This is a genomic window from Aeromonas sp. 604282, assembly GCF_049170575.1.
GTDB lineage: Bacteria > Pseudomonadota > Gammaproteobacteria > Enterobacterales > Aeromonadaceae > Aeromonas > Aeromonas veronii_A.
Window position 1 is genome coordinate 56,604 of sequence record NZ_JAAKMV010000009.1, and the last position, 112,417, is coordinate 169,020.

106 protein-coding genes, 7 tRNA genes, 2 pseudogenes and 1 riboswitch (2 of these 116 only partly in view) are annotated in these 112,417 nt (G+C 58.4%); of the genes and pseudogenes, 67 read left to right on the plus strand and 48 right to left on the minus strand.

All coding sequences use genetic code 11. The features are described 5' to 3' along the window. Positions 1 to 118 carry the 3' end of an orotidine-5'-phosphate decarboxylase gene (gene pyrF, locus G5367_RS12170; protein ID WP_005351164.1) on the plus strand. 584 nt of this gene lie to the left of the window's left edge, so the window shows 118 of its 702 coding nt (coding positions 585-702); the start codon falls outside the window, past its left edge; its stop codon occupies positions 116 to 118. On the opposite strand, the gene rrtA is transcribed toward pyrF, so the two are convergent. Beyond that, positions 93 to 686: a rhombosortase gene (rrtA, locus tag G5367_RS12175; RefSeq protein WP_421244267.1), complete on the minus strand. Its 594-nt coding sequence runs from the start codon at positions 684 to 686 to the stop codon at positions 93 to 95. The two genes, pyrF and rrtA, sit on opposite strands and share 26 nt — an antisense overlap. Between rrtA and G5367_RS12180 the strand changes: the two genes are divergently transcribed. The 5 genes from G5367_RS12180 to G5367_RS12200 all read left to right on the plus strand — a co-directional run bounded on the left by G5367_RS12180 (position 685) and on the right by G5367_RS12200 (position 3,561). After that, on the plus strand, positions 685 to 1,308 hold the full coding sequence (locus G5367_RS12180; RefSeq protein WP_421244268.1) for a tRNA-uridine aminocarboxypropyltransferase: 624 nt from the start codon (positions 685 to 687) through the stop codon (positions 1,306 to 1,308). The genes rrtA and G5367_RS12180 overlap by 2 nt on opposite strands. A 20-nt stretch (positions 1,309 to 1,328) precedes the next feature. Beyond that, positions 1,329 to 2,036, plus strand: coding sequence for a 7-cyano-7-deazaguanine synthase QueC (queC, locus tag G5367_RS12185; RefSeq protein WP_421244269.1), 708 nt, complete (start codon positions 1,329 to 1,331; stop codon positions 2,034 to 2,036). Positions 2,037 to 2,097: 61 nt separating this feature from the next. After that, positions 2,098 to 2,769, plus strand: coding sequence for a 7-carboxy-7-deazaguanine synthase QueE (gene queE / locus G5367_RS12190; protein WP_240533575.1), 672 nt, complete (start codon positions 2,098 to 2,100; stop codon positions 2,767 to 2,769). A gap of 1 nt (position 2,770) precedes the next feature. Then, positions 2,771 to 3,001, plus strand: a complete 231-nt coding sequence (locus G5367_RS12195; protein WP_421244270.1) for a DUF3820 family protein — start codon at positions 2,771 to 2,773, stop codon at positions 2,999 to 3,001. Next, positions 2,998 to 3,561 carry a cob(I)yrinic acid a,c-diamide adenosyltransferase gene (locus G5367_RS12200; RefSeq protein ID WP_216978976.1) on the plus strand — a complete coding sequence of 188 codons (564 nt, stop codon included), beginning with the start codon at positions 2,998 to 3,000 and terminating at the stop codon, positions 3,559 to 3,561. Before G5367_RS12195 ends, G5367_RS12200 begins: the two co-directional genes overlap by 4 nt. A gap of 81 nt (positions 3,562 to 3,642) precedes the next feature. Here the strand turns inward: G5367_RS12200 and G5367_RS12205 are convergent, their stop codons facing one another. Next, entirely contained in the window at positions 3,643 to 4,047 is a 405-nt protein-coding gene (locus G5367_RS12205; RefSeq protein WP_139474199.1) for an H-NS family nucleoid-associated regulatory protein, read from the minus strand. A gap of 302 nt (positions 4,048 to 4,349) precedes the next feature. Continuing rightward, a riboswitch (Lysine riboswitch) is annotated at positions 4,350 to 4,521 on the plus strand. Positions 4,522 to 4,609: 88 nt separating this feature from the next. On the opposite strand from G5367_RS12205, the gene G5367_RS12210 reads away from it, so the two are divergent. Beyond that, positions 4,610 to 6,190 carry a Na+/H+ antiporter NhaC family protein gene (locus G5367_RS12210; protein ID WP_216953394.1) on the plus strand — a complete coding sequence of 527 codons (1,581 nt, stop codon included), beginning with the start codon at positions 4,610 to 4,612 and terminating at the stop codon, positions 6,188 to 6,190. 91 nt (positions 6,191 to 6,281) lie between these two features. Continuing rightward, positions 6,282 to 6,863: a thymidine kinase gene (locus G5367_RS12215; RefSeq protein ID WP_005351181.1), complete on the plus strand. Its 582-nt coding sequence runs from the start codon at positions 6,282 to 6,284 to the stop codon at positions 6,861 to 6,863. A gap of 80 nt (positions 6,864 to 6,943) precedes the next feature. On the opposite strand, the gene G5367_RS12220 is transcribed toward G5367_RS12215, so the two are convergent. Beyond that, positions 6,944 to 8,281, minus strand: coding sequence for a flavohemoglobin expression-modulating QEGLA motif protein (locus tag G5367_RS12220; RefSeq protein WP_421244272.1), 1,338 nt, complete (start codon positions 8,279 to 8,281; stop codon positions 6,944 to 6,946). A gap of 158 nt (positions 8,282 to 8,439) precedes the next feature. Here G5367_RS12220 and G5367_RS12225 point away from each other — a divergent pair, with 158 nt between their 5' ends. Together G5367_RS12225 and G5367_RS12230 are read left to right on the plus strand one after the other, a co-directional pair. After that, a complete protein-coding gene (locus G5367_RS12225; RefSeq protein ID WP_005346451.1) occupies positions 8,440 to 8,895 on the plus strand; it encodes a YbjN domain-containing protein in 456 nt (151 codons plus the stop codon). A 134-nt stretch (positions 8,896 to 9,029) separates the two neighbouring features. Next, positions 9,030 to 9,117 (plus strand) — tRNA-Ser (locus G5367_RS12230). A gap of 294 nt (positions 9,118 to 9,411) precedes the next feature. Here the strand turns inward: G5367_RS12230 and G5367_RS12235 are convergent. The 8 genes from G5367_RS12235 to G5367_RS12270 all read right to left on the minus strand — a co-directional run bounded on the left by G5367_RS12235 (position 9,412) and on the right by G5367_RS12270 (position 15,781). Further along, positions 9,412 to 10,134, minus strand: coding sequence for a virulence factor (locus G5367_RS12235; RefSeq protein WP_216978974.1), 723 nt, complete (start codon positions 10,132 to 10,134; stop codon positions 9,412 to 9,414). An 11-nt stretch (positions 10,135 to 10,145) separates the two neighbouring features. After that, on the minus strand, positions 10,146 to 12,695 hold the full coding sequence (mprF, locus tag G5367_RS12240) for a bifunctional lysylphosphatidylglycerol flippase/synthetase MprF (protein WP_421244273.1): 2,550 nt from the start codon (positions 12,693 to 12,695) through the stop codon (positions 10,146 to 10,148). 153 nt (positions 12,696 to 12,848) lie between these two features. Beyond that, on the minus strand, positions 12,849 to 13,031 hold the full coding sequence (locus tag G5367_RS12245; protein ID WP_005337116.1) for a hypothetical protein: 183 nt from the start codon (positions 13,029 to 13,031) through the stop codon (positions 12,849 to 12,851). Between the two features lie 54 nt (positions 13,032 to 13,085). After that, positions 13,086 to 14,411 (minus strand): two-component system sensor histidine kinase RstB, encoded by a 1,326-nt coding sequence (gene rstB / locus G5367_RS12250; protein WP_216978972.1) that lies wholly within the window; start codon positions 14,409 to 14,411, stop codon positions 13,086 to 13,088. A 21-nt stretch (positions 14,412 to 14,432) separates the two neighbouring features. Next, entirely contained in the window at positions 14,433 to 15,143 is a 711-nt protein-coding gene (gene rstA, locus G5367_RS12255) for a two-component system response regulator RstA (protein ID WP_216978971.1), read from the minus strand. Positions 15,144 to 15,462: 319 nt separating this feature from the next. After that, positions 15,463 to 15,538: transfer RNA gene (locus G5367_RS12260), tRNA-His, on the minus strand. Positions 15,539 to 15,590: 52 nt separating this feature from the next. Next, positions 15,591 to 15,667 (minus strand) — tRNA-Arg (locus G5367_RS12265). A 37-nt stretch (positions 15,668 to 15,704) separates the two neighbouring features. Continuing rightward, a tRNA-Pro gene (locus G5367_RS12270) sits at positions 15,705 to 15,781 on the minus strand. A gap of 213 nt (positions 15,782 to 15,994) precedes the next feature. Here G5367_RS12270 and folD point away from each other — a divergent pair. Beyond that, on the plus strand, positions 15,995 to 16,849 hold the full coding sequence (gene folD, locus G5367_RS12275) for a bifunctional methylenetetrahydrofolate dehydrogenase/methenyltetrahydrofolate cyclohydrolase FolD (RefSeq protein ID WP_064338144.1): 855 nt from the start codon (positions 15,995 to 15,997) through the stop codon (positions 16,847 to 16,849). 117 nt (positions 16,850 to 16,966) lie between these two features. On the opposite strand, the gene cspD is transcribed toward folD, so the two are convergent. Continuing rightward, entirely contained in the window at positions 16,967 to 17,185 is a 219-nt protein-coding gene (gene cspD / locus G5367_RS12280) for a cold shock-like protein CspD (protein WP_005300025.1), read from the minus strand. 229 nt (positions 17,186 to 17,414) lie between these two features. Between cspD and clpS the strand changes: the two genes are divergently transcribed. After that, entirely contained in the window at positions 17,415 to 17,732 is a 318-nt protein-coding gene (gene clpS / locus G5367_RS12285; protein ID WP_005337111.1) for an ATP-dependent Clp protease adapter ClpS, read from the plus strand. Between the two features lie 59 nt (positions 17,733 to 17,791). Then, a complete protein-coding gene (clpA, locus tag G5367_RS12290; protein WP_005346431.1) occupies positions 17,792 to 20,047 on the plus strand; it encodes an ATP-dependent Clp protease ATP-binding subunit ClpA in 2,256 nt (751 codons plus the stop codon). A 68-nt stretch (positions 20,048 to 20,115) separates the two neighbouring features. Here clpA and infA read toward each other — a convergent pair whose 3' ends face one another. From infA to aat, 3 genes are all read right to left on the minus strand, one after another. Beyond that, positions 20,116 to 20,334, minus strand: a complete 219-nt coding sequence (infA, locus tag G5367_RS12295; protein WP_005300033.1) for a translation initiation factor IF-1 — start codon at positions 20,332 to 20,334, stop codon at positions 20,116 to 20,118. Between the two features lie 68 nt (positions 20,335 to 20,402). Next, positions 20,403 to 21,119 (minus strand): arginyltransferase, encoded by a 717-nt coding sequence (locus G5367_RS12300; protein ID WP_421244274.1) that lies wholly within the window; start codon positions 21,117 to 21,119, stop codon positions 20,403 to 20,405. Next, positions 21,116 to 21,823, minus strand: a complete 708-nt coding sequence (gene aat, locus G5367_RS12305; RefSeq protein ID WP_019445527.1) for a leucyl/phenylalanyl-tRNA--protein transferase — start codon at positions 21,821 to 21,823, stop codon at positions 21,116 to 21,118. Before aat ends, G5367_RS12300 begins: the two co-directional genes overlap by 4 nt. A gap of 19 nt (positions 21,824 to 21,842) precedes the next feature. Here aat and G5367_RS12310 point away from each other — a divergent pair, with 19 nt between their 5' ends. After that, on the plus strand, positions 21,843 to 22,313 hold the full coding sequence (locus G5367_RS12310) for a glycine zipper 2TM domain-containing protein (RefSeq protein WP_421244275.1): 471 nt from the start codon (positions 21,843 to 21,845) through the stop codon (positions 22,311 to 22,313). Between the two features lie 108 nt (positions 22,314 to 22,421). Here G5367_RS12310 and G5367_RS12315 read toward each other — a convergent pair whose 3' ends face one another. The 3 genes from G5367_RS12315 to ald all read right to left on the minus strand — a co-directional run bounded on the left by G5367_RS12315 (position 22,422) and on the right by ald (position 25,983). Beyond that, on the minus strand, positions 22,422 to 23,669 hold the full coding sequence (locus tag G5367_RS12315) for a diguanylate cyclase (RefSeq protein ID WP_421244276.1): 1,248 nt from the start codon (positions 23,667 to 23,669) through the stop codon (positions 22,422 to 22,424). Between the two features lie 62 nt (positions 23,670 to 23,731). Continuing rightward, the gene (trxB, locus tag G5367_RS12320) at positions 23,732 to 24,682 is read right to left on the minus strand and encodes a thioredoxin-disulfide reductase (RefSeq protein ID WP_069527213.1); all 951 of its coding nucleotides are present in this window, start codon (positions 24,680 to 24,682) and stop codon (positions 23,732 to 23,734) included. Between the two features lie 185 nt (positions 24,683 to 24,867). Continuing rightward, positions 24,868 to 25,983: an alanine dehydrogenase gene (ald, locus tag G5367_RS12325; protein WP_421244277.1), complete on the minus strand. Its 1,116-nt coding sequence runs from the start codon at positions 25,981 to 25,983 to the stop codon at positions 24,868 to 24,870. 150 nt (positions 25,984 to 26,133) lie between these two features. Between ald and lrp the strand changes: the two genes are divergently transcribed. From lrp to serS, 5 genes are all read left to right on the plus strand, one after another. Next, the gene (lrp, locus tag G5367_RS12330; RefSeq protein ID WP_005300047.1) at positions 26,134 to 26,625 is read left to right on the plus strand and encodes a leucine-responsive transcriptional regulator Lrp; all 492 of its coding nucleotides are present in this window, start codon (positions 26,134 to 26,136) and stop codon (positions 26,623 to 26,625) included. 202 nt (positions 26,626 to 26,827) lie between these two features. Beyond that, complete coding sequence (locus G5367_RS12335) at positions 26,828 to 29,344, plus strand: DNA translocase FtsK 4TM domain-containing protein (RefSeq protein WP_421244278.1); 2,517 nt, start codon at positions 26,828 to 26,830, stop codon at positions 29,342 to 29,344. Positions 29,345 to 29,424: 80 nt separating this feature from the next. Further along, complete coding sequence (gene lolA, locus G5367_RS12340; RefSeq protein ID WP_421244279.1) at positions 29,425 to 30,033, plus strand: outer membrane lipoprotein chaperone LolA; 609 nt, start codon at positions 29,425 to 29,427, stop codon at positions 30,031 to 30,033. Continuing rightward, complete coding sequence (locus tag G5367_RS12345; RefSeq protein ID WP_421244280.1) at positions 30,033 to 31,370, plus strand: replication-associated recombination protein A; 1,338 nt, start codon at positions 30,033 to 30,035, stop codon at positions 31,368 to 31,370. The genes lolA and G5367_RS12345 overlap by 1 nt, the downstream gene beginning before the upstream one ends. 308 nt (positions 31,371 to 31,678) lie before the next feature. Continuing rightward, the gene (gene serS / locus G5367_RS12350) at positions 31,679 to 32,974 is read left to right on the plus strand and encodes a serine--tRNA ligase (RefSeq protein WP_201913275.1); all 1,296 of its coding nucleotides are present in this window, start codon (positions 31,679 to 31,681) and stop codon (positions 32,972 to 32,974) included. Positions 32,975 to 32,976: 2 nt separating this feature from the next. On the opposite strand, the gene G5367_RS12355 is transcribed toward serS, so the two are convergent. Continuing rightward, a complete protein-coding gene (locus G5367_RS12355) occupies positions 32,977 to 33,153 on the minus strand; it encodes a hypothetical protein (protein ID WP_421244281.1) in 177 nt (58 codons plus the stop codon). A gap of 8 nt (positions 33,154 to 33,161) precedes the next feature. Between G5367_RS12355 and G5367_RS12360 the strand changes: the two genes are divergently transcribed. The 9 genes from G5367_RS12360 to G5367_RS12400 all read left to right on the plus strand — a co-directional run bounded on the left by G5367_RS12360 (position 33,162) and on the right by G5367_RS12400 (position 41,308). Next, on the plus strand, positions 33,162 to 33,650 hold the full coding sequence (locus G5367_RS12360; protein ID WP_033115174.1) for a CvpA family protein: 489 nt from the start codon (positions 33,162 to 33,164) through the stop codon (positions 33,648 to 33,650). Between the two features lie 21 nt (positions 33,651 to 33,671). Continuing rightward, complete coding sequence (gene purF / locus G5367_RS12365; RefSeq protein WP_005351229.1) at positions 33,672 to 35,192, plus strand: amidophosphoribosyltransferase; 1,521 nt, start codon at positions 33,672 to 33,674, stop codon at positions 35,190 to 35,192. 205 nt (positions 35,193 to 35,397) lie between these two features. Continuing rightward, on the plus strand, positions 35,398 to 36,156 hold the full coding sequence (gene miaE, locus G5367_RS12370; RefSeq protein WP_005346385.1) for a tRNA isopentenyl-2-thiomethyl-A-37 hydroxylase MiaE: 759 nt from the start codon (positions 35,398 to 35,400) through the stop codon (positions 36,154 to 36,156). Positions 36,157 to 36,459: 303 nt separating this feature from the next. Next, positions 36,460 to 37,104: an adenylate kinase gene (gene adk, locus G5367_RS12375; RefSeq protein WP_005337083.1), complete on the plus strand. Its 645-nt coding sequence runs from the start codon at positions 36,460 to 36,462 to the stop codon at positions 37,102 to 37,104. A 98-nt stretch (positions 37,105 to 37,202) separates the two neighbouring features. Continuing rightward, on the plus strand, positions 37,203 to 38,177 hold the full coding sequence (gene hemH / locus G5367_RS12380; RefSeq protein WP_368215929.1) for a ferrochelatase: 975 nt from the start codon (positions 37,203 to 37,205) through the stop codon (positions 38,175 to 38,177). A gap of 34 nt (positions 38,178 to 38,211) precedes the next feature. Continuing rightward, complete coding sequence (locus tag G5367_RS12385) at positions 38,212 to 38,604, plus strand: MAPEG family protein (protein ID WP_064336267.1); 393 nt, start codon at positions 38,212 to 38,214, stop codon at positions 38,602 to 38,604. A 186-nt stretch (positions 38,605 to 38,790) separates the two neighbouring features. Beyond that, on the plus strand, positions 38,791 to 40,095 hold the full coding sequence (locus G5367_RS12390; RefSeq protein WP_005337079.1) for an inosine/guanosine kinase: 1,305 nt from the start codon (positions 38,791 to 38,793) through the stop codon (positions 40,093 to 40,095). 180 nt (positions 40,096 to 40,275) lie between these two features. Next, positions 40,276 to 40,638: a DUF2750 domain-containing protein gene (locus G5367_RS12395; protein WP_005337077.1), complete on the plus strand. Its 363-nt coding sequence runs from the start codon at positions 40,276 to 40,278 to the stop codon at positions 40,636 to 40,638. A gap of 175 nt (positions 40,639 to 40,813) precedes the next feature. After that, on the plus strand, positions 40,814 to 41,308 hold the full coding sequence (locus G5367_RS12400; RefSeq protein ID WP_042055706.1) for a hypothetical protein: 495 nt from the start codon (positions 40,814 to 40,816) through the stop codon (positions 41,306 to 41,308). Here the strand turns inward: G5367_RS12400 and G5367_RS12405 are convergent. After that, a complete protein-coding gene (locus G5367_RS12405) occupies positions 41,271 to 42,911 on the minus strand; it encodes an EAL domain-containing protein (RefSeq protein ID WP_421244282.1) in 1,641 nt (546 codons plus the stop codon). The two genes, G5367_RS12400 and G5367_RS12405, sit on opposite strands and share 38 nt — an antisense overlap. A 189-nt stretch (positions 42,912 to 43,100) precedes the next feature. Here G5367_RS12405 and glgC point away from each other — a divergent pair, with 189 nt between their 5' ends. After that, on the plus strand, positions 43,101 to 44,375 hold the full coding sequence (gene glgC, locus G5367_RS12410; protein WP_005337070.1) for a glucose-1-phosphate adenylyltransferase: 1,275 nt from the start codon (positions 43,101 to 43,103) through the stop codon (positions 44,373 to 44,375). A gap of 84 nt (positions 44,376 to 44,459) precedes the next feature. Here the strand turns inward: glgC and G5367_RS12415 are convergent, their stop codons facing one another. Further along, positions 44,460 to 46,457, minus strand: coding sequence for a hypothetical protein (locus G5367_RS12415; protein WP_421244283.1), 1,998 nt, complete (start codon positions 46,455 to 46,457; stop codon positions 44,460 to 44,462). A 198-nt stretch (positions 46,458 to 46,655) separates the two neighbouring features. Beyond that, positions 46,656 to 47,207 carry a lipoprotein gene (locus G5367_RS12420; RefSeq protein ID WP_421209176.1) on the minus strand — a complete coding sequence of 184 codons (552 nt, stop codon included), beginning with the start codon at positions 47,205 to 47,207 and terminating at the stop codon, positions 46,656 to 46,658. 295 nt (positions 47,208 to 47,502) lie between these two features. Here G5367_RS12420 and G5367_RS12425 point away from each other — a divergent pair, with 295 nt between their 5' ends. Then, complete coding sequence (locus tag G5367_RS12425) at positions 47,503 to 48,222, plus strand: hypothetical protein (protein ID WP_394374037.1); 720 nt, start codon at positions 47,503 to 47,505, stop codon at positions 48,220 to 48,222. A 234-nt stretch (positions 48,223 to 48,456) separates the two neighbouring features. Here G5367_RS12425 and G5367_RS12430 read toward each other — a convergent pair. Both G5367_RS12430 and G5367_RS12435 read right to left on the minus strand, forming a co-directional pair. Then, positions 48,457 to 48,532: transfer RNA gene (locus G5367_RS12430), tRNA-Asn, on the minus strand. 4 nt (positions 48,533 to 48,536) lie between these two features. After that, positions 48,537 to 48,612, minus strand: a tRNA-Asn gene (locus tag G5367_RS12435). A 487-nt stretch (positions 48,613 to 49,099) separates the two neighbouring features. Here G5367_RS12435 and dauA point away from each other — a divergent pair. The 8 genes and pseudogenes from dauA (at position 49,100) to G5367_RS12475 (ending at position 57,987) form a co-directional block, all read left to right on the plus strand. Continuing rightward, on the plus strand, positions 49,100 to 50,836 hold the full coding sequence (gene dauA / locus G5367_RS12440; protein ID WP_421294410.1) for a C4-dicarboxylic acid transporter DauA: 1,737 nt from the start codon (positions 49,100 to 49,102) through the stop codon (positions 50,834 to 50,836). Positions 50,837 to 51,019: 183 nt separating this feature from the next. Then, positions 51,020 to 51,107 (plus strand) — tRNA-Ser (locus G5367_RS12445). Positions 51,108 to 51,505: 398 nt separating this feature from the next. Next, entirely contained in the window at positions 51,506 to 52,024 is a 519-nt protein-coding gene (hcp1, locus tag G5367_RS12450) for a type VI secretion system effector Hcp1 (protein WP_010634242.1), read from the plus strand. A 182-nt stretch (positions 52,025 to 52,206) separates the two neighbouring features. Continuing rightward, the gene (locus G5367_RS12455) at positions 52,207 to 52,494 is read left to right on the plus strand and encodes a type VI secretion system PAAR protein (protein ID WP_021141173.1); all 288 of its coding nucleotides are present in this window, start codon (positions 52,207 to 52,209) and stop codon (positions 52,492 to 52,494) included. A gap of 11 nt (positions 52,495 to 52,505) precedes the next feature. Next, a complete protein-coding gene (locus G5367_RS12460) occupies positions 52,506 to 54,548 on the plus strand; it encodes a type VI secretion system tip protein VgrG (protein WP_421244285.1) in 2,043 nt (680 codons plus the stop codon). Then, positions 54,545 to 55,339: a DUF4123 domain-containing protein gene (locus G5367_RS12465; protein ID WP_216978954.1), complete on the plus strand. Its 795-nt coding sequence runs from the start codon at positions 54,545 to 54,547 to the stop codon at positions 55,337 to 55,339. Before G5367_RS12460 ends, G5367_RS12465 begins: the two co-directional genes overlap by 4 nt. Then, a pseudogene (locus G5367_RS12470) lies at positions 55,339 to 57,289 on the plus strand (T6SS phospholipase effector Tle1-like catalytic domain-containing protein). The gene G5367_RS12465 and the pseudogene G5367_RS12470 overlap by 1 nt, the downstream one beginning before the upstream one ends. Then, a complete protein-coding gene (locus G5367_RS12475) occupies positions 57,289 to 57,987 on the plus strand; it encodes a DUF2931 family protein (RefSeq protein WP_421244286.1) in 699 nt (232 codons plus the stop codon). The pseudogene G5367_RS12470 and the gene G5367_RS12475 overlap by 1 nt, the downstream one beginning before the upstream one ends. Before the next feature lie 126 nt (positions 57,988 to 58,113). Here the strand turns inward: G5367_RS12475 and G5367_RS12480 are convergent. The 10 genes and pseudogenes from G5367_RS12480 to G5367_RS12525 all read right to left on the minus strand — a co-directional run. Beyond that, positions 58,114 to 58,242: pseudogene (locus tag G5367_RS12480) on the minus strand (IS481 family transposase); the annotation flags it as partial. A 191-nt stretch (positions 58,243 to 58,433) separates the two neighbouring features. Then, positions 58,434 to 59,201: an SDR family NAD(P)-dependent oxidoreductase gene (locus G5367_RS12485; RefSeq protein ID WP_216953421.1), complete on the minus strand. Its 768-nt coding sequence runs from the start codon at positions 59,199 to 59,201 to the stop codon at positions 58,434 to 58,436. 42 nt (positions 59,202 to 59,243) lie between these two features. Next, on the minus strand, positions 59,244 to 59,933 hold the full coding sequence (ompL, locus tag G5367_RS12490) for a porin OmpL (RefSeq protein ID WP_421244287.1): 690 nt from the start codon (positions 59,931 to 59,933) through the stop codon (positions 59,244 to 59,246). 95 nt (positions 59,934 to 60,028) lie between these two features. Further along, positions 60,029 to 60,895, minus strand: a complete 867-nt coding sequence (locus G5367_RS12495; protein ID WP_421244288.1) for an NAD(P)-dependent oxidoreductase — start codon at positions 60,893 to 60,895, stop codon at positions 60,029 to 60,031. Continuing rightward, the gene (locus G5367_RS12500) at positions 60,892 to 61,779 is read right to left on the minus strand and encodes an SMP-30/gluconolactonase/LRE family protein (RefSeq protein WP_421236283.1); all 888 of its coding nucleotides are present in this window, start codon (positions 61,777 to 61,779) and stop codon (positions 60,892 to 60,894) included. The genes G5367_RS12495 and G5367_RS12500 overlap by 4 nt, the downstream gene beginning before the upstream one ends. Further along, the gene (locus G5367_RS12505) at positions 61,772 to 62,665 is read right to left on the minus strand and encodes an aldose 1-epimerase (protein WP_421244289.1); all 894 of its coding nucleotides are present in this window, start codon (positions 62,663 to 62,665) and stop codon (positions 61,772 to 61,774) included. The genes G5367_RS12500 and G5367_RS12505 overlap by 8 nt, the downstream gene beginning before the upstream one ends. Next, entirely contained in the window at positions 62,665 to 63,453 is a 789-nt protein-coding gene (locus G5367_RS12510; protein WP_421244290.1) for an HpcH/HpaI aldolase family protein, read from the minus strand. The genes G5367_RS12505 and G5367_RS12510 overlap by 1 nt, the downstream gene beginning before the upstream one ends. Positions 63,454 to 63,464: 11 nt before the next feature. Continuing rightward, on the minus strand, positions 63,465 to 65,219 hold the full coding sequence (gene araD, locus G5367_RS12515; RefSeq protein ID WP_421244291.1) for an L-arabinonate dehydratase: 1,755 nt from the start codon (positions 65,217 to 65,219) through the stop codon (positions 63,465 to 63,467). A 58-nt stretch (positions 65,220 to 65,277) separates the two neighbouring features. After that, positions 65,278 to 66,741: a glycoside-pentoside-hexuronide (GPH):cation symporter gene (locus G5367_RS12520; RefSeq protein WP_421244292.1), complete on the minus strand. Its 1,464-nt coding sequence runs from the start codon at positions 66,739 to 66,741 to the stop codon at positions 65,278 to 65,280. 62 nt (positions 66,742 to 66,803) lie between these two features. After that, positions 66,804 to 68,192: a glycoside-pentoside-hexuronide (GPH):cation symporter gene (locus G5367_RS12525; RefSeq protein WP_041234289.1), complete on the minus strand. Its 1,389-nt coding sequence runs from the start codon at positions 68,190 to 68,192 to the stop codon at positions 66,804 to 66,806. Here G5367_RS12525 and G5367_RS12530 point away from each other — a divergent pair. The 3 genes from G5367_RS12530 to G5367_RS12540 all read left to right on the plus strand — a co-directional run bounded on the left by G5367_RS12530 (position 68,175) and on the right by G5367_RS12540 (position 71,025). Next, positions 68,175 to 68,378: a hypothetical protein gene (locus G5367_RS12530; RefSeq protein ID WP_421244293.1), complete on the plus strand. Its 204-nt coding sequence runs from the start codon at positions 68,175 to 68,177 to the stop codon at positions 68,376 to 68,378. The genes G5367_RS12525 and G5367_RS12530 overlap by 18 nt on opposite strands. 103 nt (positions 68,379 to 68,481) lie before the next feature. Continuing rightward, a complete protein-coding gene (locus G5367_RS12535) occupies positions 68,482 to 70,509 on the plus strand; it encodes an alpha-glucosidase (RefSeq protein WP_421294416.1) in 2,028 nt (675 codons plus the stop codon). Positions 70,510 to 70,605: 96 nt separating this feature from the next. Continuing rightward, a complete protein-coding gene (locus G5367_RS12540) occupies positions 70,606 to 71,025 on the plus strand; it encodes a GNAT family N-acetyltransferase (RefSeq protein ID WP_421207032.1) in 420 nt (139 codons plus the stop codon). 145 nt (positions 71,026 to 71,170) lie between these two features. Here the strand turns inward: G5367_RS12540 and G5367_RS12545 are convergent, their stop codons facing one another. Together G5367_RS12545 and G5367_RS12550 are read right to left on the minus strand one after the other, a co-directional pair. Continuing rightward, the gene (locus tag G5367_RS12545; RefSeq protein WP_266134806.1) at positions 71,171 to 72,202 is read right to left on the minus strand and encodes a LacI family DNA-binding transcriptional regulator; all 1,032 of its coding nucleotides are present in this window, start codon (positions 72,200 to 72,202) and stop codon (positions 71,171 to 71,173) included. 504 nt (positions 72,203 to 72,706) lie between these two features. Continuing rightward, positions 72,707 to 73,429, minus strand: coding sequence for a DUF2982 domain-containing protein (locus G5367_RS12550; protein ID WP_421244295.1), 723 nt, complete (start codon positions 73,427 to 73,429; stop codon positions 72,707 to 72,709). Positions 73,430 to 73,643: 214 nt separating this feature from the next. On the opposite strand from G5367_RS12550, the gene recR reads away from it, so the two are divergent. Further along, entirely contained in the window at positions 73,644 to 74,246 is a 603-nt protein-coding gene (gene recR, locus G5367_RS12555) for a recombination mediator RecR (RefSeq protein WP_019444931.1), read from the plus strand. A gap of 165 nt (positions 74,247 to 74,411) precedes the next feature. After that, positions 74,412 to 76,325 carry a molecular chaperone HtpG gene (gene htpG, locus G5367_RS12560; protein WP_216978938.1) on the plus strand — a complete coding sequence of 638 codons (1,914 nt, stop codon included), beginning with the start codon at positions 74,412 to 74,414 and terminating at the stop codon, positions 76,323 to 76,325. A 105-nt stretch (positions 76,326 to 76,430) separates the two neighbouring features. Here htpG and G5367_RS12565 read toward each other — a convergent pair whose 3' ends face one another. The 7 genes from G5367_RS12565 to pspF form a co-directional block, all read right to left on the minus strand. Then, positions 76,431 to 77,216 (minus strand): ATP-binding cassette domain-containing protein, encoded by a 786-nt coding sequence (locus G5367_RS12565; RefSeq protein ID WP_421244296.1) that lies wholly within the window; start codon positions 77,214 to 77,216, stop codon positions 76,431 to 76,433. 34 nt (positions 77,217 to 77,250) lie between these two features. Continuing rightward, positions 77,251 to 78,249, minus strand: coding sequence for an oligopeptide/dipeptide ABC transporter ATP-binding protein (locus G5367_RS12570; RefSeq protein WP_005333679.1), 999 nt, complete (start codon positions 78,247 to 78,249; stop codon positions 77,251 to 77,253). Continuing rightward, the gene (locus tag G5367_RS12575) at positions 78,249 to 78,377 is read right to left on the minus strand and encodes a hypothetical protein (RefSeq protein ID WP_421212122.1); all 129 of its coding nucleotides are present in this window, start codon (positions 78,375 to 78,377) and stop codon (positions 78,249 to 78,251) included. The genes G5367_RS12570 and G5367_RS12575 overlap by 1 nt, the downstream gene beginning before the upstream one ends. Further along, positions 78,377 to 79,270 (minus strand): ABC transporter permease subunit, encoded by an 894-nt coding sequence (locus G5367_RS12580; RefSeq protein WP_421244297.1) that lies wholly within the window; start codon positions 79,268 to 79,270, stop codon positions 78,377 to 78,379. The genes G5367_RS12575 and G5367_RS12580 overlap by 1 nt, the downstream gene beginning before the upstream one ends. A gap of 35 nt (positions 79,271 to 79,305) precedes the next feature. Beyond that, positions 79,306 to 80,265 carry an ABC transporter permease gene (locus tag G5367_RS12585; RefSeq protein WP_288728356.1) on the minus strand — a complete coding sequence of 320 codons (960 nt, stop codon included), beginning with the start codon at positions 80,263 to 80,265 and terminating at the stop codon, positions 79,306 to 79,308. Between the two features lie 2 nt (positions 80,266 to 80,267). Beyond that, positions 80,268 to 81,863: an ABC transporter substrate-binding protein SapA gene (gene sapA / locus G5367_RS12590; RefSeq protein WP_216980316.1), complete on the minus strand. Its 1,596-nt coding sequence runs from the start codon at positions 81,861 to 81,863 to the stop codon at positions 80,268 to 80,270. A gap of 108 nt (positions 81,864 to 81,971) precedes the next feature. Next, positions 81,972 to 83,000, minus strand: coding sequence for a phage shock protein operon transcriptional activator (gene pspF, locus G5367_RS12595; RefSeq protein ID WP_005333674.1), 1,029 nt, complete (start codon positions 82,998 to 83,000; stop codon positions 81,972 to 81,974). Positions 83,001 to 83,196: 196 nt separating this feature from the next. Between pspF and pspA the strand changes: the two genes are divergently transcribed. The 18 genes from pspA (at position 83,197) to G5367_RS12685 (ending at position 99,710) form a co-directional block, all read left to right on the plus strand. After that, positions 83,197 to 83,883 carry a phage shock protein PspA gene (gene pspA / locus G5367_RS12600; protein ID WP_421244298.1) on the plus strand — a complete coding sequence of 229 codons (687 nt, stop codon included), beginning with the start codon at positions 83,197 to 83,199 and terminating at the stop codon, positions 83,881 to 83,883. 3 nt (positions 83,884 to 83,886) lie between these two features. Beyond that, on the plus strand, positions 83,887 to 84,123 hold the full coding sequence (pspB, locus tag G5367_RS12605; RefSeq protein ID WP_005333672.1) for an envelope stress response membrane protein PspB: 237 nt from the start codon (positions 83,887 to 83,889) through the stop codon (positions 84,121 to 84,123). Continuing rightward, entirely contained in the window at positions 84,120 to 84,524 is a 405-nt protein-coding gene (gene pspC / locus G5367_RS12610; RefSeq protein ID WP_058058713.1) for an envelope stress response membrane protein PspC, read from the plus strand. Before pspB ends, pspC begins: the two co-directional genes overlap by 4 nt. Positions 84,525 to 84,625: 101 nt before the next feature. Continuing rightward, positions 84,626 to 86,032: a YcjX family protein gene (locus tag G5367_RS12615; RefSeq protein WP_421294422.1), complete on the plus strand. Its 1,407-nt coding sequence runs from the start codon at positions 84,626 to 84,628 to the stop codon at positions 86,030 to 86,032. 51 nt (positions 86,033 to 86,083) lie between these two features. Continuing rightward, positions 86,084 to 87,115 (plus strand): YcjF family protein, encoded by a 1,032-nt coding sequence (locus G5367_RS12620; RefSeq protein ID WP_421244300.1) that lies wholly within the window; start codon positions 86,084 to 86,086, stop codon positions 87,113 to 87,115. Between the two features lie 190 nt (positions 87,116 to 87,305). Continuing rightward, the gene (locus G5367_RS12625; RefSeq protein WP_005346246.1) at positions 87,306 to 88,229 is read left to right on the plus strand and encodes a LysR family transcriptional regulator; all 924 of its coding nucleotides are present in this window, start codon (positions 87,306 to 87,308) and stop codon (positions 88,227 to 88,229) included. A 197-nt stretch (positions 88,230 to 88,426) separates the two neighbouring features. Further along, positions 88,427 to 89,572: an ABC transporter substrate-binding protein gene (locus G5367_RS12630; protein WP_368151701.1), complete on the plus strand. Its 1,146-nt coding sequence runs from the start codon at positions 88,427 to 88,429 to the stop codon at positions 89,570 to 89,572. Positions 89,573 to 89,716: 144 nt separating this feature from the next. Beyond that, positions 89,717 to 90,730, plus strand: coding sequence for an ABC transporter ATP-binding protein (locus tag G5367_RS12635; RefSeq protein ID WP_368151656.1), 1,014 nt, complete (start codon positions 89,717 to 89,719; stop codon positions 90,728 to 90,730). Then, complete coding sequence (locus tag G5367_RS12640) at positions 90,727 to 91,695, plus strand: ABC transporter permease (RefSeq protein WP_421244301.1); 969 nt, start codon at positions 90,727 to 90,729, stop codon at positions 91,693 to 91,695. The genes G5367_RS12635 and G5367_RS12640 overlap by 4 nt, the downstream gene beginning before the upstream one ends. A 35-nt stretch (positions 91,696 to 91,730) precedes the next feature. After that, on the plus strand, positions 91,731 to 92,558 hold the full coding sequence (locus G5367_RS12645; protein WP_005352644.1) for an ABC transporter permease: 828 nt from the start codon (positions 91,731 to 91,733) through the stop codon (positions 92,556 to 92,558). A gap of 29 nt (positions 92,559 to 92,587) precedes the next feature. After that, complete coding sequence (locus G5367_RS12650; RefSeq protein ID WP_040069353.1) at positions 92,588 to 94,018, plus strand: gamma-aminobutyraldehyde dehydrogenase; 1,431 nt, start codon at positions 92,588 to 92,590, stop codon at positions 94,016 to 94,018. A gap of 152 nt (positions 94,019 to 94,170) precedes the next feature. Continuing rightward, entirely contained in the window at positions 94,171 to 94,965 is a 795-nt protein-coding gene (phhA, locus tag G5367_RS12655; protein WP_421212118.1) for a phenylalanine 4-monooxygenase, read from the plus strand. A gap of 63 nt (positions 94,966 to 95,028) precedes the next feature. Beyond that, complete coding sequence (locus tag G5367_RS12660) at positions 95,029 to 95,367, plus strand: 4a-hydroxytetrahydrobiopterin dehydratase (protein ID WP_216978931.1); 339 nt, start codon at positions 95,029 to 95,031, stop codon at positions 95,365 to 95,367. 50 nt (positions 95,368 to 95,417) lie between these two features. Continuing rightward, complete coding sequence (locus tag G5367_RS12665) at positions 95,418 to 95,516, plus strand: 4a-hydroxytetrahydrobiopterin dehydratase (RefSeq protein ID WP_270905441.1); 99 nt, start codon at positions 95,418 to 95,420, stop codon at positions 95,514 to 95,516. Between the two features lie 148 nt (positions 95,517 to 95,664). Next, the gene (gene tyrR / locus G5367_RS12670; protein ID WP_005333656.1) at positions 95,665 to 97,212 is read left to right on the plus strand and encodes a transcriptional regulator TyrR; all 1,548 of its coding nucleotides are present in this window, start codon (positions 95,665 to 95,667) and stop codon (positions 97,210 to 97,212) included. Between the two features lie 188 nt (positions 97,213 to 97,400). Beyond that, entirely contained in the window at positions 97,401 to 97,958 is a 558-nt protein-coding gene (locus tag G5367_RS12675; RefSeq protein ID WP_421244302.1) for a YfiR family protein, read from the plus strand. Further along, complete coding sequence (locus G5367_RS12680) at positions 97,955 to 99,196, plus strand: diguanylate cyclase domain-containing protein (protein WP_421212116.1); 1,242 nt, start codon at positions 97,955 to 97,957, stop codon at positions 99,194 to 99,196. Before G5367_RS12675 ends, G5367_RS12680 begins: the two co-directional genes overlap by 4 nt. 25 nt (positions 99,197 to 99,221) lie before the next feature. Next, on the plus strand, positions 99,222 to 99,710 hold the full coding sequence (locus tag G5367_RS12685; protein WP_421212114.1) for an OmpA family protein: 489 nt from the start codon (positions 99,222 to 99,224) through the stop codon (positions 99,708 to 99,710). 72 nt (positions 99,711 to 99,782) lie between these two features. Here the strand turns inward: G5367_RS12685 and G5367_RS12690 are convergent, their stop codons facing one another. Further along, positions 99,783 to 100,511 carry a TerC family protein gene (locus G5367_RS12690; RefSeq protein WP_005346200.1) on the minus strand — a complete coding sequence of 243 codons (729 nt, stop codon included), beginning with the start codon at positions 100,509 to 100,511 and terminating at the stop codon, positions 99,783 to 99,785. Positions 100,512 to 100,631: 120 nt separating this feature from the next. On the opposite strand from G5367_RS12690, the gene G5367_RS12695 reads away from it, so the two are divergent. The 3 genes from G5367_RS12695 (at position 100,632) to G5367_RS12705 (ending at position 103,888) form a co-directional block, all read left to right on the plus strand. Further along, entirely contained in the window at positions 100,632 to 101,747 is a 1,116-nt protein-coding gene (locus tag G5367_RS12695; RefSeq protein WP_216978926.1) for an ATP-NAD kinase family protein, read from the plus strand. A 99-nt stretch (positions 101,748 to 101,846) separates the two neighbouring features. Next, positions 101,847 to 102,125 (plus strand): YfcL family protein, encoded by a 279-nt coding sequence (locus G5367_RS12700; RefSeq protein WP_005333639.1) that lies wholly within the window; start codon positions 101,847 to 101,849, stop codon positions 102,123 to 102,125. 98 nt (positions 102,126 to 102,223) lie between these two features. Next, complete coding sequence (locus G5367_RS12705) at positions 102,224 to 103,888, plus strand: AMP-binding protein (protein ID WP_421244303.1); 1,665 nt, start codon at positions 102,224 to 102,226, stop codon at positions 103,886 to 103,888. A 109-nt stretch (positions 103,889 to 103,997) separates the two neighbouring features. Here the strand turns inward: G5367_RS12705 and G5367_RS12710 are convergent, their stop codons facing one another. From G5367_RS12710 to G5367_RS12720, 3 genes are all read right to left on the minus strand, one after another. Beyond that, positions 103,998 to 105,161: a trans-sulfuration enzyme family protein gene (locus G5367_RS12710; protein WP_421294428.1), complete on the minus strand. Its 1,164-nt coding sequence runs from the start codon at positions 105,159 to 105,161 to the stop codon at positions 103,998 to 104,000. Positions 105,162 to 105,294: 133 nt separating this feature from the next. Further along, entirely contained in the window at positions 105,295 to 106,338 is a 1,044-nt protein-coding gene (locus G5367_RS12715; protein WP_421244305.1) for an isopenicillin N synthase family dioxygenase, read from the minus strand. Between the two features lie 460 nt (positions 106,339 to 106,798). Then, positions 106,799 to 107,437, minus strand: a complete 639-nt coding sequence (locus G5367_RS12720; protein ID WP_421244306.1) for an NAD(P)-dependent oxidoreductase — start codon at positions 107,435 to 107,437, stop codon at positions 106,799 to 106,801. A gap of 101 nt (positions 107,438 to 107,538) precedes the next feature. Here G5367_RS12720 and G5367_RS12725 point away from each other — a divergent pair, with 101 nt between their 5' ends. Next, positions 107,539 to 108,420: a LysR family transcriptional regulator gene (locus tag G5367_RS12725; protein ID WP_421244307.1), complete on the plus strand. Its 882-nt coding sequence runs from the start codon at positions 107,539 to 107,541 to the stop codon at positions 108,418 to 108,420. Positions 108,421 to 108,427: 7 nt separating this feature from the next. Here the strand turns inward: G5367_RS12725 and G5367_RS12730 are convergent, their stop codons facing one another. Further along, positions 108,428 to 109,333 (minus strand): LysR substrate-binding domain-containing protein, encoded by a 906-nt coding sequence (locus tag G5367_RS12730; protein ID WP_421244308.1) that lies wholly within the window; start codon positions 109,331 to 109,333, stop codon positions 108,428 to 108,430. Positions 109,334 to 109,638: 305 nt separating this feature from the next. Here G5367_RS12730 and metE point away from each other — a divergent pair, with 305 nt between their 5' ends. Together metE and G5367_RS12740 are read left to right on the plus strand one after the other, a co-directional pair. After that, on the plus strand, positions 109,639 to 111,903 hold the full coding sequence (gene metE, locus G5367_RS12735) for a 5-methyltetrahydropteroyltriglutamate--homocysteine S-methyltransferase (RefSeq protein WP_421244309.1): 2,265 nt from the start codon (positions 109,639 to 109,641) through the stop codon (positions 111,901 to 111,903). Between the two features lie 174 nt (positions 111,904 to 112,077). Next, positions 112,078 to 112,417 carry the 5' end (the start) of a substrate-binding periplasmic protein gene (locus G5367_RS12740; RefSeq protein WP_421294431.1) on the plus strand. It continues 410 nt past the right edge of the window, so only the first 340 of its 750 coding nucleotides appear in the window; its start codon is at positions 112,078 to 112,080; its stop codon lies off the right edge, out of view.

Here is a 112,417-nt window from a genome sequence, read left to right on the forward strand (position 1 = left end):
ACCGAAAGCGGCGGTCGAGGCGGGGTCCGATTATCTGGTTATCGGTCGCCCCATTACGCAGGCTGCCGATCCGGCCGCCATGCTGGCCAGCATCAATGCCGAGCTGGCTGGTGCGTAACAGGCTCACTCAGTGATACGCGGTGCAGGCCGAGTAACAGGCCTGCACCGGCCCCGATAAGATGAGAGCCGATGTGTACCTTGGCATTGATCAGGGTGGATATCGGGCTCTCTCCTGCGTTGTAGACGTCCATCGCCAGCTTGAGCCCCATCCCTGCCAACAGTAGCCAGCCCGACGTGCGGCGTCCGTGGCGGATATCCTGCATTGCCCCCCAGACAAACAGGCCATGCAGCGAGCCTGATAGCCCCATGTACCATTGGGTCTGCGGGCACCACCACCAGATCCCCAAGCCCACTGCCAACCAGAGCAGCAGCATCAGCAGCGGCAGGCGAGCCCCACCCAGATAGTCGCGAAACAGGCTATAGAGGATGGCGAGGCCGCCCAGATTGAGCAGCAGGTGCCACAGATTGGTATGAGCCAGATTGCCTGTTATGATCCGCCACCCTTCGCCCCCGGCGATCAAGGGCCGATCGAAGGAGAGCTGAAGATTGGGAACGGTAAAGAAGAGTAGCAAGCTGGTGAGAGAGAGCGTGATAACCCAGAGCAATCCAGATTTGTCTGACAACATGAAACAGTCCAACGACAAGAACAGTCGATACTGTACACGTTGCACCCGAGCCCTCAAAGCCTGCCTGTGCGATTATATTGTGCCGGTTGACAATCACACGCCCCTCTACATCTTGCAGCACCCCAACGAGGTGGCACATCCCAAGGGGACTGCGGCGCTGCTGGCAGCCTCTTTGCAACAGTGCGAGATCCATGTGGGGGAGGACTTTTCCCGCGATGAGTGGCTCAATGGGTTGCTTGCAGATCCTTCCCGTCGCTGCTATCTACTCTGGCCGGATGAGGATGCCATTTCGCTGACCGATCTTCGCCAACAGTGGGAGAGTGAATCCTCTGGCTCCGCATCCGTCGCCTTTATCTTGCTTGACGGCACCTGGCGCAAAGCCTATCGCATGTTGCAGAGCAACCGAGCACTGGCCCGTTTGCCCCGTATCGGCATTGGTGCCATTGCCGGTCAATATGCCATTCGCAAGAAACCCTTTCCCGATGCCCTCTCTACCATAGAGGCGGGCTATCACCTCTTGTCCCGGTGGGAGGGAAGGCAGGAGCGCTATGCGCCCTTGCTGACCCTGTTCAATCGGTTGAATACCCAGTGGCAGGACTTTGCCGGAGGCCGCCGCGCGTGACAATTCAAGGAGTTATCAAGATGAAAAAAGCAGTCGTGGTTTTCAGTGGCGGTCAGGACAGCACCACCTGTCTGGTACAGGCATTGGCTCAGTATGATGAAGTGCACGCCATCACCTTCGACTATGGCCAGCGCCATCGGGAAGAGATCGACACCGCGCGTCGTCTGGGCAGTGCTCTGGGGATTGCCGCCCACAAGGTGATGGATGTGACGCTGCTCAATGAGCTGGCGGTCTCTGCCCTGACCCGTGACGACATCCCGGTCAGCTGCGAGCTGCAGGATAATGGCCTACCCAACACCTTCGTGCCGGGTCGCAATATCCTGTTCCTGACCCTGGCTTCCATCTATGCCTATCAGGTGGGCGCCGAAGCGGTGATCACCGGTGTCTGCGAGACCGACTTCTCCGGCTATCCCGATTGCCGTGACGAGTTTGTCAAGGCCCTCAATCAGGCGGTGTCGCTGGGGCTGGATCGCGGCATCCGTTTTGAAACTCCCTTGATGTGGCTCGACAAGGCCGAGACCTGGGCACTGGCGGATCACTATGGTCACCTCGACACGGTGCGCCAGCAGACCCTGACCTGCTACAACGGCATTGCCGGTGACGGTTGCGGCACGTGTCCTGCGTGTGAACTGCGCAGTCGCGGCCTGAACAACTATCTGGCCGACAAGGCGGGCATCATGGCCAGACTGTTTGAGAAAACCGGGCCGGGTGAGAAAAGCGCAGAGTGAGCCTGCGTCTTGCCGTGGCTTGGGGTATAATCCGCGACTTTTGCAACAAGCCGTGATCGAGATGCACTACCCAATCAACGAGATTTTCCAGACCATCCAGGGGGAGGGTATCTTTACTGGCCTGCCCGCCATCTTTGTTCGCCTGCAGGGTTGCCCGGTGGGCTGCCCCTGGTGCGATACCCGTCATACCTGGGTTGTTGATCCGGCTCGTGAAGTGGGCAAGGCGGCGGTGCTGGATCGCTCCAACGAATCCGATTGTTGGAGCCAACTTAGCAGCGCGCAGATTATCAAGAGCTTTACCGACCTGGGTTATCAGGCGCGCCATGTGGTGATCACCGGTGGCGAGCCCTGCCTCTACGATCTGCACGAACTCTCGTCAGCCCTGCTGGCGGCGGGTTATCAGGTGCAGATTGAAACCAGTGGCACCAGCGAGATCAAGACCCATGAGCAGACTTGGGTGACCGTCTCCCCCAAAATCGGCATGAAAGGAGGGCTGCCTGTACTGGTTTCTGCGTTGGAGCGGGCCAACGAGATCAAGCATCCGGTGGCGACCGAGCACCATATTGAAGAGCTGGATGCGCTGCTCGCGACCGCAACTCTGCGCCCGGACGTGGTCATTGCCTTGCAGCCGATCAGCCAGAAACCACGGGCCACTCAATTGGCGATGGATACCTGTATCGCGCGTAACTGGCGACTCTCAATCCAGACTCATAAATATCTGGATATCGATTAATATGGATTGGCGATCCGACGAACAGGTACTGCTGACCCTGACCAGCAAGATGCCTTACGGTAAATATCAGGGGCGGCGTATCATCGATATTCCCGAGCCCTATCTGGTGTGGATGGCGCGCAGCGGTTTTCCGGCGGGTAAATTGGGCCAGACACTGGCGCTGGCTTATGAAATCAAACTCAATGGGCTCGAGTCCATGATTATTCCCATTATTAACAGGATGTCGGTATGAGAATATATACGAGGCAGGGCGACAAAGGCATGACCCGGCTGGCCGATGGTATCCCATTGCCCAAGGATCATTTGCGGGTCGAGACCTACGGTTATATCGATGAGCTCAACTCCCATATTGGCTTGCTAATTTGTGACATCCCGTCGCAAGAGGTTGGCTTATTGGCTGATTTACTGCTGTTGCAACAAGAGTTGTTTGATCTGGGGGGGGAGTTGGCATTCTCCAGCGATGCCCAGAATGAAGCAATTTGGCAAGTTAATGCCGCCTGGACCACTCGCCTTGAACAGCAGATAGATCGTTATAGCGAGTCATTGCCACCGCTGCGCCAATTTATATTGCCGGGTGGTTCCCGTGCCGCGGCGCAAGCGCATGTGGTGCGTACTCTGGTGCGTCATTGCGAGCGCTTGCTGCTGACATTGAGCCGGGAAGAGCGTGTCAACCCCGAGGTCCTGCCCTATCTGAACCGGATGAGTGACTGGTTCTTTACCGTTGCCCGCTATCTCATCTGCATGGCAGGGGGGCGTGAAGTGCTGTGGGTCAAGGCAGCAGATCGCCCGTAATCGGCTATCTGACATTTCACATTTAAGCGCTAATAAAAAACCTCGCCTTGGCGAGGTTTTTTATTAGCAACGAGATTGAGATCAGATAGCAAAGTCTTCCAGTGATTTGCCTGCTGCCACTGCGCTGGCAATAGCCGAAGGCATACGGCCTTGGCCCGTCCATGTTTTCTCTACGCCATTATCCTGATAGCGGTATTTGGCTGGCCGTGGTGCTCGCTTTGTTTTTTCGGTCTTGCCAGATGTTGTTGCAACGGCATTGACCAGCTCGGCTGGGTCTATGCCGGCAGCTTTCAGCATTTCGCTATATTCGTTGATTTTTCGCTGATGTTCTTCGCGAGCTTGACGGGCGGCAGCTTCGTCTTGCTGGCGCTCAGCTACGATAGTGGAGAGTTTATCCAGCGCCTCTTCCAGTTGTTCCAGAGAAAGTTCGCGGCAGGTGGCACGCAGACTGCGGATATTAAGCAGTACCTTTAAAAATTCATTCATAGGAGTTACCACGTCGAGTCAGAGAAAAATATTATGTTCCAGCTGATTCTTGCTTGGTGATTTAAATAAGTCAAGCCGGGTTAAATATAATATCTGTGGGGAACATCAATACAGAGATTTAATATGGCCAGCAATAGGCTTGGTGATTGGATGCCAATGAAGCCGCAGTAGGTGAAAATATCGTCAAAGCTGGCGTTGTTGCATCATTTGACTACCATTTTACGACCTAGGTCTGTTTATCATGACTATTTAATCAAAAAACTTGCTATAAGCTACCATCTCGATAAAATGTGCATCGAATACCTTTAAGTAGAGGCGCGCTGCCTATGAGTATTTGTGCGGAGGGTGATGCCTGTGATGCACAAGGAAAGGAGTCAGCGCCGAAGTGGCCAGGCCATCATACCGGGCTGCTGGTTCTGCATCTAATAGGTGCAGGACTGCCATAGTCATCCACTATGGAGCGCTACCTGAAGGGGCTGAGGAGTATGACCTCCCCATAGGTTTTGTTTCTTTAGATCCTCTCGGTAGATCTCCACCTGTAATCTTTAGGTGCAAAGAGATCATGGACATTAGTCATTTCGCCGACTCCGGTTGGTCCGTTCTTCCCCCCCTGTTGGCTGTCGCGCTGGCGATCATGACCCGCCGCGTACTGTTGTCCCTTGGTGTGGGCATCGTCACCGGCAGTCTGCTGCTAAATCAGTTTTCACCCCTCGAATCCCTGCATTACATGTTGAATACCGTGCTCAAGATCTTCTGGGTCGATGGCGCGCTCAATCGCGACAACGTCAACATGATCCTGTTTATGCTGCTGCTGGGTGGCCTCATCAGCCTGATGAGCGTCTCCGGGGCGACCCGTGCCTTTGCCGAGTGGGCCGAGCGTCGTGCCAAGACCCGCAAGGGCGCCAAAGCGCTGACTGGCATGATGGTGTTTGCCTTCTTTATAGATGACTTCTTCCACAGCCTGTCGGTGGGGGCCATCTGCCGTCCGGTGACCGACCGCTTCCAGATCTCCCGTGCCAAACTGGCCTATCTGCTGGACTCTACCGCGGCGCCGGTCTGCGTGCTGATGCCCATCTCTTCCTGGGGCGCCTATATCATCGCTCTGGTTGGCGGCATCATGGCGGCCCACGGTCTGACCGAACAGAGCCCCATCGCGGCGTTTGTCGAGATGATCCCGATGAACCTCTACGCCGTCTTCACCCTGATCATGGTGTTGGTGGTGATCGCCTGTCAGCTGGATATCGGCCCGATGCGTCAACACGAATCGTGGGCGCTGGAAGGCAAGCTGTGGGATGAGTCCAAGGGCCGCCCCATCGGTCTGGATATGGAGAGCCCGGAAGAGAGCAACGGCGGCATGATCGACATGGTACTGCCGATCCTGACCCTGACCGCCGCCACCATCTATTTCATGATTGATTCCGGTGCTGCGGTGCTGAGCGAGAAAGGGCTGCCGTTTAGCGTGCTCGGCTCGTTCGAAAACACCAACGTCGGCTCTTCGCTGGTCTACGGTGCCCTGTGCAGTCTGGTGGTCTCCATCGGTCTGGCGATGCGCCTGAAGCTGGGTGCCAAGAACTGGATCAAGGCCGCGCCGCAGGGCGTCATGGCCATGCTGCCAGCCATCAACATCCTGCTGTTTGCCTGGACCATAGGTGCCGTGGTGCGCGATGTGGAGACCGGCAAGTATCTGGCTTCGCTGGCTAACGGCAACCTGCCGATCGAAGTGCTGCCTGCTGTGGTCTTTATCCTCTCCTGTGCCATGGCGTTTGCTACCGGCACCAGTTGGGGTACCTTCGGCATCATGCTGCCGCTGGCCGGTGACATGGCCGCCGCCAGCGACATCAGCCTGATGCTGCCGATGCTGGCGGCGGTACTGGCTGGCTCGGTGTTCGGGGATCACAGCTCACCCATCTCCAGCACCAGTATCCTCTCTGCTACCGGTGCCGGTTGCCATCACATCGATCACGTGATGACCCAGCTGCCCTATGCACTGGCCATCGCCTTCGGTGCGGCCATCGGTTACCTGGCGATGGGCTTGATGCACTCCAGCCTGGCCGGTTTCAGTGTCAGTGCCCTCTGGTTCGTGCTCTTTACCGGCTATCACCTGAAAAAGGCTAAAGCGCGGCCAGTGCTGGCCACCGCGTAACATTTATAGAGCAAGGGGCCCGCGGGCCCCTTGGTTTTGTCAGGGGCTTTGGTTAGCATGCGCCCCATAAATTCAGTTTCGGAACAGTATCATGGCTTCACTGCACTACAAATTTGCCACCATGAATTCAGGCAAATCCACCCAGCTCATTCAGGCGCACTTCAACTATCTGGAGCGGGGCATGCATCCTCTGGCGATGACGCCAGCCATCGATGACCGTTTCGGGGTCGGGGTGATCAGTGCCCGAGTAGGCCTTGAACTGAAGGTGGACGTGTTCAGCGACAGCTGTGATCTGTTTGAAATGGTGAAAGCGCGCCATGCGAAGAAACATATCGATGTTTTCATCGTGGACGAGGCCCAGTTCCTGACCCGTGAGCAGGTCTACCAGTTAGCCCGCATCGTCGATGAGCAGGATATTCCGGTGATGGCCTATGGCCTCAAGACCGATTTTCGCGGCGAGCTGTTCCCGGGCTCCTACCATCTGCTCTGTCTGGCCGACAAGTTTGAAGAGCTGAAGAGCATCTGCTGGTGTGGCAACAAGGCTCACATGAACTCCCGGGTCAACGAAGCGGGGCAGGTGATGCGTGATGGCGAACAGGTGGAGATCGGTGGCAACGATCGCTATGTGTCACTCTGTCGCAAACACTATCTCGAAGGTCGGGCTTACAAGTAATTCGGCTGCGATATTTGAATCGTCGAGAAGGGCGCCAATCTGGCGCCCTTTTTATGTTCCCCAACTTGTATCGCTGTGGTTCAGTCGATCTCGATATCCACCGGCGCAATGATGGGGTCGGCCACCGGCAGGCGTTGAAACAGCTGGCGAAAATGGTGCTGTACCCGGCCGATATCCACCAGCGACATGCCGGAGGCAAAACCGAACCAGACATAGAGGCCGGTGAGATCGCGAAACATCGGCGGCAAATAGCGGGGAGCGGCAATCAGCCCCTCCAGATAGTGCTGATAGAGCACCGGAATGTCATCCAGTGTCACCTTGCCGACAAACAGCATCGGCAGGATCTCGGGCACCCCTTCCAACACGGCGCTGCGGATAAAGTTGACCGTCTCCACATAGCCACGCACGTAGGAGAGATCCTTGGTAAAGCAGGCACCGCCGCCCACCATGCCGCCACGAAAGACCCGCTGGGTGATCTTGTAGGCGTCGTGCTCGCTGGTGCCTTGCTGTACGAAGTGCTGAAACACCTCGATAAAATCGGCGCCGCGCTCGGCCATGTCGATGGCCATCACCCGATCGGAGATACGCTTGGCCCGATCCGGAAAGGAGCTGAAGGTGAGGGTCTCTATCAGGACGGCCAGCCCCTCCTGACAGGCGGTGATCCGCGGTGAACCGGCGCTCAGCCAGGTGGCATAAGGCTGCTGGCGACCGTTGAGGGTGGTGCCGACATGGACCCACCCCTCGTGTACCTCCAGCACCTGCAAATCCAGCTCGGAGAAACGGGCGTGGGAGTTGAGCTTGATGTAGTCGCCCCCGGCCGCGGCGTCAGAGACGATGCCATCGCTCAGCTTCACCTGTACAGTGCCGTCACTGAAGTAGCTCGACAGCTTGCCCTGCAGTTTGGCGACCGCAGCTTCTCCTTCGAACTCCTTGGGATAGGGACGCACCAGATGGCGCGCGCCGGGCAGGGAGAAGATATCGCACAGGCGGGCGCCCAGCTCCTTGAGGGTCTTGCGATCCCCGCGCAGGTGATCGCTGGCAGAGCCATAAAGCAGCTGGCTGTAACGCTGAAAATCGGGTTGGCCGCGCTGGCGCAGCATCTCGATCACCACCATGTACTGATCGACCGTCTCTTGCAGGATCCGCCCTAGATCGTCCTGTGGCCCCAGTTTTCTGCGGATCCGGTCCCGCAGCTCCTTGAGCTCCAGATACTTGTTGCGCGGATCGAAGCCAAGGGGGAGGGCATCATAGAAGTGCCTGTCGATAGCGGGCTGCTCTCTGCCACCGCTTGCCAGAAAGCGCTCTTGCAGATGGCGTGGCCACTTGATGGCATCCAGAATCCGGATGGGTTTTTGCAGGGTGAGCAGCTCATCCGAGAGTGATTTCAGATGAAGGCGATACTTTTCTTGGATGGTCATGGGGCCCCCTGTGGGGCAAGCGTCATCGTGGATTTGGCTGAGTATATGCATAGCGCTTGCCAAAAAGAAGCGAGCCGCATGGTTATCGGGTTGGCGCGCTTTTTGTTGCTGGCAAATTGGTTTAGACTGCGCCCCTTGATCCCAATCTTGTCGTGGAAATGATGAATATCCCCAGCTCCGAAATGATAATGCGTTGGTTGCAACAGGCTCGTATCGAGCACTATGTCTGCGACCAGTGTCACGGTATCCACATTGTCTCTTTGCAGTCGGTCGATGGTATTCAGGAGAGCCGGATCTTCGTGGAAGAGGAAGGTCTGCTGTTCTCCTCCGAGCTGGAAGTTCGCCCCTCGGCCCTGTTACCACTGGTTGCCGAACTGGGACGACTCAATATGCAGTACCCCTCCCTCAAGGTGTTCCTCGATATCATCGATGACAACCTGCCGCGGCTGGTGGTCGGCCATACCGTCTTTACCAAGGCCGGACTCAGCGTCGAGCAGTTCCTGCTGTTCGTGCAAAGCACCATCGCTGCCACCCACGAACTGGTTGCCGAATGCGAACGTTCCGGCTTCCTCAACCTGCCAGAAATCCAGGTTGCGCCGGAATCTGTGCATTAAGTGTTCGAACGGTTCGCCAGGTGAAAAAAGCCGTTGACGCGGGCGGGGCTTTCCCCTAAATTACGCCCCGTTCCAGCGCAACGGCGCAGAGAACACAGTGTTGGCTGAACACGTTAAACCACAGACCAAAATTTGGTGAGGTGTCCGAGTGGCTGAAGGAGCACGCCTGGAAAGTGTGTATACGGCAACGTATCGAGGGTTCGAATCCCTCCCTCACCGCCACATTGCAAAGCCCTGATGGAAACATCAGGGCTTTTTGCTTTCTGGCGCAATCCCCGCGTGGTTGCTGGCATAGGAATGCAAATCCTCATTGTTGATAGCCCAGCATCTGGCTGAACCTCTTGGGCAATCGTAGTGAAAAGCCTCGGTGACTTTGACGCCACGGCCAACCCATTGGTCGATCCTTTTAAAGTTTCCGCCCAATTCAGTAAAAGGGCCTCTCGCAAGAGAGGCCCTTTTCATTGCTCGCTGATTTGCCCTTCTCGGTACTTGAAAGGCATTCCGTGGTGATACGGGTTAATGCTCCACAGTCAGCGGATCCGGGGGCAGGTTCAGATGCTTGGTGATGGCCTGATAGAGCTGGGGGTAGTTATCGTCAAAATGGTGTCCTCCCGGCAGGGTGATGCTGGTGACGTTGGGTTGGTTGAGACGAGGGCAGAGGCGGTCGCCGTCATCGTCATCGGCTCCTTGCAGGCAGAGCATCGGCAGATCGCGGATGGTCTTCACCTGCGGTTCGGTCGGGTAGCTGCGGGTCTTGTGGGTCAGCATGTCGCTGACGTGGATCTCGAAATCCGAGCTGGTAGAGGGGGAGAGCATCACGGCCCCGACTAGTCCCTGACGATAGTGCTCCGGCAACCGGTTGATGACGAAGGGGGCAATCTCTGCACCAAACGAGAAACCGACCAGTAGCCAGTGGGGGCGCTGCCAGCGGGCCTGATAATCATCGAGGATCCGCTCCAGATCGGCGGTCACCTGCTCCGGGGTTTTCTTCTTCCAGTAGTAGGTCAGGGAGCTCCAGCCCACGACCGGCATGCCGTTCAGCTGAAACTGGGCGCTCAGCCCCTTGTCGAGGGCCGCCCAGCCACCATCGCCGCTGAGAAAGATCACCATGGGGGCGTCGGATGGCTGCTTGACCGGCAGCTCAATCAGGCTCAGGTCGTCCTTGACCGGGGCGGCGTGCGCCGCAAAAGATGCAACGGGCAGTACGAGACTGAGTAACAGCAAAATCAAGGCTCTCATTGGCCATGCTCCTATTTCTTGATCAGCCCCAGCGGGCCGCGGCTAATCAGGGTGATCAGGTGAGTCAGGGTTCTGGGCAGTACCAGCTTGCTGCTGCAGAGCAGGTAGCGGGGTTCCCAGCGGGGCGAAAATTTCTCCTTGTAGCGTCTGAGCCCCTGAAAGTTGTAAAAACGGCTGCCACGCACAAACAGGGTATTGCCAAGTCGGGCCCAGTAGCTGTTGAGCGGGTGATCGTTGAAGCCGGACATGGGGGCCATCCCCAGATTGAAGCTGGCGTACCCTTGCGCCTTGCCCCACAGCAGCAGCTCGACAAAGAGAAAATCCATGATGGGGGCGGTGCCGGTATCCAGGCTGTAACGCATCAGATCGATGGAGAGCATCTCCTTGTTATCGCTCACCCAGAGGTTGGCAAAGCCGACAATCTGCCCCTCGTGCCAGACCAGTGCAGCCGGGCTCAAGGTCAGGTAGTCAGGCTCGAAGCGGCCGACCGAAAACCCCTTCTCCTTGCCCATCTTGCTCTGCAGCCAGGTATCTGAGACGGTCTGCAATCTGGGCAGCAGGGGAGCCACGGCGCTCGCCTCGACCACCTCGAAGGTCAGTCCTTCCCGTTTGCCCTTGGCGTGGCTCTGGCGCAGGTTGCGCAGCCGGCTGCCCGCCAGATCGAAGGTAGCCAGATCGACCATCGCCTCTTCACCGAGCTTGAAGGGGATCAGCCCCAGCTCCAGATAGAGTGGCAGATAGCGGGCCGAGACCTGATAAAAGACCGGATTGGCGTCGTGCTCATCGCACCGCTCGCGAAATTGCCAGAGCAGCTCTTCGATCTGCTCGGGGCGACCGACCGGATCCCCCATCACAATCCAGCTGTTGCCCTCGATGCCATACATCAGGAAGGCGTCGCCGGCGGAGTGGAACAGCAGGGACTTGTCCTGCAACTGGGCCAGATAGCCGTGGATCCCCCCTTCGCGTACCACCAGCTCGTGGGCGCGCGCCAGCGTCTCTTTGTCCGGCTTTTCACCGACTACGCGCAGCGGCGCAAGCAGCTGGGCAACCCCGGCCACGGCCAGCACGGCCACCACGCTCCCCATGGCGCGCAGGCCGCGGGCAGCCCCGCCGTGGGGCGAGAAGTGGAACCAGAGGGCGTGGTCATACTCCACCTGACGGTAGGAGAAGAGCAGCAGCCACAGCGCCCCCAGCAGCACGGCGCCGACCGAAATGAGCCAGCCTGGGGTGTACTGGGGATAGAGCAGCGACCCCTTGCGATAGAAGAGGGCGCGGCAGGGAGTCATGATCAGCAGGAAGCTGCCGAGCAGCAGGGCTGACTCCCAGTCCCCACCCTTGAGCAGGGAGAAGGCGATACCTAGAGCCAGCAGCAGCTGGGTGATGCGAAACGCGGCGTCGTGACGGCGATAGAGGCTGCGCGCCAGCAGGATCAGGAGAATACCACTCACGCTGCCGAGCACGTGGGAGAGCTCGAGCAGGTGGAGCGGCAGCACCTGCAGCCACACCTCGATGTGGCTGCGCATGGTCGGGATCATGCCCGAGCAGAGCAGCAGGCTGCCGGCGGCGAAGGTGCCCATGCTGATAAGGGCAGGCAGAAATTCGCGCACTGCACTCATTAGCCCCTGTAGCCGTTGCCAGCGCGCTTTTTGTTGCAGCATCTCCTGACTCGCAAAGAGCAGCAGGGCACAGAGAAAGGGAAGCAGATAATAGATGCAGCGATAGAGCAGCAGCGAGGCGAGCAGCTTGTCGGCCGGCAGATAGTGGGCCAGCAGCAGGCTCATACTCGCTTCGAACACGCCGATCCCGCCCGGCACGTGGGCCAGTACCCCGAGGAAGCTGGCCAGCACGAAAGCACTGAGCAGCACAGGGTAGGGGACGCTATCTGCAGGCAACAGCACAAACAGCACGGCGGCGGCGGCCATCCAGTCGGCCAGCGCGACCAGCAGTTGCAACAGACGTATCCGAAAGCCCGGGAGGGTCAGGGTGTGTTTCCGCCAGGAGAGACGGTGTGTAGGCCAGCAGAGGTAGCTGGCCACCAACAGCAGAGCCATGCCGCCCGCCAGCCTGAGCAGGGTATCTGCCCATTGCGGCCAGTCAGGCAGCAACTGTGATACATCGCAGGTCAGTAGGGCGCCACCTCCCCACGCCAGCAGGCCGAGGAAAAAGGTGATGGAGCAGAACAGCACCACGCGTGCCACTTCCCCGGTGGCGAGCCCCAATGCTGAGTAGAGGCGATAGCGTACCGAGGTGCCGGTCAGCAGGGAAAATCCCAGGGTGTTGGAGAAGGTGTAGGCGATAAAGGAGGTGATGCTGACCTGTTGCCAGGGAAGGCGCTTGCCCAGCGCATGGAGCGCCAGCATGTCATAGCTGCAGAGGCAACCATAACTGAGCAGGGTCAGCAACAGGGCGCCCGCCAGTCGCGGCAGGGGTTGGGACCAGATGGCCACACGAATATCGTGCCAGTGCCATGCCTGAGTCAGGTGATACAGCACGGTCAGTGCGGTGCCGAGCAGCAGCAAGCTGCACAAGGGGCCTAGCCATTTAAGCAGATGACGCCACATGCCATGTTCCTGTGGTCATTGACCGTTTCCCGCAAAGGGGGAGCCGGGTCGTGGATCCGGTTTGGACGAGGGAGGCGCTCGTCAGGAAAATTTCGGGAAGAGATGGAAAGGGAGGCGTCAGCCTCCCTCAGTGTTATCCAGTGACCGGTTGGATCACTTGGTTTTCGGCGCGACTTTGACGGCAGGGGTCTTGGCGTGGGTGGCTTTATGGTGTTTTTTCACCACCTTGGTCTGGGTCGCCTGCGGTGTGGCTGTCTTGGTCGGGGTAGCCGCCATGGTGAAACCGGAGGTGAGGGCGAAGACGGCAGCCAGGGTCAGGGGAATGATCTTTTTCATGTTCAATTTCCTTATTCGGATTGGTGGTATGGAGCATTTCTCCATGGCTTCATCCTATGACGCTGACCGCGGTACTTCAGTGAGCACTTGGTGACGGTTTGTATCCAAATGTACAGGGAGGGTGAGGCAGAAGCGGGCTCCCTTGCCGGAAGGAAGCAATGCCACATCGCCGCCGTGGTGGAGCGCTATGCTGCGCACAATGGCAAGCCCCAGCCCGGTGCCACCGGTGCGGCGATCCCGACTCTGATCAAGACGCACGAACGGCTCGAAGATCTGGTGCGCCAGTGCGGGGTCGATACCCGGCCCATCGTCGCTGATTTCCAGCAGATAGTTCTCCTGTAGCCGCGAGATGGAGAGGGTAACCTCGCTTTCGGCGTAGCGCAGGGCGTTGTTGATGAGGTTCTCGACGGCGCGTGTCAGCAGACGATGATCGCCGCACCAGGGCATCTTGATGGGAGGCAGAGCGAGGGTCAGATGTTTCTCCGGCCGCAACGCTTGCCAGTCGCCGAGGTGATGCTCTGCCCAACTGCCGAGCTCCAGTTCATCCCGCTGCAGCGGAAGTTCCGGCCTGTCCAGCTTGGCGTAGGTCAGCATCTCTTCGATAAGCGAGTCCAGCGCGCCCAGATCCCGCTCCAGTGCTCGCTGCTCTTCTGCGGCAGGGGCAGGATCGAGCATGGCAAGCCGATAGCGCAATCTGACCAGCGGGGTACGCAGCTCATGGGCGATGGCATCGGTCAGCTGCTTGCGACTGGTGAGCATGGCTTGCAGCTGGGAGGTCATCTGATCGAAGGTAAGCCCCACCCGGGCCAGACTGCTGCCCGGTGGCAGATTGGTTCGGCAGGAGAGATCCCCATCGCCTACGCGACGTGCGGTTTGCTCCAACTGCTGCAAGCCGCGCCAGTGGGGACGCAACCACAGAAGGATGGGCAGGCCGAGGGATAGGCCGATCACCAGCAACAGCCCTACATCGACCCAGTGCAGCTCATGCAGGTAGGAGAGGTAGGGGACAGGGCCGACAATCAGCACCCGATCGGTATCGGGGATGCGCTGCAGGAAGGTGTCATCCTCCTCGACGATGACAATGTTGCCGGCGGCCAGAAAGGCCTGATCCTCGCTGGCCAAGGGCTGGCGTGTCAGCTCGCCGATCTTGAGGGGGAGGGTAAACTGACTGCTCTGCTCGGCCAGTCGATCGGGCCAGCGCTCGGGTGGAGTTCTTGCCAACTCGCCGGTCAACAGGCCAAGAGAGCCCTGCATCATGCGTTCAAGATAGCGATCACCCGCCCGTTCGGCGGTCACCTGATAGACCACGCCAACCAGCAGGATGGCCAGCGTGAAACAGCCGATCAACAACAGATAGAACTGGATAAAGAGGCGGCGCATGGCGGTGCTCCCGAAAGAGGGTTATGCCCAGGCGTGGGGGACGAAGAGGTAACCTTTCTGGCGCACCGTCTTGATCCGGGTCGGGTTGTCGGGGTTATCACCCAGTTTTCGGCGCAGGCGGGAGATGGCCACATCCATGCTGCGATCCTGGCCGTCGTACTCCCGGCCGCGCAAGCTGCGAAAGAGGGCTTCCCGACTCAAGATTTGGCCCGCGTGGCAGGCGAGCTCCCACAGCAGATCAAAGTCGGCGGTCGAGAGAGCAATGCTCTCGCCATCGAGGCGCACATCTCGCCCCGGGCCATCCACCCGCAGCAGACCAAATTGCAGTTGCTGGGGAACGCTGCTGGAGGCGGCCGGTTGGGTTGATGCTTGCTGGTGCTGGCGAAACTGCACCCGCAATCTGGCCAGTAGTACGGGGGGAGGCGTGGTTTTAAGGATGTAGTCATTGGCGCCCAGCTCCAGGCTCAGGATCTGGTTCATGTCGCTGTCCAGAGAGGTAAGCATCACGATGGGGCCGTCGAAGCGCGACCGAAGATCCCGACAGAGGGACATGCCATCCTGTCCTGGCAGCATGATATCGAGCAGCACCAGATCGGGCTGTTCGGCCTCAACCCGGGCCAGCGCCATATCCCCTCTGGTCTCGAGGATCACGTCCATATCGTGACGGCCAAGCCAGCTGCTGATGAGCTGGCCAATCTCGGGATCATCTTCAACAAAAAGAATGCGTTGCATAGAAAAGCTCCAACCGGAAGCAGGAGAAAAGAGGAGCTGTCAGCATATCAATGCCACTTGGGAAATACAGAAAAAGAACGTTGGAGGGGTTTATGGGGATTGCGATGATAAGAGCGATAGCCGGGGTGGCGGAGCAATGATGAGGCTCTGGGCCATTAGCATCTCAGCCACTCAGGGCGCAGTGCGATGAGACATGCGGGGATATAAGCGTAGAAAATGGCGCTGCAGAAACAAAAAAACCGGCCTAGGCCGGTTTCTTGACAAGCCATAAGGCTTGTATCTTGCCGTATTGGCAACGTTGTGCCAAACGACGGAATAATGGGGTGGCTGATGGGGCTCGAACCCACGACAACCGGAATCACAATCCGGGACTCTACCAACTGAGCTACAGCCACCACTGAAATTTTCATCAACACTCGCCAATCCAGAAGGAAAGGGGAGCATTAATGGCGCGCCCTGCAGGATTCGAACCTGCGACCCACGGCTTAGAAGGCCGTTGCTCTATCCGACTGAGCTAAGGGCGCTCTGTATCAACGCGTCTTGACGACAAGTCGATGAACATGGTCGGTGATAAAGGATTCGAACCTTTGACCCTCTGGTCCCAAACCAGATGCGCTACCGGACTGCGCTAATCACCGAAAATCCCTGACCAGCATATCGACATGAGTCGTACTGGGCAACGGGCGGGCATCATAGCCAAGCGTAAGGGCCAGCGTCAACGACTTTTTCCCCCAGTAAATTCAAGTGCCTACTTATTGCCCGCTACAGGTATGGCGTGCGTCTGCCGCTAACATCCCGGCTAAAAAAATGCGACAATGCGCGGCAGTTGAACACATGGTGAGTGGAGAACGATGTCTGCCAAAATCATAGATGGAAAACAGGTTGCGCAAACGATTCGCAGCCAGGTCGCGGCGCAAGTCCAACAGCGGTTGGCGGCAGGGAAACGGGCTCCAGGGCTGGCAGTCATTCTGGTGGGGGCGGATCCCGCCTCTCAGGTTTATGTCGGCAGCAAACGTCGGGCGTGCGAGGAGGTGGGTTTTCTCTCCCGCTCCTATGATCTGAGTGCAACCGCCAGTCAGGAAGAGCTGCTGGCGCTGATCGACCAGTTGAATGCGGATAGCCACGTAGATGGCATTCTGGTTCAGCTGCCGTTGCCGGATCACTTTGATACCACTCAGGTGTTGGAGCGGATCCAGCCTGACAAGGATGTAGATGGATTCCACCCGTATAACGTCGGCCGTCTGGCCCAACGTATTCCGGCGCTGCGCCCCTGCACTCCGAAAGGGATCATGACGCTGATCGAGACCACCGGCGTGAAGACGCACGGTCTGCATGCTGTCGTGGTGGGAGCGTCCAACATAGTGGGGCGTCCCATGACCCTCGAATTGTTGCTGGCGGGCTGCACAACCACGACCTGCCATCGTTTTACGCGGGATCTGGAAGAGCAGGTACGCCGTGCCGATCTGTTGGTTGTTGCGGTTGGCAAGCCCAACTTCATTCCTGGGGAGTGGATCAAACCGGGGGCACTGGTGATCGATGTGGGCATCAACCGTCTGGCTGATGGCTCGCTGGTCGGGGATGTAGAGTTTGAGACGGCGCGCAGCCATGCCGCCTTCATTACCCCGGTACCCGGTGGCGTGGGCCCGATGACGGTCGCCAGCCTGATGGAAAATACCCTGATCGCCTGTAGTGAATATCACGACTGATCATGGCTGGTGATAACCCTGTGATCCCGTGAGGAGGCAGGATTCGCCAGAAATCTGACAATAAAAAACCGGTTGCTCAGAGAGGAACCGGTTTTTTATTTATCCAACAGGCGTTATTTACATATTTTGTGCTTCGTTTGGCACAATCACAGAGGCGTGATTTCCTTTCGGCCCCTGTTGCAGTTCAAAATTGACAGCCTGACCCGCTTTCAGGGTCTTGTAGCCCTCCATTTGAATCGTGGAGTAGTGAGCGAAGATATCCTCACCGCCCCCTTCCGGACAGATAAACCCAAATCCTTTTGCGTTGTTAAACCACTTAACTGTGCCGGTTGCCATACTTCTACATCCTTTTATTGATTACCCAGAAGTCGTTGAGTAACCTGCGCCAGCCCTTTATAACTAGGGACATGGGCCCATAGCAGACGGGCACAGATTAGCAAGTAACCAATCTAGTCTAACTTTTGAGCGAGTCAAGAAGTTGTTAACAGCTGATGTGATCTGGTTAACAAGTCTATTGACAACCTTGTGTTAGACGGTAGTAATCTAGAGGTACCAAAGCGCGATTATGAGCAAGCAGAAAGAACTCTTTGCTAATGAAGAGATTGCAGAAGCAGAGAAAACAAAGCTGCAGCCGCCACCCATGTATAAGGTTGTGTTGAACAACGATGACTACACGCCCATGGAGTTTGTGGTGGAGGTGCTGCAAAAGTTCTTTGGTATGGATTTGGACAAGGCGACTCAGGTCATGCTGAGTGTGCATTATAGTGGTAAGGGTGTCTGCGGCATGTTTACCGCAGAGATCGCCGAAACCAAGGTTGTCCAAGTCAACACCTATGCACGTAACAACGAACATCCACTGCTCTGTACTATGGAAAAGGCTTGAATCTGATGACTTGATGGCGAGTGTGACACCACATTGTAGCTGTACTAGGGGAGGTGCCTATGTTGAATAAAGATCTAGAAAAGACGCTGAACGAGGCTTTCAAACTGGCCCGTGACGAGCGCCACGAATTCATGACCGTCGAGCACCTGTTGTTAGCCCTTCTGGATAACAGTTCAGCCCATGAGGCGCTGAGCTCCTGTGGTGCCGATGTCGAGCAGATGCGCAAGGAGATCCGCGCATTCATCACCCAAACTACTCCGCTCATACCGCGCGATGATGAAGATCGTGAAACCCAGCCGACACTGGGCTTCCAGCGCGTGTTGCAGCGTGCCGTCTTCCATGTGCAATCCTCCGGCAATACCGAAGTCAGCGGCGCCAACGTGCTGGTCGCTATCTTCAGTGAGCAGGAGTCACAAGCTGCCTATTTCCTGAAAAAAGCCGAGATCAGCCGTCTCGACGTCGTCAATTTCCTCTCCCACGGTGTGCGCAAGGACAGCAAGCCGGATCTCGGCAGCAATAACAATCCCGAGTCTGATGATGATGTCTCGGCCGCACAGATTGAGAGCTTTGCCACCAACCTGAACCAGCTGGTGCTGGAAGGGCGTATCGATCCGCTCATCGGCCGTGATCAGGAGCTCAATCGTACCATTCAGGTGCTCTGCCGCCGTCGCAAGAACAACCCGTTGCTGGTGGGTGAAGCGGGCGTGGGGAAAACAGCCATTGCCGAAGGGCTGGCCTATCGCATCGTCAAGGGTGATGTCCCCGAGGTGATTGCGGGCAGTACCATCTATTCGCTGGATATGGGTTCTCTGCTGGCGGGCACCAAATATCGTGGTGATTTCGAGAAGCGCCTCAAGGTACTGCTCAAACAGATTGAGCGTCAGGAAGGGGCCATCCTCTTTATCGACGAGATCCATACCATCATTGGTGCCGGTGCTGCTTCCGGTGGTCAGCTGGATGCGGCCAACCTGATCAAGCCGCTGCTCTCCAATGGTTTGCTCCGCTGTGTGGGATCCACCACTTATCAGGAGTACGCCCAGATCTTCGAGAAAGACCGTGCGTTGGCCCGTCGCTTCCAGAAGATCGATATTGTCGAGCCGACTATCGATGACACCACTCGCATCCTGATGGGGCTCAAGAGTCGCTATGAAGCTCACCACGGCGTGCGCTATACCGCCAAGGCGATCCGTGCAGCTGCCGAGCTCTCTGCCAAGTACATCAATGATCGTCACTTGCCCGACAAGGCGATCGACGTGATCGACGAAGCGGGTGCCGGTCAACGGTTGTTGCCGGCGAGCAAGCGCAAGAAAGTGATCAATGTGCAGGAGATAGAAACCATCGTTGCCAAGATTGCCCGTATTCCGGAAAAATCGGTCTCCTCCTCCGATAAAGAGGTGCTTAAGAATCTGGAGCGCAACCTCAAGATGGTGGTCTTTGGTCAGGACAAGGCCATTGAGGTGCTGACGGATGCTATTCGCCTCTCACGCTCAGGTTTGGGTAATGAGCGTCGTCCAGTTGGTTGCTTCCTGTTTGCCGGTCCCACCGGTGTCGGTAAAACAGAGGTAACTCAGCAGTTGGGCAAGGCGTTGGGAGTCGAGGTGTTGCGCTTTGATATGTCCGAGTATATGGAGCGCCACACCGTTTCTCGTCTGATCGGGGCACCTCCCGGTTATGTTGGCTTTGAACAGGGCGGTTTGCTGACTGATTCGGTGATCAAGCATCCTCACTCGGTGGTGTTGCTCGACGAGATTGAGAAGGCACATCCGGATGTGTTCAACCTGCTGTTGCAGGTGATGGACAACGGTACCTTGACCGATAACAACGGGCGTAAGGCGGATTTCCGTAACGTCATCTTGGTGATGACTACCAACGCCGGTGTGCAGGAGACCCAGCGTAAATCGATTGGCTTCCAGCAACAGGATTTGAGCCACGATGCCATGGCGGTGATCAACAAGACCTTCAGCCCGGAGTTTCGTAACAGGCTTGATCACACCATCTGGTTCAACCATCTCGATATGACGGTTATCCATCAGGTTGTCGACAAGTTCATTGTCGAGTTGCAGGTTCAACTGGATGCTAAAGGGGTCTCTCTCGAGGTGTCCGAGCGTGCTCGCCACTGGTTGGCAGAGAAGGGATATGACAGAGCCATGGGCGCCAGACCGATGGGTCGGGTGATCCAGGAGCACCTCAAGAAACCCCTGGCCAACGAGATCCTGTTCGGTTCACTGGTTGACGGGGGAATTGTGAAGGTTGAGTTGGTAAATGACAGCCTCAGCTTTGATTTTCAGGTCAATGTTGAAGCTGTTTCCCACTAAGCGTCAGTGATCAGAAAACGACAAAAAACCCCAACCGAAAGGTTGGGGTTTTTTGCTGAATTCCTGGCTTAGCGAGAGCGGAAAACAATACGTCCCTTGGAGAGATCGTAGGGAGTCAGTGCTACCGTTACTTTGTCTCCAGTCAGGATACGAATGTAGTTTTTGCGCATCTTGCCTGAAATATGAGCGATAACCACGTGACCATTCTCCAGTTCCACACGGAACATGGTATTGGGCAGGGTTTCGAGAATAGTGCCCTGCATCTCAATACTGTCTTCTTTAGCCATTGAATCCTCTTGATAAGCCACAACAAAAAACCGCTGGATCATGCCGGATTTAAGGCTATGTGTAAAGTTTACTCGGGCTTGGTGTCGATATTTTTCCATTCCCCCTGAATTAACAGCTCATGAGGGAGGTAATTGCGTTTGTAATTCATCTTGCGACACGCCTCTACCAGATAGCCAAGATAGAGCCAGCTTCGCCCGGTTCGCCTGGCCAGATCGAGCTGGCAAAGGATGGCAAAGGTGCCCAGGGAGCGATCGGCATAATCCGGATCGAAGAAGGTGTACATGGCGCTCAAGGAGTGGGGCAGCAGGTCTGTGGTGGCGACACCGATCAGGCGTCCCTCCTTGCGCATCTCCAAGTATAGCGGCGGCATCCAGTCACAATGGAGAAACCCGCGATACTGGCTGCGGTTGGGGGGATACATGCTGCCATCGTGATGGCGTTCGCAGATATAGCGTTCGTAGAGCAGGTAATACTCGGGCTTGTCATCGTAGCTCAGGACAATCTCGATATCTTTGTTAAGCTGGCGGATCCGTTTCTGGCCGCGGCTGGGGCGAAAGCGCTCGCTGTGAATACGAAGGGACTGGCAGGCATGGCACGCCGGGCAGTGGGGGCGATAGATGTCGTTGCCACTGCGGCGAAAACCGGCAGTCAACAATCGCTCGTAACCGTTGGCGTTGAGCAGATTGTGATCCATCAGCACCAGCAACTGCTCCTGTTCATGGTCCAGATAACTGCAGGGATGCTTGGGAGTCAGCCCTACTTTTAGGATCACTTCTTCAGTCATAGGCTGATTTCCCCCTCTTGCCAGCAGGAAGCCAATAGTGGTTGATGGCCAAGGCGTGCCAGTTCGGCCAGAAAACGGGCCCTTGGCCACTCCTCGATACCCAGGGTCGCCAGAAACGGGTTTTGCATCTGGCAATCGATGAGGGCGCCGCGATGGCGGGCGAAGTGGCGACAGAGTGCCACCATGGCAAGTTTGGCGCCGTTATCAATCCGGCTGAACATGGATTCACCGCAAAACAGTCGGCCGATAGATAGGCCATACAGTCCCGCTTGCAGCTCTCCCTCCTGCCAGATCTCGATAGAGTGGGCATGACCCAGCCGGTGCAACTGCTGGTAGGCCTCGATCATGGGCTGGCTGATCCAGGTGCCATCGGCAGTGCGACGAGGGGCGGCGCAGGCGGTAATGACTTCATTAAAGGCGCGATTGACGGAAATATCGAATGGGGTACGGCGGATAATCTTCTGCAGTGTCCGCCCCACATGGAGTTGGTCGGGACGGATCACCCCGCGGGGATCCGGTGACCACCACAGGGTCGGTTGGTGGGGTTCATTCCACGGGAAGATCCCCTTGTGGTAAGCTGCCAGCAATCTGGCAGGGGAGAGATCCCCGCCGATCGCCAGCAAGCCGTTGGGCTCTTCCAGCGCATGGCTGGGGTCGGGAAACCAGCAAAGCTCATCATCCAGTTGGGTAAGATAGCGAGACATAAGGCAACGAGGTTCATAGATGAAGGCCATTATCCTGATAGTATCCAGCTTGCTCTGCTTTGTCACGGCGCCCGCCGGGGCGGAGGTCTACCAGCGCAATACCGCGCGGTCGGTCAATCAGGTGGTGTTTGGTCAGGTCGAAACGGTGCGTAATATTACCCAGCGCCAGCTCCTGGAGTCCGAGCACTCTGGCTGGAAGACGCTGGGTGGTGCCGTGTTGGGCGGTCTGCTGGGCAACCAGTTTGGCGGCGGTCATGGCCGTGAAATCGCCACCGCCGTCGGCGCGCTCGCAGGTGCTGCAGCTGCGCAGCAATACCAGTCCGGGGGAACCGTGGTGGAAAACAAGTTGGTGGAGCTGCTGATCCGCAACGAGCAAAATGCCCTTATCAACGTGATCCAGGATTATGATCCCGCCATGGTCTTTGCCAATGGGGACAAGGTGCGCATTCTCTACTTCGATGATGGGGTGCGGGTCGACAAGACTTACTGACTTTCGATAGTCATGGTGATGGGGAGACTGTGGCAGGGAAGGAACCCGCAGACTCTCCTGCTGGAAAGTCTGTCGGGCGGTAATACACGGGACTGATGCCCTGAGGATTCAGATAGCTGTCTCTTGAGAGACTATCTTGTCGCGACCGGTGTTCTTTGCCTGATAGAGCAGCCGATCCGCTACGCTCAGCGCCTCGTCCATGGATATCCGCCCGACGCTGATCACGCCGTAACTGGCGCGAACGAAGAGCGGGGTTTCCGGTGACAAGGGTTGCTGGCGCAGCTGCTGACGCAGCCCTTCAAGACGCTTGATCAACACGGGGACGGTACAGTGGGGTACCATCATGGCAAATTCCTCTCCGCCAAAGCGGGCGATCATGGCATCGGGGAAGAACTGGGTCAGCTGGCGGGTCAGATGGCAGAGCAGCTGATCGCCGATGGCATGGCCCCAGTGATCGTTGACCTGCTTGAAGTGATCCACATCGAGCACACAGAGTGCGAGAGACGTCTGCTGATGCTGATGTTCTTCAAACCATTTTTGCCCTTCATTGAACCAGTAGCGACGGTTGTAAAGACCGGTCAGATAGTCACGATTGGCTGACTCCTGAATGCTGTTGAACTGCTCGAGCGCCTCCAGATTGTGACTGACCCGACACTGCAGCTCTTCCGGCTCGAAAGGCTGGTTGAGAAAGTCGTTGGCGCCCTGCTTGAGGTAGCGAGCAGAGAGACCGCGTTTGTCCGAGACCGAGATCCCGATAATCGCCAGCTGCTGCTTGCTGTAACGCTCTCTCAGCATGCGCACCAGACTGATGCCATCAATATCCGGCATGTAGTAGTCGACCAGTGCCAGCCGGATGCCCGGGTGTTGCTCCAGTATCGCCATCGCTTCACTGGCATGACTTGCCTCATGAACCTGCAACAGCTGTTTGCGCAACTGAGCCATGGTGCGGTGACGGGAGGTGCGTGAATCATCGACCACCAGCACTTCGATGGACTGGTTGAGATAGAGACGGTGCACCAGACTGACGGCATATTGCAGCGAGTGGCGTGAATCCTTCATCACATAGTCCAGCACGCCGGTTTCCAGCCAGGCGGCACGTTTATCCTCACTGATGTCGGCAGTGAGGATCACAACCGGCAATCCGCGAGCCAGCAGCTCGTTGACCGCTTCTCCACGGGGCGCATCCGGCAAGGTCAAGTCCACCAGCGCGACCACATACTCCTCGCCCTGACAGTGACGGGCGCCTTCCAGGGTATCGAAGGCGTCAATCTCGAGGCCAGTTTGCTGGGCAATGGCCTGAGTCAGCATACGCCGAATGGTCAGGCTATCTTCGACAATCAATATCTTCTGTTTCATTAGACTCCTTAAATGAAAAAAGGCATACCGACTGGTATGCCTTATATCACAACTGCGCTTGTTTATTGCGCGTCGAGGTAGCGTTCGGCATCGAGGGCTGCCATGCAGCCGGTACCGGCCGAGGTGATCGCCTGACGGTAGTTGTGGTCGGCCACGTCGCCGGCAGCGAAGACACCTTCAATACTGGTCTGGGTGGCAAAACCGTCGAGACCGCCACGTACCTTCAGATAGCCGTTTTGCATCTCCAGCTGGCCATCGAAGATCTGGGTATTGGGCTGATGGCCGATGGCAATGAAGACGCCCATCAGCGGTAGCTCGCTGGTGCTGTTGTCCTGGGTGTTGCGCAGGCGCACACCAGTGACCCCCATCTGATCGCCCAGCACTTCGTCCAGAGTCTGGTGGGTGTGTAGCACGATGTTGCCGCTTTCGACCTTGTCGTGCAGACGCTTGATCAGGATCTTCTCTGCACGAAACTCGTCGCGGCGGTGGATGAGGTGCACCTTTTTGGCGATGTTGGCCAGATACAAGGCTTCTTCCACGGCGGTGTTGCCGCCGCCGATCACGGCCACTTCCTGATTGCGGTAGAAGAAACCGTCACAGGTGGCACAGGCGGAGACGCCGCGACCCTTGAAGGCCTCTTCGGAGGGCAGGCCCAGATACTTGGCGGAGGCGCCGGTCGCGATGATCAGGGCATCGCAGGTGTATTCGCCGTTGTCGCCCTTGAGGCGGAACGGGCGCTGTGTCAGTTCGACACTGTTGATATGATCAAACAGGATGCGGGTGTCGAACTTCTCTGCATGCTCTTTCATGCGTTCCATCAGCGCTGGGCCGGTCAGACCTTCCGGATCACCCGGCCAGTTCTCCACTTCGGTAGTGGTGGTCAGCTGACCCCCTTGCTGCATGCCGGTGATGAGCAGGGGATTGAGGTTGGCGCGGGCGGCGTAGACGGCCGCGGTGTAACCGGCCGGGCCTGACCCTAAGATCAGCAATTTGCTGTGAGTGACTTGGCTCATGATGTCATTTCCGGGATGTGATGAGTTTGCGCGATTGTAGGTAATTCGTGATCCGGGGTCAAAGGCTGGTGAGTCGATTGCACTAATCGTGTTCACAAGGGGTGACATGCAAAATAAAGGGATAAAAAAACCGCCCATCGCGGGCGGATTTTCACTCATCTTCAGTTGGCGCAGGCCAGCGCAGATCAGTTCAGCAGGGTCAGGGGATCCGTGTAGGCAAGGTCATGTGCCATGGCCACTTCTTTGCAGGTGAGCTTGCCCTCCATCACGTTGAGCCCGTGCAACAGGTGGGGATCGCTCAGCAGTGCCTGGCGATACCCTTGCTGGGCCAGCTTGATGATAAAGGGGAGGGTGGCATTGTTGAGCGCCACGGTCGAGGTGCGGGCAACGGCCCCCGGCATGTTGGCAACGCAGTAGTGCACTACCTCATCGACGATAAATGTCGGATCTTCATGGGTGGTGGCGTGGGAGGTTTCCACACAGCCACCCTGATCGATGGCCACATCGACAATGGCAGAACCCGGCTTCATGCGCGCAATGTGGTCACGGCTGACAAGTTTTGGCGCAGTGGCACCCGGTACCAGCACGCCACCGATGACCAGATCGGCCGCTAGCAGATGGCGTTCCAGTGTTTCGCTATTGGAGTAGACCACCTTGGCGGCCCCCTGAAACTCGTTATCAAGGCGACGCAGGGTATCGACGTTGTTGTCGAGGATGGTCACATCTGCGCGCATACCGATGGCCATGCGCGCTGCATTAGAGCCTACTACGCCACCGCCGATGATCACCACCTTGGCCGGTTCGACACCGGGTACCCCGCCGAGCAACACCCCACTCCCGCCACGCGATTTTTCAAGCGCCTGGGCACCCGCCTGAATAGACATGCGTCCGGCCACTTCTGACATGGGAGCCAGCAGGGGGAGGCCACCACGGCCGTCGGTGACGGTCTCATAGGCGATGCAGATGGCGCCGCTTTTCAGCAGGGCTTCGGTCTGGGGCAAATCTGGCGCCAGATGCAGATAGGTGAACAGGGTTTGACCCGGACGCAACATGGCACATTCGACAGGCTGAGGCTCCTTGACCTTGACGATCATCTCGGCTTTGGCGAAAACCTCTGCTGCAGAGGCCAAAATTTCGGCTCCGGCAGCGGTATAATCTGCATCGCTAAAGCCAATGCCGTTTCCGGCACCGCTTTGGACGAAAACAGTATGGTTTCGTGCTGTCAGTTCACGTACACTGGCCGGAACCATGCCTACGCGATACTCATGGTTTTTTATCTCTTTAGGTACACCGATAATCATGCTATCCCTCGTCTATCGATTGGTGGTTTATGTTGCCAAAATGTTAACCAACATTTGCGCCTAGTATATTCAGGTATTGACAGGATTTGTGACCATAATTATAAAATGAATGGTGATTCTTACCAAAAAATAGCCAAAGGATGGAATTAAATGATGGAAGCTAAGAGTCGGCTAAAGGATTTGGACAGGATTGACCGCAACATTCTCAATGAACTGCAAAAGGATGGCAGGATCTCGAATGTTGAGTTGTCCAAACGAGTTGGCCTGAGTCCCACACCGTGTCTGGAACGGGTTCGTCGCCTCGAGCGACAAGGGTATATCGAAGGATATGCTGCGATTCTGAACCCTCATTATCTGGATGCGTCGCTGCTGGTTTTTGTAGAAATTACCCTCAACCGCGGTGCTCCCGATGTGTTTGAACAGTTCAACAAGGCTGTTCAGGTGCTCGAAGAGATCCAGGAGTGCCATCTGGTCTCGGGTGATTTTGACTATCTGCTCAAGACCCGGGTAAGCGACATGTCAGCTTATCGTCGCTTGCTGGGGGAGACCCTGTTGCGTCTGCCTGGGGTGAATGACACCCGCACCTACGTGGTGATGGAAGAGGTCAAGCAGAGCAGCCGTCTGGTGATCAGTACCCGATAACGCAGATTATGCCGTGGTATCTTTTCCATACGAGACACCATGACTGTCAGAAACGAGCGGCCAGTCCGCTCGTTTCTTCTTGTAAAGAAGAGTGCAAATTTGGCCCCGCCCCAGCAGACACAGGCTGACAATCGATGGGCTTTTCAGGGATACTGGGCCCCCTATTTTCCTGCATTATATGTTTTCAGAAAGGAGCCGGAGTTTGGCCGATAAAAAGCTGTTTACTCCTTTATCAGGTATACAACGGATCTTCGAAGCCGTCTTGATCGCCATCACCCTGATGGCTGCTTATCTTCTGCTCGCCCTGTTGTCCTATCATCCCGCCGATCCCGGCTGGTCCCAGACCTCCTGGCAAGGGGAGGTCAAGAACCTCGCCGGTAGTGCCGGGGCCTGGCTCGCCGATATCACTATGTTTACCTTTGGTGCCTTCTCCTATCTGGTTCCACCACTGGTGGTTCTGCTGGGCTGGAGCCTGTTCTGGCGCCCGAGCCGCCTGCTTGATGTGGATTACCTCACTCTGGGGGTACGGATCATTGGCTTTATCCTGACCGTGCTCGGCATGTCGGCCATTGCCAGCATGAACTTCAACGATATGCAGAACTTCTCCGCCGGAGGTCTGGTGGGGGATGTGATCGCTTCTGCAGTGGTGCCGCTGTTTGGCGGCGTCGGGGCCAACCTGATGCTGCTCTGCTTCGTGGCAACCGGCATCACCCTGTTTACCGGCTGGTCCTGGCTCACCATCGTGGAGCAGATCGGCGCGGCCTGTACCGGTTCGGTCAGCGCTGTTTACCACTTCCCGACCACCCTAGGCCGCTGGCTCACCGGTGGCTGGCGTCAACCCCGCAACGAGGGGCCGGATCCCTTGCTGGAAGGCGGGGTAGGGGCCATCGCGTTTGATGACGAGGAAGATGAGCCGCACACCAGCTGGACTCGCAAGCCCAAGGCCAAGAACCAGAAGGCTGCCGCCGGAGAGTGGCTGCCGGAACTCGACGACGATACCTTCGAGTTCGATCCCCAGTTTGATGATGAAGATGATGAGCCAGCTCCGGCTGCCAAACCGAAACGTGCGGTGGCGACTGCCAATGGGCGTCGTCAGCCGGTATTGGCTGTGGCCGATGACGATGATGATGACGATCTGGATCTGCCGTGGGCCGAAGGGGACGACGAGGTCGCCGCACCTGTTGCAGTCGCACCGACCAAGCCCAAGCGTCGTCCGCAATCTACGCTGCCGCCGTTGCCGAGTATCGAGCTGCTCGACCGTCCACCGGCCAAGACCCAGATGATGAGCAAGGATGAGCTGGAGCGTATGGGCCGTCTGGTGGAAGCCAAACTTGCCGACTACAACGTGCAGGCCAAGGTGGTCGGTGTCTATCCGGGCCCTGTCATCACCCGTTTCGAACTTGATCTGGCGCCGGGCATGAAGGCGAGCAAGATCACCAATCTCTCGCGCGATCTGGCCCGCTCTCTGTCGGCCAGCAGCGTGCGGGTGGTCGAGGTGATCCCGGGCAAGACCTATGTCGGCATTGAGCTGCCCAACCGGGTGCGCCAGACCGTTTACCTGCGCGAAACCCTCGACTGCGATGCGTTCCGCGATAGCCGCAACCCGCTCACTATGGGCCTGGGTCAGGACATCGCCGGTGAGCCGGTGGTGGTGAACCTCGCCAAGATGCCGCACCTGCTGGTGGCCGGTACTACGGGGTCCGGTAAGTCGGTAGGGGTCAACACCATGATCATCTCGATGCTCTACAAGTCGACGCCGGACGACCTGCGCTTCATCATGATCGACCCCAAGATGCTGGAACTCTCGGTTTACGAAGGGATCCCCCATCTGCTGACCGAGGTGGTGACCGACATGAAGGACGCCGCCAACGCCCTGCGCTGGTGTGTGGGCGAGATGGAACGCCGTTACAAGCTGATGTCGGCAGTCGGGGTGCGCAACCTCAAGGGCTACAACGACAAGGTATTGGCCGCCATCGAGGAGGGGGAACCCCTGCTGGATCCGTTGTGGCGACCGGGTGATTCCATGGATCAGATGCCACCGGAGCTGGAGAAACTGCCCCACATCGTGGTGGTGGTGGATGAATTTGCCGACATGATGATGATCGTCGGCAAGAAGGTGGAAGAGCTGATCGCCCGTATCGCCCAGAAGGCGCGGGCCGCCGGTATTCACCTCATTCTGGCGACCCAGCGTCCGTCGGTGGATGTCATTACCGGTCTTATCAAGGCCAACATTCCGACCCGGATCTCGTTCCAGGTATCGAGCAAGATCGACTCGCGCACCATCATCGATCAGGGCGGTGCTGAATCTCTGCTCGGCATGGGCGACATGCTCTACATGCCGGCCGGTACCTCCAACCCGACCCGGGTACACGGTGCATTCGTCGATGACCACGAGGTACACAAGGTGGTGGCGGACTGGAAACTGCGTGGCGAGCCGAACTACATCGAGGAGATCCTCTCCGGCGAATCTGGTGGTGACGGCGGCAGCGGCGAATATGGCGGTAGTGACGATGAAGAGCTCGATCCCCTGTTCGACGAAGCGGTCGCCTTCGTGGTGGAGTCCCGTCGTGGTTCTACCTCCAGCGTGCAGCGCAAGTTCAAGATTGGTTACAACCGGGCGGCTCGTCTTATCGAGCAGATGGAGAATCAGGGCATCGTCAGCGCCCCGGGTGGCAATGGTCAACGCGACGTGTTGGCACCGCCGCCAGTGCGGGACTAAGACTCACCGTTTCATTCTATCCCTGGCCATGTCCTCCGCGGGCGTGGCCTTTTATCGAGAGCGTCTTTATGAAGAGCGTGATGAAAAAACAACTGTTGATGGGTACCGTGCTGCTGATAGCCAGCAGCCAGGTGTGGGCCGATGCGGCCAGCGATCTCAAGCAGAAGCTGGCCAGTGTCAGCCTCTTCTCTGCCAAGTTTTCCCAGACTGTCTACGACAGCAAGGGCAAGGAGTTGCAGCGCGCCAGCGGCGATCTGGTGGTGCAGCGCCCCAACCATTTCAACTGGCATACCACCTCGCCTGACGAGAGCCTGATCGTGGCTGATGGCAAGGATGTCTGGGTATATGACCCCTTCGTCGAGCAGGTGACAGCCCTTAAATTGAAGGATGCGGTGCTCAATACCCCCTTCGTGCTGATCACTGGCAATGACGAAAAGCTGTGGAAGCGCTACGACGTGACCCAGCAGGGGGATGTCTACACCGTCACCAGCAGGGAGCCGAGCGAGCTTATAGCCTCCTTCCGCGTCACCTTCGATCGCGACAACAATATCAGTCGTTTTGATGTAAAAGAGGCGCAGGGGCAGTGGACCGAATTTACCCTCAATAACTTCAACCGCAAGCCGGTGCTCAAGGGTAACGAATTTGTCTTCAAGATCCCGAAGGGGGTCGAGCTGGATGATCAGCGCTGATGAGCAATCTCTCGCTGGATTTCTCGTCGGACTTTCGTCCGCTGGCGGCCCGGATGCGGCCGCAAAACCTCGACCAGTATATCGGTCAGCAACATATCCTGGGGGCTGACAAGCCCCTGCGCAAAGCCATTCTGGCGGGTCACTGCCACTCGATGATCCTGTGGGGGCCACCCGGGACCGGCAAGACCACGCTGGCGGAGCTGATGGCTCACTACTGTCAGGCGGAAGTGGAGCGACTCTCTGCGGTCACCTCCGGTATCAAGGAGATCCGCGCCGCTATCGACAAGGCGAAGGAGAACAGCTGGCGCGGGGTGCGTACTATCCTGTTTGTGGATGAGGTGCACCGCTTCAACAAGAGCCAGCAGGATGTGTTCCTGCCCCACATCGAAGATGGCACCATCACCTTTATCGGTGCCACCACCGAAAACCCCTCGTTCGAACTCAACAACGCACTGCTCTCACGAGCTCGGGTCTATCTGCTCAAGCGACTGGAGGAGAGCGATATTCTCGCCATGCTCGATCAGGCGATGACCGATCCCCGTGGTCTCAATGATCCGGCACTCACCTTTGCCCCCGGCGTCAAAGAGGCGTTGGCCAAGGCGGTGGATGGGGACGGGCGAAAATCCCTCAACTATCTGGAGCTGTTGGCCGATATGGCCGAAGCCGACAGCACAGGGGCGCGGGTGATCGACAGTGCCCTGCTCGCTGCCGTGGTGGGGGAGCACGTGGCCCGCTTCGACAAGGGGGGCGATCACTTCTACGACCTCATCTCGGCGGTGCACAAATCCATTCGCGGCTCGGCGCCGGATGCGGCGCTTTACTGGTATGCCCGTATGGTGAGCGCCGGTTGCGATCCTCTCTATATCGCCCGCCGCTTGCTGGCGATTGCCTCGGAAGATGTGGGCAATGCCGATCCGCGCGCCATGCAGGTCGCCCTGTCGGCCTGGGATTGTTTCCATCGGATCGGTCCGGCGGAAGGGGAGCGGGCCATCGCCCAGGCGATCGTCTATCTCGCCTGCGCCCCGAAAAGCAATGCGGTCTATACCGCCTGGAAGGCGGCGCTTCATGATGCCAAAAACCTCCCTGACTTCGAGGTGCCGGTACACCTGCGCAATGCGCCGACCAAGCTGATGAGCGATCTGGGCTATGGCGCCGAGTATCGCTATGCCCATGACGAGCCGGGCGCCTATGCCGCTGGCGAGCAGTATTTTCCGCCCGAGCTGGCGGGCAAGCAGTACTACCAGCCCACCGATCGCGGCCTTGAAAAGCAGATTGGCCAGAAGCTTGATTACCTCCATGAGCTGGACAGGCAAAGTCCGCAGCAACGGGGCAAATAGTCCCTTTGTTACCCCGCATGGCTGAAAATTGGTCAGGCGTTTGAATATGCAGGACGGTTTACGTGCCAAAGTCGGTAAAAACGACACAAATAGTCCCTGTTCGGGCGGGGGGGCGGTCTGCTACACTGCCCGTCTGACCCCGCTTGTCTTGGCCTTGCGCCATCTTCTTGATCTCGAAGGCCTGTGATAGTTAAGGCCCGATTCTGAAGACGATTGGGGTGCGCCAACCGATGTTAACTTCCGGATCTGTTTCCCAGCCCGTCATGACGACTCAGGCCCAGATCCCATTTTAAAAAAGTAGGTAAACCATGCTGGATCCCAAATATCTGCGCAGCGATATCGAAGAGGCTGCCGCTCGTCTGGCGACACGTGGCTACGTTCTGGACGTAGCGGCTGTCAACGCTCTGGAAGAGAAACGCAAGGATCTGCAGTCCCGTACCCAGGAGCTGCAGGCCGAGCGCAACGCCCGCTCCAAATCCATCGGTGAAGCTGCCCGTCGTGGTGAAGATGTTGCCCCGCTCAAGGCCGAAGTGACCAAGATCAACGACGAGCTGGAAACCAGCAAGGTCGAGCTGGATGCCCTGCTGGCCCAGCTGAAAGCCATTGCCGACGCCATCCCCAACCTGCCGAGCGAGACTACTCCGGTGGGCCGTGACGAGAACGACAACGTGGAAGTGCGCCGTTGGGGTACCCCGCGTGAGTTCAGCTTCCCGGTACGCGATCACATCGATCTGGGCGAAGCGGCCAAGGGCGTTGACTTCAAGAATGGCGTCAAACTCTCCGGTACCCGTTTTGTGGTGATGAAGGGTCAGATTGCCCGTCTGCACCGTGCCCTGGCTCAGTTCATGCTGGATCTGCACACCCAGCAGCACGGTTACACCGAGTGCTACGTGCCCTATCTGGTGAACCCGGACAGCCTCTATGGCACCGGCCAGTTGCCGAAATTTGCTCAAGACCTGTTCAACACCGGTATCGAAGGTGAAGGGGAAGAAGAGGGCAAGGTACGCAAGTTCTCCCTGATCCCGACCTCCGAAGTGCCGCTCACCAACATGGCCCGTGACGAGATCTTTGACGCGCAAGAGCTGCCGATCAAGATGACCGCCCACAGCCCCTGCTTCCGCTCTGAAGCCGGTTCCTACGGTCGTGATACCCGCGGCCTCATCCGTATGCACCAGTTCGACAAAGTCGAAATGGTTCAGCTGGTTCACCCGGAGAAATCCTGGGATGCGCTGGAGGAGATGGTCGGCCACGCCGAGAAGGTGCTGCAACTGCTGGAGCTGCCGTATCGCGTGATGGCGCTCTCTACCGGTGACATGGGCTTCTGCGCTTCCAAAACCTACGATCTGGAAGTGTGGCTGCCGGCCCAGAACACTTACCGCGAGATCTCTTCCGTCTCCAACTGCACCGACTTCCAGGCGCGCCGCATGCAGGCTCGCGTGCGTGTCGATGGCAAGCCGCAGCTCATTCACACCCTGAATGGCTCCGGTCTGGCTGTAGGCCGTACTCTGGTCGCCGTGATCGAGAACTACCAGCAGGCAGATGGCCGTATCGCCATCCCGGCTGCGCTGCAATCCTACATGGGCGGCCTGACCCACATCGGGTAAGTTCATGCCGCAGAGCACAACGCCATGGCATTGCCATGGCGTTGTGCATTCTGGCGCCGATCAACCGTTTTAATGCTGAAAAAATGCGGATTTTCGACGTCGCTTTGAACAGTTAACACATTTTTATCAAGCAATGCGCAATCGTTTTTGTTAGACTGCGCCGCAATTTCGCAGGACATCTTTTTCTATGGTCTGGATTGATTACGCCATCATCGGCATCGTCGGTTTTTCTGCACTCATCAGCCTGGTGCGCGGCTTCGTCAAAGAGGCCATGTCTCTCGTCACCTGGTTCGTTGCCTTCTTTATTGCCAGCCACTTCTATCCTGATCTCGCCGCCTATTTTACCTCTTTCTCCGATGCGCTGGTGCGCAACGGTCTGGCCATCGCGGCCCTGTTCGTGGCAACCCTGATCCTGGGCAGCGTGGTGAACTACGTGGTGGGTCTGCTGGTGGACAAGACGGGGCTCTCCGGTACCGATCGGGTGCTTGGAGTCTGCTTCGGCGCAATTCGCGGGGTACTGATCGTCAGTGCCCTGCTTTTTTTCATGGATACCTTCACCAGCCTCTCCCAGAGCGACTGGTGGGCGGCATCCAAGCTGGTGCCGGAGTTCAAGCCGGTGATCCAGTGGTTTTTCGGGTTCATGCTGAACTCATCCAGTTTTCTTAAACAGGTATAGTGACTTCGAGGTAGCAAAGACATGTGTGGTATTGTCGGTATAGTTGGCACCACCCCCGTCAATCAGGCCCTCTACGACGCCTTGACGGTGTTGCAGCACAGGGGACAGGATGCCGCCGGGATCGTGACCATTGATAGTGGAAACTTCCGGCAACGCAAGGCCAATGGCCTGGTGAAGGACGTGTTTGAAGTGCGCCACATGCAGCGTTTGCAAGGGAACATCGGCATAGGTCATGTCAGATATCCCACCGCAGGTAGCTCAAGTGCCGCTGAAGCCCAACCTTTTTATGTGAACTCGCCCTACGGCATGGTGCTGGCCCATAACGGCAACCTCACCAACGCCAAGGAGCTCAAGGAGCAGCAGTTCAAGGTCGCCCGTCGCCACATCAACACCACTTCCGATTCGGAAGTGTTGCTGAACGTGCTGGCTCACGAGCTGGATCGCTGTGACAAGATGGCCCTGCGCCCCGAAGATATCTTCGCCGCGGTGCGCAGAACCCATCAGCAGATCCGCGGCGCTTATGCGGTGGTCTCGCTGGTGATTGGTCATGGTCTCATCGGCTTTCGTGATCCCAACGGCATTCGCCCGCTGATCCTCGGTCGTCGTCAGGACGAGCAGGGGCAGGTGGAGTACATGCTCGCCTCAGAGAGCGTGGCGCTCGACGCCATCGGTTTCGAGACGGTGAGGGATATTGCGCCGGGTGAAGCCATCTACATCACCGAGCAGGGCCAGCTCTTCTCCGAGCAGTGTGCGGAGAACCCGCAGATGAGCTCCTGCATCTTCGAATACGTCTACTTCGCCCGTCCCGATTCGTGCATCGACAAGGTCTCGGTCTACGCCGCCCGCCTCAACATGGGTCGCAAGCTGGGTCAGAAGATTGCCCGCGAGTGGGAAGATCTCGACGTCGATGTGGTTATCCCCATCCCCGAGACCTCCTGTGACGTGGCGCTGGAGATCGCTCACACCCTGGATCTGCCATACCGTCAGGGCTTCGTGAAGAACCGCTATATCGGCCGTACCTTCATCATGCCGGGCCAGACCCAGCGCAAGAAGTCGGTGCGCCGCAAACTCAACGCCATCAGCTCCGAATTCAAGGGCAAGAAGGTGTTGCTGGTGGATGATTCCATCGTGCGTGGTACCACGTCCGAGCAGATCATCCAGATGGCCCGTGAAGCGGGGGCAGCCAAGGTCTACTTCGCCTCGGCGGCGCCGGAAATTCGTTTCCCCAACGTCTATGGCATCGACATGCCCACCGCCAACGAGCTGATCGCCCACGGTCGCGAAGTGGAAGAGGTGTGCAAGCTGATTGGCGCTGACGGTCTGATTTTCCAGGATCTGGAAGATCTGGAAGCCGCCGTGCGGGAGATCAACCCGGATCTGCGTCACTTCGAGACCTCGGTGTTCAATGGCCACTACGTCACCTCTGACGTGGACCAGTCCTATCTGGATCACCTCAACGCCCTGCGCAACGATGACACCAAAGCGGTGCGTGAATGGCAGGAAGGCACCAGCAATCTGGAAATTTTTAACGAAGGCAGTTAAACGTTTGCGGTTTTGCCGGATGGGATAGCGAGATGGGGGCCTGTAGCCCCCATTGTCGTTTCTACTTAACACTGGCAGAAGGGGGAGGAGATATCTGTTTGAAAAATATCCGCTTATCTTGCCGGATATGGGCATGGCCAGCGGGATCCGCTAGCATAGGCGGCAACATATATGACCGATACGCTTTTAAGAGACGAGAGTTCAGATGGATGATCTGCTAGCCCCAGTGCGCCAGTTTTTGCAGTGCGAGACCCCGGATGAGTGGGTGGAGATGGCGCGGGATCCGGCCCGTTTGCCGACCCTGCTCATCGATCACGCCAACTGCGAGACCAAGGCAGCACTCACCGCCCACAGTCTGGTGCGCCGCTACTGCCTGCCCAAGGGCAAGCGCCATCTGCTGCCCAAGCTGGAGTTTTATCGTGAGCTGGATGCCATCCCGGAGAAGGCCGAGATCCTGGGCAAACGCAGCATGGGAGAGTCTGATCGCACCGTCTTTGCCGAGCTGGAGCGCAATCCGCTGCTGTTTCCCATGGTGCGACTCATTCAGGAGGAGCTGCACCACTTCGAGCAGGTGCTGGAGATCATGCAGGCCCGCGGCATCGAATACGGGCCGGTGACGGCCTCCCGCTATGCCCGCCAGTTGATGCAGCATGTGCGCACCCATGAGCCGGCCACCATCGTCGACAAGATGATCATCGGCGCCTATATCGAGGCCCGCTCCTGCGAGCGGTTTGCCAAGTTGGCGCCCCATCTGGACGAGGAGCTGAGCCGCTTCTATGTCTCTTTGCTGCGCTCCGAGGCGCGTCACTATCAGGATTACCTGAGCCTGGCCGAACAGTACGCAGGGGAGGATATCAGCGAGCGGGTGGCCTTCTTTGGCAAGCTGGAAGCCGAGCTAATCTGCTCGCCGGATCCCCAGTTCCGGTTCCATAGCGGCCTGCCTGTCACATCTGACAGTTGTTGACGCACAGGGGGCAAACTACTATTGCCCTGTTCCTACTACGAGCGACAAGTAGTTACTTTTGAGCGCAATTCCCGGCCCTGAGCCGGGATCTTTTTTTCTGTCGTACGTCCTTCCTGCTTTTGGCGCTCTATGCTGAATCCCTGGCTATTTTTGCGTCTTCCACTTGCGATGAAATCCTGTTCGAACAGCCGGTTATTGTGGTGATAAAGTGCTCATTCAAGTGGCTCACCCTTGTAGAAATGGGCGAAACCGTGTACTTTTTTGCCTTCGCAAGATTTGAATAACCAATCAATAGGAGCGTGTATGCGCATTGTTCTGTTGGGGGCTCCGGGCGCCGGCAAAGGTACCCAGGCTCAGTTCATCATGGAAAAACACGGTATTCCCCAGATCTCCACCGGCGATATGCTGCGTGCGGCGATCAAAGCGGGCACCGAGCTCGGTCTGAAAGCCAAAGCTGTGATGGACGCAGGTCAGCTGGTCTCTGACGACATCATCATCGGTCTGGTCAAAGAGCGTATCGCTCAGCCTGACTGCGCCAAAGGCTTCCTGTTGGACGGTTTCCCGCGCACCATTCCCCAGGCGCAAGCCATGAAGGACGCCGGTGTCGTGGTTGATTTCGTGCTGGAGTTCGATGTGCCGGACGAAGAGATCGTCAAGCGCATGAGCGGTCGTCGCGTTCACTCCGGCTCCGGCCGTACCTACCACGTGGTGTTCAACCCGCCGAAAGTGGAAGGCAAGGATGACGTGACCGGTGAAGATCTGGTGATCCGCGCCGACGACGAAGAGACCACAGTACGCAAGCGTCTGGATGTATATCATCAGCAGACCGCGCCGCTGATCGGTTTCTACGGCAAAGAGGCGGAAGCGGGCCACACCCGTTATGTCAAGATCGACGGCACTCAGCCGGTTGATCTGGTCAGCAAGCAGCTTGCCACCATTCTGGGCTGATCTTTGCTGCCGGCACAGTTTCCCGTGCCATCAGATAAATAAAGAGAAGGGCCCTGTCGGGCCCTTTTTGCATAATGACAGATAGACAGGAAGCCAACGTGACCACGAAAACCGGAATATTGCTGGTCAATCTGGGTACCCCAGCCGCACCGACCACCGCTGCCGTCAAAGCGTTCCTCAGCCAGTTCCTGCACGATCCCCGTGTGGTGGACCTGCCCCGTTACCTCTGGTGTCCGCTGCTCCACTTCATCATCTTGCCGACGCGCTCGCCCAAAGTGGCCAAGCTCTATCAGCAGGTGTGGACCGAGCAGGGCTCGCCGCTGATGGTGATAAGCAAGCAGCAGCGTGCTGCGCTGGAGCAGGAGCTCAAGCGGGAGGGCGTCGATGTGCCGGTGGAGCTGGCGATGACCTATGGTTCCCCGTCAGTGAATGATGGCTGGCAGGCGCTCAAGGCCAAAGGGGTCAACCGGGTGATCCTGTTGCCGCTCTATCCGCAATATTCGGTCAGTACCACCGCCTCGGTCTTCGATGCCTGGGGCAAGGCGATGAAGAGAGAACGCAATCTGCCGGTGGTACGGCTCATTCGTGATTATCACGCCCACCCCGAATACATTCAGGCGCTGGCCATGAGCGTGCGCCGTCACTGGGAGCAGCACGGTCAGGGTGATCACCTGCTGATGTCGTTCCACGGCATTCCCGAGCGCTACGAGAACGAAGGGGACCCCTATGGTCACCAGTGTCGCCATACCGCCAGCTTGCTGGCCGAGGCGCTCGGGCTGGAGGCCGGGCAGTGGACGGCCAGTTTCCAGTCCCGCTTTGGCAAGGAGGAGTGGCTCAAGCCCTACACAGACGTGACCATCGCCGGTATGCCAGCTGCGGGCATCAAGCGGCTCGATGTGATTTGTCCTGCCTTTGCCGCCGACTGCCTCGAAACCCTCGAGGAAATTCAGGTACAGAATCGGGAGAGCTTCATGGAGGCCGGTGGCGAGCGGTTTGAATATATTCCGGCCCTCAACAGCGATCAGGCCCACATCAGGATGATGGTCTCGCTCATCTGCCGCGAATTGGCATGAGTGACCGGCAGTCAGTCAAACAAGGAGTCGAGTCATGGTACATATCACGCTGATCTACGCAGGCCTGCTTGGGCTGCTGTTTCTGGGGCTCTCCTTCTGGGTGGTCAAACGCCGCGCCCAGTTCGGGGTGATGATAGGGCAGGGGGAGGCCCCCGAGCTGCTGGCGGCGATCCGGGCCCACGGTAATTTTGCCGAGTATGTGCCGCTGACCCTGCTGCTGATGGCGCTGTGCGAGCTATCCGGTGCCGGTGCGCTTTGGCTGCATGCCGGTGGCGCCATGCTGTTGGTCGGCCGCATCCTGCATGCCATTGGCATCCAGATCCCCAAAGCCCCCAATGTGCCCCGTTTTCTGGGCACCTTGCTGTTCTGGCTAGCCCTCGGCCTCTTCTCGCTGCTGGCCCTGTTGCAGGGGATGGCGGCCGCCTGAAAACCGACGCTTTTTTATGCTATGGAATCACCCCGGGCAGGGTGGTTTTTTTATGGTGAAAAGGCAAACGTTTTTCCTTGCAAGCCTTGTCTATACTGACTCCATTATTTAAACAGGGCGACTTTTCGGGGCTGCGGATTGTGTTAAAATCCCGCCCCTCTTTCCCCCAGAGCACAGAACATTGCCATGAAATTTCCCGGTCAGCGCAAGTCCAAACACTACTTCCCTGTCGACAGACGCGATCCCCTGGTTCCGCAAAATCCCCTGTTAACCGAGCTGGGCAAAGCCTACGTCGTCGGGATTGATCAGACCCTGGTTGATATTGAAGCCCATGTGGATGAAGACTTTCTGACCCGTTATGGTCTGAGCAAGGGGCACTCCGTCGTCATCAATGACGACGTGGCCGAACGGATTTATGACGAGCTCAAGGCCAACAACATGGTAGTGAGCGAGTTTGCCGGTGGCACCATTGGCAACACGGTACACAACTACTCGGTACTGGCCGACTCCCACTCCATCCTGCTGGGTGTGATGAGTCAGGATATTCGTATCGGCTGCTACGCCTACCGTTATCTGTGCAACACCTCTTCCCGCGTCAATCTGGACTATCTGCAGCCGGTGGATGGCCCCATCGGCCGTTGCTTCACTTTCATTACCGAGTGCGGCGAGCGCAGCTTCGGTATCAACGCCGGCAAGATGAACCAGCTGGATGTGCAGCACATTCCGGAGGATGTGATCAAAGGGGCGTCTGCCCTGGTGATCACCGCCTATCTGGTACGTGGTGACGATGGTGATCCGATGAAAGAGGCGGCCATGACCGCGGTGCGTTATGCCCGCGAGGCCGGTATTCCCGTGGTGCTGACCCTGGGCACCCGTTTCGTCATCGACGAAAACCCCCAGTGGTGGCGAGACTTCATTGCCGAAAACGTCACTGTGCTGGCGATGAACGAAGACGAAGGTGAAGCCCTGACCGGCATCGCAGATCCGCTCGGTGCGGCCGACAAGGCGCTGGATTGGGCCGATATGGTGCTCTGTACTGCTGGCCCCATCGGCCTCTACATGGCGAGTTATACCGACGAGGACTACAAGCGCGAGACCACTCATACCCTGTTGCCGGGCGTTATCCCCGAGTTCAACATGTATGAGTTCAGCCGCCCGATGGCCCGCGCCAAGTGCCGTAAACCGGCCCGCATCTACTCCCACATCTCCCCGTATATGGGTGGCCCGGAGAAGATCAAGAACACCAACGGGGCAGGGGATGGCGCCCTTTCCGCCGTGCTGCACGACATGGTGGCGAACTCCTATCACCGGATGAATGTGCCCAACTCCGCCAAGCACATCTCCGAGTTCCTGACTTACTCCTCACTGGCCCAGGTGTGCAAATATGCCAACCGCGTCAGCTACGAGGTGTTGGCCCAGAGCAGCCCACGTCTCTCCCGCGGTTTGCCGGAGAAAGAGGACAGCCTGGAAGAGGTTTACTGGGAGCGTTGATCTCCTGAATCTGCAAGACGCCTCCATCGGGAGGTGTTTTTGCAGGCAAATGGGAGTTATCCCGGCTTTTTTCCCGGAATAACCCCAATATGCTTGAGTCCATGTCACTTTTACGACACCATTTGGCCATCGTATTGTCGCCCGACAATGCCGCAGCATCCGAAAGAAAGAGAGAATCCCATGAGCATGCTTAACGACAACCTTGACGCCAATTTCCAACTGTTTATCGAACAAGTCCGCGAGTCGGGTCAGGTGTGGGGTCTGCGCTATGGGGAAGACTGGGTCGTCTGCCGCTCCGCCGAATTTGAAGATGCCGACGTGATGCCGCTCTGGTCTGCCGAAGAGGACGCTCGTCTGCACTGTGTTGACGAGTGGGCCGATTACGAGCCGGAAGTGATCGATCTGGAAGAGTTTCTCGATATCTGGATCAACGATCTGGATGAAGATGATGTACTGGTTGGCCCGAACTGGAACGCCGACCTGGAAGGTCAGGAGCTCGAACCCATCGAGCTGGCCAAGGCACTGGTTGAACTGGACGCCTGAAAGCGCCTCCATTGATGGCCTGAACGCACAGGCCATCGGGACAAAGACCGGCATCCGTGAGGGTACCGGTCTTTTTTATGGTCGAATGGTCCGATTGATGAGTTAAAAGCCGATTTGCCTTTGCACCTGTCAGGGGGATGGTCCATCATCAACCTTTTGCCAAGGGAGGAGCGCCATGTTTGTATTCGACGTAACGGGAGCTGCGGGTGAGAAGGCCAGCATTCGGGTGCAGGCGCTGGATTGGGCGCAAGCCGGACCAGTGACCTTCCAGTGCGATGACGATCAGCTGGCGGTCGTGCTTCTGAGCGGTTGTCGTTGCGATGCAGTGGGCTTTTTCAACCTGTTGGCGGGGTGCAAACCCCTCTATATCGAGCAGTGGCTCAGCTATCTGCAGGAGAGTGGTCGCATTGGCAAGTGGAGTCACCAGACCGAGAGTCCCGCCGATGGTGACTATCTGGCCAGAGCCGGTCTGGAGCACGATGAGCTCAATACCCTGCTTGGCCAGGTCTATCAGGTGGCGGGGTTCAACCGGTTGCAGATCAACCGTTACCTCAAAAATCGCCACAACCCCACCACCCTGGCAACCCGTTACGATCAGAAAGAGCTGGAGCGCTATCGCCAGCTCAATGACATCATTCTGACCCTGTTGAAGCTGAAGCATCCTCAGTAAAGAGCCCCAGCTGGCTGATATCCGGTCGCAACGGTTGCGGCCGGGCGATCAGATAGCCCTGCAAGCCATCCACGTACATCCCCTGCAGCAGCTGTTTCTGGCCAAGCTGTTCCACCCCCTCTGCAATCACCTGACACCCCATCCGATGCGATACATCGACGATCATTCGCACGAACTGCTGGTTGGTCTGATCCTGCTCCAGTCCGGTGATCAGGGCAGGGTCCAGCTTGATGTAGTCGGGCTTGAGCTCGCGAAACAGGGTAAAGGAGCCGATCCCCTTGCCGAAATTGGCGATCGCCGAGCGGCTGCCATTGCGGCGCAGCAGTTCAAATACCCGCTTGGCACCGGTCAGGTTGCGTTCCAGATGCTCTTCATCCAGTTCGAACACCAGATTGGCGCTGGTATTGGGATCTTTGAGCAACTGGCGGTCAAGCCAGATCAGGAAGGCGCTGTTTTGCAGCAGGTTGGGGGAGAGGTTGATCCCCCAGCGACTCTGGTTGGCACCAAAGGCCCGGTACTGGCGCATGATGTGGGTAATGACCAGCTGCTCCAGCCGCATCACCATATCCAGCCGCTGGGCCATGGCAAACAGGGTGTCGGTGGGCAGGGCAGTGCCATCATTGCCGCTGAAGCGGGTGTAGATCTCGTTGTAAGCCAGCATGCTGCGGTGCAGGGGCAGGATCGGCTGATAAGTGAAGCTGAGCCGCTCCTGTGCCAGCACTTCAGTCAGCACCTCGCGCCAGTGATGTTGTCCCTGCAGATCGGAGACGCTGTCATCCTGCTGGATGGCCCAGCCGTTGATGGTTTCGGTTTGGGCGCGGGCCAGCGCCAGATCTGCTCTGGCCAGCACGGCTTCGATTTTCTGGCCGCTGCTGAGCTTGGTCAGCCCCGAGTAACCAGTGCTCTCCAGTTCATGTTGAGCCTGATATTGATCGAAAGCCACTTTCAAATCCTGTCCCAGAAGATGGGGGGGAATATTGGCCACCGGTTGCACCAGCACGGCGAAGTCAGCTCCCGAAATGCGGTAGACCTGATTGCCCGGGAAACGGCTTACCACCCGCTTGATGAGGGCTGCCATATCCTTGATGTAGGCATCGCCAGACTGGAAGCCGCGCTGGGCGTTGATCTTGCCAAGTTCAGTGGCGCGGATCAGTACCAGGGTCGCGGTCTGGGTGTCCTGATCCCGCTGCAGTAACTCGGTCATGTCGCGGCGAAATGCGTGGCGGTTGAGTAGCTGCGTCAACTCGTCGGTAGTGGCAAGATTGCTGAGTTCGGTCAGCTGGCGATGGGCACTTTGCTCGGCGCTTTCGAACTGCTCAAGCAGCTGTTGCAGTACCTCTCGGGAGGCGGGCTCCTCGAGCAGGGAGGGATCCCGACTCCTGATGGCCTTGACCCAGGTGAGCTCCTGATGCTGGATCATGCCATCCATGGTGCGGATGGCCAGCATCAACAGCAGGATCATGCCAAGCAGTGTGGTGGCCAGAATAATGGCCAGGGTGAGCGGTGTGCTCTGAAGAGCCAACCAAACTGCTTGCAGGAGCAGCAGTGGTATGGTCACTATGGTGGCGATCATGAAAAGGGTGCGTCCAAGCTTGTGAACCATCTTGTTATCCTTGAAGTGGCTGCTTTATGAGGGAATTTTAACCAAGCTGTCGGATCAAAGCATGCTATTCCTCGCAACTCGGTGAAAAGGGTCAATTGAAATCGGTTAAATGTGAGTGAAACCACTTTCACAGGTATCGAAACAGGCGAAGATGAGTTGAAAACAGATCAAACAAGGCAGAGGTAAATCATGTTGTTAGAGCCAGAAAATAGTGCCAAAGCACGACAATTATTGAACCAGAGTATGGCACTGGTGCTGGCAGGTGGACGTGGCAGTCGCCTGAAGCAGTTGACTGACAACCGCGCCAAGCCTGCCGTCCATTTCGGTGGCAAATTCCGGATCATCGACTTTGTGCTCTCCAACTGTATCAACTCGGGGATCCGCCGCGTTGGTGTAGTCACCCAATACAAATCTCACAGTCTGCTGCGTCACCTGCAATCGGGCTGGTCCTTCCTGCGTTACCAGATGAACGAGTTCATCGACCTGCTTCCAGCCCAGCAACGGGTGGATGAGGTGCACTGGTATCGCGGCACCGCCGATGCCATCTATCAGAACGTCGATATCATTCGTGACTACGGCCCCAAATACCTGGTGGTGCTGGCTGGGGATCACATCTACAAGATGGATTATGCCGCCATGCTGCTCGACCATGTACGCCTCGGTGCCAAGGTGACGGTAGCCTGCATCGAAGTGCCGCGGGCAGAGGCATCCGCCTTCGGGATCATGGATATCGACGAGCAGCGCAAGATCCGCGCCTTCGTCGAAAAACCGGCCAATCCGCCTGCCATGCCGGGTTGCGAGGATCGCTCGCTGGCCTCCATGGGAATCTATATCTTCGAGGCGGAGTACCTCTACCAATTGCTGGAGGAGGATATTCACAATCAGGACTCCAAACACGACTTCGGAATGGATGTGATCCCCCGCATTGTGGAGGAGGGGATGGCCTTTGCGCACCCCTTCAACATGTCCTGTGTCGGGGCACGCGAGGGGCAAAAGCCCTACTGGCGTGACGTGGGTACGCTGGACTCCTTCTGGGAAGCGAACATGGATCTCGCCTCCGTGCTGCCCGAGCTCGATATCTACGATCAGAACTGGCCTATCTGGACCAGCCAGACCCTGACGCCACCGGCCAAGTTTGTGCAGGACAGAAATGGCCAGCACGGCATGACCATCAACTCCATGTTCTCGGGCGGTACCATTGTCAGCGGATCGTTTGTGCTCAATTCGGTACTCTTTACCAATGTGCGGGTGCACTCCTTCTGCACCCTGGATCAAGCCATCATCTTCCCCGGGGTCGAGATTGGCGCCGGTTGCCGTCTGCGCCGGGTGGTGGTGGATAAAGGGTGTGTGCTGCCCGATGGACTGGTGGTGGGCGAGAATGCCGATGAGGATAGCCGCCGCTTCTACCGCTCCGAGCAGGGGATTGTGCTGGTGACCAAGGAGATGCTGGACAAGCTGGTTTGAGGAAAGCCCTTGAAACTGTGTCAGACGCTGTAATGCAAAGGGAGCCAAGTTGGCTCCCTTTTTCATGCTGGTGAATGGCGAGGATTATTCGCTAACCACCGCTTTGGCGGCCATCACCATGGCGGTGCCGTGCTTGCCACCGGCGGCGGTCACTTGCGGTACGCCATCTTCATCGGTATCGCTGCCGGCACCTTCGATGATGTTCTCGCCGGAGTCGCCGATCCACTCGGCCATCTGCATGCCACCATTGACGGTGCCACGGAACCAGCTGACGTACTGACCGGTCAGTTTGGCCAGCTCCAGCTCGGGCGCCTTCTCGGCACCTTCGTTGCGCAGGTTCAGCATTGCAGAGCGCAGGGCGCCAGAGATGGCCGCCTGGGTCCAGGGAGTGTATTCACCCTGTTTACCCGCCAGCCAGGTGCCCGCCTTGGCATTGAAGTAGGCCTTGTCGGCAGCGATAAACAGCTCGCGGGCGGCGGTGCGGTACTTGGCATCGGAGGTAACGAGGAAGGCGGCCGTCAGACCGCGGATAGCGGCGAACTGCGCATCGATGGAGTAGCCGGCATCGAGCTTGCCACCCAGGGTTATGCCGTCATGCACCAGACCATTTTTGCCCTTGAGGTTGGCAAGGATGAAATCGGCCTGCTTGCGGATCAAGTCGAGCGCCTGTTGACCCTGCTTGGTCTTGAGGTTCAGCTCGCCATTGTCACCGGCGGCGTAACCGACCGGCAGCGCGTCCTGAGCGCGCTGGAAGATCTGCAGGGCGACCAGTGCGTAAGCGGCGTCAAAGGTGGTGACGTGTTTGCCCTGTTTGCCTGCCTGCCAGCTGTCGACCAGGGTGCCAGCCTTGGCATCAAAGTGCAGGGCCGCCAGGTTCTTGAAGGTGAGGTTGGAGAGATTGATCGCCAGCGAGAAGGCATCGCTGCCCGCAACGGCTTTGCCCAGGTCATTGGTCTTGTTGGCAGCCGGTGCGGCGGCAAACGGCGCACCGTCAAACACGGCGTGGAAGGCCGGGTTCTGGTTGGTGTTAGCGCTGCGCTGATCGCTGAAGGCATAGAACTCGGAGAGCGGCCACAGCATCATCCAGGCATCGCGCAGCTGGGCGGAACCATCCACCACCTCCAGCTTACCGATGGCGCCGGCATCGTTGTTGCTGGTTTCGGTCACTTTCACCTGATGGGGGAAGTAAATCACGCCCTTGGCCGGATCGTACTGCGGGGTGATCTTGGCGCCCAGTTGCTTGCCGTCGAAGCCAAGCTGGTTCTGCATGATGGCCAGCTTGTCGATGGATTGCTCGGTCAGCATCATGCCGTTGAAGCCGTCGGCGGCAGAGACGCCCAGCTTGTGCTTGCCATCCTGATCCATGGTGGCGGAGGCGGCTTCTACCTCTTCATCGGTCTCGGCCACGTGCATGCCGCCGAGGAAGTCTTGCGACCACATCACCTCTTTGAGCAGGATGCCGCCCACGGCTGCGGGTACCAGCAGGTTGTCACTGCCGCTCCAGCGCAGGGTGCTGTAGTCACGGAAGTAGGCGGGCACCTGGGTCTTGACGGTCTTCTCGGTCCCTTTGGCGGTCTTGATGGTGATCTGATCGCCATTGACCGGAGTGGCGTTGACGGCCTGGGCAAACTCTGGATTGGCGGAGGCGTAGGGCAGGGAGAGGGGATACATGCCTTGCGGCACTTCATCGGCCGGGAAGCCGACCGCATCGGCCATGGCCAGCACCCGTTGCCCCAGAGAGGCCATGGTGCCACCACGGGCCAGGTTTTGCGGCCCGTTCACCAGATGCGGGCCCATGCCGGATTGGTAGTTGAGGGCGTACATCGCCTCTTCGGAGTATTCGTAGGATTCGATGCCGGCAGCGAAGTCGAACGGGGTCGGTTCATCGGCACGGTTGGCATCCAGCACATCCAGATCCAGCCCCAGTGCTTCGGCTAGCGGCTCGCCAGAGAGCTCGAATTCGGTATAGGCCAGCATGTTGGCGGCGGTATTGAATGTCTTGTCTTCGACCTTGACGGCAGCGTGTGCGGCGCCGCTGAGCAGTGCGCAGGCGATCGCCTGAACCAGTACGGTTTTTCTCATGTCCCTTCTCACCATTGGTTGGTTTTATTATTGACGCTTCTCATGACGAATCTAAATGAGAATGGTCTGCATTATGCTGTGTTGGAGGGGACTTGAGAAGTAAAAACCGCCCCATTCGGCTGCACGTTAAACCGGATGTGCGTTGTCGAAGAGGGCGGTTATCTGTTTATTGCGATGAAAGTGCCAGTGCGGCGGTGATCAGAGCACCTTGAACGGGATGACCAGACGGCCCGGCTCTACCTTGAGGGCTTCAACCTTGTCCTTGATCCTGGCTTCGTTCTTGCGGCTGCTGTCGAGGCGGTAGACCGGGGTCTGCGACAGGAACAGGGAGAGCGACTGATTGAAGGTGGGCAGCAGCGGGGTGAGGGCGGCCCCGATATCGGCCGGCTCGGTCTTGACCGAGATCAGTTCAAGGTCGCGCAGATAGATGGCGCCCTGCTCGGCCACATAGTCGGGGCGGGCACTCAGGGCAAAGCGGATCTTCATCTGCTGGCTGCCAAGGGGGCTGCTCACCTGCAGGTCGCCAGCGGCGTCCAGCTCGATGCGATCTGCTTGTTTGCGGCCGATACGGCTCTGCATCTCATCCAGACGGATCTTGCTCGACATGATGCCGGGGATCCCCAGCTGTTTTTCAAAAGAGACCTGATCTTTGAGGTACTGGTTGATTTCGGCCTCGCTGACATTGTACTGGGTCAGGGAGCAGGCCCCCAGCAGCAGGGCGAGGGGGAGTAACAACAGCTGTTTCAACATGATGGATTCCGCTTGGACAAATATTATGGCGCTATCTTACGCGATAACGGGCGTGGAATGAGAGCCTCATACCGTGGGAAATCACGGTCTTGCTGCATTCCCGATTGTTTTTTGGCAACCGCCGGGTTCATCATCGATGGGTGAGCGGAATAAGGCAGAGCTGTTTGCTGCGGGCATGGGTCTACGCCTGAGCAGAGAGAAGAGAACAGAGAGCGAGAAGAGCACAGAGAACGAGGAGAGCGCAATGGTTCGGATGGGCAAGGTTGGCCGCAGGGCGCTGCTGTGGCTTGGCTGCATGATGGGGCTCTGGAGCCCATCGCTGTGGGCCGAGGTGAAAGTGATCCCGGTCTTCGAGGCGCAGGCGGCGGTGCAGACCCTCAAGGAGATCTATCCCCAGCTTGGGGTAAGCGCCATGGGTAACCAGCTGGTGCTGAGCGGAACGCCAGCCCAGCTGCAGGAGGCCGAAGCCACGTTGGCGCAGATCAACCAGCCGCCGCAAAGCCTGCTTATCGAGTGGCGGGTGGATGGGGCTGCCAGCGGTCAGCAACTGGGGGGCTCAATCAGTCGCGACGAGGCCAAGCGGCAGTGGCTGCTCGATGGCAATGCCCAGCAGTATCAGCGCAGCCAGAACGACAGTTGGCAGGTGCGCGGGCTGTCGGGTCGTCCCGTGCTGCTGCAGATGGGCTCCTATCAGCCGGTGACCTTCTATCAGTGGAACGGGGGCGCCGTGGTGGGGATGATGCCGCTGGTGAATGGCCTCTATGCTACGGCCACCTTGATTGGCGATCGGGTGCAGATTGCGCTCAGCAGCGAACAGGCGAGGCTGGATCAGGGCACCATCAATCGTGGGCAGAGTGCCACCGAGGTCAGTGGAGCCCCTGGCCAGTGGCTGACGGTGGGGGAGCTCTCGACCAGCTCGGCAGATCAAGGGAGCCGCCTCGGTACCCAGCTACAGGGAGCGCGAGGCAGCCAGAGCGAGCGCCAGACCCTGCAGATCCGGGTCACCCGCCAATAAGTAATTCACCCTGTTTTGTCATGCCCGACTTTCTGGGAAACAGCCTGCTCGTAAGCATGTAGTCAACTGAGCTGGCCGGGTAGGAATCAGAGTCATCATCGAGTCGGGTTGAGACTGAGCGAAAACAGGGAATCTGGATTGCGAGCAGCCAAGGATGATGGGAAAGCGAGATACGTTTGAGGCAAACAACAGCAGATACGAAAAAGCCCAGCCAAAAGGCTGGGCTTTAGAATTTGGCTCCCTCGACAGGACTTGAACCTGTGACATACGGATTAACAGTCCGCCGTTCTACCGACTGAACTACGAGGGAAAAGTGGCTCCTCCTACTGGACTTGAACCAGTGACATACGGATTAACAGTCCGCCGTTCTACCGACTGAACTAAGGAGGAATTGCCTGTCTCGTCAAGACGGGGCGAATATTAATGACCAGGGCGACGGGTGTCAACCCGCGAATTTACCGAAAACCGGATTTTCGGACTGTTTGCCCAAAAGTTGCGCTTTGCGGTTTATTTTCAGCACAATCAGTCCCTTGTCATCGCTCCCCCCAACCGGCCCAGGGGTTATTGGCTCGGTTCGCATCAACCTGATGATGCCAGCATGATGTCGCGAACGTGCTGGTAACCAGGCGAGGCTCAAATGGTAATCTTTGTGGCTAAAAGGGGGAGAGCTGGAGTCAAGATCGGCGATTTGGCGGTAAATGGGCCAAATCATGGGGCAGAGTGCTTTTCATTGATCCTGCCCATCGAAAAAATGGCCCGTCTGGAGTAAGGTTACGCAGGATACCATCGCCGCGTCGACAGCCCTGCCGGCCCTTGATGATGATCGGGCGCCGGATCTCTCCGGCCTTTATCTCCCTCTTCTGGTATTACGATATACATGCACAAGCAAGCCTCTTTAAATAGCGTGAAGCTCGCCATAGCCTTACGCCAGTCCTGTATTGATGAACCCTATAGCATGGCCCGCTTCGGCCGTGATCTTATCGCCGGTGTGACGGTGGGCATCATCGCCATCCCGCTCGCCATGGCACTGGCCATCGCCAGCGGTGTGCCGCCGCAACACGGTCTCTATACCGCCATCATTGCCGGAATCGTGATCGCCGTAACCGGTGGATCCCGCTACTCCATCTCCGGCCCGACCGCTGCCTTTGTCGTGATCCTCTATCCGGTTGCCCAGCAGTTCGGGGTTGGCGGTCTGTTGATGGCGACGCTCATCTCAGGCCTCTTTCTGGTGGCGATGGGGATGGCCCGTCTTGGCCGCCTTATCGAGTACATTCCTCCGTCAGTGACGCTGGGCTTTACCGGTGGTATCGCCATCGTGATCGCCACCTTGCAAATCAAGGACTTCTTTGGCCTGAGCGTGCCCGAGATGCCGGAAACCTATTTGGGCAAGGTCGAAGCGTTGGCCGCCGCCCTGCCAAGCTGGCAGTGGGGCGATACCCTGGTGGGGGTCGCAACACTGGCCGTGCTGCTGCTCTGGCCACGCCTGCGTCTGCCGGTGCCTGGCCACCTGCCCGCGGTGCTGGTCGGGGTGGGTCTGGGTTTTGGCCTCCATTACTTTGGGGTGGATGTGGCCACCATCGGCAGCAAGTTCAGCTATACCCTGGCCGACGGCACTCAAGGGATGGGGATCCCGCCCATCGCGCCGACCCTGGTGATGCCCTGGGCCTTGCCCGGACCTGATGGCTTGCCGGTTGAATGGAACCTGGCAGCTGTTGAGCGGCTGCTGCCTGCTGCCTTCTCCATGGCGATGCTGGGGGCGATCGAATCGCTGCTCTGCGCCGTGGTGCTCGATGGGATGACCGGTCGCAAACACAGCTCCAATGCCGAGCTGGTGGGGCAGGGGCTTGGCAACATCTTCGCCCCCTTCTTTGGCGGCATTACCGCTACCGCCGCCATCGCCCGCTCTGCCGCCAACGTGCGTGCCGGCGCTACGTCCCCCATCTCGGGGATCGTGCATGCGCTGGTGGTGCTGGCAGCCATTCTGGTGCTGGCCCCCTGGCTCTCCTGGTTGCCGCTCTCGGCCATGGCTGCCTTGCTGCTCATCGTAGCCTGGAACATGAGTGAAGCGCACAAGGTGGTGGAGCTGATCCGTCGCGCGCCCAAATCCGATGTGCTGGTGCTGCTGGTCTGCCTGTCACTCACCGTCATTTTCGACATGGTCATCGCCATCACTTTCGGGGTGATCCTGGCGTCCCTGCTCTTTATGCGCGAAATCGCCAAGATGACCAAACTGCACGATTTGGCCGAGCACAAACGCTATGCCCACGAGGTGCCGGACAACGGCCTGCTCTACAAGATCAACGGCCCGCTCTTCTTCGCAGCGGCCGAACGGGTCTTTGCCGAGCTGGAAGCGCAAGTGAAAGGACACCAGGTGCTGGTGTTGCAGATGGAGGCGGTTTCCATCATCGATGCGGGCGGTCTGTCTGCCTTCCTCCACTTTGGCAAGCAGATGGCCAAAGCCGGTGTCGAGTTGCGGGTGGCCGAGTTGCAGTTCCAACCGCTCAAGACCCTGGCTCGCGCCAAGGTGCGACCGCAACCCGGCACGCTGGAATTCTACGGTTCACTGGAAGAGGCGCTCAAAGGTGAACATTTGCACGAAGCGGCAGTAAATTGATTGAAAGGGATACGAAACGGCATATTTTTGGTCATTTTGTTCGGATATTGAGCAAATGAACGCAAAAAGTAAAAAATTGCATTGACCAAAAGCCATCGTATCCCTTACATTACGCCCCGTCGCCGCGGCATGGTCCGCCAGCGAATGTGCAGCTCAAGCACACAAAGCAGTGAGCAAAAATTTGGTGAGGTGTCCGAGTGGCTGAAGGAGCACGCCTGGAAAGTGTGTATACGGCAACGTATCGAGGGTTCGAATCCCTCCCTCACCGCCAAATTGAAAAGCCCTGATGGAAACATCAGGGCTTTTCTTTATATGCGATTTTTGATATGTCCTCTGCTCATCATCTCTCATGCAATCTATTACTTGAGTAATCAGATTCTTGTTGCGATGTACCCGTTTGCGATTGGTATTGATGCCAACGTGCGTTGTGATAGTGATAATCTCTTTTTTGTGCAAAATATTGCGCAGCACCTGGTTTCATCCACTTCATTTGCAATCATTAGCCACCAATAATTTTGATTTGCGCAACTTTTTGCGTGAGTGAACCTTGGTGTTTGATTGTTTTGGTTGTAACCTATTGATAATAAATGAATAAAAATAATGGCATGGTCGCTGCTAAAGGTTGGTCGAGTGCTATCTCGTTTAACCAACTTATTTAGGAGCATACATATGCCAACTCCATGTTATATCAGCATCGAAGGTAAAACTCAGGGCAATATCACCGCCGGTGCCTTCACTTCCGATTCCGTCGGCAACATCTTCGTACAAGGCCACGAAGACGAGATGCTGGTACAAGAGTTCCAGCACGTTGTGACCGTCCCGACCGACCCGCAATCCGGTCAACCTGCCGGTCAGCGTGTCCATAAGCCGTTCAAGTTCACCGTTGCGCTGAACAAAGCTGTGCCGCTGATGTACAACGCGCTGGCTTCCGGCGAGATGCTGCCAAAAGTGACCCTGAAGTGGTACCGCACCTCCGTTGAGGGCAAGCAGGAGCACTTCTTCTCTACCGTGCTGACCGATGCCACCATCGTTGACATCGACTGCCAGATGCCCCACTGCCAGGACCCGGCGAAGTCTGACTTCACCCAGCTTATCCAGGTCTCTATGGCTTACCGCAAGATTGATTGGGAACACACCGTTGCCGGTACCTCTGGTGCTGATGATTGGCGTGCACCTATCGAGGCGTAATAACTCGTTTTCCTTTCTTTGTTTTAGTTTTCTGGAAGTGCTGTCCACGTGGTCCGTATCCGTAGCACGTTGATGTATCCCCAGCCTGATTAATCCCGCAGGCTGGGGCTTTTATGTTTTGCCATCCCCCTGTTCTGACGTTCGGTGCTGAGTGATGGCAAAGCACACAAGAGGTTTGAATTATGTGTCCCTCCATTGCACTGCTCGGTGATATCGGCACCGACCACGATGGCTTTCCACCGACCCCGGTGATAGCAGCCAGTCCTGACGTGTTCCTCGATGGTAAGCCTGTTGCCCGCCAGGGTGACCCGTTAGCACCCCACGACAAGCCCAACAACCCGCCGCACCCGCGCAGCATTGCCGGTGGTGTGGGTTCTGTGTTGGTGAACGGCAAGCCCATCGCCGTCACTGGCACTGCGGTGGATTGCGGTGGTGTGGTGATTGGTTCGGGTAGTGGGCAAGCAGGATAAGGAACAAGGTCATGGCACAGAGCACAGGATTACAATTTACCGTCAAGGTTGGCGCACTGGCTGACAGCACCTTTGCGGTCGCAAGCTTCAAGCTGGATGAGGGCTTGAACCGTCCCTTTAACCTCCACCTTGAGGTCGCCAGCCAGCAACCGGACATCGACTTTGGCGCCGTGCTGGACCAGCCATGCGAGCTGATGGTGTGGTACAACGGCGAGTTGCAACGCCGGGTCTGCGGGGTTGTGAGCGAGTTTGCCCAAGGGGACAGCGGCTTTCGCCGTACCCGCTATCAGCTGCAAGTCAAACCTGCTCTGTGGCGATTGGGATTGCGCCAGAGCTCCCGCATCTTCCAGGCACAGAAACCTGACGAAATCCTCTCCATTTTGCTGCAAGAACACGGCATCACCGACTACGCCTTTGCCCTGAAAAACGAACACGCCCAGCGGGAATACTGCGTTCAGTATCGCGAGACCGACCTCGATTTCTTGAACCGCCTGGCCGCCGAAGAGGGGCTCTTCTACTTCCACGAGTTTGAAGCAGGCAAGCACCGTATCGTCTTTGCCGACGATGCCGCAGCCCTGACTGCTGGCCCCGAGCTCTTCTTCAACCTCGGCAACCGCTCGCTGGAACAGGGGCCCTACGTTCGCCAGTTCCACTACCGTGAGGCGGTACGGCCAAGCGATGTAGAGCTCAAGGACTACAGCTTCAAGACGCCGGCTTATGGCCTCTCCCAGAAGAAAATGGGCGCAGAGCTCGACCATCAACGAGATACCTACCAGCACTTCGATTATCCGGGGCGCTACAAAGAGGACCCGAGCGGCAAGGCCTTTGCCCAGCACCGGCTCGATGCGCTGCGCAATGACGCGGTGGCGGGCAGTGGCAAATCCAACAGCGCAGCCCTCTTGCCGGGACAAAGCTTCGCGCTGACCGAACACCCCAATGGCAACCTCAATACCGACTGGCAAATCGTTCATATCTGCCATACCGGTGAACAACCGCAGGCGCTGGAGGAAGAGGGGGGCAGTGGCCCGACCGTCTACCACAACGAATTTGGCGTAGTGAAAGCGAGCACCACCTGGCGCGCCCGTATCGGCAGCCCCGAGGCACCCCATAAGCCGATGGTGGATGGCCCGCAAATCGCCATGGTGGTGGGCCCGGAAGGGGAAGAGATTTACTGCGACGAACATGGCCGGGTCAAACTGCAATTCCCGTGGGACCGCTACGGCAGCTCCAACGACCAGAGCTCCTGCTGGGTGCGGGTGAGCCAGGGCTGGGCCGGCGGTCAGTACGGCATGATGGCCATCCCGCGTATCGGCCACGAGGTGATTGTCTCGTTTCTGGAAGGAGACCCCGACCAGCCCATCGTAACCGGTCGCACCTACCACGCCACCAATCGGCCACCGTATGAGTTGCCCGCCAACAAGACTCGTACCGTGCTGCGCACCGAGACCCACCAGGGCGAGGGCTTTAACGAGCTGCGTTTTGAAGACCAGGCGGGGCAGGAAGAGATTTACCTCCACGGTCAGAAAGACCTGAACGTCCTTATCGAAAACGATGCGGCCTGGCATATCAAGCACGACGAGCACCGCGATATCGACAACGAGCGGGTCACCCGTATCAAGGCCAACGACCACCTGACGGTGGAGGGTGAGAAGCGCGACCACATCAAGGCGGACTATTCGCTGACGGTCGATGCTTCCCTGCACCAGAAGCTGGCCCAGTCGCTGCTGGTTGAGGCTGGGCAAGAGATCCACATCAAGGCCGGTAACAAGATTGTGCTGGAAGCAGGCTCCGAGCTGACCCTCAAAGTCGGCGGCAGCTTTGTGAAGGTTGACCCCAGTGGCGTCACCCTGGTCGGTCCCACTATCAAGATGAATTCTGGCGGCAGTCCCGGCTCGGGCTCCGGTTGGGCGGGTCAAATGCCCGGCTTGCCGGGGGCGGTCAAGGTACCACCCGCGCCTCCAGCGACTATCCCTGCGAGCGCGATTCAAAAGAGCATGGAATCCATGGCCCCGTTGGTGAAGCCCTGCCCCTTTGCCCAGGGAGGTAAGGCATGACCTTTCAAGAGTGGCGTAGCCAACACCCCGGCCAACTGTTTGCCATCGTTGATGCCGCGCTCGATACCACCGCCGTGGCGGACTACTGCAACCAAGGTGGTGCCAATGCCATCCCCTTGTTTGCCGGTACGGCCTTCGCGAACCAAGCCGAACAAGGCCCCTGGCTACTGCCCGACCCAGCTCCTGAGTTTATTGCGGCTCACCCGCAACTGGGGGGCGTCTACGTCACAAGCGATGCGGCTATCGATGTCGTCCAGCAGCACTGGCAAAGCCTGATAGAGGTGGCTTGTGAAGGTGAGGTGATGTGGCTGCGTTATGCCGATAACCGGGTCTTTCCCAAGATGCTGGCCACCATGAGCCAGCAGGAACTCGATGATGTCCTGGGGCCCTGCTCAAGCCTGTGGGCCACCGACAGTGTGTGGCAACGCACGCCTGATAACGAATTCACTCCCCGCCAAGCCCCCTGGTTTCGCATTCAGCCTCACAATCTGGCGCCGCTGTATGACGAAAGCCGTCACGCCTACACCCTCTCTCGTCACTTCTGGCAACGGATGGAGGAGATGATGACGCGTCATCCCAATCCGGAAGCCGCCATTACCACTGTCCTCAAGCAGGCCAATCAAGCTGGGCTGACAGGCGACGTCCTTGATGGCGTGGTAGCTGGTGCGCTCACGATACAGGCAAGCATGGCGCTGGATGCCATCAGAGCGCCGTTGATGCTGACCGATGACGAAATGGCTCAGGTGAATAACTGGCTGAACAAACACCCTGACTTGATAGGAGCTGTGTAATGGCTATCAGTGCCCACTGCATACCCTGTGAAAAGTACAACTGCTGGATTGAGATAGACGTTCGCGACGAACAGAACCGCTCGTTCAAGGGGCAAAAGGCCACCTTGACCGATGCCACTGGCACCAGCAAAACCGTGACTCTGAAAGATGGCCCAACCCTGGTTGAAGGCTTTGCGGTGGGGCCGGTGACGGTCAAGTTCGAGACCCAGCCTTGGCTCAAAGCCGCTCAATCTCGTGAAGCCCTGAAAGAGGGCGAAACCAGCCAGGTTCCCGCCTACACCGAGAAATTTTGGGGGCACTGTGACGTGAAGCGCGAGCATGTCAAAGTGACCACCGGCGACCTCTGCCTCAGCGACCCAGAACAGCCGCTACCGGAAGCGCACAAAGCCGGGGCCCAACCACCGCGCTTTATCACCAAGCACTCCTACGTGATTGAAGTGAAGGGCTATCAGCTCACCACCCTGCGTATCGGGGTGTTCTTTGATGGCACCGCCAACAACACCTTCAAACACAGGGAAGGGAAAAGTGCATTGGAGACTGCCTTGGCGCAATGCAGCCCGGAAGAGCAGCAGGTATTGCTGGAGCAGTGTTTTGAAGGGGCGTTGCCTGATGATCTTAATAACAGCGAGAAAAACGATGTCACCAATATTGGCAAGGCACATGAACTGTATAGACGGCCAACCGAAACAGAGCTGACAGTAGCGGTATATGTTGAAGGTATTGGCACTGCCAAAGGTGAGGATGACGCCACAGCAGGGTTGGGGGCAGATAAGGGCCAGACCTCCAGCGCTTCCCGTGTCGAAGAGGCTTGTCGTACTCAAATTGTTGCGGAGATAAAAGAACAACTTGAAAGCATATTGCCCACCATTGAGTGCATCCATAAGGTCGAGTTCGATGTTTTTGACTTTAGCCGGGGCGCCTCTGCTGCTCGCCAGTTTGTAAACCGTATAGATAAGAAAGGGGACCACCCACTGGTGGAGGCCATGGCTGCTGACCCCCGATATCCCCTTGAAGACCGGCTTTGATTGGGCCAGCCGCGATGATGTGCGTATTCAGTTTGTCGGGTTATTTGATACCGTGGTCAGCTCCTATCTGTGGGGTAAACGTAATGTGACGCTAGCCCCTGACTGTGCCGAACGCGTGGTGCATATCGTTGCTGCCGATGAGTGGCGCTATCACTTTGACTTGACCCGTATCACCGACGATGCAGCAGGCACCACACTCGCGGAGAATTTTACCGAAGTGATTATTCCCGGCGCCCACTCCGATATCGGTGGCGGCTATTACAGCCGCTGGAGTTTGCGTGATCCCAACTACGCATCACCGCTGATCACTGAAAACTGCGTGATCGCGACCTTCAATACCGATGCGATGCCACATGTTCATCCCATCGATGCCCAAGCATATCGCGATGCCAGTACTTACGCCAAGATGCGGGCTGGGCAAGGCTGGGGCAAGGGCGTTGTGTCTCTGTCTAGCCATAGTGATGCCACTCAGCTTGGTTATCTGAATGTGCGTCCCAGGGCTCTGGGGCCGATCACGGGCAGTCAATCAGGGGGCCATAGAAATATCTGCGTCGATGTGGTTCTGCACCGGGTGGTGGAGGGGGAATATTCACGCATACCGCTGCACATGATGGTAGAAGCGGCGCGTGATGCTGGAGTGCCTTTGAACAAGTGGGTATCACAAGGTGATAATGCTTACCGTTTGGATAGCGCACTTTCGTATCCCACAGTGAACTTGGCCAAACTCGATGAGCTATGGGTTGATGTGGCCAAACGGCGTGGAGAGGTGATCAACCTGGCTCGCAGCTTACCTGACGAGGTGTACCAAAAGTTGCGGCTGAGTTATTTACACTACAGCGCTGATACTGGTCTGGTTAATACCCCCAACAGGGTTAGTGATAAAGAGATCCGCAAGATGACGGGTAATAAAAAGGGAGGTTATTAATGCGCTGGATACTCTTATTGCTGCTGTTGCCGCTAGTCGCAGCCTGCCAAGCTGCCCCCACAGGCCCCAAACAACTGGACTGGCGCCATATGGTGGGTTCGAACGCTGATGAGTTATGGGTGACGGAGGTACTCTTTTATCGTCAAGGCAAGTTGGTGGATGCCTCGACCAATGGTTCTGCCGGTTTTGTCGGCCCTAAAGCTCTTAAGGCCAAAGATTATCGCTGGCGCATTGGCAAGGGGCGTCGTGATATTCACCCCGCTCCTGATAAGGTAGAGGTTGAGTGGATTTCATTCCACGATAAAAAGCGCTATCGCATTAGCCTGACCTTGCCAGCAGAGTTGGAAAGCATGATTGCGCAACCTTATCGCATCAAGGTAAGGGATGAGTGGCGTGAAGTTCGCCGAGATAACATTGGCTTAGGTATGGCCACCGGTGGCTATGTGGAAGCATTTTTAACAAACGCCAAAGTGAAGCCTGATATCTTGCTGGCTCGGGGGATTGCTAAGGAAATTCAAACCTCGCAAGACAAGGAAAATCCTGTCACCAAAGTATACAAAGAGTGGTTTGACGATTTTGACAAAGCATACGGTAATGCCTACAAGCAATACCCAGTTCCTAGCGGAATGGCTTGGGCTCCCATCATGGATGCCTATCGTGCCGCGCAACCCAAGACGGATACTGACCCTGTGCAATGATGACTTGTACGCGCTGGATTCTCTTATTGCTGCTGTTGCCGATAGTCGCAGCCTGCCAAGCCACTCACTCCGGGCGCCTACCTAAAATAGTGTCCGGATTTAGTCGACCACTACACAGCACATAAGTCGGCGGATTTCGTTGAACTGCTGGCGGTTGTAGCCGACGAGCTTGCAGACTTTGCTGACATTATTGAGCTCTTTGGCGAGCTCTAGCAGACGGCGTTTCCGACGTACTACATTCTCGTTGGTGGTCATACGTTGGCTCCGGATAATACGATGGGCGTACCATTTTGTTATCCGGTTAGAAGCCGTATGACCACCCCCTTGTTGAACCATAGTCAGATGAATAGTATCTCTACACGTGCAGCGCCAGCCGATATTGTCTCAACGTCATCATTGGACGCCCTGCGATATCATCGACAAACATTATTACCTTGGGAAAAGCCTTAGTTCAAAGTAAGACCTGCATCAACAATGAAATCCTGGCCAGTACAGCCATTGGACTCGTCAGAACCGAGGAAGAGGGCCATGCGAGCACAATGTGAGCCATCGAGACGGAATTTGAGTGCTTGCAGTTCGACAAACTGGTTCACCGCGGCAGGGTCGAGTTGCGCCCACATCGCATCCTGTTTTGGGGTACGGATTGCGCCTGGTACAAGGCTGTTAACCCGAATGCCTCTTGCGCCCAACTCCTGCGCCAGGGTACGGGTGAAACCATGGATGGCGGCTTTTGACAGGGAGTAGCAGACTCTCCCGGGGCGACCCCTCATCCAGTTGATGGATCCCATATTGATGATGCTGCCGCTCCCTTTTTGCTCCATGCCTGGCAGCACGGCTTGGATCGCAAACAACTGGTGACGCAGATTGATATTGATGCGGTTTTCGAAATACTCCTCGGTCAGATCCTCAATTTTGTGGTGATCATCGCTGCCCGCGTTGTTGATCAGGATATCGACACTGCCCAGCTGTTGTTCAATAGTCGTAAAACACGCTTTGAGCAGAGTCAGGTCGGTGACATCGCAAAACAGAAACAGGCAGTCAAGCTCATGCGCGAGTGCTTCGCCTGCTGATTTATCAAAATCGAGGAAGGCGACTTTGGCACCCTGGCTGACAAAGGCGCGCACCAACTCTTCGCCAATGCCACTGGCGCCACCTGTGATAACGGCGACCTTGCCGGCAATAGAGTGATATTGTACTTGCTGGGAATAGTTCATAACTGCTCTCCGTGAGTCATAGATTGAATTCATCTGGCAACATTAGAAAAAGTATTTAACACCAATGCGGATCCGGTATGCTTCTGCATCATAGGCAATATTTCTATCGTACCACTGTAATTCCAGATAAGGCATCCATTGTGGATTGATTCGATAACGGGTTTGACTGGTTAGCTCCCAGTGATGATCTTTCCCATTAGCACTATTGAAATTGTTAACACGAGAAAAATAGTGCGATTCAAAAGTATGGGTCAAGGCTGACGTTATTTTATTGACAATATACAGTGCATATTCATTGGTGTCGTTATTATCGCCATAACCATCAAGATCCGTAGTTAGATAATTTTGATGATTGTAACGGTATCGTGCAATAACGGAAAAGTTATCGGTAAAGTTGTACTTTCCATCCAGATACGCAGAGCCACCAGAGCCAGAGCTAGAGGAGTTAACCAAACCACCGGCATTGACCGAGAGTTTGGTGGTTAAATTTAATAGCGGATACCATCCCTCAATTTCGTTATAACTGTGCTTTAGCTTGTCTAGTTTCTCGGTGTTATACGCATTGCTGGCCATAATCCCGGCACCAGAGTCCCAGTTATAGCCGAGTCGCAACAATAACTCATGTTGGTCGGTAGCAAAGTTAAATGCCTCACGGCTTTCAAAATAACCGCCCGCGAAAGCTGCGTTGCAGCATATAAGAGGGATTAAGCATATTTTGGGGTGGATACGCATAGTGATTGACTCGCCAATGGTAAGTTGATATTAAATCGTGCAGCGATTGGCATGAGGTAAATTAATTACCTCATGCGATGGTTTTTATCAGCCAGCTATTGAATGTTTTGCTTTACCAACTTGTAAGTGGCACAGAAATCCTCACGGCCCAAACCGTTATTCAGGCCTTGCTGGTAAATGTTATTCACCAATTCGACTCCGGGCAGGGTCAGCGCCTCTTCGCCCATGAGGTTCTTCATGATGCCGATATCTTTGGCCATGTTCTCCAGCGAGAAGACTGTGTCGTAGTTCTCGGCGATCAGGGCACCTATCTTGCTGGTCAGATAGAAGTTGCTGCCGCCACCGTAAGAGACGGCGGTGTTGAAGCTCTCTTTATCGATGCCGAAATGATCGGCGGTGGCCAGCATTTCGTTGACACTGTTCTGAATTTGGGCGACCAAGGTGTTGTGCAGCACCTTCATGATCAAACCACGGCCGTTGCCCCCCAGGTGGATCTGGTTGCTGCCCATCATGGCTAGCAATGGCTTGACCTTTTTGTAGGCGGACAGGTCGCCACCTATGTAGATCCCGAGCTCGGCAGCCACGGCGGCAGGGACCGATTTGACCACGGGCGCATCGAGCATCACGGCACCGGTTTCTGCTACCTGGCGGGATAAGGCGATTGACACTGCCGGGTCAATGGTGGACATGTCGATGGTGATCTTGCCGGGGCCAAGGTGTGGCAGCAGTTCGGTATAGACCGCTTTGACGTGTTCGGAGCGCGGTACCATGGAGATGATCACATCCGCATCGGCTGCCAACCTGGCAATGGAAGGGGAGGCGATGGCGCCTGCATCGACCACCCGGGCGACAGCCTCCTGATTGATATCGAATACCAACACATTGCCATCAAATTTTTTGACGATGTTCTTTGACATCGCTTCGCCCATCAGACCAAGACCGATAAAGCCGATAGTTTTCATCCGTTGTTTTCCTTAAATGTGGGTTTAGCAAGACCGGCGATGTCAACACGCATGCTGAACAGCGCACCTGAGAGCGGACGTGCTGCCAGTTCGGCGGCGTCCATATTTTCGCGAGTGGTGGTGATGAAGAGGGTCTTCATGTCTTCACCACCAAAACAGACCATGGTGGGGCAACGTACCGGCAAGGGATATTCGGCCAGCAATACCCCCTCTGCAGAGAAGCGGGCGATACGATGGCCATCAAACAGGGCGCTCCAGTAGCATCCTTCGACATCGATTGCAGCCCCATCCGGGCGCCCTTCGTCGGCGCGGGCTGCAAACTCGCGCAGCAGTTGCCGTTGACCGAGTGAACCGTCGCGGGCCAACGGAGTGCGATAAAGGCGGCGGTTGGGGGTATCAGTGGTGTACATCCAGCGCATGTCTGGGCTGAATGCCAAGCCATTGGCTCCCAGAATGTCGCACTGGATCACCGACATCTGCAGCTCGGCATCAACCCGGCATAGCAGGGCGCCGTTGTAATCTCGTGGGCTCCAGTAAGTGCCCGCATAGAAACGACCCGCCTGATCGGTACCGCCATCATTAAAACGGGCCAGCGCTGGGTTATTGGGGTTATCGGCGACTTTACGCTCAATTTGCCCGTGTTGATCACACAGATAGATCCCGGTGCGCATCGCTGCGATAAAGCCACCCTGTTCGCGCAGGGCAAAACAGCCCACTTCTTCGGGGAAGGGGATTGTCGTCATGGCGCCGCTTTCGGGGTGATAGCGGTGCAGGCAACGCTCGAGAATATCGGTCCAGTAGAGCGCCTGTTCATCAGTGCTCCAGGTCGGGCACTCGGGCAGATGGCCGCGGTAGTCGGCAAGTAGCAGAGCAGGATTAGGCATAGTGAGAAACCTCAAGCAGCATGGAGATCTGCAACTGCCCATTGGCTGGCACAGTGGCCATGGCCAGCGCAGGGTCACCAAAGCCACCGTTGTTGATGGCATCATTGATATGAGAAACCGGCTCGATGGCGATGAAGTCACGATCGGCGGGCGGCAGAAACAGGATGGCGTGAGGCGCATCGGGTGAGCTCAGGGTCACCATCAGCTTCTCATCTGGCCAGCGCACCCGTGCACAGCCACTCCAGTGATGGAAGCAGTTATCGACACTGGCGGGTTCAGGTTTGCGCCAAGTGCGATAGTTCCATTGGGTCGGTAGTGGCGCGAGACCAGTGGGCAGGGACTTGTGGTCGTTGAGTACCACACCGCCTGCGTCGAACTGGATCTCGGCGTGCGCCGCACGGGGAAAATAGGGGTGAAAGCCCAGCCCAGCCGGGACAGCGTGATCGGCCAGATTGTGGTAAGTGAGTATGATATGCAGCGCATTCTCTTGCAGGGTGAAGCGCTGAGTTGCCCGATAAGGCCAGGGCCATTGCGCCGCGGATGCTCCCTGTGCGTCATGGTGCAGGGTCAGCACGACAGAGTCATCATCTGCATCCCCTTCTTGCCATGGCTGCTGCCAGCCGTTGCCATGAATTGAGTGGGGATGATCGCCAAAATTACGCAGCAGGGCGTAATCACATCCGGCGAAGTGAAACCGTCCATGAGCGATACGGTTGGAGTAAGGTACCAGGGGAAAACAGCCCCCCTGGTTGACCGTGACGTTCTGACCATCGGGCAGGGAGCGCAAGATCTCCCTGCCATGCCAGGTCAGTTTGCTGATAGCGCCACCCAGCTCGGGGATGAGCTCCAGATCAAGCGGGCCGCTTTGGCGGTGAAGCCTCTTCATCAGTAAACCTCGCCACCGGATATGCTCAGACGTTCCCCCCGGATCGCGGCGAGCTGTTCACGGGCGCGAGCCAGCAGGTAACTCATGTCGGAGCCGAGCGCCACGAAGCTAAAACCCATCTCTTGATATTTGTTTACCAGCTCGGGGTTGCCACCGACGATCCCGCAAGGCAATCCCAAGCGCTGGCACTTCTCCAGCCCTTCGCGGATCTTGGCTTGCACCTCGGGGTGAGAGGGATTGCCAATATGGCCCATGGCTGCGCTCATATCGCCGGGGCCGATAAAGAAGCCGGTCACTCCTTCAATGGCCATCTCTTCCATGGCATCAATGGCGTCAGGGGTCTCAATTTGCAGGATCAGGCAGAGATCTTCCCGGGCTTTACGCACGAATTCGGGGTCGGCACCGTAACCGGACGCACGATGCACCGCGGCAAAGCCGCGTTTGCCTAGGGGAGGGTAGTAGGCCGCCTCTACCGCTTTGCGGGCTTCTGCTGCACTGTTGACAAACGGCACCATCAGCGATGTTGCACCGCCATCCAGCGCCCGTTTGATCAACACTGTGTCGTTCCAGGCCAGGCGGTAGAGTGGGGTGGTGGCCGGGTTGCTGGCACGAATGGCGCGATCGATGCGGATCGCATCCAGGCTATCGACCGGTACATGTTCCTGGTCCAGCACCAAAAAATCGAAACCGACAGTCGCCATGGCTTCCGCCACCGTATCGCTGCCAGTCATCATCCAGGTGCCCAGTGGGCGTGGACCTTGAGTAATCGCAAGTTTGAACGGATTCATTGTTTGCTCCTTTAAAAAATCGGGGGCTCGGGCACTTTGCTGCCAGCCTGGAGGAAATCGAAGTCACAGCCCTGATCGGCCTGGGTCACATGTTGTTGATAGAGTGCGGCATAAGAGCGTTCATAAACTTTGTGTACCGGTTTGAGCGTGCGGCGGCGCTCGGCCAGCTCTTCATCACTGACCAGCATGTTGAGACGGCCATTGGCGATATCGAGCTCGATGAGGTCACCGGTACGTACCAGTGCCAGTGGGCCACCAATTGCCGCTTCAGGGGCAACGTGCAGGATGCAGGTGCCATAGTGAGTACCGGACATGCGGGCATCGCTGATCCGCACCATGTCGGTGACGCCTTGTTGCAGCAGCTTTTTCGGGATTGGCAGGTTGCCCCACTCCGGCATGCCCGGCGCGCCGACCGGGCCGGCATTGCGCAGGATAATCACTGACTCCTTGGTTACCTCAAGGGCTGGGTCATCGATGTGATCCGAGAGCTCTTGATGGCTGTCAAAGACGATGGCGGGGCCCTTGTGGTGACGCAGTTCGGGTTTGGCGGCAGATGATTTCATCACAGCTCCGTTGGGACACAGATTGCCGCGCAATACTGTCAATGCACATCCACGGGAGAGCGGTACCACAGGGTTATCGAGCGAGCGGATCACGTTGTCGTCATAACATGTCGCGTTGGCAATCCACTGTGCAACGGGACGATTGGTGACCCCGATCGCATCGAGGTGGAGGAATGACTCCACCTTTTTCAGCTGGGCCATCAGACCGCCGGCGAAGAAGAACTCCTCCATCAACTGATCACCAGAGGGAAACAGATTGGCCAGCACAGGGACTTCCCGTGCTACCGACTCCATGTCTTCCAGAGTGAGGTTGATGCCTGCCCGGTTGGCCATCGCAATCATGTGGATCGCGGCATTGGTGGAGCCGCCGAGCGCCATGTAGGCCACTACGCCATTGAGGAAGTTGGCTTGGGTCAGCCAGCGGGAAGGTTTGTGATCATGCCACACCATGTCGACGATGATTTGGCCGCATTGGGCTGCCATCTGGACGTGTCGCGAGTCAGCGGCGGGGATGGAGCTGGCCCCCGGCAACATAAAGCCCATGGCATCGGCGATGGAGGTCATGGTGGATGCCGTGCCCATGGTATTGCAGGTGCCGATGGAGCGAGTCATCGCCCCCTCCAGCTCGATCCAGTCATGCTGGGTAATGGCCCCCAAGCGCAATTGGTCCCAGAACTTCTTGGTATGGGTACCGGCACCGGTGACATGGCCGCGCCATTTGCCGCTCGACATGGGGCCGGCGGGGCAGAAGATCACCGGCAAGTCCATCGAAATGGCACCCATCAGCAGGGCTGGCGTGGATTTGTCGCAACCGCCGAGCAGCACGGCCCCATCGATCGGATGCTGGCGCAGCAGCTCTTCTGCCTCCATCGCCAGAAAGTTGCGATAGAGCATGGTGGTCGGCTTGACCAATACTTCCCCGACCGACAGCGCGGGCAATTCAACGGGGTAGCCCCCCGCGGCCCAGACAGCTCGTTTGACGGCCTCGGCGCGCTCACGCAGGTGGCTATGGCAGGGGCTCATTTCACTCCAGGTATTGATGATCCCGATCACGGGCTTGCCCATGAATTCGTCGCGGTTCAAGCCACTTTGCTGACTGCGTTGACGGTGGGCGAAGGCACGGATGGTGTCGGGGGCATACCAGCGTTGGCTACGCAGCGCCGAGATATCGAGCTTGGCCAGGTTTTCACTGTTGAATGACATAGGAATACCGCTCTCTTTGTCTGATTTGATTAAGGATTAATTCAATAAAAACAGCATGTTAAATTCCCCCATTCTGACCTGCGCGAAGAGGATGGCTGTCAGGCGATGGAGTAGATTGCTCATGTATCCGGTGATGGGGTCTCCGGGGAGAAGCAAGGGCATGGCGTTGTGCCAGCTCCCGGACGATCTGTTGATAGCGGGCATCAGTGAGCGGGTAGAACAGCAACATCAAGGCTGCAGCGCAAATCAGGGCGCAGATCGGGTAGAGAAACATCAGATTAGCGATGCTGCTTTGGGTCTCGGTGCTTTGCGTCGCGTTGGGAACATAGCCTGACCATGCCAGCACCAGCCCGGGAATGAGGCCCGCAAGCGCGGCCGAGCATTTGCGGCAGAAGGTCAGACTGCAGTAGACCAGCCCCTCGGTGCGGATGCCGGTTTTCCATTCCCCATACTCGACGGTGTCAGAGATGAACGCCCAGTTGAGACTGTTGACGAAAGCGGATCCCCACAGGGCTAGGGAGGTAAAGAGGATGTAATCGAGAGCGCTCTCGCTGTAGAGGTAGTTGAGCAGGTCACCGCATATCCACACGCCAATACCGGCCAGATAGACAGGTAGTTTGCCAAAACGGTGCACGGCAAAGGGAACCAGCAATACCCCCAGGTAGATACACCCTATGCTGATGAAGCTCATGTAGGCGATCATCGATACGTCGCCAATCACATATTGGGCGTAAAAAACCTGAACAATCAGCTTGGTGTTGAACGCTGCCAGCGTCAGCAGATTGGCCAGCGCCAGGATGCCCAGCGGACGGTTTGCCAGCACGGCCCGTGCGTTGGTTTGTACTGCCGAAAACCCCGATTCGTTGACAACCGATGGCAGCACATGGCGTTCACGAACTCTGCTGTAGCAAAAGAGTACTGCTGCAGCCCCCATGACCGAATAAATCAGTACCGCAACGCTATAGCCGACCTGTGGCTTGTCAAACAGCAATACCAGCGGCATGAACCCTACCGAGCAGAGCAGTAATCCGGTATTGGCTCCCCCCTGGCGCCAGGCGGCGAGCTCGGCTCGGTCCTGGAGTCGCTTGGTGAGGGCCGGGACCATGGCGCCATAGGAGGCATTGCCAAAACTGTAAAAGGCACCAAACATCATGAACAGCAGGGTAAACAGCACTGTTTTAGCGATGACCGGGAGCTCAACGCTGGTAAACAGGGCGGTGTTGATAAGAGCCAGTGGCACTATGGTCCAGAGCAGGAAGGGGCGAAATTTACCTCTGGGGCCGAGCTCGGAACGATTATCCAGCACGCTGCCGGTCACCAGATCGGTGCAGGCGGTAAAGAACTTCGAAACCAGAAAGATTGCTCCGGCCCATGCTGCCGGAATGGCTGCCACATCGGTCAGGAAGATCAGCAAATAGAGAGTTGTGCAGTTGAGCAGGAAGTTATAGCCGAGATCACCCACTCCGTAGGCCATCTTTTCCTGCCATGCCAGACGGTCACTTGCCACATTGCGATATGTCATGGGATCACATCCTTGAAGAGAGCAACAGCGTGGCCAGCACGCCGCTGCCAGTTGCATGAGAGTCAGCTTTGGGTGGTCGCCACACGGCGGGCACCAAGGCTGGCGATGATCTCTTGATAGCGCTGCTCGTTGAGGGTGTAGAAGAGGGCCATCACCAGTGCCGTTACGATGGCCAGGCTTGCCGGGTAGATGAAAATCAGTCCGGTGATCCCGGCTTTGGCGGCATCGGTTTGCTCCACATTGGGCATATAGCCAACCAGTGCCAGAGCGAACCCGGGGACGAACCCTGCGATAGCTTGCGAACACTTTCTAAAGAAGGTCATGCCGCAGTAGACCAAGCCTTCGGTACGGGTACCGGTTTTCCACTCACCGTACTCAACGGTATCTGAGACAAATGCCCAGTTAAGGCTGTTGACGAAAGAGGTGCCAAAGAACGCCAGCGAGGTGAACAGCACGTAACTCATGACGGTGCCACCGAACAGGTAGTTGGCAATGTCGCCGGAGATCCACAGGCACAATCCGGCCAGATAGACAGGTTTTTTGCCGAAGCGGCGTACCAGCGCAGGCACAGACAACACCCCGAGGTAGATGCACCCCATGCTGACAAAGCTCATGTAAGAGACCATGGAGACATCACCCAGAATGTACTGGGCGTAGAAGACCTGCACGGTGAGTTTGACGTTGAATGCGGAGAGGGTCAGCAGGTTGGCTACTGCCAGCACCAGCAACTGGTTGTTCTTGAGTACCGCCTTGAGCCCCTCCTTGATAGTGGGCTTCTCGACGATCTGGTCAGGGTCATTACCTATGATGGTGTGGTGTTCTTTGACGTTGAGGTAGCAAAAGAGTACCGCCGCCAAGCCGACCGAGGTGTAGGCCAGGGCTGCCACCATGTAGCCGGTCTCCTGGGATTCAAACAACATGGCGATGGGCATGAAACCGACGGTGGCCAGCAACAAGCCAGTGTTGGCTCCGCCCTGACGCCAGGCTGCCAGCTCTGCGCGATCCTGAACATTTTTGGTCATAGAGGGCACCATGGCGCCATAGCTGGCATTGCCCAAGCTAAAGAACAGGCCAAAGGCCATAAAGCAGACGATGAACAGGGTGGTCTTGGTCTCGCTGTCGAGCTCAAAATTGCAAAACAGCAACATGTTGCAGACAAACAGCGGCACTATGGTCCAGAGCAGCATCGGACGAAACTTGCCGCGAGGTCCGAAGCTCTTGCGGGTGTCAAGGAAAATGCCGGTGCCCAGGTCGGTGAAGCCGGTGAACACTTTCGCCACCAAAAAGATGACGCCTGCCCACGCCGCATTGATACCTGCTACATCGGTCAGAAATTTAAGCAGATAGAGGGTGGTGATATTCAATACAAAGTTGTAACCAAAATCGCCGACGCCATAGGCAAGTTTTTCCCTAAAAGGCAGTCTGCTTTCGATATGCGCCTGAACAACCATTTTATTCTCCATAGTGTGGAATCCATCCGGCAGTCCAATAATCGTAGCGATGCGATTGTTGGCGCAAGGGTGATTGTTGAAAAGTGGGATCCAGATCGAGAGATTGCGCTGGTGGTTAAGGATTCTCTTACAAATGGTGTTTGCAAGCGGGCCAAACGTTTTCATGTGGCGGGTGTTGATTGGTGATCGAGATCGCTGTTTGGGTTTTACGCGATTGAAATGAAATCGTAGCGCTATTATTGTGTTTGCGAGCAAGCGGGGATGGCCCGACTAAACAGGAGCTTATGCAATGCAACTCGAATTTTCGTCACAGGCGTTAACGATTCAGCACCAGCACCAGCAGCAGTTGTTATTTTCTCATCAAGCGGATGCCCCGGCGTTTTATATAGGCAAGGGCCGGGAAAAAATGGAAATTTATCGCGGCAACTTTGACATCGAAGACTACATCGAGTCTCGCGTTGCATTGGCTCATATCGAACAGGTTGACAACAACCTGTTTGTTTTTGCCCCGAATGCCTTTACTCCTGCTTTGCTACAGGTGGCAGTGGTGTGTGATGGCGATGATGTGATGCTTTATCCGACCATACTGGACGAGGCATATAACCGCTTTTGGGTCAGATTGCCGGCCGAACGTAAAGAGCATGTCTGGGGTTGTGGCGAGCAGATGTCCTATTTCGATTTGCGTGGTCGTCACTTTCCGTTGTGGACGTCAGAGCCCGGTGTTGGTCGCCATCCCCACAGCGAGATCAAATGGAAAGCCGATGTGATGGGCAAAGCCGGTGGGGATTACTACCACACCAACTATCCGCAACCCACGTTTGTCTCCTCTCGCAAATACAGCTGCCATATCGACACCACCGCTTATGCCGATTTCGATTTTCGTCACGAAGGGTTTCATGAGCTGCAAGTGTGGGCGATCCCGCAGGCCATCGAGTTGCGCACCGCAGAGAGCTATCTGGGCATTATCGAAAAACTGTCTGCCCGGTTTGGCCGCCAGCCCAGGTTGCCGGAGTGGGTTTACAAGGGGGCGATCCTTGGTCTGAAGGGGGGGGAGGTCAATACCTTCAGTCGTCTGGAAAACGCCCTTGACCATGGTATCAAGGTTTCGGGTCTGTGGAGTGAAGACTGGTGCGGCTTGCGGGTCACCTCGTTTGGCAAGCGCCTGTTCTGGGACTGGGATTGGCAGCACCATCAGGATCGCTACCCCAATCTGCCCGCCAGGATCAAGGCGCTCAATGACCAGGGCATCGAGTTCATGGCCTACGTCAACCCCTACCTGTGTGAAGATGGCAAGCTGTTTCCAATCGCCAAAGAGTTCGGCTATATGGCGCTGGACAAGGATGGTCAAGTTGCGCTGGTCGACTTTGGCGAATTCTATTGCGGCTGTGTCGACTTTACCAATCCAGACGCCATGGCCTGGTTCCGTGATACCGTGCTGCGTAAAAACATGCTGGACATGGGGATCAAGGGGTGGATGGCTGACTTTGGCGAGTACCTGCCGACCGATAACATCTACCTGCACAACGGTGTCGATGCCAAGCTGATGCACAATGCCTGGCCGACTCTGTGGGCCCAGTGCAACGCTGAAGCGATCGCGATGAACGGCCAAACCGGTGATGCCCTTTTCTTTATGCGAGCCGGTTACACCGGGGTGCAGCAATACTGCCCGCTACTGTGGGCAGGCGATCAATGTGTCGATTTCAGCCGTCACGACGGTCTGGTCACGGTGATCTCGGGGGCGCTCTCCTCCGGTATGTTGGGGAACGCGTATCACCACTCGGATATCGGTGGCTACACTTCACTGTTTGGCAACCGTCGAACCAAGGAGCTGTTTGACCGCTGGGTTGAAATGGCTGCCTTTACCCCAGTCATGCGTACCCACGAAGGTAACCGCCCTGATGAGAACTTCCAGTTTGACCAGGATGGCAGCACGTTGGCGCATTTTGCCCGGATGACCCGAGTTTATTGCCACCTGACTCCTTACTTGCGTAGCCTGGTGGATGACGCGGCCGAGAAAGGGTATCCGGTTCAACGTGCCCTGATGCTGCATTTTGAACATGATCCCGAGACCTACGTCATACAGGATCAATACCTCTATGGGTCAGAGTTGCTGGTGGCACCGGTTCACCAAGGGGATGTGCGTGAGTGGACAACTTACCTGCCTGCAGGTGAGCAGTGGACGCATGTCTGGAGCGGCCAACGCTTTACAGGGGGCCAGCGGGTCACTCTGCCTGCACCGATTGGCCAGCCCCCGGTGTTCTATCGTGCCAAAAGTCCCTGGGCTTCGCTGTTTGCCGAGCTAAAGGATCTGGCGTAAATCGCACCGGCGTTCGCCATAGAGGATGCGACCCGGATAACCCATGGCCGTGACAATGTTCACGGCCATTATGTTTCACCAGAGGAGCAGAGCAGCATGATTGACACTCTTGACGTTGTGCAAAACCCCAGCCAGGACGACATCGATTTTTTACGAGACAACCTGATCAAAACCAATCGTGAGTTTGTCGGTGAACAGATACGTCGCCCACTTGCCATCTTCTATCAGGATGAGCAGATGCGTCGTGCCGGAGGATGCAGTGGCCATACCTACGGTAACTGGCTCTATATCGAGTATCTGTGGGTGGCCAGTAGCCTGCGGGGGCGCGGTGTAGGAGGCCGGTTATTGGCAGCAATGGAGCAGGCTGCCCTAGAGCGCGGCTGCCGTTTTTCACAGCTCGATACTTTTAGTTTTCAAGCAAAGCCTTTTTACCAAGCGCGGGGGTATTCAGTCGTCATGACGTTGGAAAAGTGCCCGGTGTTTCATCAGCGATATTACTTAACCAAAATCTTGTAGCGCTGGCAGTGACTGGTGCCCTGCTTAAAAATATCTGACGCAATGGATAGTGTTCTGGTAGATACATGGGGGGCATTTATCTTTATGGGCTATTTATCAAGGCCATGGTTTTGTGATGGTTCATGGTGTGACTATATTGGCTTGGTCACAAAACAAACCGGGTACTCTGTCTGGGGATCAAGTCAAATCCTGCATCAATGATCTCGCCTTTATAATCGGGATCGCGAGCCATCCGCAACATCATAGATGCAGCTTGGCTGGCAACAGAGTGAATATTGATATTGATACTGGACAAGGTCACGGGGGCCAGATAGCCGCTGCCTGGAAAATCGCCAAACCCGATGATAGATAGTTGCTCTGGTACCGGGATATTGCGTGCAATCGCCTCCATCAGCAATGCAGTACCAATGGTATCGTTTGATGCAAAAATGCCGTCGAGTTTGCGCTCTTTGAGCAGTGTCTTGATGAGTAGTTCGCGTGCGGCGGGGTAAATATTGTCGCTGTAAGGGATTTCGACCAACAAGGGATCCATACCCGCCGTCTCAAGTGCCTGGCAAAAGCCGCTGTAGCGGCTCTGCGCACGCACGTCATCGTTAAAACGGGTCGTGAAATAGGCAATTTTATGGCAGCCGGAGCGTATCAGGTAAGATGCGGCATCGTAACCCACCTGAAAATGATCTATACCGACCTGCGCGACAAACGGACTGGCTTCACCGATTTGCCATGCTTGAACCACAGGCACCGCACTGTGCTCCAGCATACGAATCGTAGTATCACTGTGCTTAGCGCCAGTGAGGGTTATGGCGGCAGGAGACCATTGTAAAATGGAGCGGATCTGCTGCTCCTCTTTTTCCATTGAGTGATCATGAGATGCGATATAGAGCTGAAAACCGGCATCACTCACGATATGTTCAATCTGCTGGACAAAGGTACTAAAGGTAATATTGGAAATGGAAGGAACGATAATTGCCATTGCCGAGCTTCGCCCGGCAGTAAACTGACTGGCAATTTTGTTGTGCACATAACCCAATTCATCAATGGCACGCTGAATTTTATGGCCGGTATTGGCTTTTACCTTGTCTGGATGACGTACATAAAGTGAGACTGTCGAGGGGGACACCTTGGCCAGGGCCGCGACATCATCAAGCTTGACGGTTTGTTTGCTTCTCGAGGACACGTGTTCTGCTTCCTGATTGGTTTTACTCGGCTCGATATCCTTCGTGATCTGAGGGAAAAGCCATCCAATAATCTCCCGACATGTATTTAAGTGTATAAAAAATAAGGCTTAAGTAAAAGTGATGATTCGCTGTAGGAGGTGCGTCGGCAATTCGGGTTACTTGTATGGTAATTAGATTTTGGTTAGCCATTACAAATAAAAACGTGTTGCCAAGAGCGCTTGAGCGTTTTGGCATCCAATGTCGAAAAATGAGCCTCTTTAACTGCCATGACCCATGGCAGTTAACTGTTCAAATAAACACCGCACCCCATGGTGAAGGGGTGTTACTTCAGGGTATGAGTATGAGTATGAGTATGAGTATGAGTATGAGTATGAGTGTTTAGTGTTATGGGAATAGGTAGTTCTCATCGGCACTCTCTGCAATCGTCTAATGGGTGTTACAACCGCGTTGGATAGCTCACCGTTCAGTGCCTGGGACGTAGCGACAACCACTTGGCATGGGGGTTATTGAGCATATGGCTCTGATGAAGGTAGTGGAGATACGTTCGCCTCCTGCCGGTATTGGCGCAGCAGTTTGAGGAAATCGTCCGGTTCCCGATCCAGGCTGCCTACCGGGATCAACAGGTCATAACCGAGCAAGTGGCGCATGCGAATCATCCGTTGAGCCAGCATGGCCAATGCGCCATCGTAGTGCAGCCCTTGCGGGGAGCAAAAGTGACTCTCCTCCAGCCAGTCGATGCCTTGTAAGGGGTCATTTGTATGCACTGGCTGCCCATGGAGCTGCTCATTATGCAGGGCATGCAGCAACACAGGGCGCTGCTCTGTCAACAGATGCACGGCCAGTCTGGGAGTGATCAGTGTCAGAAACTCGTCATACTGTTTTATCTTGAAACCGATATAGGGCAGGGGCTGGAGATCCCAACCAACATGGATTCTGGGTTGATCGATACGCTGGATGTTGTGCCACTTCAGTGCCCAGCCGCCATATTTGTGGTGATAGTGGAGGGAGTGCTGGCATAGGGATAGGCTGATCGGGGGTTCATTGAGCTTGAGCCAGCCTATCAAGGTCATCATCATGCCACTCAGTAGCAATATATAGGCCGGGAGCACCGGGCCTTCCACAAGCAACCAGAGCAGTAATAGCATCAGGCTGGTGATGAGCCCCCCGGCCCAGATCAGGGTCAGCCCGTTTCGGCGGACCAGAGGCTTTATATGTTGTGTCTCCATTTAACCTCCTTGTCCTGATGAGAGGGGCGATCTTTTATGACACCACCTGATTGTCTTTGAGCAAGTATAAGAGCCGCGTTTTTGCGCTGGCCAGCAAAGCAAATGGCAGTCATGGGCCGGCTCGGGTATAGTCCTGCGCCAATGGCGTTATCCTGTTTTGCTGACCCGTCGTGGCCCAGGTGGTGGCGAGGGCCAGGCCTGTGTAAGGAGTGTTATGAAGTTCAGTCCCCTGCTCGATGAGATGATGAAAGCCCTGCAGGTATTGCCGGGGGTGGGGCCCAAGTCTGCCCAGCGGATGGCCTTTACCCTGCTCGAGCGTGAGCGCAGCGGCGGCTTGCGGTTGGCCCAGCTGCTCTCTCGCGCCCTGACCGAGATTGGCCACTGCAGCCACTGCCGCACCTTTACCGAGAACGATCGCTGCGATATTTGCGCCAATCCCAAGCGGGAAGAGAACGGTCTGCTCTGCGTGGTGGAGAGTCCGGCGGACGTGGCCGCCATCGAGCAGACCGGCCAGTTTTCCGGTCGCTACTTCGTGCTGATGGGCCATCTGTCGCCGCTGGACGGCATCGGCCCGGAGGAGCTGGGGCTCGATATTCTCGAGCGCCGTCTGAAGGAAGAGCACATCAGTGAGCTGATCCTCGCTACTAATCCCACCATCGAGGGGGATGCTACCGCCTGGTATATCGCTGATATGGCCCGTGCTGCCGGGGTAGAGGTGAGCCGCATCGCCCACGGTGTGCCGGTGGGCGGAGAGCTGGAGCTGGTGGATGGCACCACGCTCTCCCACTCCCTGATGGGGCGTCAGCGCCTCAAATAAGGGGCGGGATAGGGCTGTATCATTGCGGCTTGATCAGAAAATCGGCAGTTGAATGGAAAAAGGGGGCGAATGAGCAGGATTGCACATTCGCCCCCTTGATATTTGATTGGCCGTCCCCATCTAGGTTGGGCATATGTTCAACCCGATGTTTCTGAGGATTGGTCCATGACCCAAAGTGTTCATGCCGAAACCCACGGCTTTCAGACTGAAGTCAAACAACTGCTGAGCCTGATGGCTCACAGCCTCTACTCCAACAAAGAAGTATTCCTGCGCGAGCTGATCTCCAACGCATCCGATGCGGCGGACAAGCTGCGCTTCAAGGCGCTTTCCGATGCCTCTTTGTTTGAAAACGACGGCCAGTTGCGTGTGCGCCTGGTGGTGGACAAAGAGAAGCGTACCCTGACCATCTCCGATAACGGGATCGGTATGACCCGTGATCAGGTGATTGAGCATCTGGGTACCATCGCCAAGTCCGGCACCGCCGAATTCTTCAAAAACCTCTCCGGCGATCAGGGTAAGGATTCCCAGCTGATCGGTCAGTTCGGGGTCGGTTTCTACTCCGCCTTTATCGTGGCCGACAAGGTGACCGTGGTGTCCCGCGCCGCCGGTACTGCTCCGGAGCAGGGTGTGCAGTGGGAGTCGGAAGGGGAAGGCTCCTTCACCGTCGCTGATGTGACCAAAGAGGGTCGCGGTACCGACGTCATCCTGCACCTGCGCGCCGAAGAGGACGAGTTCCTCGATGACTGGCGTCTGCGCTCCGTGGTGGGCAAATATTCCGATCACATCAGTGTACCGGTCGAGATGTTCAAAGAGGGTACCCCGGATCGCGAAGAGGATGGTGAGACCATCGTCGGCACCCCGGGCGAGTGGGAGCAGGTCAACCGCGCGACTGCACTGTGGACTCGTAACCCGAAAGATATCAAGGACGAGGAGTATCAGGAGTTCTACAAGCACGTCGCCCACGACTTTGAAGATCCGCTGCTCTGGGGTCACAACCGGGTGGAAGGGGCGCAAGAGTACACCAGCCTGCTCTACGTACCGGCCCGCGCACCGTTCGACCTCTACAACCGCGATCAGAAGCACGGTCTGAAGCTCTATGTGCAGCGCGTCTTCATCATGGATGACGCCGAGCAGTTTATGCCGACCTACCTGCGCTTCGTCAAAGGGGTGCTGGACTCCAACGATCTGCCGCTCAACGTCAGCCGCGAGATCCTGCAGGATAACAAGGTGACTGCCTCCCTGCGCAAGGCTTGCTCCAAGCGCGTGCTGACCATGCTCTCCAAGCTGGCGAAAGACGATGCCGAGAAGTACGCCAAGTTCTGGAAAGAGTTCGGTAACGTGCTCAAAGAGGGCCCGGCCGAGGATTACGCCAACCGCGAAGAGATCGCCAAGCTCCTGCGCTTTGCCAGTACCGCTGGCGAGGGTGAAGCCCAGACCGTGTCGCTGGAAGATTACGTTGGCCGCATGAAGGAAGGCCAGCAGAAGATCTACTACATCACTGCTGACTCCTATGCCGCCGCCAAGAACAGCCCGCACCTCGAGATCTTCCGCAAGAAGGGTGTCGAAGTGCTGCTTATGTGGGAGCGCGTGGACGAGTGGCTGATGAGCCACCTGACCGAGTTCGATGGCAAGCAACTTATCTCCGTCACCCGTGGCGAGCTGGATCTCGGCGATCTGGAAGACGAAGCCTCCAAGCAGGCACAGGAAGAGGCCGAGAAGGCCAACGCCGGTCTGGTTGAGCGGGTCAAGAAGAGCCTGGGCGATGCAGTGAAAGAGGTGCGTGTCACCCACCGTCTGACCGACTCCCCCTCTTGCATCGTCACCGACGCCTACGGTATGAGCACCCAGATGATCAAGCTGATGCGCGCGGCCGGCCAGCCGGTACCGGAGCAGAAGTACATTCTGGAGCTCAACCCTGATCACGCGCTGGTGAAGAAACTCGACACCATTGAAGACGAGGCACTGTTCGGTGAGTGGGTCACCCTGCTGCACGAACAGGCCCAGCTGGCCGAGCAGGGCGGGCTGAATGATCCGGCGAGCTTCGTCTCCCGCATCAACCGTCTGCTGCTGCAAGCCTAAGCAGCAACGCCGGTAACAGAAAGCCCACTGCATGCAGTGGGCTTTTTTGATCCCGCCGAGTGAGCTCGGCGAAACACAGCGGCAAGGGAGGCGGCCAGCGCCTCTCTACTTGCGGTATTCGTTGTTGTAGTTCTGGATGAGACGGCGGGTCACCTCGTGCTGGGGATCGGCAAACACCTTGAGGGTCTTGCCGCGCTCCACCACCCGACCTTCGTGCATCACCAGCACCTCGTCGCTGATATGGCTGACGATGCCCAGATCGTTGGCTACCAGCACATAGCTCAGCCCCATGGTCTCCTGCATCTCCAGCAGCAGGTTGATGATCTGGGAGCGTACCGAGATATCCAGGGTGGAGAGCGCTTCATCGGCCACCACGATTTTGGGGTTGAGGATCAATGCCCGCGCCAGCGCCACACGCTGCTGCTGACCGGCAGAGAGCATCTGCGTGTAGAAGAGGGCGTGGTCCGGCAGCATCCCCACCATGCGCAGGGTCTGGATCACCTTCTCGTGACGCTCCTCCTCACTCATCTCGGTGTTGAGTCGCAGCGGGGTTTCCAGGATCTGGCCGACCCGGATCTTGCGGTTTAGCGAGGTGTTGGGGTCCTGAAAGATCATCCGCAGCAGCTTGCAGCGGGTTTGATAATCGCCGTGCACCATCAGTTGACCGTCGATGGCGATGTCACCGCTGGTGGGCTCGATCATGCCAGCCAGTATACGGGCCAGGGTGCTCTTGCCGGAGCCTGCTTCTCCCAGAATGGCCAAGGTCTGGCCTACCTCCAGATCAAACGAGAGGGGCTTGATCGCCTCCACCGCCTGACGACGGAACAGACCGGTGCGGTTTTGATAGGTTTTGCTAAGGCCTCTGACCTGCAACAGGGATGGCTCGATCACAAGCGGGGCTCCTTCATGGGGGCGTTAACGATCATCACTTTTTCGGCTCCTCCATGTTCAGCGGGAAGTGACAGCTGAACTGATGGCCCTTGATCTTGTTCATCAACGGAGTCTGCACGCACTGCTTCTGGGCGTAGGGGCAGCGCGGCCCCAGACGGCAGCCGATGGGCAGGTGTTGCAGCGGCGGTATGACGCCGGGCAGGGTCTCGAGGCGCGACTTGTGGCGCACCAGCTTGTCAAAGTCGGGGATCGATTTGAGCAGGGCATCGGTATAGGGGTGATGCGGGGTTTCGAGGATCTGCTCCCGGGTGCCCACCTCCACCATCTGGCCGCAATACATCACGTTGATGGTATCGGTCAGGTTGGCGATGGCGGCGATATCGTTACTGATGATCAGGATGGTGGTATTGCCCAGCTTGTTCATCTTGTCCAGCAGTCGCAGGATCTGGGAGTGGGTGGTGGACTCCATGGCGCTGGTGGGCTCGTCGGCTACCAGCAGACGCGGCTGGTTGGCAATGGCCATGGCGATCATCACTTTCTGGCACATGCCATCCGACAGCTCATGGGGATAGGCGCGCATCACCTTGCGGTGATCCTTGACGCCTACCCGGTGCAGCAGGGCGATGGCCTTCTTCTTGCGCCACTGGAAGCGCTGCCAGAACTGCCCCTCGAACGAATCGGTCGGGATCGCCTCTTCCAGCTGGGTGCCGATCTCCTCGGAGGGGTCGAGACAGCTGATGGGGTCCTGGAAGATCATGGCGATCTCGCGACCCATGATGCGACGGCGCTCCTTGGGGGCCATGGTCAGCAGATCCATGTCGTTGAAGCGCATCCGGTCGGCACGTACCGTCCAGTTGTCCTTCTCGATGCCGACGATCACCTTGGCGATCAGACTCTTGCCGGAGCCGGATTCACCCACCAGACCGCGGATCTCCCCCTCGGTCAGGGTCAGGCTCACCTTGTCCACCGCCTTGACCTTGCCCTGCGGGGTGTCGATCTCGATGGTGAGGTTGCGTATGTCGAGCAGAGGCATCAGTCATTCCCCTCTTTGAGTGCTTCACGAATGCCTTCACCAACCAGCGATGGGTTGACCTGCACGCCGTACAGGAATGAGTGGGGGACAAGGGTGAGCATGTCTATCTTGGGCACAGAGCATTGCATCAGTCATTCCCCTCTTTGAGCGCTTCGCGGATGCCTTCGCCAACCAGGTTGGTGACCAGCACGCTGAACAGGATAGCCATGCCCGGCAAAGTGACGGTCCAGGGGGCGAGATAGATGAGATCGCTCGAATCAGCCAGCATGGTGCCCCACTCCGGTTGGGGAGACTGGGCGCCGAGGCCGAGAAAACCGACTGCCGAGATATCGAGGATGGCTGCCGACAAGGTGCGAGTAGTCTGGGCCACCAGGGTTTCGACGATATTGGGCAAAATAGCCAGACGCATGATCCTGAAGGGGGGCGAGCCATCGAGCCGACTGGCAATGATGTACTCCTTCTGCATCTCGGCATGCACCGCGTTGTAAGTGGCCCGTATAAAGGGGGGGATCAATGCCAGGGTAATGGCGATCAGGGTGTTGCCAAGGCCCGGGCCCAGAATGGCAACCATGATGATGGCCATTAACAGGGAGGGGATGGAGAGCAGAGTATCGAGCAGATGGTGCAGCACACTCGATTTGAGCCCCTTGCTCATGCCACCGAGGATACCAATGGCAGAGCCGACCACCATGGCGATCGCCACCACGACCAGGGCACAGCCGAAGGTGAGACGTGCTCCTACCACCAGCCGGGAGAGCATGTCGCGCCCCAAATCATCGGTGCCCAGGAAGTAGTCGATATTGCCGGTTGCCGCCCAGGAGGGGGCCAGCAGCAGCTTGTCGGTGTGTTGTTCATCAATGCTGTAGGGAACGACCAGTGGCCCCACCAGAGTGACAAGCAGCAACAGTAAAAAACACCAGAGACCCGCCATCGCCAGCGGGTTACGGCGATAGGATGCCCACGTCTGCTCAAGGGGCGAAAGGATCTTGAGTTCGGGGTAAATGTTCGATTTATCTTGCATAGGGTACCTGGCTCCTGGTCACGCCATGAGCGCGTTCAATCCTGTTTGGCATAGAGCTCTTTGCGCCGTGCCGGATAGATAAGGGTGGTCAGCAACTCTGTGCTGACGCTGATCAGAATAACGAAACTGGCCACCACCAGAGTCGCACCACGAATGGCGGCGTAATCCTGCAGGGCGATGCTGCTGATGAGCCAGCGGCCGATCCCGTGCCACTCGAACACCACCTCGGTGATCATGGCGGAGGTGAGCACGCTGCCCAGTTGCAAGCCCAGCAGCGGGAGTACCGGCGGCAGGGCGTTCTTCAGACCATGGCGCCAGACGATCTGCGCCTTGGACAGGCCCCGGCTCGCCGCCGCCTTGATGTAGTTCTGCTTCATCACGTCGATGAGGGAGCTGCGCACATGACGGATCACCTCGGTGGTGGGCACCACCGCCAGCACCAGTGACGGGAGAATAAGGTGGCGCAGGGCATCATGTAGTGCTGCTTGTCGCCAGGGCTCGTGGCTCAACAATACATCGATCAGGGCAATACCGGTAATGTGTGGTACATCGTAGAGCAGGCTGATCTGTCCTGATGACGGTAGCCACCCAAGATCCAGCGAAAAGAGCATTACCACCAGCAGTGCCAACCAGAATACCGGTACCGCATAGCCGATAAGACCTGCGGTCATGATGGAGAGATCCAGCGTCTTGCCTTGTGACAGGGCAGCCAGAGTGCCGAGGGGAATACCCACCAGCAGCGAGATGGCAAATGCCGCCAGGCAGAGGATCAGGGTGGCGGGAAAATAGTGGCGGATCTCGTCCAGCACCGGCAGCCCGGAGACGCTGGAGATCCCCAGGTCGCCTGCAAAAATACGGCGCAGAAAGTCGGGATAACCGCGCCAGAAACTCAGTTCGTGACCGAGCAACCGATACTCCAGCAGATAGGCGACCAGCGTCAGCGCCAGCAGGGTGATGAGCAGCAGGTTGATGCGGCGCAAGATGTATAGAAGCATGCTTACTCCCTGTAGGCCTGATTGAAGGAGGTGCCGCCAAAGGGCATCAGTGTCAGCCCCTCGATATCGCTGCGAGTGACCTGGGTACGCAGGGCATGGGCCAGCGGAATGAGCGGCAACTGTTCATTGAGCAGGGTTTGCGCGTAATAGTAGTTGCGCAGCCGGAATGAGAGCTGGGGTGTGGTGACCGCATCATCCAGCAACTGGTCGAAGGCCGGACTGCACCAGCGGCTGTAGTTGTTGCCCCGCTCCACCGCAGAGCAGCTCAGCAACTGGCGAAAGAAGTTGTCCGGGTCGGCATTGTCGGCGATCCAGCCGGAGAGCAGACTGTCGTATTGCCCATTGAGCAGGCGTCTCTCAATGACGGGCCACTCTTGCTGCACAATCTTGAGTTTGATCCCCACCTTGGCCAGGTCACTGCGGATCAGTTGGGCTGTCTTGACCGCATCCGGGTTGTAGGGGCGCGCGTCCGGTTGCACCAGTACCTGCATTTCCAGTCCCTGTTCGAGCCCGGCCTCCTTGAGCAGTTGGCGTGCCCGTTTCAGGTCGGGCTTGCGCTCGGGCAGGCTGGGGTTGTAGCCCCAGGAGAGGGGGGGCAGCAGACTGTTGGCTGGCAGGCCGGTATCGAAATAGACCGCCTGTAGCAGGTTGTCGACATTGATGGCGCTGGCAATGGCCTGGCGAACCTTGACGTTGTTGAACGGTGGTTTACGGGTATTGAGGGCTAAAAACGCGACATTCATTCCTGACTGGACCGAGAGGCTCAAGTCGGGGTGCTCTTTGATCACCGAGAGCTGGCTGGCAGCCGGCGTGCTCATTACGTCACACTCGCCGGTCAGCAGCTTGGCCAGCCGTTTGGCGGATTTTGGGGTGATGTCGTAAACCAGTTGTTCAATTTTTGCTGGCCCGTTCCAGTAAGCGGGATGGCGCTGATAGCGAATGAACTCGTTGTGACGATACTCCTTGAAGCTGAACGGGCCGGTACCGATGGGGCGGCTATCCAGCAGGGTCGGTGTGCCCGCGTTGAGCAACTGGTCGGCATATTCGGCCGAGAGGATCACTGCATAGTCGCTCGCTAGGGTAGCAAGGAAAGAGGCGTTGGGCTGATTCAACTCAAAGACGACGGTGTGTGGCCCTTTTTTGTAGACCTTCTTGATCAGCTGATCCTGCCCCAGACTGAAGAAGTAGGGGTAGTCGCCGCCGGAAACCAGATGATAGGGGTGCTGCTCGTCAAGCTGGCGGGCATAGGTGAAAACCACATCGTCGGCATTGAAGGGACGGCTAGGTGTGAACCAGGCGGTATGGTGAAAGCTTACCCCTTCGCGCAGGGTCAGGGTGTAGGTGAGGCCATCCTCACTGATCTGCCAGTTGGTGGCGAGCGCCGGCTCCAGCGCCAGGGTGTTGGGGTTAACTTCCAGCAAGCGGTCGTAGAGCGGACGGGCACTGGCATCCAGCGTCACCCCTGAGTTGGAAACATGGGGATTGAAGGAGAGGGGGGAGCCCTCAGCGCAATAGATAAGCCCGGTTTTGGAGGCCTCGGGTTGCTTCTGGCAGCCGGTGACCAGCACCAGCAGACCCAGCAGCAAGGGGGTGAGCATTCTCATTGTTGAACCATGTTCTTATAAGGGGTTTGTACGCACGCTTTGATACAAATGTGCCAGCGCGGAGGCTGGCGTGTTGCTGGCGTCGGCATCAACCGCGCTCCTTCACTCTTGTTCTGCATCGTTATCGCCATCCAGCAGCTGATATTTGCGTAGCATGCCACGGAACTGGTGATAGCTTAAGGCCAGCAGTTGAGCGGCTTTGCGCTGATTATACTGGGATTGCTGCATCGCTTGCTTGAGTAAATTAATCTCGTATTCCGCCACCGCCTGCTTGAGATCGAGTGGCAAGGCAAGGGGGGATGCAGATTGTACCTCGCTTCGGGCCTCTTGCGCAGGTTGCGTGACCTGTGGTCGCCAGGGGGAATCAAACGGGTTGAGCACCAGGGTCGAGAGCGGCAGTTGGGGATTGCCCTGACGATAGATACTGCGCTCCACCACGTTCTTCAGCTCCCGCACATTGCCCGGCCAGTGGTAATCTAGCAGCAGCTGGGTTGCCTTGCGCGAGAAACCGGCAAAGAGCGGATACCCAAGCTCCCGGGTCATGCTGTGGGCGAAGTGTTCCGCCAGCATCAGGATATCTTCCCGCCGCTCCCGCAAGGGGGGGAGGGTGATCACATCAAACGCGAGCCGGTCGAGCAGATCGTGGCGAAACTGCCCCTTGTCGGCCAGCGCAGGGAGATCCTCGTTGGTGGCGCAGACCAGCCGCACATCCACCTTGAGGGGCTTGGCCCCGCCCACCCGCTCGAACTCGCCATACTCGATGACCCGCAGCAACTTCTCCTGCACCCGGGCGCTGGTGGTGGCCAGCTCGTCGAGGAAGAGGGTGCCGCCATCGGCCCGCTCGAAGCGGCCCTGATGGCGCTTGGCGGCGCCAGTAAACGACCCCGCTTCGTGACCGAACAGCTCGGTCTCCAGCAGGCTCTCACTCAGGGTGGCGCAGTTGATGGTGACAAAGCTTTGATCCCAGCGCGCCGAGAGATAATGTAGGCGGTGGGCGATCAGCTCCTTGCCCGTCCCCCGCTCACCGATGATCAGCACGGGTTTGCGCAGCGGGGCGAGCCGTGAGGCCTGCTCAATGATCTCGAGAAATGCGTTGGATTCCCCCAGCAGGCTTTCCGTGGCCGTGGTCATAGTGATCCCTGTCAGTTGTAAAAGCTGGTCAATCTTACCAAAAGTTGGTGATTTTAATCATCTCTTGCGCGAGGCATCTTGCAATCCGGCTATTCTGCCCCATATAAATCAACAAGTTAAATTTTGTTCCAGATTGGCACACAAGTTGCCATTGTCAATGGAGAAACAACGCCATGCCAATAACAGGAGTGCAATCATGAGTATTTTTTCCCGTCTGGCCGACATCATCAATTCCAACCTGACGGCCCTGCTCGACAAGGCAGAAGATCCCCAGAAGATGGTGCGCCTGATCATCCAGGAGATGGAGGACGAGCTGGTCAAGGAGCGCTCCAATCTGGCCCGCTTCCTCGCCAGCCAGAAAGAGATTGGTCGTCAGGTCGCCCGTCATCAGGAGCGGGTCGACGAGTGGCAAGCCAAGGCCGAGCTGGCCCTGACCAAAGGGCGTGAAGATCTGGCACGCGCTGCCCTGATCGAGAAGAAGAAGCAGAGCGAGCTGGGTGAGGCGTTGCAGCGTGAGCAGCAGGCGGTCGATAGCGGCATCGAGAAGCTGGGTGAAGAGATCCGTCAGCTCGAAGCCAAGCTGGAAGATGCCCGCGCCCGTCAAAAGGCGATGGCCATTCGCACCGAAGCTGCCAGCAGCCGTCTCAATGTGCAGAGCCAGGTAGCCCGTGGCGAGAGCCTGGCGGTGGTGAGCAAGTTTGAGCGGATGGAGCGTCGCATCGACGAAATGGAAGCGCGCGCCGATCTGGGACAGTCCGACAAGGCGCTGGCGCAGCAGTTTGCCGAGCTGGAAGTGGACGATCAGATAAGCCGCGAGCTGGAGGCGATGCGCCAGAAGCTGGGCCAGGGCGACAGCAAAAGCGAAGGCAAACAGGGGGAGTAACAGATGGAAGATCTGCTGGGCGTATTGATGGTTCCCATGGTGGTCTTCATGGTGGTGGTAGCCCCCATCTGGCTGGTGCTGCACTATCGTGCCAAGGGGCGGATTGGCGCCGGTCTTGCCGATAGCGAGCGGGAACAGCTGCAAGGGCTGCTGGCTCGTACCGAGAAGATGCAGGAGCGAGTGGGCGCGCTGGAATCGATTCTGGATGCGGAAGTACCCGGTTGGAGGAACAAGGTATGAGCAGTGTCAGTCGTGAAGGGCGTAACCTCTATCGTGATCCCCAGCGTGGCAAGATAGCCGGGATCTGTGCCGGTTTGGCTGAGTATTTCGGGGTGGAGATCTGGATCGTGCGGCTGCTCGCCATCAGTGGCCTCATCTTCGCCGGTTTCATTACCTTCACCGCCTATATCGCTGCCTGGTTCTTGCTCGACAAAAAGCCGGTTACCCTCTATTCGCAAGAGGATGCCGACTTTGCCGAGGTGCGGATGAAGGCGCGCAGCTGGCAGGCGGGGATCACCCCTCATCAGGCGCTGGGCCGCATCGCGCAGGAACTTGACGCGCTGGAGCCCAGAGTTCAGCGGATCGAGAAGCTGGTGACCTCAAGGGAGTTCACCCTGCAGCGGGAATTTCGCAAGCTGTAGTGCTTGCTGAAGCCCCCATGTCGATGGCAGCGCCTCCCGTGATGCGCCACCATCGACACCAGCTATCCAGATGCAACCACCAAGGGAGAACGGGTCAAGCCTTGATACTCAATAAACTGGAACAGAAGTTGACTCGCCTGCAACACAAGGCGAACGACGTGGTGAACCGGGTGCGGGATCGCCATATTCGGCTGGCGGTGACCGGCCTCTCTCGCAGCGGCAAAACCGCCTTTATCACGGCGCTGGTCAACCAGCTGGAACACGCGGCCATCGATGGCCGTTTGCCGTTGTGGGATGCCCTGCGTCAAGGGCGCATCCTCGGCGCCCGCCGGGTGCCGCAGCTCAATGCCCACATCCCCACCTTTGCCTACGAGCGTGGCCTCGACTCCCTGTTTGGCGATCCACCTGCCTGGCCCGAGCCCACCCGCGGCGTGGCCGAAGTGCGTCTCGAAATCCGCTATCGCACCCGTCACCCTCTGCGCAAGCATCTGGGGGAGATCTCCACCCTCTACGTGGATCTGGTGGACTACCCCGGGGAGTGGCTGCTCGACTTGCCGCTCCTTGAGATGAGCTACGAGCAGTGGAGCGAACAGGTACGCGAGCAGTTGCGTCGCCCCGAGCTGCAAGCGCTCTCCGCCAGCTGGCTGACCCCCGGGTGGCATGCCGGTCAGCGCTTCGAAGAGCGGCCGGTAGCTGAGCTGGCCGAGCGCTACACCGCCTATCTGCATGCCTGCAAACAGGAGTTGGGATTGCACCTTATTCAACCCGGTCGCTTCGTGTTGCCGGGGGAGTATGCCGGTGCCCCCATGCTGCAATTTGTCCCCTGGGTGTGGGAGATGCCTGTCGGCGAGCCCGCTGATGGCACTCTTTACGCCACTCTCAAGCAGCGCTTCGAGCAGTACAAACAGCATCTGGTGCAGGGTTTTTATGAGCAGCACTTTGCCGGTTTTGATCGCCAGATCGTGCTGGTGGATTGCCTGCAGCCCCTCAATGCAGGGGCTGCCAGCTTTGGCGATATGCAGCAGGCCATCGCCCGCATCATGGAGAGCTTTGCCTACGGCAAGAGCAACTGGTGGAGGCGACTCTTCTCGCCCCGTATCGACAAACTGCTGTTTGTGGCGAGCAAGGCCGATCACGTCACCCCTGAACAACATGGGCCCATGGTCTCCCTGCTCCAGCATCTGGTGCGCAGCGGCCGCGGGCAGGCCCGTTTTGAGGGGATCACCACAGAGTGTCTGGCGCTCGCCGCCATCAAGGCGACGGAAGTGGGCAAGGGGGTGGCCAATGGCCGCGAGTTCCCCGCCATCCGTGGCACCAGTCTGAGCGGTGAATCGCTGCTGCTGTTCCCGGGGGAGGTGCCGCCCCATATTCCGCCCGCGCAGTGGTGGAACAGTCAGGGCTTTGATTTTCAGGCGTTTCGCCCCATGCCCATGAGCCCCCATCAGGCGCTGCCCCATATCCGGCTTGATGCGGCGCTGGACTTTCTGCTCGGGGATCACCTCGAATAACGGTGCGCGGCCCGGGGTTGTTTCCGGCGCCGCACTCAGGAGAACAATGCGATGAACGATCAGATAAAAGAGCGGCCACCGCTGCAGGGCAAGGTGATCCTTGAGCCTGCCTTGACGGTGGCCAGTGACGAGCGACCGCCCGCACCGGCCCAGCGGCTGGAGGATGCGAGCTTCGAGCGCCTCGACGAGCTGGACGAGTTCACCGAGGTGGAGAGCGCCCTCGTCAGCAAACCGCGTCGCCGTCATCGGCTGCTGGCGTGGGGGCTGGGGGCGGTCGGTCTGCTCTCGTTGGGCCAGTATTGCGCCTTTCTTTACGATCAATTCCTCACCACCCCGCTCTGGGGCAGCGCCTGGCTGGCGGCCTCGGCGCTGGTGGCGGCGGGTACCGCCAGCGTGGTGGGGCGCGAGTGGCTGCGACTGCGCACCCTCAAGCGGCGTCAGGATGTGCGCTCGCGTGCCGAAGATCTGCTGGCCCATCAGGGAGTCGGGCAGGGGCAGGCCTTTTGCGAAGGGTTGGCGGTCAAAAGTGGTGACAAGGGGCGCGAGGGGTATCAAACCTGGCTGGCCCAGCTCGACGAGAGCCACAGCGATCGGGAGGTGCTGACCCTCTATAGCCAGCTGGTGCTCGGCGAGCGCGACAAACTGGCGCAGGCGCGGGTGGCCAAATGGTCGGGGGAGGCCGCCGTGCTGGTGGCGCTGAGCCCGCTCGCCACCGTCGACATGATGCTGATGCTGTGGCGCAACCTGCGGATGATCGAGGATATCGCCGATGTCTATGCCATCGAGCTCGGCTACTGGAGCCGCATACGCCTCATCCGTCAGGTGTTTCGCAACATGCTCTACGCCGGTGCCACCGAGCTGGTGACCGAGGTGGGGATGGACTTGCTGGGCGCCGAGTTTGCCGCCAAGCTCTCTGCTCGCGCGGCGCAAGGGGTGGGGGCCGGGCTGCTCACCGCTCGCCTTGGCCTGCGCACCATAGAGGCGTGCCGCCCGCTGCCCTGGTGTGCGGACGAGAAGCCCAAACTCGGTGAGCTGCGCAAGCGGCTGATCGGCCAGCTGGCGGGGTATCTCAACAAATCCTGATAGCCCTGTCTGCACCTTGCTGCGATGACCCATGCCCCTGTCGTGCTCGCCAAGCCGCAGGGGCATGGTTTTAATCGGCAGATCATTGAGTTGGCAGCAGTGCCCGGTTTTGGCGAGGCGCCCGTTTACGGTTAAGCTGGCAGTCAATCGTATCAATCACACCAATAGTACCAATCGGCAAGGATGCCCGATGAACTTTACCTTTCGCCAGATCCGTTATTTTGTGGCCGTGGCCGACAGCTTCTCAGTGAGTCGTGCCGCAGCCGAGCTGCATATCTCCCAGTCGGCGGTCACCAGCGCCATTCGCGAGCTGGAGACCGAGCTCGGCGCCCCGCTATTCGAGCGCAATCCGCGCGGCGTCACCCTCACCACCCAGGGCCACCAGTTTTTGCTCCACGCCCGCCGCATTCTCGGCGCCATGACCGAGGCGAGCCACTCCCTCAAAGCGGTGGCCCAGCAGGATCAGGGGCGACTCACCATCGGCGTGACCACCTTGGTGGCGGGTTACTACCTCTCAGAGGCGCTTGGCCGCTTTCGCCGTGCCTTTCCGGCGGTACAGATCGAGGTGAAGGAGGATGAACAGCCTTTTCTGGAGCACCAGATCGTCAACGGCGAGGTGGATGTGGGGATCCTGATGACCAACCGCACCATCCGGCAAGAGGCGTTTGATACCGAATTGCTGACCCGTTCGCCGCTGCGGCTCTGGCTGGCCGCCAACCACCCGCTCTGCGCCGAGTCGACCCTCTCGCTCACCGCGCTGGGGGAGGAGCCGATGATCTCGCTGACCGCCGATCAGCTCGATCAGATCATCGGTGGCGGCCTGCGCCGCTACGGCATCTCCCCCCGTATCGTGCTGCGCACCGCGTCGGTGGAGGCAGTGCGCAGTCTGGTGGCGAGCCAGCTCGGGGTCGCCTTGTTGCCCGATTTTGCCTATCGCCCCTGGTCGCTGGAGCAGGAGCGGGTCGAGGCGCGCCCCATCAAGGAGCCCATTCCCGCCATCGATATCGGGCTGGTGTGGCGCCGTGGTTCTCGGCTGGATTGGACGGCGCGGGAATTTATCGATATTGCGCGGGATCAGAGCCGGTTGCGGGCCCGTCAGGCGCTCCCTCGCTAGCCATATCTTGCGGGGTAGCCACCAAAAATCAGATTCATCTGCACTCGATATCGATTTAGCTGATACCTGAGCCACCAAAAATTGAAATATTCATCGTATTGCCACTCCCCTAAGCTCATTGCTGGTTAACAGGATGTTAACGCCTATGGTGGCGTTCCTTCACCTGATGCAAGTCAACACAATGCAAGGAGTGCATGATGAAATTGACCCCTCTGATGCTGGCTCTTGTTCCGGCGCTGCTGGCAGGCCAGACCCAGGCTGCCCCGACCGAGCTCGGCAAGGGTGAAGGCCAGCTCAATATCGTGGCTTGGGCTGGCTACGTTGAGCGTGGCGAGACCGACAAGAACTACGACTGGGTGACCGGATTCGAGAAAGAGACCGGTTGCAAGGTGAGCGTCAAGACGGCGGCCACCTCGGACGAGATGGTGGCGTTGATGAACGAGGGGGGCTTCGATCTGGTGACCGCCTCCGGCGATGCCAGTCTGCGTCTGATTGCCGGTGGCAAGGTGCAGGCGCTCAATCTGGCGCTCATCCCGAGCTACAGCAAGATTGATCCCCGGCTGCAAAATGCCCCCTGGCACACTGTGGATGGCAAGCACTACGGCGTGCCCTACCAGTGGGGCGGCAATATCCTGATGTACAACACCAAGGTATTTCCCAAGGCACCGGACTCCTGGAACGTGGTATTCGAGGAACAGACCCTGGCGGATGGCAAGTCCAACAAGGGGCGGGTGCAGGCCTTTGACGGCCCGATCCACATCGCCGATGCCGCCCTCTATCTGATGACCCATCAGCCTGCCCTGGGCATCAAGGATCCTTACGAGCTGAACGAGGATCAGTACAAGGCCGCCCTCGACCTCTTGCGCCAGCAGCGTCAGCTGGTGGGACGCTACTGGCACGACGCCTTCGTCCAGATCGACGACTTCAAGAACGAGGGGGTGGTGGCCTCCGGCTCCTGGCCGTTCCAGGCCAATACCCTGATCGCCGACAAGCAGCCCATCGCCACGACGGTGCCCAAGGAGGGCGTCACCGGCTGGGCCGACACCAGCATGGTACACAGCGAGGCGAAGAACCTCACCTGTGCCTACAAGTGGCTGGAGCACTCCCTGAGCAACAAGCTGCAAGGGGATCTCGCCTCCTGGTTCGGCTCCGTGCCGGTGGTGCCCGCCGCCTGTGAGGGCAATGCCCTGCTGGGCCCGACCGGGTGCAAAACCAACGGTATCGACAACTTCGATCGGGTTCGCTTCTGGCGCACTCCGGTCTCCCAGTGCAAGAGCCAGGGAACTTGCGTGCCCTATTACCGCTGGGTTTCCGACTATATCGCCATTCTGGGCGGCCGCTAAGGCGGGGGTGAGCAAGGTGGTCTGAACCGCTGCCACCTTGCCAACGGCAGGGGCGCTGCGCCTCCTCTGCACGACTGCCGAGAGCGGATAATCAAGCGGGCCGGACAGGAGTCCGGCCCATCCCAGCACAGACAAGGACGCCCCATGAACGCCGTACAATTTGACCGGGTCAGTCGCCACTATGGCGAGGTGAAGGCGGTCGACGACATCTCTTTCCAGATCCCCTCCGGGGAATTCTTTACCCTGCTGGGGCCGAGCGGTTCCGGCAAGACCACTTGCCTGCGGATGATCGCGGGCTTCGAGTACCCGAGCGACGGGGAGATCCGCCTGTTCGGCGAGCCCTGCTCCACCGTGCCCCCCTACGATCGCAACCTCAATACCGTGTTTCAGGACTATGCCCTGTTTCCCAACATGGATGTGCGCGACAACATCGGCTATGGCCTGATGCTCAAGGGGGTCGCCAAGGCACAGCGTTACCGCAAGGTGGACGAGATGCTGGAGCTGGTGCGACTGCCCGGGGTCGGCAAGCGCCGCCCGAGCCAGCTCTCCGGCGGCCAGCGCCAGCGCATCGCCATCGCCAGAGCCCTCATCAACCAGCCACGCATCCTGCTGCTGGATGAGCCGCTGGGGGCCCTCGATCTTAAACTGCGCGAGCAGATGCAGCTTGAGCTCAAGGCGTTGCAACGCCAGCTGGGCATCACCTTTATCTTCGTCACCCACGATCAGCAGGAGGCGCTCTCCATGAGCGACCGGATCTGCATCTTCAGCCAGGGCAAGATCGAGCAGATCGCTGCGCCCGATACTATCTACGACGCTCCGGCGACGCCGTTTGTGGCCCGCTTCGTTGGCACCGTCAATCTGTTCGAAGGGGAGCAGGCCAGACGGCTGTGCGGCGACGGCAGCCAGATGATGGTGCGCCCGGAGCGGATCCGGCTCGCTGAGGCGGGCGCGCCGGGCTGGTCGGGGGAGATCCGCGAGGTGGAGTATCTGGGTCCCTTCGTCCGTTATCGGGTTGATCTCGGGGAGCAGCTCGAGATCATCGTCAACCACCCCAATGAGGGGCAGGCCCGTCTGGCCCGTGGCAGCAGGGTCAGCCTCAGCTGGCCGGAGCAGGCTATCCATCGCCTGAGCTGCGCCCATCAGGGGGCGCAGCCATGAGTGCCCCTCACAGTGCGAGTCTTGCCATGAACCATCAGCCCGAACCTGCCCGTTTCAGGCCGCTGCGGCGCCTCTCGACCCTGCTCTATGGTCGGCCCGGCCTGCTGCTGGCGATCCTGCTGGGGCCGCCGCTGCTGTGGCTCGGCATCATCTATGTCGGCTCCTTGCTGATGCTGCTCTCCAACTCTCTGTTCGGGCTGGACGAGTTCAGCGGTCAGGTGCGCCACGAGCTGGGGCTGCAAAACTTCGTCGCCCTGCTGCGGCCGGAGAATCTGGATGTGATCGGCCGCACCGTCGGCATGTCGTTGCTGGTAACCCTGGCCTGCGCCCTGCTCGGTTTTCCGGTTGCTTACTACATGGCACGCTACACCAGTGGCAAGACCCGGGCGCTGTTCTATGTAGGGATCATGCTGCCGCTCTGGTCCAGCTATCTGGTGCGGGTCTATGCCTGGAAGTTGATTTTGGCCAAGGAGGGGGTTGTGAGCTGGCTGGCGGACAGCATGGGGCTGGAGTGGCTGCTCGATGCCATCCTCTCCCTGCCGGTGATAGGTGGCCCGTCGCTCTCTTTTTCGCGGCTCGGCACCTTTATCGTGTTCGTCTATGTCTGGCTGCCCTTCATGATCCTGCCCATTCAGGCAGCGGTGGAGCGTATACCGCGATCCCTGCTGGAGGCGAGCAGCGATCTGGGGGCGACAACCGCCCAGACCTTTCGCAACCTGATCCTGCCGCTGGCGTTGCCTGGTGTGGTGGCGGGCTCCATTTTCACCTTCTCGCTGACCCTCGGTGATTACATCATCCCCGGCATCATCGGCAACTCGACCATGTATATCGGTCAGGTGGTCTATATGCAGCAGGGGACTGCGGGCAACTTGCCCTTCGCCGCCGCCTTCTCGCTGGTGCCGATCCTTATCATCGCCATCTATCTGGCGATTGCGAAACGACTGGGGGCTTTTGATGCGCTTTGAATCAATCGCTTTGATCCGGCAGCAAGGAGGCCGTCATGTCAGCTAGCTCAGTGAGCCGTCAGGGAGAGCGCCCTTCGGGCCTGCTCAAGTACGCCGCCATCGGCGGGCTCTTGTTCCTGCACTTTCCCATTCTGTTTATCTTCCTCTACGCCTTCACCAGCGAGAGCAAGAGTTACCAGTTTCCGCCCCCCGGGCTCACCCTCAAGTGGTTCGAGGTGACCCTCAATCGCCCCGATGTGTGGCGTGCCATCCAGCTGTCACTGGAGGTCGCGGGGCTGGCGACACTGGCGGCCATGATCCTCGGCACCTTGGCAGCAGGGGCCATTGCTCGCAGCCGCTTCTTCGGTCAGGAGGTGGTGTCACTGCTGCTGGTGCTGCCCATCGCGCTGCCCGGTATCGTCACCGGTATCGCGCTGCGCTCTGCCTACGGCTTGATGGAGATCCCGTTCAGCTTCTGGACCATCGTTATCGGCCACGCCACCTTCTGTGTGGTGGTGGTCTACAACAATGCGCTGGCCCGTTTTCGCCGCACCAACCAGAGCCTCATCGAGGCGTCGATGGATCTCGGGGCCGACGGCTTCCAGACCCTGCGCTACGTGATCCTGCCCAATCTGGCCACGGCGCTGCTGGCGGGGGGCATGCTGGCCTTTGCCCTGAGCTTTGACGAAGTGATTGTCACTACCTTCACGGCAGGCCAGCAGACCACGCTGCCCATCTGGATGTATCAGGAGCTGATCCGTCCCCGAGACAGGCCGGTCACCAACGTGGTGGCCCTCATCATAGTGGCCTTCACCACTATCCCTATTTTGCTTGCCTACTACCTCACTCGCGACACCCATGATGTCGCTGGCAGTGGCAAATGATGACTCAACGTGTGCGCAAGGATGCAACTATGAAACTCTCTACCCAACTCTTGATTGATGGCCAGTTTGTGACCGGCGAGGGGCAGGCCGAACCCATTCTCAACCCGGCTAACGGCGAACAGATCGCCGCCGTGCCCGAAGCCTCGTTCGAACAGGTGAACCGGGCTGTGAACGGTGCCCAGCGCGCCTTCGCCCAGTGGAGCCGCACCACCCCAGCAAGCCGCAGCAACCTGCTGCTGCGTCTGGCGGATCTCGTCGAGCGCCACGCCGAGGAGTTTGCGGCGCTGGAATCCCTCAACTGCGGCAAACCTTATCTGGCGGTGCTCAACGACGAGCTGCCCGCGGTGGTGGACTGCTTCCGCTTCTTTGCCGGGGCGGCCCGCTGCCTGCAAGGGCCGCTGGCGGGGGAGTATCTCGAGGGGCACACCAGCATGATCCGCCGCGACCCCATTGGTGTTGTGGGCAGTATCGCCCCCTGGAACTACCCGCTGATGATGGCGGCCTGGAAGATGGCGCCGGTGCTGGCGGCGGGCAATACGGTGGTGCTCAAACCCTCCGAGCAGACCCCGCTCACCGCTTTGCGGCTTGCCGAACTGGCCAGCGAGATCTTCCCCCGCGGCGTCATCAACGTCATCTGCGGGCGGGGGGAAAGCGTGGGGGCGCCGCTGGTGGAGCACCCGCTGGTGCGGATGGTGTCGCTCACCGGCGATATCGCCACCGGCCAGAAGATCCTGCAGAGCGCCGCCCGCACCATGAAGCGCACCCACCTTGAGCTGGGAGGCAAGGCGCCGGTCATCATTTTCGACGATGCGGATCTGGAGGCGGTGGTGGCGGGCATTCGCACTTTCGGTTTCTACAACGCAGGCCAGGATTGCACCGCCGCCTGCCGTATCTATGCCCAGGGTAAGATCTACGACAAGTTCGTCGCCGCCATGACCGATGCGGTGGCCTCCATCAAGGTGGGAAGCCAGTACGAGGAGGGGGTGGAGATGGGGCCGCTTATTTCGGACAGACAGCGCAACCGGGTCGCCAGCTTTGTCGAGCGGGCCCAGAGCAGCGGTCATGTGGAGGTGACGGCGGGGGGCAAGATCCGCCCAGGCAACGGCTTCTTCTTCGAGCCGACCCTGATTGTCGGGGCCCGTCAGGAGGATGAGATCGTGCGCCGCGAGGTGTTTGGCCCTGTGGTGTCGGTGACCCGTTTCAATGATGCCGAGCAGGTGGTGCAGTGGGCCAACGACTCGGACTATGGCCTCGCCTCGTCGGTCTGGACCAAAGATCTGAGCCTCGCCAGCAAGGTGGCCAGCCACCTGCAATATGGCTGCACCTGGATCAACACCCACTTCATGCTCACCTCCGAGATGCCCCACGGCGGCATGAAGATGTCGGGCTACGGCAAGGATCTCTCCCTCTATGCGCTGGAGGATTACACGGTGCCGCGCCATATCATGGTCAAGCTGTAGTGGGGACTGGTTAGCGGGTTGTCACAATTTATTTACAACTGTTCCCGGCAGCCGGCTCATGGGTCGGCTGCTTTTTTTGTTGCCATTTCGTTACAGTGAAACCGTGATGAAACGGCAAGGCGCCTGATGTGGCGCCAGAGGATGGAACCGCTATGGCAACCTTTTACACCGCCCACCAGCCGGATGCTGACGGGGTGATCCACTACAGCAACGAGGAGCATGGTACCTGGCAGGTCCTGATCGAACGTCAGTTCGCCGCTCTCGATGGCAAGGGGTGTGACGAGTATCTGGCCGGTCTCGACAGACTGGGGCTGCCCCGTGAGCGCATCCCCCAGCTGGCCGAGATCAACGCCGTCTTGCAGCCTGCGACCGGCTGGTCGGTGGCGGCGGTGCCTGCGCTTATCTCGTTCGATCGCTTCTTCGCCCTGCTGGCCAACCGCCAGTTTCCGGTAGCGACCTTTATCCGGCGCCGGGACGAGCTCGACTACCTGCAAGAGCCCGATATCTTTCACGAGATCTTTGGCCACTGCGCCATGCTGACTAATCCGGCCTTTGCCCACTTCACCCACCTATACGGTCAGTTGGGGCAGCAGGCGAGCAAGGAGCAGCGGGTTTTTCTGGCGCGGCTCTACTGGTTCACCGTGGAGTTTGGCCTGCTGGCCACGCCTGACGGGCTGCGTATCTACGGTGGCGGCATTCTCTCCTCCATCGGCGAGACCGCCTATGCCCTCTCCGGCCAGCCGCTGCTGCAACCTTTCGATCTGTTGACCGTGCTGCGCACCCCGTATCGCATCGACATCATGCAGCCCACCTATTTTGTGCTGCCGAGTCTCGAGCATCTCTACCAACTGACTGGGGAGGAGATCATGGCTGCTCTGGCCGAGGCCAGTCGTCTTGGCCTCTATCCGCCACGTTTTGAGGTTCCCGCTGGCAAACAGGCGAGCTGACCAAAAGCAAACAACCCTATTTCATTTTCATTAATTTTTCATTAATTCAAGCAGGAGTAACCCATGTCCGAACTGGCCAGCCAACAGTGTGAAGCGTGTCGCGCCGATGCCCCCAAGGTGAGCGATGAGGAGCTGCGTGAGCTGATGCAGCTTATTCCCGACTGGCAGCCGCTGGTGGAGGGGGGGGCGCTGCAACTGCGGCGGGAATTTACGTTTCGCAACTTCAAGGAGGCGCTGGCGTTTACCAACCGCCTGGGCGAGCTGGCGGAGGCAGAGTTCCATCATCCGGCCATCCTGACCGAGTGGGGCAAGGTGACCGTCAGCTGGTGGACCCACAAGATCGGCGGTTTGCATCGCAACGACTTCATCATGGCTGCGCGTACAGACCAATTGCCCAGATAATCTGAGAACAGGTTGAGGCGGAGTATCCCCCTTCCTGCATTTCTGACCGAATGGGGGAGGTGACCGTCAGCTGGTGGATGCATAAGATCGGCGGCTTGCATCGCAACGACTTCATCATGGCGGCGCGCACCGATCAGTTGCTCCGGTAATCGCACCCCACACCAGCGTCATCGGTTGACCCGGGCCTGCCTGCGAAAGCGGGGCGGGCCCGCATTTTTATGGGCTGGCGCTCGCACTGGGGGGATCGAGACTGTATTATCCGCTCATTCATAGAGTTAGCTAGGAAGTGTGTCCCGAATGCGTCTTGAAGTCAGCTGTGAAGACCGCCTGGGCCTGACCCGGGAACTGCTCGACCGCCTGGTGGAGCACAATATCGATCTGCGCGGCATCGAAATCGATACCTCAGGCATCATCTATCTCAACTTTCCCGAGCTGGAGTTCAGTGATTTTCAGCACCTGATGCCGGAGATCCGCCGCATTCCCGGCGTCTACGACGTCAAGACCATCCCCTACATGCCTTCCGAGCGAGAGCATCACGAGATCGAGGCGCTGCTCAAGGCGCTGCCGGACCTGGTCTTCTCCCTCGACAGCAAGGGCAAGGTGACCCAGGCCAACCAGTCGGCCCTCACCACCCTCGGCTTGCCGGTGGAGGAGGTGCGCGGCGTGGCGCTCGGTTCGCTGGTCAAGGGCTTCTCCTTCACCCGCTGGCTGGAGGCGAGCGAGATCAAGCCACAGACCTGCAAGCTCAGTTTCAATGGCGAAGAGTATCTGGCAGATCTGATGCCGCTGTTCGTGGCAGAAGCCCGCGGCAAGCAGGCGCTGGCTGGGGCCGTGGTGGTGCTCAAATCTGCCCGTCGGGTCGGCCTGCACTTCAGCGCGCTTCATGCGGTGGAAGTGGGGGGCTTCGAGCATCTGCAGGCTGAGAGCCCCAAGATGAAAGAGGTGCTGTCGCAAGCGCGCAAACTGGCGATGCAGGACGCGCCGCTGTTGATTGTCGGTGAGACCGGTACCGGCAAGGAGCTGCTGGCCCGTGCCTGTCACGGGGCCAGCCTGCGCTCCAGCCACCCCTTTATGGCCCTCAACTGCGCTGCCATGCCCGATAACGTGGCCGAGAGCGAGCTGTTTGGTTATGCCCCCGGTGCCTTTGGCAACAACACCGAGGGCAAGCGCGGCGTGCTGGAGCTGGCGAGCGGCGGCACCCTGATGCTAGACGAGATCGGCGACATGTCTCCCCATCTGCAGACCAAGTTTTTGCGGGTGTTGCAGGATGGGGTATTCCGCCGGGTCGGTGACGAGCAGGAGGTGAAGGTCAACGTGCGTTTCATCTGCACCACCCAGAAGCAGTTGCTGGATCTGGTGCACGAAGGAACCTTCCGCGAGGATCTCTACTATCGCCTCAACGTGCTCAGTCTGGCGCTGCCACCCCTGCGCGAGCGCAAGGCAGACATCATGGTGCTGGCCCAGCAGTTTGTCTCCCGCTTTGCCAGCGAGTTGCAGCGACCCCGTCCGCGCTTTACCCGCAACATGGCCGACTACCTGACCGCCTACCGCTGGCCGGGCAACGTGCGTCAGCTGCGCAACTGTCTCTACCGCGCCATGACACTGCTGGAAGGGGATGAGCTGGGGCCCGAGCAGATCGACCTGCCGGTGGCGGCCGATACCATGCCGCTGATCGACGAGTGGTTTGAGGGGAATCTCGACGATGCGGTGAAGCGCTTCGAGAGCCAGCTGCTGGCCCGGCTCTATCCCGCCTTCCCGTCGACCCGTCAGTTGGCCAAACGCCTGGGCGTGTCGCATACCGCCATCGCCAACAAGCTGCGGGAATATGGCATCAGCAAGAAGTAAGTTGTTCCGGATGCTAGCCAACAGAGAGCCCGTCACCAGACGGGCTCTCTGTTTTCTTTACACGGCTTCCGGGCGGGAGGGCTTCGGGAGACTTGTCAGGCCAGTGTCCACCAACTTACTATCTGGATACATGTACCCGAACCGCTATGCCACTGCAGCGGTGTTGTCAAGGCGGTCACCTCCCGATCATGCTGTTACTCTTTTCTCCCCGTTTCATCGCTCGCCTGGTGCTCTTGCTGTTAGCGTTTGGTCTGTTGTTGCCTCGCGCGCTGGCGGAAACGGCCGCGGAGATCCGCGCGACGGCGGTCAGAGAGTTGGTGCTCGATATCCTGAGTTACACTCGCTGGCCCACCGAGCCTGCGGTGCTGCGCATGTGTGTGGCGGCGCCAACGGAGTATGCCGGAGCCCTCTTTACCATCGATCGTCAGGCCAATGGCCGTGCCGTGCAGGTCAATCGTTACGACGCGAGTGATCCGGCCATCAGTGATAATTGCGATGTGCTCTATCTCGGCGTCGTCGACGAGCCGACCCGGATTGCGTTGTTTGCGCGCTTGCAGGGTCATTCAGTGCTCAGCATCAGCGAATACAACCACGACTGTTCCACCAGCTCGGTGTTCTGTCTGCAGACCGAGCCACAGAGTGTGCGAGTGCGGTTTAAAGTGAACCTCGATGCCCTGGCCCTGAGCGGCGTACGAGTACATCCCGCTGTGCTCAAGCTGGCCCGTGCCGATAAGGGGGTCCCATGAGGCGACAGGTCAGCGCGGATCCCCGTCTTCCGACCCTGCGTCAGAGCTTGGGGCGAACCCATCTGGTGGCCGCCATCACGGCCGTCAGCGTGGCGGGACTCTTTTTTACTCTGATTGCCTTGCTGGTAGTACGCTTCTACGCCGATCACAATCTGGAGCTGGTGGCCCGCGCAATCAGCTACAGCGCCGAGGCGGCGGTGGTGTTCCACGATGAAGAGGCAGCGAGCGAGGCGCTTGGCGGTATTGTCGCCCATGAGGAGGTGGCCGAAGCCAGTATCGTGCTGGCCAATGGTCAACAGCTCGCTAAATGGGTTCGTCCCGTCAGCAATCCACTAGCCACAGTCGAAGATTATCTTGCCCGCCTGCTGTTACCGGGGCCGGTCACCTATCCCATGCTGCGGGGAGGTGATCAGATTGCCACCATAGAGCTGCGCGGTCATGGCGAGTATCTGTTGCTGTTCTTGCTCTCGGTGCTGCTGGTGATGGTGATTTGCCTGGTGTTGAGTGTGATGGGCGCCTTCTATGTCGCCGGGCGGATGCAGGTCGCGATCACCTCGCCACTGCGACAACTGGCACAGGTCGCCCACTCGGTGCGTCGACAACGCACTCTGGGGATGCGGGCGCCACCGGCCGATATCGTCGAGCTCAATGAACTGGGAGAGGATTTCAACGCCCTGCTGGATGAGCTGCAAGCCTGGCAGGCTCATCAGGCGCGGGAGAACGCCAGTCTGCTCCACCAGGCGACCCATGATGCGTTGACCGGGTTGCCCAACCGGGCGTTATTCGAAGCTCGCCTCGAGCATGCCATTGGCGAGGTAAGCGAGGGGGGGGCCCCGTTCGCCCTGCTTTATCTCGATTGCGATCGTTTCAAACAGATTAACGACACCCTGGGGCACAACGCCGGTGACGATGTGCTGGTGACCCTCTCCCGGCGGGTAGAGCATCAGCTGCGCCCCGGAGATCTGGTTTGCCGGCTGGGGGGGGATGAGTTCGCCATACTGCTGACACCTGTGCATCTGGGGCAGGATGTGGAAGAGGTGATCGACCGCATTCAGCAGGCGATGAGTGATCCTGTGGTATTGCGGGATGGACAGCAACTGGTGGCAGGGATCAGCATCGGTTTTGCCATCCATCAACCCGGGACCCGCGCCAGCGAGCTGTGCGAGCTGGCAGACAAAGCCATGTATTTGGCAAAACGTACACGCCGTGAGGAGGTTGAGGCCGCCAAATCGGCGTGAGTCAAGGTGTAAAGGAGTCATAACAATGAAACTATCCCTCTCCATCAAGGCTGTCGTGCTGGGCCTGTTGTTCTCTCTGCTGGCGGGTTGTCAGAGCACCCCCAGGGGGTTGACCCCGGAACAGCTGGCAGTATTGAAGGAGCAAGGTTTCTATCTGACCGATGAGGGCTGGACACTGGATCTGGCCAACCGGGTGCTGTTTGCCAACAATGTGGGTGAACTCAATCCGCAGACCCGGCAGATAGTGGAAAAACTGGGCAAGGCCCTGCTTGGGGTCGGGCTCGACAAGGCGAGGGTTGACGGCCATACCGACAATACCGGCGAGAGCAGCTATAACCAGCAGCTCTCTCTGAAACGGGCTCAATCGGTGGCCGATGTGCTGATCTCGGTGGGGATGAAGCCCGCCAATCTTGAGATCCGTGGCCGTGGTGAGACGGCCCCGGTGGCGGACAACAAGAGCGCCGCCGGACGAGCAGAAAACCGCCGGGTTGCCATTGTGATTGCCAACCAGTGATTTCTACCCGGCAGTACGCCGTGTGCATAGCAAAAGAGCGCCCCGAGAGGCGCTCTTTTTGATCCGGCGACACTACTTTCCTGTGTCGGCCTCGCTGTGCTTGCGCAAGCGGATATTGATCATCTCCACCACCAGCGAGAAGGCCATGGCGAAGTAGATGTAGCCCTTCGGTATGTGCAGATCCATCCCCTCCGCCATCAGGGCAAACCCCACCAGGGTGAGGAAGGAGAGGGCCAGCATCTTGATGGTGGGATGGTCATCGACGAAATCGCCAATGGATTTGGCGGCGAACATCATGATGAAGACGGCGATCATGATGGCCAGCACCATCACCGGCACGTGATCGGCCATGCCGACTGCTGTGATCACCGAGTCGAGGCTGAACACTATGTCCAGAATGGCAATCTGGATCAGGGTGCTGACAAATCCCGAGGCCGTTTTGCTGACGCTCTCCGGCTCGGCGGCTCCTTCCAGGGTGGCGTGGATCTCGTGGGTACTTTTGGCGATAAGGAACAGCCCCCCCAGCAGCAGGATCAGGTCTCGGCCCGAGATAGCCTCGTTCAGCACGGTGAAGAGCGGCTCGGTGAGACGCATCACCCAGGCCAGCGAGAGCAGCAGCAGGATGCGGGTGCCCATGGCGAGCCCCAGCCCCAGAATGCGCGCTTTTTGGCGCTGAGCCTCCGGCAGGCGGCCGACCAGGATGGAGATAAAGATGATGTTGTCGATGCCCAGCACGATTTCGAGCAGGGTAAGGGTCGCGAGAGCAACCCAGGCGGAGGGATCAAGAACCCATTCCAGCATGATTGAACCTTGATTGAACATTGGTTGGAAAAATGAAGGTGCGAATTCTAGCAGGGGTATCACCGCTTGTCCCAGAGGGACGAAAAGATAAAAATGGTGCCCATTGCAAGGGAGGCAGGCATGTTTCGATTAGGGTTCATCATTAATCCGCTCGCCGGGATTGGCGGCGCAGTGGGGCTCAAGGGGAGTGACGGCGTGGTGGATGAGGCGATTGCTCGTGGCGCTGTGCCCAAAGCGCAGGAGCGGGCGCGGCAAGCGCTGTTGCCACTATGCGAGCTGAGCGTCCCGTTCGAACTGCTGACGGTGGCCGGAGATATGGGGGAGACGGTGGCCCGCTCTCTGGGATTGCCCTGTCGGGTGATCTATCAACCGGCCGGGGAGAGCACCTCGGCCGATGACACCCGCCATGCTGCCGGGCTGATGCGCGAAGCCGGGGTCGATCTGCTGCTGTTTGCCGGTGGCGATGGCACGGCGCGGGATATCTGCGCCGCGGTGGGGGAGTCCTGCCATGTGCTCGGCATTCCCGCGGGGTGCAAGATCCACTCCGGCGTCTACGGGGTGACGCCCGCTGCCAGCGGGCGGGTGGTGGCGCGGATGATCGCAGGAGAACTGCTCAGCCTGATCGATGCCGAGGTGCGCGACATCGACGAGGAGGCGTTTCGCGCGGGCAAGGTGCGGGCCCGCCACTACGGCCAGCTGAAGGTGCCCGGTGATCTGCGTTATGTACAGGCGGTAAAACAGGGGGGCAAGGAGTCCGAAGAGCTGGTGTTGGCGGATCTCGCCGCCGGTGTGGTGGAGCAGATGGAGCCCGATACCCTCTATCTGATGGGCTCCGGCAGCACGGTGGCAGCCTGTATGGCAGAGCTCGGTCTGGAAAATACTTTGCTCGGTGTGGATCTGGTGGAAAATGGCCGACTTATCGGGCAGGATCTCAGCGCCGCCGAGATCCTGACCCGGATCCGCGGCCGTCGCTGCCGACTGATCATTACCCTGATCGGCGGACAGGGACATCTGTTCGGGCGCGGAAATCAGCAATTGAGTCCTGAGGTGATTCGGTGTGTCGGGCTGGAGAATATCCAGGTGCTGGCAACCAAAGCCAAGCTTGCCGCCCTTGCGGGCAGGCCGCTGCTGGTGGATACCGATGATCCGCAATTAAACCGGGCGTTGCGTGGTTATCTGCGAATAACCACGGGATACAAGGATCAGGTCATCTACCCGGTGGCCAACCCGGAATAGGACGCCAAGGACGCTGCTGGCCTGGCGCCAGAGAGCTGCAATCAACCGGATTGCGGTTCCATACCCCCGAATTTTTTGCCGCAAATGAGGCTGCGTTACATGACGATTCACGATTTTGAGCACAAGTTGTTGGGACTGATCGACAGCATGGTTGCCACCGCGACCGACGATGAGCTGTTTGCGGGGGGTTACCTGCGAGGTCATATCTCATTGGCCGTTGCCCGGGCCGAGCTGGAAGGCAAGACCCTGGTGCGGGACGTAAAGAGCTATGTGCTGCGCAGCCTCAACGAGGCGATCTTGCAAGGTGAGCTATCTGAAGAGGATGAAAAACTGGTGCAGGCGATGTGGAGTCGTTTGCAACAAGATGCAGAAGCTTGATCGGATACACAATTCAAACTGAAGTTTGAGTTTATCCTTCCCCTGAAGTTAGTGAAAGGTTAATAATAAGTTTCGCCTTTTGTTTCAGGGATTAAACTATGGCCTCCTCCTCACGTATTGCCAATAAACTGCCGCTCGAGATGCTCTATCACTGGGAGCGGCAGTGTCCTGATCGAACCTACCTGCGTCAAACCATCAACCGCGAATATGTCGATTTCACCTGGGGTGAAGTGGCCGATGAAGCGCGGCGGATGGTGACGGCCTTGCGTCACCTCGGTCTGGTGACCGGTGACAAGGTGGCGCTGCTCTCCAAGAACTGCGCCCAGTGGTTTATCGCCGATCTGGCGATGCAGATGGGGCAGTATGTGAGCGTGCCCATCTACCCGACTGCCAACGTCGATACCATCGAATATGTGCTGCGCCATAGCGAGGCCAAAGCGATCTTCGTCGGCAAGCTGGATGACTGGAAGAGTCAGGAGGCGGGCGTACCCGCCGATCTGCTGCGCATCGCCTTCCCCTATGACACCATGCCAGCCAGCCACCAGTGGGACGATCTGCTGGAGGCGCATGAGCCGATCCCTGACAGCCCGGTGCAGGCCCCTGACTCCCTGCTGAGTCTGGTCTACACCTCCGGCAGCACCGGCAAGCCGAAAGGTGCCATGCTGAGCGTCGAGCGCTACGCCTGGTCGTGTGAGAAGCTGGTTGAGACGGTGAGCCTGAGCCAGGCCGATCGGGGCTTCTCCTACCTGCCGCTGGCCCACATTACCGAGCGGGTCTACATCTACGGCGGCAGCCTCTATGGCGGTGCTACCATAGCCTTCCCTGAATCCCTCGACACCTTTATCGAAGATGTAAAACGCTGCCGTCCCACCGTCTTTATCTCGGTGCCGCGGCTGTGGGCCATGTTCCGCATCAAGATCCACGAGAAGCTGCCCCAGAACAAACTGGCGTTGCTGCTCAAGATCCCGCTTATCTCCGGCCTTATCAAACGCAAGCTGCAAAAGGGGTTGGGACTGGATCAGGCCCGGGTACTCGGCTGCGGCTCCGCGCCTGTCTCCCCTGCGCTGCTTGAGTGGTATCTGAGCATTGGCCTCAAGGTGACGGAAGCCTGGGGCATGACCGAGAACCACGCCTACTCCACCATCAACTACCCGTTCCGCGCCGACAAGATCGGCACCGTCGGCAAGGCGGGGATCGGAGTGACCATCAAGATCTCCGATGAGGGGGAGATCCTTTGCCGCTGCGAAGGGATGATGCTGGGTTACTACAAGGATCCCGAGCACAGCGCCGAGGCCATCGATGCCGAGGGGTGGCTCCACACCGGCGACATGGGCAAGCTGGACAAGGAGGGTTATCTCACCATCACCGGCCGGATGAAGGATGTGTTCAAGACCGCCAAGGGCAAGTATGTGGCGCCGGTGCCCATCGAGGGGCTGCTGGGTCAGGAGCCTATCATCGAACAGCTCTGCGTGATTGGTTACGGTATGCCGCAGCCCATTGCGCTGGTGCAACTGGCCGAGAGCGCCATGAAGGGCAATCGGGAGGAGGTCAACGCCAGACTGGAAGCGGCGCGGGTACGGGTCAACGATCAGCTGGAATCTCATGCCAAAATTCGCGGCATTCTGGTGGTGAAAACCCCCTGGAATATCGAGAACGGCGTGCTGACTCCCACCATGAAGATCAAGCGTCACCTGCTGGAGCAAAAGTACGCTCAGGTCGGGGATCGCTGGCCCTCATCCCAGGTGGTGGTGTGGGAGGAGTAAATCCCGTCTTTCCATAGCGCAACAAACAACAACGGCCTTTGATGGGCCGTTGTTGTGTTTGGGGCATTTTACTCGCCGCTGTTTTGTCGGCGAGTAAAAGCGCGCCCGGTTAGATCTGCGCCAGTGCGGCGGCCAGATCGGCGATCAGATCGTCCGCATCTTCCACCCCGATGCTGAAGCGGATGAGGTCGTCGTTGACTCCGGCAGCGAGGCGGCTCGCCTCGTCCATGGCGGCGTGGGTGGTACTGGCCGGATGGCAAGCGAGACTCTCGAGATCCCCCAGACTCACCGCCTGCACGAACAGTTGCAGGTTATCGAGCAGGGTGGCGCAGCGCTCAAACCCGCCTTCCAGCTCAATACTCACCATGCCGCCAAAGCCGCTGGCGAAGGCGCCGAGGGCATCGTGGCCCGGATGGCTGGCAAGGCCCGGGTAGATCACCTTCTTCACCGCCGGGTGGGCGGCCAGAAACTCGGCCACCTTCTGGGCATTGTGCAGGTGGGCATCCATCCGCAGCGGCAGGGTCTTGACCCCGCGTTGCAGCAGGTAGGCCTCCTGCGGGCCGATGGGGGAGCCGATATGCTTGAGGGCCACGGTGCGGATCGACTTCATCAGGGCGTGAGAGCCCGCCACCACCCCGGCGATGATGTCGCCGTGGCCGCCCAGATATTTGGTGCCGCTGTGCATCACTACATCGACCCCGAGTTCCAGCGGACGCAGCAGGTAGGGGGTGAGGAAGGTGTTGTCACATACCGTAATGGCGCCCACCTTGCGGGCCGCTTCCACCACCAGCCGCGGATCCACCACCTTGAGGGTGGGGTTGGTCAGGGTTTCGAACAGTACCACCTTGGTAGCGGGGCGGATATTGACCAGCAGATCCCGGTCGCTCTCGTAGGCGGTGACCTTGATGCCTGCGCGGCTGAAGGTTTGCTTGAGGAAGGCATCGGTGCCGCCGTAGAGCGGGCCGATATAGGCCACTTCATCACCGCTGTCGGCCAGCGCATACATGATGGCGCTCACCGCTGCCATACCGCTCGCCACCACCAGCGCTTCATCGGCACCTTCGAGGGCTGCCAGTTTCTGTTCAAGCTCGGCGGTGGTGGGGTTGCCAAAGCGGCTGTAGATAAAGCCGGGGGCCTGACCTGCAAAGCGCTCCTTGCCCGCCTGGGCGTTGAAGTAGCTGAAGGTGCTGCTCTGGTAGAGCGGGGTAGTGAGGGCGCCGGTCTGGGGATCGATCCGCTGGCCGCTGTGTACGCTCATGGTCTTGAATTTCATCGTGTTGCTCCGTGATGGCCAGGCTCTGGCCATGACTTGTTTTGTTGTTCGTTGCTTGTTGTTTTTGTCAGCGCGGGTATATCCATGCGGCTTGTGGCTTGTGCATATACCCGGCTGCGGATCTCTGCGCTGCTTAGGCCGGTATCGCTTCGCTCTCTGTGCGCGGGAGGCGAGCGGGTTCCACCGGCCCATAGTGACGCGCCGCCACATCCGGGTGGGAGCGCAGCCGCCCTTTCAGCACATTCTCCCCCACCTGATAGAAGAGCGGGTTGGTCGGGTCACTCTCCGGCCCTTGCGCCTGTGCTGCCAGCTCGGGGGAGAGGCTGAGCAGTGGCACGGTGGCATCGAGCCGCGCCGCCATAAAGAAGGCGCAGGAGAGGCGCGAGACGCCGGGCGGCGGGCTCACCACCCGATGCAGGGTCGCCTTGAGATAACCGTTGGAGGCCAGCTCCAACAGCTCGCCGATATTGACCACCAGCGCTCCCGGCAAAGGTGGTGCGGAGATCCAGCCGTCGGCCGTCTCGACCTCAAGCCCCGAGTGATTATCCTGCATCACCAGCGTCAGGTAGCCGGGATCCTTGTGGGCGCCGACCCCCTGACTGCTGCCACCCGCCTCTTGCCCCGGGTAGTGAATCAGCTTCATGTGCTGGTAGGGGGCGCCGCGGATGCTGTCGTCAAACACGTTGGCCGGTTGCTCCAGCACCTCGGCAAAAGCGGCCAGCAGGGTGAGGGTGATGTCGCTCAGCCGATCCTGCCACGCCAGCAAATGGGCTTTCATCTCGGGTAGGGCGGTCGGCCACTGGTTGGGGCCGATCAGCCGCTGCCAGGGTTCACGGATCAGGGCCGCAGGCAGGGCTTGCGCCTCGTTCATGATATCGAACTGCTCTCGCAGATCCGGCCGCGCTCGGGTCAGCTCGGCACCGACCCGGTTGTAGCCGCGAAAGTGGGGGCTGTTGACCATCTGCACCGCCAGCTTCTCCTGCTCCGGCAGGGCAAAGAAGCTCTCTGCCAGCGCCAGAGTCTCTCGTTGCTCGGCGTCACTCAGGCCATGCCCTGTCAGATAGAAAAAGCCGACGTCGCGGGCGGCCGCGGCCAGCTTGGCCAACATAGGGCGACGCAGGTCGGGTGCCCCGTTGAGGGCAGCCAGATCGATGATCGGCAGTGGTGAATGTTCCATGTGCACCTCCTCACTCTTTCGTTATCTCTGGCGCCATCTCCTCTGCTGCCTTTGGTGCGGACAGGCTTGATGAGCGGTAAACGGGATGGCGCGACAGTGTGGCGGTGTGCGCTGCGGTGTGGCGCCATCTGGAATTAAGGGGATGCTACTGTTCGGTGTTATAAGACGGAAACAACAAATTATTCTTAGTTATATACAAAATTCGAAATGGAATTCGGCGCCTGATGGGGTGACGGTTTTTTGCGCAGCCATTAAGGACGGAATGGGAAATGATGGGAGGGAGAGTGATAACCAGAGGCAAGCAGCCAGTGGCAAAATCACCAAAACAGAAAATGGCCAAACCAGAAAATGACCAAAACAGAAGGGAGGCGGATGCCTCCCTTCTGGTTGAGCGGGTGTTCACCTGACCGGGTGCGTAGGCGAGTGACCGCGCATTCTGGCCTTAACCGACTGTGGGCTCTCAGTAACCCAGGGTAAAGCGCTGGCGCTGGTGAGCCGGTTTTTCCACCTCGTTCAGCACGCCGTCGGCCAGATCTCCGGCGGTGATCCCGGCAGGCTGTTCGCCGCTAAAGAGCACCTGATCGCCACCAATCCGATAGCCGCCGCGCTTCTCGCCTGGTTCGAGGAACACCGGGGGAGAGACAAAGCGCCAGTCGAGGGTGGTTTCACGACGCAGGGCGGTGAGACCGTCGCGGGCCGCCAGCGCCCCCTGTTTCCACTCGGCCGGAAACTCAGGGGTATCCACCAGTTGCACGCCGGGGGCAACCTCCAGACTGCCGGCGCCACCTACTACCAGCAGCCAGCTGTTGGCCGCTTTGGCTGCTGCGACGATCGCGTTGGCGCCCTTGAGGTACTGGTCGTAGATATCCGGTGTGCTCCAGCCCGGGTTGTAGGCGCTGATCACCCGATCGTGCCCCTTGAGCACCTCGGCCAATGCCTGCGGGTTTTGGGCATCCACCGCCACGGCGGTGACCTGCGGATGGGCGGCCACCTTGCTGACATCGCGGACGATGGCGGTGACATGATGGCCGCGGCTGACGGCCTCGTTCAGGATGGCTGAACCGACAAAACCGCTGGCACCGATCAGGGCAATCTTCATGGGGAACTCTCCTTCACTGTTGGAATGGGGCTATCCTACGCCGCCAGTTATGATTTAATAATCACCTCTAAAATGCATTCACTTGTAAGCTGGATTTAATAATGGAACAGCTCAGACGTTACGCCATCTTCGCTGCCGTGGTAGACGCGGGCAGCATGACAGGGGCGGCCAAATCCCTCGGCATGACCCCCTCTGCCGTCAGTCAGCATATCAGCCAGCTGGAGAGCCTGCTCGGGCTGCCTCTGCTCCATCGCTCCACCCGTCGTCTCAGTCTGACCGAGGCGGGAGAGGTGGTGTGGCAAGGGTGCCGGGCGTTGCAGCAGACCCTGAGCGAGACCGAGCTGCGCCTCTCCGAGGTGCGCGACGCCCTGCTCGGTGAAGTGCGGATCACTGCCCCGGTGGGGATGGCGGGTCAGCCGCTGGCACTGGCATTGTCCCCGCTGTTGCAGGCCCACCCCGGCCTCACTATCCAGATCATCGCCGACGACGAGAAACGGGATCTGATAGCCGAGCGGATCGACGTGGCACTGCGGGTCGGCACCTTGCCCGACTCGACTCTGGTAGCCCGCAAACTGGGGCAGACCCGGATGCTGCTCTGCGCCGCCCCCGCCTATCTGGCGCGCAAGGGGACGCCGCGCACGCCCGCCGATCTGGCCAACCACGACTGGCTCTGCGGCGACATGCTGGGCAACGGTTTGCTGCTGCTTGACGAGAAGGGGGGCGAACACAGGGTGAGGTTCAAGGCCAAGGTGCTATGCAACAACGTGCTGCCCCTGCGCCAGTTTGCGCTGGCAGGGCAGGGGATCTCGCTGCAACCGGAGGGGGAGATTGGCGAGGATCTGGCGCAGGGGCGTCTGCTCGAACTGTTGCCCGGTTTTCGGGTGGCGCCGATGGAGATCCACGCCATCACGCCGCAGCGGGAGATCCCGGAGAAGGTGCGACGGGTGGTGGAGGCGCTGCGCAGCTACTTCGGAACGCTCTGAGCCATCATCAAGCCATGGTAGCCCGGATGCGAGCAAAGAGGCTCTGCAGGCAGGCTTGATCCCGATCGGCGGCCCGCACCGCGCCGTACATATGGCGACGAATACCACTCCCGAGGGGGCGAGCGCAGAGCATCCCCTGTCTGACAAACTCGTCGCTGGCCCAGCGCGGCAGAGCGGCGACGCCGAGGCCAGCAGCGGCCATCTGCAGCATCACCGAGGTATTGTCCACCGACTTGCAACGGGCGGGCTCCACCCCGGCGGGTTGCAAAAAGCGGCTGAAGATATCCATGCGGCTGCGCTCCACCGGATAGACCAGCAGCACCTCCGCCCCCAGATCGCCCGGCTCGATGCGGCTCTGGTGGCAGAGAGGATGATCCGGCGCCATCACCAGAGTCAGATCGAAGGCAAACAGCGGCTCGAAGTGGAGATCGCCGCGGGCCTGCACGTCCGAGGTGAGCAGCAGGTCGAGCTGGCCGCCTAGCAGGGCATTGATGGCATCAAAGCCCGGCACTGACTCCACCTCCAGATCCACCCCAGGCCACTGGCGGCGAAAATCGGGCAACAGCGGCAGCAGCCACTGGATGCAACTGTGGCAATCAAGCGCCAGATGCAGCCTGCCCGCATCGCCGCTCTGCAGGGCCTGCAACTGCTTCTCGGTCTGGGCCAGGGCGGGCAGTACCTGACGGGCGAGGGCGAGCAGCTGGCTGCCGGCTGCGGTCAGCACCAGCGGGCGGCTTTTGCGCAGGTAAAGCTCCAGATTGAGGCGGGTCTCCAGCTCTTTGAGCTGGTGGGAGAGGGCGGACTGGGTGAGGTTGAGGGTCAGCGCCGCACCGGCCAGCGAGCCCTGCTCGGCCAGCGCGGTTAATGTTTTCAAGTGTTTGATCTCTATCCCTGCATTGCTTGGCACTGCCATAAGATGGCTCCTTGTGAGATTGCGTATGGCGCTGATAATGCTGTCGGCGGTGGCTTGGCCTTTAGCCTCCTGCGCCTCTTTATCCTGCCTTCTTGCTTGCTCCTGCACTTCTTAACACATGCAAAATCGGCCTCTGTATCCGCGCGGTGAACCTGTTCGGCGGTCAGTTGAGGATTATTTGAGAGCCACTTGAAGAGGATTCAATAGCCAGCGTCACCTTATCTTGTCATTTTGGATGTGTAAACATCTGGATGGCTAAATCATCCAGTTTCCCATCAGATGAATGAGCATAAGGAAATGAACCTATGACACGAGCACACACCCTGGGCTTCCCCCGTATCGGCGCCAAGCGCGAGCTGAAATTTGCCCTCGAATCCTACTGGCGTGGCGAGACCACTCAGGCCGAACTTGTTGCCGTGGGCAAAACGCTGCGTGAGCGCCATTGGCAGGCCCAGCACGGCGCCGGGGTCAATCTGCTGCCGGTGGGCGACTTCGCCTGGTACGATCAGGTACTCGGCACCAGCCTGCTGGTGGATGCAGTGCCTGCCCGTCACCGTCATGGCGAGACCGATCTCGACACCCTGTTCCGGGTGGCCCGCGGCCGTGCGCCGACCGGCCCGGCGGCGGCCGCCGCCGAGATGACCAAATGGTTCAACACCAACTATCACTATCTGGTGCCGGAATTCAGCCGTGATCAGCGCTTCAAGCTGGGCTGGAGCCAGCTGTTTGACGAGGTCGAAGAGGCCAAGGCGCTGGGGCTGCCGGTCAAGGCGGTGCTGCTGGGGCCGGTCTCTTATCTGTGGCTCGGCAAGGAGAAAGAGAGCGGCTTCTCCCGCCTTGAACTGCTCGATCGTCTGCTGATTGTCTATCAGGAGATCCTGGCCAAGTTGGCCGCCCAGGGAGTGGAGTGGGTACAGATCGATGAACCTGCGCTGACGCTGGACCTGCCGGACGAGTGGCGACTCGCCTATCTCAACGCCTACGAGCGCCTTGCGGGCCCCTGCAAGCTGTTGCTCACCACCTATTTCGGTTCGGTTGCCCATCAGCGCGACATCATCACCAGCCTGAAAGTGGATGGCCTGCATCTGGATCTGGTGGCCGCCCCCGAGCAGCTGGAGACCCTGGTGCCGCATCTGCCCGCCCAGTGGGTCATCTCCGCCGGGGTGATCAACGGCCGCAACGTCTGGCGCGCCAATCTGGCCAAGCTGGTGCCGACTCTGAAGGCACTGAAAGCCAAACTCGGCGAGCGGCTCTGGGTGGCCTCATCCTGCTCGTTGCTGCACAGCCCGGTGGATTTGACCCTGGAGCCGGAGCTGGATCCCCAGACCCGCAGCTGGTTCGCCTTCGCCCTGCAAAAATGTTTCGAGCTGGGGCTGCTCAAAGAGTATCTGGGTGGGGGCGAGCTAGACAAAATCGCCGCCTACAGCCAGCCCATCGTGGATCGGGAGTCCGACAGCCGGGTGCACAAAAAAGCGGTGCAGTCACGGCTCGCCAGCCTCACCAACAGCGATTTTGATCGCCACAGCCCCTATCCGGTCAGGGCCGAGCTGCAGCGCTCGGATCTCAAGCTGCCGCTGCTGCCCACTACCACCATCGGCTCCTTCCCGCAGACCTCTCAGATCCGGGTTTTGCGGCAGGATTGGCGCGCCGGTCGCATCGATGACAGCGCCTACGAGGCGGGCATTAAGGCCGAGATCCGCGATGCCATCGCGCGTCAGGAGGCCATCGGGCTGGACGTGCTGGTACATGGCGAGGCCGAGCGCAATGACATGGTGGAGTATTTCGGTGAGCTGCTGGATGGCTTTGCCATCACCCGTTTCGGCTGGGTACAGAGCTATGGCTCCCGCTGCGTCAAGCCGCCGGTGATCACCCGCGACATCGACCGCCCGACCCCCATGACGCTCGAATGGACCCGATTTGCCCAGAGCCTGACCGACAAGCCGGTCAAGGGGATGCTGACTGGCCCTGTGACCATCCTCTGCTGGTCCTTCCCGCGGGAAGATGTGAGCCGCGAGCAATCCGCCCTGCAGATTGGCCTCGCCATTCGCGACGAGGTGGCAGATCTGGAAGCCGCCGGCATCAAGATCATCCAGATCGACGAACCGGCGATCCGCGAAGGTTTACCCCTGCGCAAGCAGGATCATCAGGCCTATCTTGACTGGGCGGTGCGGGCCTTCCGTCTGAGCGCAAGCCCGGTGGCGGACAGCACCCAGATCCACACTCACATGTGCTACAGCGACTTCAACCTCATCATCGAGGCGGTGGCGGCGCTGGATGCGGACGTGATCACCATAGAGACCAGCCGCAGCCAGATGCAGCTGCTCGAAGCGTTCGAACGCTTCAACTACCCCAACGAGATTGGCCCGGGCGTCTACGACATCCACTCGCCGAACGTGCCGAGCCAGAGCTGGATTGAGGGGTTGCTGCGCAAGGCCGCCAAACAGATCCCGGCCGAGCGGCTCTGGGTCAACCCGGATTGCGGCCTCAAGACCCGCGGCTGGGAAGAGACAGAGGCCGCCCTCAAGGTGATGGTCGATGCCACCAAGGCGCTGCGGGCCGAGCTGGCGTAACCGGCAAGCCGTGACCGCCATCGATAAGGTGGTGTGCTGAAAAACGAACGAGAGAGGGGAAGCCACTGCTTCCCCTCTCTTTTTGCTGGCCACTTGTTTCACTGGCTTCTGATCCTTGCCGCAGCACGCTTTGCACTAGGCTCAGAGTTGGCAGAAGTGGATGGAGTCGCGGCCATGAGAGTCAGTTTGGGGAGTGCAATCCTGTGGGGATTGCTGATGTGGCAGAGTGCATGGGCGGCGCCAGCGGCCGAGTTGAAGATGGTCTACTTTGACGACTTTGCCCCATATTCGTGGCGTGACGAACAGGGCAGGATGCGCGGGCTGATGATCGACGTGATGGATCGGGTGGCTGCGCAGTTGGGGCTGCGGGTGCGCCACGAAGGCTATCCGTGGCAACGGGCGCAAAAACTGGTGCGGATGGCGCAGGCCGATGGCTTCGTGACCATCGCAACTCGGGAGCGGCGCAGCTATACCCTGATTGTGGAAGAGCCGGTCACTACCACTGTGCTAACCA

What these genes read in the sequence shown, in the direction of transcription:
- queE (WP_240533575.1), top strand. Translation starts at nt 2,098, where the DNA reads ATGCACTACCCAATCAACGAGATTTTCCAGACCATCCAGGGGGAGGGT.
- G5367_RS12535 (WP_421294416.1), top strand. Translation starts at nt 68,482, where the DNA reads ATGCAACTCGAATTTTCGTCACAGGCGTTAACGATTCAGCACCAGCAC.
- G5367_RS12510 (WP_421244290.1), bottom strand. Translation starts at nt 63,453, where the DNA reads ATGAATCCGTTCAAACTTGCGATTACTCAAGGTCCACGCCCACTGGGC.
- araD (WP_421244291.1), bottom strand. Translation starts at nt 65,219, where the DNA reads ATGTCATTCAACAGTGAAAACCTGGCCAAGCTCGATATCTCGGCGCTG.
- G5367_RS12455 (WP_021141173.1), top strand. Translation starts at nt 52,207, where the DNA reads ATGTGTCCCTCCATTGCACTGCTCGGTGATATCGGCACCGACCACGAT.
- infA (WP_005300033.1), bottom strand. Translation starts at nt 20,334, where the DNA reads ATGGCTAAAGAAGACAGTATTGAGATGCAGGGCACTATTCTCGAAACC.
- G5367_RS12220 (WP_421244272.1), bottom strand. Translation starts at nt 8,281, where the DNA reads ATGACCATCCAAGAAAAGTATCGCCTTCATCTGAAATCACTCTCGGAT.
- G5367_RS12665 (WP_270905441.1), top strand. Translation starts at nt 95,418, where the DNA reads ATGGGGGAGGTGACCGTCAGCTGGTGGATGCATAAGATCGGCGGCTTG.
- G5367_RS12620 (WP_421244300.1), top strand. Translation starts at nt 86,084, where the DNA reads ATGAACGATCAGATAAAAGAGCGGCCACCGCTGCAGGGCAAGGTGATC.
- G5367_RS12345 (WP_421244280.1), top strand. Translation starts at nt 30,033, where the DNA reads ATGAGCAATCTCTCGCTGGATTTCTCGTCGGACTTTCGTCCGCTGGCG.
- metE (WP_421244309.1), top strand. Translation starts at nt 109,639, where the DNA reads ATGACACGAGCACACACCCTGGGCTTCCCCCGTATCGGCGCCAAGCGC.
- rstB (WP_216978972.1), bottom strand. Translation starts at nt 14,411, where the DNA reads ATGCGCCGCCTCTTTATCCAGTTCTATCTGTTGTTGATCGGCTGTTTC.
- G5367_RS12360 (WP_033115174.1), top strand. Translation starts at nt 33,162, where the DNA reads ATGGTCTGGATTGATTACGCCATCATCGGCATCGTCGGTTTTTCTGCA.
- G5367_RS12315 (WP_421244276.1), bottom strand. Translation starts at nt 23,669, where the DNA reads ATGAAACAGAAGATATTGATTGTCGAAGATAGCCTGACCATTCGGCGT.
- G5367_RS12550 (WP_421244295.1), bottom strand. Translation starts at nt 73,429, where the DNA reads ATGGAGACACAACATATAAAGCCTCTGGTCCGCCGAAACGGGCTGACC.
- G5367_RS12730 (WP_421244308.1), bottom strand. Translation starts at nt 109,333, where the DNA reads ATGGCAGTGCCAAGCAATGCAGGGATAGAGATCAAACACTTGAAAACA.
- G5367_RS12425 (WP_394374037.1), top strand. Translation starts at nt 47,503, where the DNA reads ATGATGGGGCTCTGGAGCCCATCGCTGTGGGCCGAGGTGAAAGTGATC.
- phhA (WP_421212118.1), top strand. Translation starts at nt 94,171, where the DNA reads ATGGCAACCTTTTACACCGCCCACCAGCCGGATGCTGACGGGGTGATC.
- G5367_RS12695 (WP_216978926.1), top strand. Translation starts at nt 100,632, where the DNA reads ATGTTTCGATTAGGGTTCATCATTAATCCGCTCGCCGGGATTGGCGGC.
- G5367_RS12195 (WP_421244270.1), top strand. Translation starts at nt 2,771, where the DNA reads ATGGATTGGCGATCCGACGAACAGGTACTGCTGACCCTGACCAGCAAG.
- G5367_RS12660 (WP_216978931.1), top strand. Translation starts at nt 95,029, where the DNA reads ATGTCCGAACTGGCCAGCCAACAGTGTGAAGCGTGTCGCGCCGATGCC.
- recR (WP_019444931.1), top strand. Translation starts at nt 73,644, where the DNA reads ATGAAGTTCAGTCCCCTGCTCGATGAGATGATGAAAGCCCTGCAGGTA.
- ald (WP_421244277.1), bottom strand. Translation starts at nt 25,983, where the DNA reads ATGATTATCGGTGTACCTAAAGAGATAAAAAACCATGAGTATCGCGTA.
- pspB (WP_005333672.1), top strand. Translation starts at nt 83,887, where the DNA reads ATGGAAGATCTGCTGGGCGTATTGATGGTTCCCATGGTGGTCTTCATG.
- folD (WP_064338144.1), top strand. Translation starts at nt 15,995, where the DNA reads ATGTCTGCCAAAATCATAGATGGAAAACAGGTTGCGCAAACGATTCGC.
- G5367_RS12650 (WP_040069353.1), top strand. Translation starts at nt 92,588, where the DNA reads ATGAAACTCTCTACCCAACTCTTGATTGATGGCCAGTTTGTGACCGGC.
- dauA (WP_421294410.1), top strand. Translation starts at nt 49,100, where the DNA reads ATGCACAAGCAAGCCTCTTTAAATAGCGTGAAGCTCGCCATAGCCTTA.
- trxB (WP_069527213.1), bottom strand. Translation starts at nt 24,682, where the DNA reads ATGAGCCAAGTCACTCACAGCAAATTGCTGATCTTAGGGTCAGGCCCG.
- G5367_RS12210 (WP_216953394.1), top strand. Translation starts at nt 4,610, where the DNA reads ATGGACATTAGTCATTTCGCCGACTCCGGTTGGTCCGTTCTTCCCCCC.
- G5367_RS12635 (WP_368151656.1), top strand. Translation starts at nt 89,717, where the DNA reads ATGAACGCCGTACAATTTGACCGGGTCAGTCGCCACTATGGCGAGGTG.
- serS (WP_201913275.1), top strand. Translation starts at nt 31,679, where the DNA reads ATGCTGGATCCCAAATATCTGCGCAGCGATATCGAAGAGGCTGCCGCT.
- G5367_RS12245 (WP_005337116.1), bottom strand. Translation starts at nt 13,031, where the DNA reads ATGAAAAAGATCATTCCCCTGACCCTGGCTGCCGTCTTCGCCCTCACC.
- glgC (WP_005337070.1), top strand. Translation starts at nt 43,101, where the DNA reads ATGTTGTTAGAGCCAGAAAATAGTGCCAAAGCACGACAATTATTGAAC.
- G5367_RS12420 (WP_421209176.1), bottom strand. Translation starts at nt 47,207, where the DNA reads ATGTTGAAACAGCTGTTGTTACTCCCCCTCGCCCTGCTGCTGGGGGCC.
- lolA (WP_421244279.1), top strand. Translation starts at nt 29,425, where the DNA reads ATGAAAAAACAACTGTTGATGGGTACCGTGCTGCTGATAGCCAGCAGC.
- G5367_RS12495 (WP_421244288.1), bottom strand. Translation starts at nt 60,895, where the DNA reads ATGAAAACTATCGGCTTTATCGGTCTTGGTCTGATGGGCGAAGCGATG.
- queC (WP_421244269.1), top strand. Translation starts at nt 1,329, where the DNA reads ATGAAAAAAGCAGTCGTGGTTTTCAGTGGCGGTCAGGACAGCACCACC.
- G5367_RS12580 (WP_421244297.1), bottom strand. Translation starts at nt 79,270, where the DNA reads ATGCAAGATAAATCGAACATTTACCCCGAACTCAAGATCCTTTCGCCC.
- G5367_RS12520 (WP_421244292.1), bottom strand. Translation starts at nt 66,741, where the DNA reads ATGACATATCGCAATGTGGCAAGTGACCGTCTGGCATGGCAGGAAAAG.
- pspA (WP_421244298.1), top strand. Translation starts at nt 83,197, where the DNA reads ATGAGTATTTTTTCCCGTCTGGCCGACATCATCAATTCCAACCTGACG.
- G5367_RS12485 (WP_216953421.1), bottom strand. Translation starts at nt 59,201, where the DNA reads ATGAACTATTCCCAGCAAGTACAATATCACTCTATTGCCGGCAAGGTC.
- G5367_RS12705 (WP_421244303.1), top strand. Translation starts at nt 102,224, where the DNA reads ATGGCCTCCTCCTCACGTATTGCCAATAAACTGCCGCTCGAGATGCTC.
- clpS (WP_005337111.1), top strand. Translation starts at nt 17,415, where the DNA reads ATGAGCAAGCAGAAAGAACTCTTTGCTAATGAAGAGATTGCAGAAGCA.
- pspF (WP_005333674.1), bottom strand. Translation starts at nt 83,000, where the DNA reads ATGACCACGGCCACGGAAAGCCTGCTGGGGGAATCCAACGCATTTCTC.
- G5367_RS12395 (WP_005337077.1), top strand. Translation starts at nt 40,276, where the DNA reads ATGAGCATGCTTAACGACAACCTTGACGCCAATTTCCAACTGTTTATC.
- rrtA (WP_421244267.1), bottom strand. Translation starts at nt 686, where the DNA reads ATGTTGTCAGACAAATCTGGATTGCTCTGGGTTATCACGCTCTCTCTC.
- G5367_RS12500 (WP_421236283.1), bottom strand. Translation starts at nt 61,779, where the DNA reads ATGCCTAATCCTGCTCTGCTACTTGCCGACTACCGCGGCCATCTGCCC.
- G5367_RS12505 (WP_421244289.1), bottom strand. Translation starts at nt 62,665, where the DNA reads ATGAAGAGGCTTCACCGCCAAAGCGGCCCGCTTGATCTGGAGCTCATC.
- cspD (WP_005300025.1), bottom strand. Translation starts at nt 17,185, where the DNA reads ATGGCAACCGGCACAGTTAAGTGGTTTAACAACGCAAAAGGATTTGGG.
- G5367_RS12585 (WP_288728356.1), bottom strand. Translation starts at nt 80,265, where the DNA reads ATGCTTCTATACATCTTGCGCCGCATCAACCTGCTGCTCATCACCCTG.
- G5367_RS12200 (WP_216978976.1), top strand. Translation starts at nt 2,998, where the DNA reads ATGAGAATATATACGAGGCAGGGCGACAAAGGCATGACCCGGCTGGCC.
- G5367_RS12685 (WP_421212114.1), top strand. Translation starts at nt 99,222, where the DNA reads ATGAAACTATCCCTCTCCATCAAGGCTGTCGTGCTGGGCCTGTTGTTC.
- lrp (WP_005300047.1), top strand. Translation starts at nt 26,134, where the DNA reads ATGATGGAAGCTAAGAGTCGGCTAAAGGATTTGGACAGGATTGACCGC.
- G5367_RS12575 (WP_421212122.1), bottom strand. Translation starts at nt 78,377, where the DNA reads ATGCAATGCTCTGTGCCCAAGATAGACATGCTCACCCTTGTCCCCCAC.
- G5367_RS12415 (WP_421244283.1), bottom strand. Translation starts at nt 46,457, where the DNA reads ATGAGAAAAACCGTACTGGTTCAGGCGATCGCCTGCGCACTGCTCAGC.
- G5367_RS12215 (WP_005351181.1), top strand. Translation starts at nt 6,282, where the DNA reads ATGGCTTCACTGCACTACAAATTTGCCACCATGAATTCAGGCAAATCC.
- hcp1 (WP_010634242.1), top strand. Translation starts at nt 51,506, where the DNA reads ATGCCAACTCCATGTTATATCAGCATCGAAGGTAAAACTCAGGGCAAT.
- G5367_RS12540 (WP_421207032.1), top strand. Translation starts at nt 70,606, where the DNA reads ATGATTGACACTCTTGACGTTGTGCAAAACCCCAGCCAGGACGACATC.
- G5367_RS12465 (WP_216978954.1), top strand. Translation starts at nt 54,545, where the DNA reads ATGACCTTTCAAGAGTGGCGTAGCCAACACCCCGGCCAACTGTTTGCC.
- mprF (WP_421244273.1), bottom strand. Translation starts at nt 12,695, where the DNA reads ATGTGGCGTCATCTGCTTAAATGGCTAGGCCCCTTGTGCAGCTTGCTG.
- G5367_RS12645 (WP_005352644.1), top strand. Translation starts at nt 91,731, where the DNA reads ATGTCAGCTAGCTCAGTGAGCCGTCAGGGAGAGCGCCCTTCGGGCCTG.
- miaE (WP_005346385.1), top strand. Translation starts at nt 35,398, where the DNA reads ATGGATGATCTGCTAGCCCCAGTGCGCCAGTTTTTGCAGTGCGAGACC.
- purF (WP_005351229.1), top strand. Translation starts at nt 33,672, where the DNA reads ATGTGTGGTATTGTCGGTATAGTTGGCACCACCCCCGTCAATCAGGCC.
- G5367_RS12405 (WP_421244282.1), bottom strand. Translation starts at nt 42,911, where the DNA reads ATGGTTCACAAGCTTGGACGCACCCTTTTCATGATCGCCACCATAGTG.
- G5367_RS12640 (WP_421244301.1), top strand. Translation starts at nt 90,727, where the DNA reads ATGAGTGCCCCTCACAGTGCGAGTCTTGCCATGAACCATCAGCCCGAA.
- G5367_RS12390 (WP_005337079.1), top strand. Translation starts at nt 38,791, where the DNA reads ATGAAATTTCCCGGTCAGCGCAAGTCCAAACACTACTTCCCTGTCGAC.
- G5367_RS12710 (WP_421294428.1), bottom strand. Translation starts at nt 105,161, where the DNA reads ATGAAATTCAAGACCATGAGCGTACACAGCGGCCAGCGGATCGATCCC.
- G5367_RS12680 (WP_421212116.1), top strand. Translation starts at nt 97,955, where the DNA reads ATGAGGCGACAGGTCAGCGCGGATCCCCGTCTTCCGACCCTGCGTCAG.
- G5367_RS12720 (WP_421244306.1), bottom strand. Translation starts at nt 107,437, where the DNA reads ATGAAGATTGCCCTGATCGGTGCCAGCGGTTTTGTCGGTTCAGCCATC.
- sapA (WP_216980316.1), bottom strand. Translation starts at nt 81,863, where the DNA reads ATGCTCACCCCCTTGCTGCTGGGTCTGCTGGTGCTGGTCACCGGCTGC.
- clpA (WP_005346431.1), top strand. Translation starts at nt 17,792, where the DNA reads ATGTTGAATAAAGATCTAGAAAAGACGCTGAACGAGGCTTTCAAACTG.
- G5367_RS12300 (WP_421244274.1), bottom strand. Translation starts at nt 21,119, where the DNA reads ATGACTGAAGAAGTGATCCTAAAAGTAGGGCTGACTCCCAAGCATCCC.
- adk (WP_005337083.1), top strand. Translation starts at nt 36,460, where the DNA reads ATGCGCATTGTTCTGTTGGGGGCTCCGGGCGCCGGCAAAGGTACCCAG.
- G5367_RS12235 (WP_216978974.1), bottom strand. Translation starts at nt 10,134, where the DNA reads ATGAGAGCCTTGATTTTGCTGTTACTCAGTCTCGTACTGCCCGTTGCA.
- G5367_RS12180 (WP_421244268.1), top strand. Translation starts at nt 685, where the DNA reads ATGAAACAGTCCAACGACAAGAACAGTCGATACTGTACACGTTGCACC.
- G5367_RS12525 (WP_041234289.1), bottom strand. Translation starts at nt 68,192, where the DNA reads ATGGTTGTTCAGGCGCATATCGAAAGCAGACTGCCTTTTAGGGAAAAA.
- ompL (WP_421244287.1), bottom strand. Translation starts at nt 59,933, where the DNA reads ATGCGTATCCACCCCAAAATATGCTTAATCCCTCTTATATGCTGCAAC.
- G5367_RS12355 (WP_421244281.1), bottom strand. Translation starts at nt 33,153, where the DNA reads ATGTCCTGCGAAATTGCGGCGCAGTCTAACAAAAACGATTGCGCATTG.
- aat (WP_019445527.1), bottom strand. Translation starts at nt 21,823, where the DNA reads ATGTCTCGCTATCTTACCCAACTGGATGATGAGCTTTGCTGGTTTCCC.
- tyrR (WP_005333656.1), top strand. Translation starts at nt 95,665, where the DNA reads ATGCGTCTTGAAGTCAGCTGTGAAGACCGCCTGGGCCTGACCCGGGAA.
- G5367_RS12530 (WP_421244293.1), top strand. Translation starts at nt 68,175, where the DNA reads ATGCGCCTGAACAACCATTTTATTCTCCATAGTGTGGAATCCATCCGG.
- pspC (WP_058058713.1), top strand. Translation starts at nt 84,120, where the DNA reads ATGAGCAGTGTCAGTCGTGAAGGGCGTAACCTCTATCGTGATCCCCAG.
- G5367_RS12475 (WP_421244286.1), top strand. Translation starts at nt 57,289, where the DNA reads ATGCGCTGGATACTCTTATTGCTGCTGTTGCCGCTAGTCGCAGCCTGC.
- G5367_RS12700 (WP_005333639.1), top strand. Translation starts at nt 101,847, where the DNA reads ATGACGATTCACGATTTTGAGCACAAGTTGTTGGGACTGATCGACAGC.
- G5367_RS12385 (WP_064336267.1), top strand. Translation starts at nt 38,212, where the DNA reads ATGGTACATATCACGCTGATCTACGCAGGCCTGCTTGGGCTGCTGTTT.
- G5367_RS12690 (WP_005346200.1), bottom strand. Translation starts at nt 100,511, where the DNA reads ATGCTGGAATGGGTTCTTGATCCCTCCGCCTGGGTTGCTCTCGCGACC.
- G5367_RS12675 (WP_421244302.1), top strand. Translation starts at nt 97,401, where the DNA reads ATGCTGTTACTCTTTTCTCCCCGTTTCATCGCTCGCCTGGTGCTCTTG.
- G5367_RS12630 (WP_368151701.1), top strand. Translation starts at nt 88,427, where the DNA reads ATGAAATTGACCCCTCTGATGCTGGCTCTTGTTCCGGCGCTGCTGGCA.
- G5367_RS12625 (WP_005346246.1), top strand. Translation starts at nt 87,306, where the DNA reads ATGAACTTTACCTTTCGCCAGATCCGTTATTTTGTGGCCGTGGCCGAC.
- G5367_RS12310 (WP_421244275.1), top strand. Translation starts at nt 21,843, where the DNA reads ATGAAGGCCATTATCCTGATAGTATCCAGCTTGCTCTGCTTTGTCACG.
- htpG (WP_216978938.1), top strand. Translation starts at nt 74,412, where the DNA reads ATGACCCAAAGTGTTCATGCCGAAACCCACGGCTTTCAGACTGAAGTC.
- G5367_RS12570 (WP_005333679.1), bottom strand. Translation starts at nt 78,249, where the DNA reads ATGCCTCTGCTCGACATACGCAACCTCACCATCGAGATCGACACCCCG.
- G5367_RS12225 (WP_005346451.1), top strand. Translation starts at nt 8,440, where the DNA reads ATGATGAATATCCCCAGCTCCGAAATGATAATGCGTTGGTTGCAACAG.
- G5367_RS12715 (WP_421244305.1), bottom strand. Translation starts at nt 106,338, where the DNA reads ATGGAACATTCACCACTGCCGATCATCGATCTGGCTGCCCTCAACGGG.
- rstA (WP_216978971.1), bottom strand. Translation starts at nt 15,143, where the DNA reads ATGCAACGCATTCTTTTTGTTGAAGATGATCCCGAGATTGGCCAGCTC.
- G5367_RS12400 (WP_042055706.1), top strand. Translation starts at nt 40,814, where the DNA reads ATGTTTGTATTCGACGTAACGGGAGCTGCGGGTGAGAAGGCCAGCATT.
- G5367_RS12205 (WP_139474199.1), bottom strand. Translation starts at nt 4,047, where the DNA reads ATGAATGAATTTTTAAAGGTACTGCTTAATATCCGCAGTCTGCGTGCC.
- G5367_RS12725 (WP_421244307.1), top strand. Translation starts at nt 107,539, where the DNA reads ATGGAACAGCTCAGACGTTACGCCATCTTCGCTGCCGTGGTAGACGCG.
- G5367_RS12460 (WP_421244285.1), top strand. Translation starts at nt 52,506, where the DNA reads ATGGCACAGAGCACAGGATTACAATTTACCGTCAAGGTTGGCGCACTG.